The sequence below is a fragment of the Modestobacter sp. SYSU DS0904 genome, from assembly GCF_054051115.1.
The window spans coordinates 56228-169853 of the sequence record NZ_JBJHAQ010000007.1; the positions used below are offsets into that span (position 1 = coordinate 56228).

A 113626-nucleotide genomic window follows, 5' to 3' on the forward strand; every position below is an offset into this window, starting at 1 on the left:
CCGCCGTCGACCGGGGTCGCGGCCGCCAGGCGCCGGGCGGTGGCCCACTTCAGCCGCGCGTCGACCTCGGCGGGGCCGGCGGTGTCGAGCACCACGTCGTCGACGCCCCAGTCGGCCGACAGCGCGACCAGGCCGCCCTCGGAGAGGACGGCGACCAGGGAGGCCGCCACGCCCGTGGAGGCCAGCAGTGAGCAGAGCGTGCGGGCGGAGACCAGGTCGTGCCGGGCGTCGACCAGGACGACGTCGCCGGCGTCGCCGTCGAGCAGGCTGGACAGCTCCGGGGCGACGACGCGGACCTGGTGGGCGAGCAGTCCGAGGGCCGGCAGCACCTCGGTCGTCGCCTGCCGGGCCGAGGTCATGAGCACGAGTCGCATGGTGGTCTCCTCAGCGTGCTGCCAACTGGCGGGCCGTCGACGGCGTTGTCGAGGTGAGCAGGCAGGATAGCGGACGTGCGCCACTGGTCCACCCTTCCGAGCGACGGCGCGCTGCTGCGGGTTCGTGCGGAGGACGGCGTGCGGCTCCGCGGCTTCTCCGCGCCGGCCCTGCCGGGGGTTACCGCCGGACGGCCGACGTTCGTGCTGGCGCACGGGTTCGGCAACTCCGTCGACGCCGTGCCGTTCCGCCGGCTGGCGGGCTGGCTGCGCGCGTTCGGGGACGTGCGCGCCGTCGACTTCCGCGAGCACGGCCGCTCCGGTGGCGCCACGACGGTCGGCGGCGACCCCGAGGTGCGCGACATCGACGCCGCGGTGCGCGCGGCCCGGGAGGCCGTCGCCGGGCCGGTGGTCACCGTCGGGTTCTCGATGGGCGGGGGAGTGGCGCTCCGCCACGCCGCGCTGGGCGGGCACCGCCCGGACGCCGTGGTCAGCGTCAGCGCGGTCAGCCGCTGGTACGTCCGGGACACCGCGCCCATGCGGCGGTCGAAGGACCCCGCCGCCCCCCACCACTCGCAGGCTCGCGGCGGGTCCCTGCAGCGGGGCCGGGCGCACGTGTGCCACCCCGTGCAGGCGGCGCCGGTCCGGGTGGCTGCCGCGATCGCGCCGGTGCCCCTGCTGCTGGTGCACGGCGACCGGGACGAGTACTTCCCGCTGGAGCACTTCCGGAGCCTCGCGCAGGCGGCCGGCCCGGCGGCCACCGTCTGGGTGGAGCCGGGCATGGGGCACGCGGAGAACGGTGTGACCGCTCCGCTCGCCGCGCGGATCGGGCGCTGGGCGGTCGCGGTCGTCGCCGACACGTCGTCCCGGGGAGTCCGGCCGGGGGCGGCGACCTCTGGGACGATCGCCCGGTGACCTCCGCCGCGTCCGACACCCTGCCGCCGTCGCAGTCGTCGTCGGGCCGCCACCACCTGCCGGCCGCCGGGGGCGTGGTCGTGGCGACCGCGCTGCTGGCCGGGCTCCCGGCGCTGCTGGACTCCCCGGGCCGGGTCGTGGCCGTCGCGGTGCTGCAGGTGGCGCTGGTCGCCGGCTGGGTGGTGGCCACCGGCCTCCGTGGCGCGGCCGGGTCGCTGGTGCTCGGCGTGGCGGCCGCCGCGGGGGCCGACGTCGCACTGCTGCTGCCCGAGCGTCCCGAGCTGGACCCGCTGCTGGTGGTCCTCGGGGTGGGCTTCCTCGCCGCCGTCGTCCACCAGATGACCCGGCGCGCGCCACGGGAGTACCTGGTGGCCTCGCTGGCCGGGGTGGTGCTGCTGCTGTGCTCGGTGTGCGCCCTGGCGGTGCAGCTCGGCGTCGCCCGGATCGACGACGGCCCGCAGGCGGCCACCACCGCGGCGCTCGTGGTGGGGGCGGCGCTCGTGGTCGGCCACCTGGTCGACCTGCTGCTGCCCCGCCCGCAGCTGGCCACCGGGGTGCCCCGCGGGCTGGTCGGCCTGGTGCTGGCGGTGTTCGCCGGGGTCGCCGTCGCGCTGCTGGTCGACGGTGGGGAGCTGCTGGTCGACCACCTCTGGGCCGCGATCTACGGGGCGACGCTGGCCGGGGTGGCCACGCTGACCGCGGTGGGCGCCTCCTACGTGGTGGTCGAGCGCGCGGAGCCGAGCTGGGCGCTCCCGGTCGTGCAGGCCGTGCTGCCGTTCGCCGCCGCGGCGCCGTTCGCGTACGCGCTGACCCTCTACGCGGCGGGCTGAGCCGCCGTGCGGACCTTCGTGGTGCTCCTCCTCCTGCTGACCGGGCTGCTCGTCGTGGCCGACCGGGTGGGGGTGGCCGTCGCCGAGGACCGGGTGGCCGACCAGCTCGTCGAGCGCGGCGGGCTCTCCGGTGAACCGGAGGTCGACATCACCGGGTTCCCGTTCCTGACCCAGGCGGTCGCCGGCCGGTACGACGAGGTGCGCATCCAGCTCACCGCCGAGGAGCTCGGGCAGCCGGCCGGCACCTCGGCCGACGTGGTGCTGCGCGGCGTCGAGGTGCCGCTGTCGGACGTGCTCTCCGGCTCGGTGCAGGAGGTCCCGGTGGAGCGGGTCGACGGCACGGCGATGCTGTCCTACGAGCTGCTCAGCGAGCAGCTGGGCGGGGACACCACCCTCGCCCCCGCGGCCGACGGCCTGCAGATCACCCGGACGGTCGAGGTGCTCGGCGCTCAGGTCCCGCTGAGCGCCACCGGAACGCTCTCCCTGGACGGGCAGGTGCTGGTGGTCGACGTGGAGGAGGCCTCGGCCGCCGGCGTCGAGATCCCGGACTTCGTCGTAGACCGGGCCGCGGACCTGCTCGACTTCCGGTACTCCGTGCCGGAGCTGCCGTTCGGGCTGCAGCTCACCGACGTCGACGCGCGCGACGACGGCGTGCAGGTGCAGGTGGAGGCGACCGACACGGTGCTCCGCGGCTGATCCCGAGGCCGGAATGCCTCGGGCGGAGGCCGGTGTTGCCCCGGAGGTGACCGATCGCCAGGGGACCGATGCCGGCCGGACGCTCGCCGTCCTGGCGGAGCTCGGTGCGGTCCCGGCGGACGCCGACCTCACGGTGGTGCAGTTCTCCACCGCCTTCTGCGGGCCGTGCCGCGCCACCCGCGCCCGGCTGCAGCAGCTGGCGACCACCCGGCCGGGGCTGCGGAACCTGCACGTCGACGCCGAGAGCCACCTGGACGCCGTCCGCGCGCTGGACGTGCGGGTGACCCCGACGCTCCTCGCGCTGGACCGGTCGGGTGACGTGGTCGCGCGGCTGTCCGGGGCGCCCCGGCCGCAGCAGCTGACCGCCCTCGTGGACGCCCATGCCCCGCGCGTCGGGTGATCGGCTACCCTCGGCAGTCGTGGGCACCCTGCTGACCTCGCGACGCACAGTCGACCTGTGCCGCGTCGGCAGCTGCCTCTGTCCGGCCTGCTGAGGAAGTCCGTCCCCTCCGGCCTGTGCCGTCCCCTCCCGCCCGAGCCCGTGTGCCGGCGGCCGAGTGGTACCGGCCCGCGAACGCACCGCACGCACGCATGCACCGCAGATCGCGCACCATCCACCAATCCGATGGAGGAACCGCACCCATGAGCCGTAGCGACGTGCTCGTCACCGCCGACTGGGCCCAGGAGCACCTGGGTGACCCCGGCATCGTCTTCGTCGAGGTCGACGAGGACACCAGCGCCTACGACGGCGGCCACCTCGAGGGCGCTGTCAAGCTGGACTGGAAGACCGACCTGCAGGACCCGCTGCGCCGTGACTTCGTCGGCCGCGAGGCGTTCGAGGCGCTGCTCTCCTCGCGCGGCATCGGCAACGACGACACCGTGGTGCTGTACGGCGGCAACAACAACTGGTTCGCCGCCTACGCCTACTGGTACTTCAAGCTCTACGGGCACCGCGACGTGAAGCTGATCGACGGTGGCCGCAAGAAGTGGGAGCTCGACGGCCGCCCGCTGTCGAAGGACACCGTGGAGCGCCCGGCCACCACCTACCGCGCCAGCGAGCCCGACCTGTCGATCCGCGCCTTCCGCGACGAGGTCGTCGCCTCGATCGGCAGCAAGAACATCATCGACGTCCGCTCGCCCGACGAGTTCTCCGGCAAGATCCTCGCCCCTGCGCACCTGCCGCAGGAGCAGGCGCAGAAGGCTGGCCACGTGCCCACGGCGATGAACATCCCGTGGAGCAAGGCGGCCAACGAGGACGGCACGTTCAAGAGCGACGAGCAGCTGGCCGCGCTCTATGCCGAGCAGGGCTACGACGAGACCAAGCCGACCATCGCCTACTGCCGGATCGGCGAGCGCTCCAGCCACACCTGGTTCGTGCTCCGCGAGCTGCTCGGCAAGAACGACGTCAAGAACTACGACGGCAGCTGGGTCGAGTACGGCTCCCTGGTCGGCGTCCCGATCGAGAAGTGAGCTGACATGTGCGGAGCACCCAAGCAGGGCGGCGCCCTGGCCGGGATCGACCTGACCACCCAGACGGTGATCCAGGGCTCGGTCTGGCACGACGGCTCCCCGGTGGCCGGCGCCTACGTGCGCCTGCTCGACGCCACGGACGAGTTCACCGCCGAGGTGGTGACCAGCCCGGAGGGTGAGTTCCGGTTCTTCGCGGCGCCGGGCACCTGGACCCTGCGCACGCTGGCCCCGGTGGGCCGCGCGGAGCGCAAGGTCGACGCCGACGTGGGGCTGAACGAGACCACCCTCGCCATCGACTGAGGACCGACCCCGCTCGCGGGGCCTGGCAGCGCCCGTCCCGGCTCCGGCCGGGGCGGGCGCTGTCGTGTGTCCGGGGTGATCGACCCGCTGGGGGTCAGCCCTCCCGCAGGCCGATGAGCCCGGCGAGGTCGCGCATCGCGTCGTCGAAGAAGGTGTCGGGATCGGTGAGCGCGCCGGTGAAGTGGCCGAAGAGCTCGAAGCTGATCGTGCCGAAGACGCTGCTCCAGGTCAGCAGCCCGCGGGCCCGCACGGCGTCGTCCAGTGCCGGGTGCTCCCCGCCGAGCACCGGGGTGACCTCCGGGCTGATGGTGCCGGTGGACCGGCCGGTCGCCGCGGGCAGCAGCCCGGCGCGCGCAGCGTCGCCGAGGATGCCCCCCAGGACGGCGGCGACCCGGGTCGCGGCGCGGACCGTGTCCTGGGGCGCCCGGTAGCCCGGCACGGGTGAGCCGTACAGCAGGGCGTACTCGTGCGGGTGGTCCAGGGCCCAGCGGCGTACGGCCCGGCAGACCCCGAGCCACCGCGTCACCGGCGGTGCCGTCGGGTCGTCGGCCTCCTCGGCCGCCGCACCGAGGGAGTCGTAGCCCTCGATGATCAGCCGGGTCAGCAGCTCGTCGCGGCTGGCGCAGTAGCGGTAGACCGCCGACGACACCATGCCCAGCTCCCGGGCGATGGCCCGCAACGACAGGCCGGCCGCGCCGACGGTGGCCAGCTGGGCGCGGGCCAGCGCGGTGATCTCGTCGGTCAGCTCGGCGCGGGCGCGTTCGCGGGCGGTCGGGGGCACAGGCCGCATCGTGCCATTTCGAGAGCAATGCTCGCAAACGAGAGCGGCGCTCTTGACAGTGACGCCGGGCCGGAGCATGGTCCTGGCCAGCGAGAGCACCGCTCTCGCACGAGCTCCCCAGGAGGAGACATGGCGCGACACGTGGTGGTCGGCAAGGGTCCGGTCGGTTCCACGACGGCCCGGCTGCTGGCGGAGCAGGGGCACGAGGTGGTCGTCCTCTCGCGCAGCGGCGGCCCGGGCACCGACGCCGTCCGGCACGTCGCCGTCGACGCCGCCGACGCCGAGGCGCTGGTGCGCGCCGTCGGCCGGGCCGACGTGCTCTACAACGCGGTCAACCCCCCGAGCTACACCACCTGGACCCGCGACTGGCCGCCGATGGCCACCGCGCTGCTGACCGCGGCCGAGCGATCCGGCGCCGGCCTGGTGATCATGGGCAACCTGTACGGGTACGGCCGTCCATCGGGACCGATGAAGCCGGAGATGCCCCTGGCCGCCACGGACGTCAAGGGGCGGCTGCGGGCCCGGATGTGGGCCGACGCGCTCGCCGCGCAGCAGGCCGGCCGGCTGCGGGCCACCGAGGCCCGGGCATCGGACTTCGTCGGGCCCGGCGTCCCCGCCGCCCAGTCGCACCTGATCCGCCAGCTGGACACCCTGCGGCGCGGCCGGCGGGCGTGGGTGATCGGCGACCCGGACGTCCCACGCAGCTGGACCAACGTGCCCGACGCCGCGGCCACCCTGATCACGCTGGGCGCCGACGACCGGTCCTGGGGGCGCGCGTGGCACGTCCCCAGCTCCGCGCCGAGGTCCCAGCGGCAGGCGCTGAGCGACCTGGCCCGGGCGATGGGCGCCCCGCCGGCGAAGGTCACCGGTACCCCCTGGCCGGTGCTGCGCGCCGCGGGGCTCGCCGTCCCGCTGATGCGGGAGATCGCGGCGATCCGGCACCAGTGGGACCAGGAGTTCGTCCTGGACGCGACCGGGACGACGGACACCTTCGGGCTGACCGCGACGCCGTGGGACGACGTCGTCCGGGCGACCGTGCAGAGCTGGTCGGCGGCCCGGGACGGGGCCGCGGGCACCGGGGTCGGCGCGCGCGGATAGCGTGGGGCCATGGGTCTGTTCACCGCCTGGTTCCTGGTGGCGTGCACCGCGCTGACCGCCGTCGGTTGCGGGGCGTCCGCGTGGCGGCTGACGCGCCGCGCACGTCCGGAGCGTGCCCGATGACCGCCCCCACCCCGCCCGGCCTGCCCGAGCAGCCGGCCGGCGGGCCGACCGAGCTGCCGGTGCCCGACACCGTCGACGTCCGGGAGGGCCCGGAGGTCGCCCACGAGCTGCTCGCCCTGCTCCCGCTGCTGGGCGAGTGGCACGGCGAGGGGCAGGCCGCCGGGGCCGCCGGCGACCACCGCTTCGGCCAGTGGGTGCGCTTCGCCCACGACGGGCGGGGCTTCCTCTTCTACGAGTCGCGCACCTGGCGGATCGGCGACGACGGCGAGGTCGTCGGCGCCGACCAGCGGGAGACCGGCTTCTGGCGCCCCCGTGGCGAGGACGAGGTGGAGCTGCTCGTCGCCTCCCCGGCCGGTCTGGTCGAGATCTACGCCGGCACGGCGCGGACGACGACGAGCTGGGAGCTGGTCAGCGACGTGCTGGCCCGCACCCCCGACCACCCCGACACCAGCCGCGCGACCCGGTTGTACGGCATCGTCGACGGCGCGCTGATGTACGCCATCGACCGGGCGGCCGGCGACCAGCCGCTGCGGCCCACCATGTCCGCCCGCCTGGAGAGGATCCGCTGACCGTGACCGACGCCGCCCCCCGCACGCCGAGGCAGGTCGCCGACGCCTACGTCGAGGCGATCTCCGACCTCGACCCGCTGGTGGCCACCGGCCTGGGCACCCGGCCGGGAGACGACCGGCTGCCGGACACCAGCCCCGCCGGTGCGGAGGCGGAGGCGGCGCTGATCCGCCGCACGCTCACCGAGCTCGACCGGGTGCTCGCCGAGGACTCGGCGCTGGCCGAGGACCCGGTCGAGCGGCGGTGCGCGCGGCTGCTGCGCGAGCGGCTGACCGCCGCGCTGGACCTGCACGAGGCGGGTGAGCACCTGCGCTCGGTGTCCAACCTGTTCTCCCCGGTGCACGCCATCCGGCAGGTCTTCTCCCTCATGCCCACCCGGAGCACCGAGGACTGGGCCGTGCTGGGGCGGCGGCTGGCCCGGGTGCCGGAGGCCTACCGCGGCTACTGCGCGTCGCTGGCGGCCGGCGCGGCCCGCGGGCTGTTCGCCGCGCCGCGGCAGGTGCACACCGTCGTCGGCCAGCTCGACGAGTGGCTGACCGGCCCCTACTTCGCCGGCCTGGTCGCCGCGGGCCCGGACGAGCTGCGCGGTGAGCTGGACGCCGCGGCCCGGTCCGCCGACGCCGCCGTCGCCGAGGTCCGCGACTTCCTCCGCGACGAGTACGCCCCGCAGACCGAGGGGACGCCGGACGCCGTCGGCCGGGAGCGGTACGCCCGCTTCGCCCGGTCCTGGAACGGCAGCGACCTCGGCGCCGACCGACGCCTGGAGGACGCCTACGCCTGGGGCTGGGCCGAGCACCAGCGGATCCTCGCCGAGCAGCGCACCCTGGCCGAGCTGGTGCTGCCCGGCAGCACGCCGATGGAGGCGATGCGCTGGCTCAACGAGCACGGCGAGGCGGTCGAGGGCGTCGAGACCGTCCGGCAGCGGCTGCAGACCATGATGGACGAGGCGATGGACGCCCTGGACGGCGTGCACTTCGACATCGCCGAGCCGGTGCGCCGGGTCGAGGCGATGATCGCGCCACCCGGCAGCGCTGCCGCGCCGTACTACACCCGGCCCACGCAGGACTTCTCCCGCCCGGGCCGCACCTGGCTGCCGACCCTCGGGAAGGACCGCTTCCCGCTGTGGGACCTGGTCTCGACCTGGTACCACGAGGGGGTGCCGGGTCACCACCTGCAGCTGGCCCAGTGGGCCTACGTCTCCGGTGACCTGTCGACGTACCAGACGTCTTTGGGCATGGTCAGCGCGAACGCGGAGGGCTGGGCGCTCTACGCCGAGCGGCTGATGGACGAGCTGGGCTTCCTGACCGACACCGGCGCGCGGCTGGGCTACCTGGACGCGCAGCAGATGCGCGCCGTCCGCGTGGTCATCGACATCGGCATGCACCTGGAGCTGCCCGTCCCCGAGGACGCGGAGGGCGCGGTCGCCGCGCACCGCGGCCGGCCGTGGACGCCGGAGCTGGCCCGCGCCTTCTTCGGCGAGAACTGCGGACGCGACCCGGAGTTCCTGGACAGCGAGCTGGTGCGCTACCTCGGCATGCCCGGGCAGGCGATCAGCTACAAGCTGGGCGAGCGCGCCTGGCTCGAGGGCCGGGCGGCCGCCCAGCAGGCCCGTGGTGCCGACTTCGACCTGAAGGCCTGGCACATGGCCGCGCTGTCCCAGGGCAGCCTGGGCCTGGACGACCTCACCGCCGAACTCGCCCAGCTCTGACGAAGGACCCCGTCCTCCTGACCCCTCGCGAGCTCGGGGCGAGCCTCTGGACGGGGCCGTCAGTCGGGGGCGTCGGCGGGGACGGGGTTGACCTCGTCGGCGTCCCAGGTGGTGCGGTCGGTGGCGGCCGCCGGGGCGGTCTCCAGCTCCGCGAGGTCGAGCACCTCGGCGATGCAGGCCGCGCTGCCCCCGACGTAGGTGGTCACCAGGTCGATGTCGGTGGCCACGCACCAGGCCCGGTCGGCCGGCCACCACAGGTTGGCGCTCTGCTCGTAGGGCTCGGCGGCGAAGTTCTCCGCGGCCAGCGTGACCGGGCCGTTGACCAGCCAGTACTCGCGGTCGGGCAGGGTCAGGGTCGGGTGGTCGGTGAGCACCGCGCCACCCAGGGCGACGCCGAACCAGCAGACGTCGGGGGTGCGGGTGTAGCGGGTGAGCACCTCGACCAGGCGTTCGGCGACCGGCACCGGCAGGTGGCCGCGGGCGGGGGCGCCGTGCCACAGCGGCGCCTGGTCGTCGTTCTCGAAGTAGTCCATCGCCCCGGTGACCGAGCCCCACTGCATCAGCGGGTGGGCGGCGGTGCCGTTGGCGGCGGCGACGGAGGACCAGGGGACCTCGACGTCGTCGTCCCCGACGTAACGGACGGCGGGGTGGAAGACCCGGGCCAGCGCCGGGAAGCCGGCAGGCACCAGCTTGGCCACGGTCTCCGGGCGGGCGCTCCGGGCGGCCTCGGCAAGCCACTGGCCCGCGGTGGTGTCCAGCGCGACCGCGCGCCCGGCGAACTGCACGGCGTCGAGTCTCCCCAGGGAACGGACAACCCCCGGGCTGCTCCGCGGCGCTGGACCCGCCGGAGCGGGGAGCTGCACGCGGGCCGACTGGACAACGGTCGGCGGCCCGGGGGTCGGGTGACTGTCCGGTTCTCGCTCGCCGCCGTACGACGGACGGGCGGGATTGCCGTCGTTCAGTTCCTGCCGGTCTTCGGCAGTGCCTGAACGGGCGGCCCATCTGGACGGCGGCTAGCGGACAGCCACCTCACGAGTCCTGAACGTATGCAACTTTCGGACCACCTCCTCTCTCGTGTACCTGAGACGGTACGGCCGCTTCGGGAGGTCGGCAACGACATTTGTTCAGCTGTCGGCGGACGGGCCGGCGGTGCGCCCGGGCGGGGGTGCGCCCTCCCAGTCCGGGTCGTGGCGGGCCTTGTCGTCCACGGTGCGGATCTCCTGCCCGTCCTCGGTCTGGTAGACGTCGGGCACGCCGTCCTCGTTGATGTCCGCGGTCTCGATCGCGGCGATGCTGCGGTACCGGCGGTCCCGCGACTTGAGCAGGAGGGATGCCAGCACGGCCGCGGTCAGGGTGCCGACCAGGACGCCCACCTTCACGTGCTCGTCGCGCAGCGAGCCCTCGCCGTACGCCAGCGCGCCGATGAGCAGCGAGACGGTGAACCCGATCCCGGCCAGCATCGCCAGCCCGATGACGTCGGGCCAGCCGAGGGACTCGTCGAGCTCGGCACGGGTGAACCGGGACACCAGCCAGGTGGCGCCGGTGATGCCGATCGTCTTGCCGGCCACCAGGCCGACCACGATGCCGATGGCCACCGGGTCCGACAGCGACTCGACCAGGCCGGAGAGCCCGCCGATGGTGACGCCGGCGGCGAAGAAGGCGAACACCGGGACGGCGAACCCGGCGGAGATGGGGCGGATGCGGTGCTCGAAGTGCTCGGCCAGGCCCGGCCCGGCCTCCGGCCCACCGGCGGCCTGGCTGCGCACGACGGGCACGGTGAAGGCCAGCAGCACCCCGGCGACGGTGGCGTGCACCCCGGACTCGTGCACGAGCACCCAGGTGAGCACGGCGAGGGGGATGAGCAGCCACCAGGAGCGGATCCGCTTCTGCACCAGGAACCCGAAGACGGCCAGCGGGATCAGTGCGAGCAGCAGCGGCGTCATCGCCAGGCTGGAGGTGTAGAAGACCGCGATGACCGTGATGGCCAGCAGGTCGTCGACGACCGCGAGCGTCAGCAGGAAGGTGCGCAGCGCGGTCGGCAGGTGGGTGCTGATCACCGCGAGGACGGCGAGGGCGAAGGCGATGTCGGTGGCCGTCGGGATGGCCCAGCCGCGCAGCGCGCCGTCACCGGTGCCCAGGTTCACCAGCACGAACAACAGGGCGGGGACGACCATGCCGCCGACCGCCGCGGCGACCGGGAGGGCCGCCCGCCGGGGGTCGCGCAGGTCGCCGGCGACGAACTCGCGCTTGAGCTCCAGCCCGACCACGAAGAAGAAGATCGCCAGCAGCCCGTCGGCCGCCCAGGTGCCGAGGGTGAGGTCCAGGTGCAGCGACTCGGGGCCCACCCGGGTGTCGCGCAGCGACTCGTAGGCCGCCGCCCACGGCGAGTTCGCCCAGACCAGGGCGATCAGGGTGCCCACCAGCAGCAGGGCCCCGCCGATGGTCTCCTTGCGGAGGATCGCGGTGATCCGCGTGGCCTCCGGATAGGACCCCCGGCTGAACAGGCGGGTGGGTGTGCTCACGTGGCGGCTCCGTTGTGCGGGGTCAGGAAGGGACTTGCCGACCAGACTTCCCGGCGCACCTCCCGACCACACTACCGGGGACCGGGATCACCCCGGTCCCGCTCGCGACTCAGCCGGCGAGCAGCTCGCGCACCCGCGTGGTCAGGCCGGCGTCCCCGCGCTCGACGCCGTCGACCCGGACGACGGGCGCGGCGCCGCGGATCCCGGACAGCAGCCAGACCGCGTCGGCGGCGTGCAGGTCGGCGACCGTGCCGCTGGTGACCGCGGTGGGCCAGCCGTCGGCCGCCGCGGCGGCGAACAGCCGCGCCTGGGTCGTGCCGGACAGGATGCCGGTCTCCGCCGGCGGGGTGTGCAGCCGCCCGCCGGCGGCCCAGACGACGGTCGACGTCGGCCCCTCCAGCAGCTGCCCCTCGAGCGAGGTGAGGACGACGTCGTCGGCGCCTTGCCGGTGGGCCTCGCGCAGGGCGGCCATGTTCACCGCGTACGACAGCGTCTTCGCCCCGCCCAGCAGCCACGGGGAGGCGGCCCGGACGTCGGCGGCCAGGCCCAGGGTCAGGGTCACCACCGCCACCCCCTGCTCCCGCTGGCGCAGCGTCTCCGCCGGCACCGGGGCCAGCAGGGCGAGCAGCGTCGGCGGGCTGCCGTCGCCGAGCCCGCGGGTGAGGAACACCCGGCAGGCACCGTCGACGTCGGCCGGCCAGCCCGCGACGAGCGCGTCGACCACCGCGCGCACGGCTTCGTCGCCGGGGTGGGTGAGCTCCATCAGCGTCGCCGAGCGGCGCAGCCGTTCCAGGTGCCCGGCCAGCTGCGGCGTGGTGCCGCCGGTGACCAGCACGGACTCGAAGCAGCCGTCGCCGCGCCCCAGGCCCAGGTCCAGCGCGGTCACCACCGGCTGGGTGGGGTCGACCACCCTGGCCCCGCCGTCCTGCCAGACCGCCACACGCGCGCTCGTCACGGGTCCACCCTGCCGTACGGCGGTCCTAGGCTGGGCGGCGTGTCCGAGGAGCCGATCACCGCGCCGCTGGCCGAACAGCTGCGGGCCCGGGGGCTGCGGCTGACCACCCAGCGCCAGCGGGTGCTGGCCGCCGTCACCGCGCTCTCGCACGGCACGCCCGAGGACATCAGCTCCCGGCTGCGGGCCGAGGCCGGGCCGGACGGCGCCGCCCCGGACACCTCCACGGTCTACCGGACCCTCGAGCTGCTCGAGCAGCTCGGCCTGGTCTGGCACACCCACCTCGGCAAGGGCGCACCGATCTACCACGCGGGGCAGCAGCACCGGCACGTGCACGTGGTCTGCCAGACCTGCGGGGAGATCAACTCGGTCGACCCGACGGTGCTCGACCAGGCCGCGGAACGTCTGGGCGCCGAGTTGGGTTTCACGCTGGACGTGGGCCACGTGGCGCTGTCGGGCACCTGCCGGGCCTGCGCCCACACCATCCGGACGGAGCACTCATGACCACCCCCTCCCCGTTGCTGTCCCGGCCGGGCGCCGTCGCGCTCGCCCTGCCCGACGGCAGCCTCGGCACGGTCGCCGCGCACTACGGCGAGCCGCTGCCCGAGCAGCGCCGCCTGGCCGAGGGCGCCGGGCTGGTCGACCGCAGCGACCGCGACGTGCTCACCGTGAGCGGGGTCGACCGGCTGTCCTGGCTGCACGACCTCACCTCGCAGCACCTGCGCGAACTGGCCGACGGAACCGGCACCGAGGCGTTGTTCCTCAGCCCGAACGGGCACGTCGAGCACCACGTCGTCCTCGCCGAGCTGGCCGGCACCACCTGGGCCGACGCCGAGCCCGGCGCGGGCCCCGCGCTGGCCGGGTGGCTGCAGAAGATGCGGTTCATGCTCCGCGTGGAGCCGGCGCTGGTCACCGACGCCTGGGCGCTGCTGGGCCTGGTCGGCCCGCGCGCCGACGAGGTGCTGACCGCGGCCGGCTGGCCCGTCCCGGCGGGGGAGCACGCCGTCGTCGCGCTGCCCACAGGTGGCTGGGCCCGCCGCTCGCCCGCGATCGGCGACGGGAGCGCGGCGGTCGTCGACCTGCTCGTGCCGCGCGCCGAGGTGGGCGCCCGCGCCGACGAGCTGTTCGCCGCCGGCGCGGTGTCCGCCGGGCTCGACGCGTTCGAGGCGCTGCGCGTGGAGGCCCGCCGGCCGCGGGCCGGCGTCGACAGCGACCACCGCAGCATCCCCAACGAACTGCCCTGGCTGCGCACCGCCGTGCACCTGGAGAAGGGCTGCTACCGCGGGCAGGAGACGGTCGCCCGGGTGCACAACCTCGGCCGCCCGCCACGCCGGCTGGTGCTGCTGCACCTGGACGGGATGAGCGAGACGGTTCCCGCCCCCGGCACGCCGGTCACCTCCGGCAGCCGCGAGGTCGGCCGGGTGGGCACCGTGGTGCGCCACCACGAGCTCGGCGTGATCGGCCTCGCGCTGGTCAAGCAGTCGGTGGCCCCCGACGCCGTGCTGCACGTCGGCGAGGCCGTCGCCGCGATCGACCCCGACGACGGGCCGCAGGACGTCGACGCCGCCGTGGCGGCGGCCCGTGACCGGGTGAAGGCCGTGCGGTCTGCGACGATGCGGGGGTGAGCACTGCCGGCGGCGTCGAGGGGACTCTCATCACCCTCGCCCCCACCGGGGCCGAGTCGGCGAAGGCCGACGTCCCGGCGCTGCCGGTCACCGTGGCGGAGGTCGTGTCGACCGCCCGGGACTGCCAGGCGCTGGGCGCCGCGGTCCTGCACCTGCACGTCCGGGACGTCGACACCCGCCCCACGCTCGACCTGCCCCGGGTGCGCGAGGTGGTCACCGCGGTGCGGGAGGCCACCGACCTGGTGGTCCAGCTGTCCACCGGTGGTGCGGTGACCGACCCGGCCGAGGCGCGGCTCGCCGTCCTGGACGCCGGGCCGGACGCCGCCTCGCTGTCGTTGGGCACGGTGAACTTCGGCCGGGACGTCTTCTACAACCCGTGGGACCTGATCGTCGAGCTGCACACGCAGATGCAGCAGCGCGGCATCGTGCCCGAGTACGAGGTGTTCGACCTGGGCCAGCTGGCCACCCTGGCCCGCTTGCTCGACCGGCACGGCCTGCCGCACGGTGGGCACGTGCACGTCGACCTGGTGATGGGCGTCCCGGGTGGCATGCCCGGGACGACGGCCGCGCTGGCCGCCTGCCTGCCCGCGCTCCCACCCGGTGCGACGTTCGCCGCCACCGGGGTGGGGCGCACCTCGCTGCCGGTGATGCTCGCCGCGCTCTCGGCCGGTGGCCACCTGCGCGTCGGCATGGAGGACACCCTCAGCTACGCGCCGGGCGAGCCGGTGCGCGACAACGCCCAGCTGGTGGCGCGTGCGGCCGGGCTCGCCCGGATCGCCCAGCGTCCGCCGCTGTCCCCGGCCCGGGCCCGGCAGCTGCTGGGCCTGGCCCCCGACGACGCTGTCACCCCTCAACCCGTCCAGCACACCCCTGCGGAGGCATCCCCGTGACCAGCCAGACCGCCGCCGGCGGCGCCGCCGTCGACGCGCTCCTCGACCCGTCCTTCCTCGACGGGGTGGAGCAGCTGCCGATGAGCGAGGTCCGGGCGCTGCGCCAGCAGGCCGAGCAGGCCGAGGTCAACCTCTCCTACACGCGCCGGCTGCTGCAGGGCCGGCTGGACATCGTCCGCCGGGAGCTGCAGCGCCGTGCCGAGCACGACGGCCGCTCGCTGGTCGACCTGCTGCCGGAGATCCTGGCCGAGAAGGGCCGCGGCCCCGCGCACGGCCTGGGCCGCCACCAGACGGTGCAGCCGACCGCGCCCGAGCAGCACGAGCACTGGGTGAACGCACTGGCCCCCGGGGTCGACCTCTCCGACGTCCCGGCGATGCCCGACGACCAGCTCGAGCGCGCGGCGCGGGCGCTGGGCGAGGGTGAGCGCACCCTGTCCGAGCGCCGGCGGGGGGTGCAGCAGGTGATGGACGCCCTCGCCGGGGAGCTGGGCCGTCGGTACCGGGACGGCCTGGCCGACGTCGCCCAGCTGCTTGCCGACGAGTCGCGGCACCGCTCCTGATGAAGGACCACCCTGCCCCCCACCACTCGCAGGCTCGCGGCGGGGCCCTGCAGGGCGGCCGTTCCAGCACGTCACCCTGGCCGGATTCCCCGGTGCTGGTGGAGGTGTGGCGCTCGGGCTTCCTGGAGTCGGTGCACCGCGGTGCGCTGGTCGTGCTGGACGCCGCGGGGGCCCCGCTGCTCGAGGTCGGCGACGTCCGCCGTCCGGTGCTGCCCCGCTCGGCGAACAAGCCGGTGCAGGCGACCGCGCTGCTGGAGGCCGGCTGGCGTCCCCGGGACGACCGGGAGCTGGCGCTCGGCGCGGCCTCGCACAACGGTGAGGACGGGCACCGCGAGCTGGCCGCCCAGCTGCTGGCCGTGGCCGGCCTGGGCCCCGACGACCTGGGCTGCCCGCCGGCGCTGCCGCAGCACGAGGCCACCCGGGCGCAGTGGCTGGTGGCCGGGCAGGCGCCCGACCGGCTGGCGATGAACTGCTCGGGCAAGCACGCGGCGATGCTGTCGGCCTGCCGGGCCGCGGGCTGGCCGACCGAGGGCTACCTGGACCGGGAGCACCCGCTGCAGCGGGCGATCGAGGCGCGGCTGGGCGAGGCGTCCGGCGAGCCGGTCAGCGCCGTCGTCGTGGACGGCTGCGGCGCACCGCAGCACGCCCTGTCGCTGACCGGGCTGGCCCGCGGGGTGCTGTCGCTGGTCCAGGCCGATCCGGGCACGCCGGACCGGCTGGTCGCCGACGCGATGCGCGCCCACCCCTGGCTGGTGGCCGGCACCGGACGGGACGACACCGAGCTCATGCAGGGCGTGCCCGGGCTCCTGGTCAAGGGTGGTGCCGACGGCGTGCACGTCGCCGCACTGCCCGGCGCGGGCGCCGTGGCCCTCAAGCTGGACGACGGCGGCGACCGCGGGCGGCTGCCCGCGCTGACCGCGGGCCTGCTGCGGCTGGGGCTGCCGGCCGAGGCGCTGTCCCGCTGGCTGCTGACGCCGGTGAGTGGCGGAGAGGGCGTGGTCGGCGAGGTCCGGGCGGCGCCCTCGCTCGACTGACCGGGTGCGTCGCGAGACGGCGGCGGTGCTAGCGGCCCGCTTGCAATAGCTAGCACTGCTGGCTACCGTGGAGCCGTGCCTCGCCCCACGGAGTTCGTCCGCGACCAGGTGAGCGCTGTCCGGGGCACGGTGGCCTCGGCCGCGGCGGAGGCCGGTCACGTGCCGGCCAGCGTGGGCACCCACGTGGGCGAGTTCATCCGCACCCAGCGCAGCGCCGCCCAGGTGTCGCTGCGCGAGCTGGCCCGCGCCGCCGGGGTGAGCAACCCCTACCTGTCCCAGGTCGAGCGCGGCCTGCGCAAGCCGTCGGCGGAGATCCTGTCCCAGATCGCCCGCGGCCTGAAGATCTCCGCCGAGACCCTGTACGAGCAGGCCGGCATCCTCGACCGCCGGTCGGGCACCGTCGGCACGGTCGCGGCGATCCGCGCCGACCCGGCGCTCTCCGAACGGCACCGGGCCGTGCTCCTGGAGCTGTACGAGACCTACGCCCGGGAGCACGCCCGCGAGCAGGCGGGCGCCGCGCCCGCGCCCGCGCCCCAGCCGCCCCCGCCCGCACCCCAGTCCCCCACCCAGTCATCCCAGGAGGAGACGGCATGAGCCGCACCGACACCCTGAAGCACTACGGCGAGACCCTCGTCGACACCGGCCGTACCGGCCTGCTGGCCGCCCTCGGCGCCGGCGATGTCGCCGTCGACCGGGCCCGCACCGTCGTCGGCCAGTTCCGCTCGCGTGCCGAGGCGCTGCCCGGCGAGGCCCAGGTCCAGGCCGACCTGGCCGGCAAGGAGGCCCGCACCCACGCCGAGGTGGCGCGCACCCGTGCCGCCCACGCCGCCGCCGAGGCCCGCGTCCGCGCCGGCCAGGCCCGCGAGCAGGCCGCCGCGGCGGCGCAGCAGGCCCGGGTCGCCGCCGCCCAGGCCCGCACCGCGGCGGTCGACGCCGCCGCCACCGTGCGGCCGGAGACGGTCATCGGCACGGTCACCGGGCTGGTCGGCACCGCCCGCACCCAGGCGCTGACCACGATCGGCGAGCTCGCCGACCGGGGCGCGACGCTGGTCGGCCCGACGTTCCAGCGGTTCGCCGGGCGGGCCGAGCAGGCCGTCGACACGGTCGAGGGCGCCGTCGCCGACGCCGCCGGGACCGCGCAGGAGACGGTCGACGCCGCGTCGAACGAGGCCACCTCGATCGCGCAGAAGACCGCCGCCCGCGCCGACGACGCGCTCGACACCGTCGCCGACGAGACCGCGGAGGCCGCCGCGGCCACCAAGCGGCGGGTCCGGGACAGCGCCGAGAAGCCGGCGAGGAAGGCCGCTGCCCAGAAGACCACCGCCCGCAAGGCCCCGGCGAAGAACGCGGGCGCCGAGGACACCACCCCGGTGCCCGACCCGCTCGCCGTCCCGGCCAAGAGCGACGACAGCGAGTGACCCCGCTCCGCTGGTGACGCCGCCCCGCTGGGGGCTCCACGCCGCCCCGGTGGCCCGCGATCGACGCGGGGCACCGGGGCGGCGTCGTCCCACCCGGTCGGGGCAGGAGGCCGTCGGCACGCGGGTCCAGCCCCGACAGGTGCGGCCGGAACGCCTATCCTCTGCGGCATGGGCTTCGACGGGTTCGTCTACGAGCTGGTCCGTCTGGGCACGCTGGCGCTCGGGCTGTGGGCGTTCATCGACGCGGTGATCCGCCCGGCGGCGGCCTTCGTGGCCGCGGGCAAGCTCACCAAGCCCGGCTGGATGGCGATCAGCGGTCTGTCCGCGCTGGTGCTGTGGTGGATGGGGCCGCTCAACCTGCTGGGGCTGCCGGCGGTGATCGCGGCCGTCGTCTACCTGGTCGACGTGCGCCCCGCGGTGCGCGGGCTCCGCCGGGGCGGCACCGACACCAGCTGGTGAGCCGGCGGGTCAGTACCCGCGGCGGTCGGAGGGCATGAGGACCCACAGCGCCAGGTAGGCGATGAACTGCGGGCCGGGCAGCACGCAGGAGACGACGAACGCCAGGCGCAGGCCGTTGCGGGACAGGCCGAACCGCCGGGCCAGGCCGGCGCACACGCCGGCGATCACCTTGTGCTGGGAGTCACGGGTCAGTCGGCGCGATGCAGGAGCGGTCATGGACCGACCCTAGGGGCCCCGGGGTGACCTGCGCAGCCCTGAGCGACTCCCGGCAGCGCTCAGCCGAAGACGCCGGCCGGTGGTTGCGGGGACGGCTGCGCCTCGGCGTCGGTGACCGGCGCCAGCTGCCCGGTGAAGGTGCGCAGCAGGTCGCCCTCGACCAGCCGGGCGGGCATCGGGTCGGACATGCACCGGCGGGTCAGCTCGGCGACCGGCAGCTCGGCGGCGGAGGCGACGGCGACCAGGTTGCCGAACCGGCGGCCCTTGAACGTGCTCGGCTCGGCGACCAGGGCCAGGTGGTCGAACACGGCGGCCAGGGTCGCGGCCTCGGCGCGGGCGAACCGCAACGGCGGGCCGTCGGAGACGTTCCAGGCCGTCGTCCCGCCCGGGCGCAGCACCCGGGCGACGTCGGTGGCGAACTCCAGCGTGGTCAGGTGCGCCGGGGTGCGGGCGCCGGCGAAGACGTCCACCAGCACCAGGTCGGCGCTGGCGTCGGGCAGCGCGGCCAGCCCGGCCCGCGCGTCGATCGCCCGCACCCGGACCCGCGCGCCCCGGGGCAGCGGCAGCCGCGACCGCACCAGGTCGGTGAGCCGCTCGTCGAGCTCCATCACCCGCTGCGCGGAGCCGGGACGGGTCGTGGCCACGTACCGGGCCAGGGTCAGCGCCCCGCCGCCGAGGTGGACGACGTCCAGCGGCTCGCCGGCCGGGGCGACCAGGTCGACGACGTGCCCCATCCGGCGGACGTACTCGAACTCCAGGTGGGTCGGGTCGCCGAGGTCGACGTGCGACTGCGGGATGCCGTCCAGGTGCAGCTCCCACGCGCCGTCCCGGTCGGCGTCGGCCAGCAGCTCCGCCGTCCCGCCGCCGACCTCCACCGGCCCGGGCAGGGCGGTGAGGGCGGGGCGGGCGTCCCGGGAGCGTCCCCGCCGGCTCACGAGGGAGCGACCGCGGACCAGCGGACGGTGACCTCGCCGTGCTTCCACCGGCGGGTCGGGGCGACCAGCGGCCAGCCCTGCTCGGCCAGCGTCTCGACCGCGGCGGCCCAGCGCTGCCGGGGGCCGAACGTCGACAGCCCGGCGGCCGAGGCCCAGGCGGCATCGAACGCGGTCAGGAACGCGTGCACCGGCTGGCCGGGCACGTTGTGGTGGATCAGCGCCTTGGGCAGCCGCTCGGCCAGGTCCGACGGGCGCTCCAGGTCCGACACCCGGGCGGCCAGGGTCAGGGTGAGGGGCCCGTCCTCGTCCAGCGCCACCCAGGCCGCCCGCCGTCCCCACTCGTCGCAGGTGCCCTCGACGAGCAGCCCGCCGGGGGCCAGCGCGCCGCGCATGGTGTCCCAGGCGCGGGCCGCGGACTCCTCGTCGTACTGGCGCAGCACGTTGAACGCCCGCACCAGCACCGGCTGCAGGCCGGCCAGCTCGAACCCGCCCAGCCGGAAGTCGACCCGCGGCGGGTCGCGGTGCTCGGCGACCGCGGCCACCCGGTCGGGGTCGATCTCCAGGCCGACCACCTCCAGCCCGGCCACCTCCGGGGCCAGCCGCTCGGCCAGCTCCAGCGTGGTCACCGCCGAGGCGCCGTAGCCCAGGTCGACGACGAGCGGGCGGGCGGCGTCCCGCAGCCGCGCCACCTGGGTGGCGACCAGCCAGCGGTCGACCCGGCGCAGCCGGTTGGCGTTGGTGGTGCCGCGGGTGGGCAGGCCGAGCGCCCGCGCACGACCGGCGGCCAGCCGGGGCGCCTTGCGGACCGGGGGCAGCGACGCACGCTGGGTGTGGTCGCTCACGGTGGACCAGGTTAGCCGCGGGGCGCACTACGGTGGTCGGGTGCAGGTTCGCCGCGACGCCCGCTTCGCGGAGCTGACCACGCTGGGGGTCGGTGGCCCGATCGACCGGCTGGTCGAGGTCACCACGCGCAAGGAGCTGGTCGCCGCCGTCCGGGACGCCGACGATGCCGGCCGCCCGCTGCTGGTGCTCGGCGGGGGCTCCAACCTGATCGGCCCGGACGCCGGCTGGTCCGGCGACGTGGTGCTGGTCCGCACCCGCGGCGTGACCCGCCGCGACGCCGGTGAGCTGGTGCGGCTCGAGGTCGAGGCCGGTGAGCCCTGGGACGACCTGGTCGCGGCCACCGTGGCGCAGGAGCTGGCCGGGCTGGAGGCGCTCTCGGGGATCCCTGGCTCGACCGGCGCGACCCCGGTGCAGAACGTCGGCGCGTACGGCCAGGAGGTCGCCGCGCTGATCACCGCCGTGCACACCTGGGACCGCGCCGCCCGCGCCGAGCGGGTGTTCACCCCCGAGGAGTGCGGCTTCGCCTACCGGGACAGCCGGTTCAAGTCCCAGCCCGGGGCGTACGTCGTGCTCGCGGTGACCTTCGCGCTGCGGCCCTCGCCGCGGTCGGGGGCGGTGAGCTACGCGGAGCTCGCGCGGACCCTCGGCGTCGAGCTGGGCGAGACCGCCCCGCTGGCCGCCGTGCGCGACGCGGTGCTCGGTCTGCGCCGCGGCAAGGGCATGGTCTGGGACCCGGCGGACCCGGACACCCGCAGCGCCGGGTCGTTCTTCACCAACCCGATCGTGCCGGTGGCCGCCGCGGTGCCCGGCTGCCCGAGCTGGCCGGCCGGGATCGGCGCCGACGGCGCGGAGCAGGTCAAGCTGTCCGCCGCGTGGCTGGTGCAGTCGGCCGGGTTCGGCAAGGGCACCCGGGACGGTCGGGTCGGCACGTCGCCGCGGCACAGCCTGGCGCTGACCACCGAGCCCGGCGCCACCTCCGGGGAGCTGATGGCGTTCGCCGGGCAGGTGGTCGATGCGGTGCGCGACCGCTTCGGCGTGACCCTGGTGCCCGAGCCGGTGCGTCCGTGAGCGTGCGACCGGACGAGGCCCGCAAGCTCGGAGGGCTCTACGAGACGCTGCGGGCGCCCGCCGTCCCCGCCGGGGGCGGGGCGGCGGCGATGGCCGCCTGGATGGCGCGGGTCGAGGCCGACGGCGCGCTGGCCGGGCTCATCTCCCGGCTGCTGAACGGCGGCGACCTGCTCCGCACCGACGTCGAGGCCGCGCAGGCGCTGACCGCCTCGGCCGGCACCTCCGCCGAGCCCGCCCAGGTCGCCGGCGCCTACGACCTGCTGCTCACCCACGCCGCCTGACCACCGGGCCCGGGCAGGGCGCGACCTCCGGGAGATCAGTCCCCTGGCTCATGCCTCCAGGGCGGTGAGCCGGCCGGCGGGGCGGGTCACGAACAGCGCGTGGGTCTGCGCCGTCCAGGTCGCGCCGCGGGCCGGCGCCTCGGCGGCCCACCGGCCGGCCCGCGCCAGCCAGCCGCCGTTCGCGAGGTCGGCGGCCACCGCCTCGGCGTCGGCGGCGGGTACCGCCCACAGCCGCAGCGCCAGCTGCCCGCCGGGCGTCCAGCGCACCTCGACCACCAGCGGCTCGCCCACCGCGGCGGGCTCGGGGACGGCGAACGTGCAGCCGGCCACCCGTGCCCCGGCCGCGGTCAGCGCGTCGGCCACCTGCTCCCGATCGACCGGCCACGCCCAGCCGGCGGGCAGCCGGTCCCGCCCGAAGGCGCCCCAGGGTGCGGTCACTCCTGGTCGCGGGCGACCTTGTGCTGGGCGGCCTGGGCCCGCGGCCGGACGACGAGCAGGTCGACGTTCACGTGGTGCGGGCGGGTGATCGCCCAGGCGATCACGTCGGCGACGTCCTCGGCGACCAGCGGTTCGCGCACGCCCCGGTAGACGGCGTCGGCCTTCTCCTGCGAACGGGTGCGGTTCAGCGAGAACTCCTCCGTCTTCACCATCCCGGGGGCGATCTCCACCACCCGCACCGGGTCGTACACCAGCTCCAGGCGGAGCGTCTCGGCCAGCGTGTGCACCCCGTGCTTGGCCGCGGTGTAGCTGCCGCCGCCCTCGTAGCTGACCAGGCCGGCGGTCGAGCCGACGAACACCAGGTCCCCGGCGCCCGACGCCTTCAGCGCCGGCAGCAGCGCCTTGGTCACCCGCACCGGGCCCAGCACGTTGACGTCGTAGGTGCGCTCCCAGGAGTCCAGGTCGGCCTCGGCCACCGGGGCGGCGTCGAACGCGCCCCCGGCGTTGTTCACCAGCACGTCGACCCGGTCCAGGCCGGCGGCCAGCGCCGCGACCGAGGCGGGGTCGGTGACGTCGAGCTCCACCGCCCGGCCGCCGATCCGCTCCGCGAGGGCGGTGAGCCGGTCCAGCCGGCGCGCGGCCAGCACGACGTCGAAGCCCTCGGCGGCCAGCCGTCGGGCGGTCGCGGCGCCGATCCCGCTGGAGGCACCGGTGACGACGGCGACCCGGCCCGAGCCGGGGAAGGGCACTCGTGCGGGGGAGGGGGCAACGGGGCTGGACATGTGCCCATCCTGGCCTTGTTGCACACTGAACCACCGACAGGGTGTCCGCCTCGGGCGCCGTGGACGCCCGAGCGGAGGTGGCACCGTGGCTGGTCGCCGGCCCGGTCGCCCCGGCGTGCTCTGGCGCAACTCCACGGCAGCCGCCACCACGGCCCCCAACACCACCGTGCCCGTGCTCCCGCGCCGGGTGGCGACCCTCTCGGTGCACACCAGCCCGCTGGAGCAGCCCGGCGCAGGCGACGCCGGGGGCATGAACGTCTACGTGGTCGAGGTGTCCCGCCGGCTGGCCGAGCGCGGCATCGCCGTCGACGTCTTCACCCGCGCCACCTCCAGCGACCAGCCGCCGGTGGTCGAGATGAGCCCGGGCGTCACCGTGCGGCACGTCAGCGCCGGCCCGTTCGAGGGGCTGGGCAAGAACGAGCTCCCCGCCCAGATGTGCGCCTTCACCGCCGCCGTGCTGCGCGAGGAGGCCCAGCACGAGCCCGGGCACTTCGACGTCGTCCACTCCCACTACTGGCTCTCCGGGCAGGTCGGCTGGCTGGCGCGCGACCGCTGGGGCGTGCCGCTGGTGCACTCCGCGCACACCCTGGCCAAGGTGAAGAACGCCGCCCTCGCCGAGGGCGACGAGCCCGAGCCGCGGGCCCGGGTGATCGGCGAGGAGCAGGTGGTCGCCGAGGCCGACCGGCTGATCGCGAACACCGCCGAGGAGGCGCGCGAGCTGGTCGACTTCTACGGGGCCGATCCGCGCCGCACCCTGGTCGTGCCGCCCGGCGTCGACCTGCGGACCTTCCGGCCCGGCTCCCGCCGCAGCGCCCGGGAGCGGATCGGCGTGCCGGACGACGCCGTCGTGCTGCTGTTCGTCGGCCGGATCCAGCCGCTGAAGGCGCCGGACATGCTCCTGCACGCCGCCGCCCGGATGCTCGCCGCCGACCCGGCGCTGCGTGCCCGGCTGCAGGTGCTGGTCGTCGGCGCGCCCAGCGGGTCGGGGCTGGCCGAGCCGCGGCGGCTGCAGGAGCTGGCCGTGCGCCTCGGCGTCACCGACGTCGTCCGGTTCCTGCCGCCGCAGCCGCCGGCGCGGCTGGCCGAGCACTACCGCGCCGCCGACGTCGCCGTCGTACCCAGCCACAACGAGTCCTTCGGCCTGGTCGCGCTGGAGGCGCAGGCCTGCGGCACGCCGGTGGTGGCCGCCCGGGTGGGGGGCCTGCCGACCGCGGTCGACGACGGCGTCTCCGGCCTGCTGGTCACCGGCCGTGACCCGGAGCACTACGCCGCCGCGATCACCCGGGTGCTCGAGCGCCGGGAACTGCTGGCCGCCGGCGCCCGGCGGCACGCCGCCGCGTTCAGCTGGGACCGCACCGTCGACTCCCTCGTCGACGGCTACGCCGCGGCGATGGTGGAGATGAGCCGGCGGTCGGTGCCGCTGGCCCGGCTGCGTGGCGCGGACGCCGTGCGGCTGCTGTCCGGGGGCACGGCGGGCCGATGAGCCGGCGCAGCGTCGCGGAGCTCGACGGCGTCGTCGAGGAGGCCCTGCGCGCCGCGGAGCTGGAGTACGAGCACCCGGGCACGGGCCGTTTCGTGGTGACCCTGCCCGGGGTGAAGAAGCTGCGCACCCTGGTCGGGCTCACCATCGGCGCGCACGGCTTCCGGGTCGAGGCGTTCGTCTGCCGCCAGCCCGACGAGAACCGCGAGCAGCTGTGGGCCTGGCTGCTGCAGCACAACGCCCGGATGTACGGGGTCGCGTACTCCATCGACAGCGTCGGCGACGTGTACCTGACCGGCACGCTCGGGCACGACGCGGTGACCCCCGAGGAGATCGACCGGATCCTCGGGTCGGTGCTCACCTACGCCGACGACCACTTCAACACGATGCTGGAGATCGGCTTCGGCAGCTCGATCCGCCGGGAGTGGGAGTGGCGGGTCAAGCGCGGGGAGTCGCTGCGGAACCTGGAGGCGTTCGCCGCCTTCGCCGACCCGACCCGTCGGCCGCCCGGGTGACGCCGCCCGCCCCGAGCCCCACCACGACGGCGACCCCGCTGCCGGCCGGCTACGAGCGACGGTGGTGGGTGCTGGCCACCATGGTCGTCTGCCTGCTGATGGTGATCACGGGCAACACCATCCTCAACGTCGCGCTGCCCACGCTGCAGCGCGAGCTGGACGCCACCCAGGGCGAGCTGCAGTGGGCGATCGACTCCTACATCCTCGTCTTCGCCGGGCTGCTGTTCAGCTGGGGCGTGCTCGGTGACCGGTACGGCCGGCGCAAGGTGCTGCTGGCCGGGCTGACGATCTTCGCCATCGGCTCGGTGTTCGCCGCGTTCAGCGACTCCGCGCTGCAGCTGATCGGCTGGCGGGCGCTGATGGGCGTGGGCGGTGCCGCGGTCCAGCCGGCGACGCTCGCCGTGATCACCAACGTCTTCCCGGCCGGCGAGCGGGGCCGGGCGATCGGGCTGTGGGCCGGCGCGTCCGGCCTCGCGGTCGCCGCCGGGCCGCTGGCCGGCGGGCTGGTGCTCGAGCACTACTGGTGGGGTGCGGTGTTCCTGCTCGGCGTCCCGGTCGCGGCGCTGGGCATCGTGGGCATCCTGCTCGTCGTCCCGGAGTCCAGGGACCCCTCGCCCGGCCGGCTGGACGTGCCGGGCGTGCTGCTGTCGATCGTGGCGCTGGTGGGTGTGGTCTACGGGATCATCCGCGGCGGCAGCGACGGTTGGAGCGCGCCGCAGACCTGGGCGCCGCTGGGAGGTGGGGTGCTGCTGCTGGCGTTCTTCGTCTGGTGGCAGGGGCGCACCAGCCACCCGGCGCTGGACGTGACGCTGTTCCGCAACCCGGCCTTCTCCGCCGCCGCCGGTGCGCTCACGCTGAACTTCTTCGCGCTGCAGGGCGCGACGTTCTACCTCGTCTACTACCTGCAGGGCGTCCGCGGGTACTCGCCGCTGGAGAGCGGGGCCAGCCTGGTGCCGGTCGCGCTGGGCATCGCGCTGATGGCCCCGCGCAGCTCGGTGCTCGCCGAGCGGTTCGGCGCGAAGGCGGTCTGCGCCTCCGGCTTCGGCCTCATCGCGCTCTCCTTCGCCGGCATCCAGCTGCTGGACGCCGACGCGCCGCTCTGGCTGGTGCTCACCGTGCTGGCCTTCCAGGGCATCGGGATGGGCTCGGTGCTGGCGCCGGCCACCGAGTCGATCATGTCCGTGGTCCCGCGGGAGAAGGCCGGCGCGGGCGCGGCGGTCAACAACGCGGTGCGCCAGGTCGGCGGCGCGCTGGGGGTGGCGATCCTCGGCACGGTGCTGGCCGGCGCCTACGCGAGCCGGCTCGGCGACGACGTCGACGCGCTGCCACCCGCCACCCGGGAGCAGGCCAGCGAGTCGATCATCGGGACGCTGGCCGCCGTCGAGCGCGCCCGGGCCGCCGGGGGAGAAGCCGCGGCCGGCGTGGAGGCCGTCGTCGAACCGGCCCGGGAGGCCTTCGTCGGCGCGATGCACCTGACCGCCGTCGGCACCGCCGGTTGCGCGGTCGTCGCCGCGGTGGTCGTGCTGGTGTGGCTGCCCGGCCGGCGACTGCCCGCCTGACGTCCCCCTCGCGCGGCCGGGTGTCACCCGGCCGGGCCCCTGTGTGCGCCCCGGTGCGCACCCTGCGTCGACGAGTGGCCCTGCCCACCCCCGGTCAGGTGACCCCTGGGAGTACCGCGTGACACACGTTGACCACGGAGCGTGTCGACAGCCAGGGTCAGGGGGCCGCGGATCCCCGCGTTCCGACCGTGCCGACCACCGGAGTCCCCGTGCCCGACGCCCCTCCCGCCCGACGTGACGCCTTCGCCCCGCTGCTGGACAGCCCCCGGGCGGAGACGATGCGGCGGCACACCCGCGAGGGGCGGGCGACGCACTCGGTGCCCACCGGCGGGGCGCCGCTGCCGGTCACCGTGTTCGACGACGGCCGCTCCCGGATCAACCTGGGCACCAACAACTACCTGGGCCTGGCCGGTGACCCGCAGGTGATCGAGGCCGCGGTCGAGGCGCTGCGCCGCTACGGCACCAGCGCCGCCGGCAGCCGTGTGCTCAACGGCACCACGCGCCTGCACCTCACGCTGGAGGAGGAGCTGGCCGGCCTCTACGGCACCGAGGACGCCGTCCTCACCTCCGCCGGGGTGAACGCCAACACGGCGGTGCTGGCCAGCGCCGGTGCCCCTGGCGACGTCCTGCTGGTCGACGCCCACGCGCACGCCAGCCTGCACGCCGCGGCGGCCGCCAGCCGGGCCACCGTGCAGCGCTTCACCCACAACTCCGTGGCGTCCCTGGAGCGGCGGCTGGGGCGGCTGGCGCCCGACGCCGGTGCTGTGGTCGTCGTGGACGGCATCTACTCGATGAGCGGCGAGGCAGCGCCGCTGGCCGCGATCGCCGGGATGTGCCGGCGGTTCGGTGCCCGGCTGGTCGTCGACGAGGCGCACGGCCTGGGCGTGCTGGGGGAGCACGGCCGCGGGGCGGCGGAGGCCGCCGGGGTGCTCGACCGCGTCGACGCGGTCACCGTCGCGTTCAGCAAGTCGCTGGCCAGCGTCGGCGGTGCGGTGCTGACCTCGCGCGCCGTCGCCGACGGCATCCGGGCCACCGCCCTGCCCTACGTCTTCAGCGCCGCCGGCGACCCGGCCGCGGTCGCGGCCGCGCTGGCCGCGCTCCGGGTGCTGCGCCGCGAGCCCGAGCGGATGGTGCGGCTGCGGGACAACGGGGCGCTGCTGCGGCGGGTGCTCACCGAGCACGGCGCCGCGCCGCTGCCCGGCTCGGGCGCGGTGATCGCCGTCCCCACCGGCGACGACGAGCCCACCCGTGCGGCCTGGGCCGCCGCCCACGACGCCGGGGTGTACACCAACGCCGTCGGCTGGCCCGCCGTCCCGCGCGGCCAGGGCGTGCTGCGCCTGGCGGTCATGGCCACCCACACCCCCGAGCAGCTGCAGCTGGCCGGTGAGCTGGTCGCCGACGCCGTCCGCCGCACCCGCACCGCCGAGCCCGCCGACGCGGTGGCCGGACCGGCGGTGGCCGGACCGGCGCTGGCCGGATCGGCGATGGCGTGATCAGGCGGTGCCCGGCCACCAGAAGGTGGTCGCGGTGCGCGGCCGGTCGTCGGTGAACCGGCGCATCGCCGCGGCCACCTCCGGCTCGCGCGCCACCGGCAGGCACAGCCGCCGGCGGGTGAAGGCCAGCACCACGTCGTCGGGGGCGTCCCGCCACGGATCGGCCCGCGACCACGTCACCTGCTCGGCGCCCACGCCCAGTTCCGCGAGCACCTCGCCGAAGAGCGGAGCCGCCGGGCCGGCGGGCCGCTCCTGGCCGTGGAAGTGCCGCCACAGCCCGCCCAGCGAGGTCCACGGGTGGACGTCGGTCAGCTCGACCACCACCCGGCGGCGGGCGTGCGCGGTCAGCTCGGCCACGAACGCGGCGACGTCGGGCACGTTGTAGACCACGTTCGCGCACACCACGACGTCGGCCGGCGGGACCCGCTCCGCGACGTCCGGCCACCGCCCCACCCAGGTGCGCACCGTCGTCGCGGGGGAGCCGAGCGCCGCCGCGGTGAACCGGGCCAGCAGGGTCGCGGACTCGTCGACGCCGAGCAGCTCCGGTGCACCGGCCGGCACGCTGGCCGCCCCACCACCGCAGCCGACGTCCAGCACGCTGCCCGGGCCCACCTCCCGGACCGCGGCGAGGGTGGCCGCCGCACCGCGGTCGGCGCCGAACAGGCCCGGTGGGAAGCCGTAGGGGGACTCCGGGGCGGCCGCCAGCAGCTCCGGGTCGATCGCCCACGCCGCCAGTTCCGCCGCCCACCGCTCGGTCGCACGCACGGGCCCATCCTCCCCCGCGGGGCTAGCGTGGGCCGCGATGGTGGACCAGACGCCGGCGCCGGCACGGCAGGGCCGGGCGCTGATCGGGCTGGTCGCCGCCTCCGCGCTGGCCTACCCGCTGCTGCTGTCCGCCGTCGAGCTGCTGGTCGTGCAGCTGATCGCGCCGGACGCCGGGAAGCTGGCGCTGTGGGGCGCCGTCGCGGTCGCCTGCAGCGTGGGCATGGTCGTCGCGGTCCGCTGGGGCGCCGGGCGGCGGCTGCGGAGCCCGTGGCTGCTGGTCGGGCTGGTGCCGCCCGCGCTGTTCGAGCTGTGGGTGTGCTGGCCACTGCTCACGCGCTGAGCCCGGGTCGGGCAGGATGGCGGCGTGACTGAGACCGCGAGCCCCGCTGCGACCCTGGTCCTGCTCCGCCACGGCGAGAGCGAGTGGAACAAGGCCAACCTGTTCACCGGCTGGGTGGACGTCCCGCTGTCGGAGAAGGGCCGCGCCGAAGCGGCCCGTGGCGGCCAGCTGATGGCCGAGCAGGGCGTGCTGCCCGACGTCTGCCACACCTCCGTGCTCAAGCGGGCGATCGCCACCTCCGAGCTGGCGCTGGCCGCCGCCGACCGGCAGTGGATCCCGGTGAAGCGGTCCTGGCGGCTCAACGAGCGGCACTACGGCGCCCTGCAGGGCAAGGACAAGGCCGCCACCCTCGCCGAGTACGGCGAGGAGCAGTTCATGACCTGGCGCCGCTCCTACGACACCCCGCCGCCGCCGATCGAGCCCGGCAGCGAGTTCAGCCAGGACGGCGACCCGCGCTACGCGATGCTGCCGCCGGAGGTGCGCCCGGCGACCGAGTGCCTGGCCGATGTCGTCGTCCGGATGCTGCCCTACTGGTACGACGCGGTCGTGCCGGACCTGCGGGCGGGCCTGACCGTGCTGGTCGCCGCGCACGGCAACAGCCTGCGGGCGCTGGTGAAGCACCTGGACGACATGGGCGACGAGGAGGTCGTCGGGCTGAACATCCCGACCGGCGTCCCGCTGCGCTACGACCTCGACGCCGACCTGCGCCCGCTGCAGAAGGGCGGCCAGTACCTCGACCCCGCCGCCGCTGCCGCCGCGATCGAGGCGGTCAAGAACCAGGGCAAGAAGTAGCCGACACGGAGGGGCCCGGGCGCGAGGTGCGCCCGGGCCCCTCCGTGGCCGTGCTGGGTGTGGCTGTGCCCGGGTTCAGCGGGGGTCGGTGACCGCCAGCGTCGGCTTCTCGCCGGTGACCAGGTAGACCACCCGGCGGGCGACGCTGACCGCGTGGTCGGCGAACCGCTCGTAGTAGCGGCCCAGCAGCGTGACGTCGATGGCGGACTCCATGCCGTGGCCCCACGTCGGCGCCAGCAGCTCGCGGAACAGCTGCTTGTGCAGCTGGTCCATCTGGTCGTCCTCGGCCTCGAGCTCGATGGCCGCCTCGACGTCCCGCTTGGCGATGACCGTCCCCGCCTTGGCCACCAGGCTCTCCGCGATGTGCCCGGCCTCCAGGAAGACCGGCCGCACCTCCTGCGGCACCGCGTGCTCCGGGAAGCGCATCCGCGCCACCTTCGCGATGTGCTCGGCCAGGTCGCCCATCCGCTCCAGGTCACCGACGATCCGCATCGCGGTCGTGATGGTGCGCAGGTCGGTGGCGACCGGCTGCTGCCGGGCGAGCAGGGTGAAGCAGCGCTCCTCGATGCTCTCGCGCACCGAGTCGATCCGCTCGTCGCCGGCGATCACCAGGTCGGCGAGGGCGACGTCGGCGTCGAGCAGGGCGGTGGTCGCGGTGCTCATCGCGGACCCCACCGAGTTGGCCATCTCCACCAGGCAGGCGTTGATGTCGTCCAGTTCCTCGCGGTAGCTCTCCCGCAGCACGCTTCCTCCGTCCAGTCGCCGCGCCAGGGCCGGGCCCGGGTGGCTCGGCCGCTCGGCGCGTGGCGTCCCCGCCCACGGTCCGGACGCCCGGTGCCGGGCGTCGAACGCGTGTACCCACGAGCGTAGAGACGCTGCCACGCGGTCCAGGAGGCCGCCAGGTGAACGGGCGGGCACGGCGCGATGAACTGTCGCGCCCGGACGGGTGATGCTCTCCGCAGCAGACCGCACAGTGGCCCCTGCTGTCTAGCATCAGCAGCGTGGAACCGCTGGTCGCCCTGGTGGCGGGCCTTGCGACCGGCCTGCTGCTGGCGCTCACCGTGGTCCGCGCCCGACATCGTCCCGTCGACGAGGGAGGCGCGGCGACCTCGCGCGGCCAGATCGACCCGCGCGCCGACCAGGAGGCCGCGCTCGCCCGCCGCCTCGTCGACCTGATGGACCCCGCCGTCGTCGTGGTCGGGCCCGACGACGCGGTGCTGCTGGCCAACCCCTCGGCGCGGGCGCTGGGCATCGTCCGCGGCAGCCGGCTGCTGGTGCCCGGGCTGCTGGAGGTGGCCCGTGAGGCGCAGGCCGCCGGCACCCGGCGGGCCGACGTCGCACTCCCCGGTGACCTGGTCGGCGCCGGTCCCCGCACCGTGGGCGTGCACGGCATCCGGCTGGGCAGCGCGCCGCACCGCGGTGCCGGACCGGTCGCACTCGTGCTCCAGGACGTCACCGAGGCCCGCCGGGTCGAGGCCGTCCGGCGGGACTTCGTCGCCAACGTGGGCCACGAGCTGAAGACCCCGGTGGGCGCGCTCGCGCTGCTGGCCGAAGCGGTCCAGGGCGCTGCCGACGACCCCGAGACCGTGCAGCGCTTCGCCGCCCGGATGAGCCACGAGGCCGACCGGCTGGCCCGGCTGGTGCGCGAGCTCATCGACCTGTCGCGCCTGCAGGGCGCCGAGCCGATGCCCGAACTGGCGCCGGTGGCGGTCGCCACCGTCGTGGCCGAGGCCGTCGACCGCACCCGCGCCGCCGCCGCGGCCAAGGACATCCAGCTCGCCGTCGCCGCCCAGCCCGGGCTGGTGGTGCGCGGGGTGGAGGCGCAGCTGGCCACCGCGATCACCAACCTGCTGGCCAACGCCGTCGCCTACAGCCCCGCGGACACCACGATCGCCGTCGGCGCCCGGGCCCGCTCCGGGTTCGCCGAGATCGCCGTCACCGACTCCGGGATCGGCATCCCCCGCTCGGACCGCTCCCGGGTCTTCGAGCGCTTCTACCGGGTCGACCAGTCCCGGGCCAGCGCCACCGGTGGCACCGGACTCGGCCTGGCCATCGTCAAGCACGTCGCCAGCAACCACGGGGGCTCGGTCACCGTCTGGAGCGAGGAGGGTCTGGGGTCGACGTTCACCCTCCGCATCCCCCTCGCCGCCGGGGGAGACCAGCCCGTGGACGACGGCGCACCCGAGCGGCCGCCCGTGCCGCCGCTCCACCCGGCCCGCCCCCTCGACGTCGACGACGTCACGGTCGGGTCCCACGACGACGGCCCCGCTGGGGCTGCGAAGAGAGGACGGTCATGACCCGAGTGCTCGTGGTGGAGGACGAGGAGTCCTTCAGCGACGCGCTGTCCTACATGCTCCGGCGGGAGGGCTACGACACGGTCGTGGCCGCCACCGGCACGGACGCGCTCGCCGAGTTCGACCGGGCCGGGGCCGACATCGTGCTGCTCGACCTCATGCTGCCCGGGCTCTCCGGCACCGAGGTCTGCCGCTCGCTGCGGGCCAGGAGTTCGGTGCCGATCATCATGCTCACCGCCAAGGACGCCGAGATCGACAAGGTCGTCGGGCTGGAGCTGGGCGCCGACGACTACGTCACCAAGCCCTACTCGGCGCGCGAACTGGTCGCCCGGATCCGGGCCGTGCTGCGTCGCGGCACGGACGCCGAGCCGGTGGCCGACAACGCGCTCGAGGCCGGCCCGGTGCGGCTGGACGTCGAGCGGCACGTCGTCGCCGTCGACGGCCAGCCCGTGGCGCTGCCGCTGAAGGAGTTCGACCTGCTCGAGCTGCTGCTGCGCAACGCCGGTCGGGTGCTCACCCGCGGCCAGCTCATCGACCGGGTCTGGGGCGCGGACTACGTCGGGGACACCAAGACCCTCGACGTCCACGTCAAGCGGCTGCGCGCCAAGCTCGAACCGGACCCCGCCAACCCCAAGTACCTGGTGACGGTGCGTGGGCTGGGCTACAAGTTCGAGGCATAGCAGGACTGTCGGCCTGCCGGCCTCCCACCGCGGCCAGGTGCCGGGGTGCGGTGCGTTGAGCTGCTGACCGTCCGGCCGGAGGTGGACCCTGCGGGCCCACCGTCCGGCCGGACCGCCTGCGGCGGGCCCGTCGTCCCCAGGTGAGGACCCTCCGGGCCCGTCACCCGGGGCGACACTGCCTTCGGCAGGACGGCAGGAGAGCTCCTGCCCGAGGCGGCCGGGCTCCTACTGGCCGCGGCCGGTCTCGTCCTGGAGCTCGTCGATCTTCTTCGACGCGTCGGCCTTGTTGATGTCGTCGGGGACGTCCTCCCCGGCCTCGCGCGCGAGGGTGTGCAGATAGCTCTTCTGCGCGCCGGTGGCCGGCTCGTCGCCGGTCACCCAGTCCGACGGGTCCTTCTCCGTGCTGCGCGGGCTGTCGGGCCCGGTCTCCGCTTCGCTCATGTGTTCGAAGCTACGCGGGGCTGGGCACCCGCGCAGCTCGAGCCGTGGCCGTGCTGGCCGACGCCGGTGGCGGGGTCTGTCGCCACACGGGTCGCCGGCGTGCGCGCCGCCTCCCACCGGCGGCCGGTCCGGTAGACGTGCTCGGCGCCGCAGGGGCAGGCGACGGTCATCGCGATGTGGGACGGGTGGTTGACGACCGACCGGACGCGCCGGTCCGCCACCAGCTCGGTGGTCCGGGTGACGGGGCAGGTGATCAGGAACATGTCCGCAGCCTCCGCCGCCGGCGTCCACCGGACGAGTGGCAGACGTGACCGGGACCGCACGTTTCCTGCCATGCTGTCGGGGTGAACCCGACCGGACGTCCGCTGGTGGTGAGCGTCGTCGTCGCCGACGGCGTCGTGGGCAGCTTCGGGCTGGGGGTGACGTCGGAGGTCTTCGGCTACGACCGCACCGCGATGGGCCTGCCGCGGTTCGACTTCGCCCTGGTCACCGAGGTCCCCGGGGAGGTCCGCAGCGACACCGGCGTCCGGCTGCTGGTCGACCACGGGCTGGCGCGGCTGGCGGTCTCCGACATCGTGCTGGTCACCGCCTGGGAGCGGTTGGACCGCGAGCCCTCGGCCGCGCTGATCACGGCGATCCGCACTGCGCACGCCCGGGGCGCGATCGTGGTCAGCCAGTGCACCGGTGCCTTCGTCGTCGCCTCCGCCGGACTGCTGGACGGCTGCCGGGCCACCACGCACTGGCGCCACGCCGGCGAGCTGGCCGCCCGCTTCCCCGCCGTGACCGTCGACCCCACCGTCCTCTACGTCGACTGCGGGCGGCTGATCACCGGTGCCGGTACCGCCGCCGGCGTCGACACCCTGCTGCACCTGGTCCGCCGGGAGTGGGGCCCCGCGGCGGCGAATGCGCTGGCCCGGGACATGGTGGTGCCCCCGCACCGCGACGGTGGCCAGGCCCAGTTCATCGACGAGCCGGTGGCCCGGTGCGAGGACGACCTGCTCGGCGTCGTGCTGGAGTGGGCCCGGACCCACCTGGCCGAGGAGATCACCGTCGAGCTGCTGGCCCGCCGGGCGCTGATGAGCCCGCGCAGCTTCGCCCGCCGGTTCAAGGCCACCACCGGGACGACGCCGCACGCCTGGCTGCTCGCCCAGCGGCTGGCCGCGGCGGAGTCACTGCTGGAGGGCAGCGACGCACCCGTCGAGGAGATCGCCCGGCTGGTCGGCTTCGGCACCGCGGCCGGTCTGCGGGAGCAGTTCGGCCGCCGCCGCGGGGTATCCCCGCGGGCCTACCGGCAGACCTTCCGGGCCGTCCGCGCCGGCACCGCCGCGACCGGGCCGGTCTCAGCCGGGCCGGCGCCGGTGCAGCTCGACGGGCACCGGCCGGGGGCTGGCCGGGTGCGGGGCGACGAGACCGGCGTCCAGGCGGGCCTCGGTCAGCCGGCGTAGCTCGGCGTAGGCGGCCTCGCCCAGCAGCGCCGTCAGCTCCGGGCCGTAGGTCTCCACCAGCGGCTGGGCGGCCACGTGGGCGGTGGGGGAGCCGGTGCACCACCAGTGCAGGTCGTGGCCGCCGGGCCCCCAGCCGCGGCGGTCGAACTCGCCGATGGTCGAGACCAGCACCCGGGTGTCGTCGGGGCGGTCCACCCACTCCTGCTCCCGGCGGACGGGCAGCTGCCAGCACACGTCGGGCTTGGTCTCCAGCGGGTGCCGGCCCTGCCGCAGCGCCATCGCGTGCAGGGCACAGCCCGCGCCCCCGGGGTGCCCGGGCCGGTTGAGGAAGACGCAGGCGCCGTCGACGACCCGGGTGCGCAGCGCCTCCTCGGCGGTCTCCCCGGGCTCGGGCTCGGTCAGCGTGTCCGGCTCGGTCCACTCCTCCCGGGCCGGCGCGTTCCCGGGATGGCGCTGCCAGTCCAGCGGGGTGAGGTCGGCCACCGAGGCGGCGACCCGTTCCAGGTCGTCGGTGTCGGTGAGGAACGCCCCGTGGTTGCAGCACCCGTCCTCGGCGCGGCCGGCCACGACGCCGGCGCAGCCGCGGCCGAAGACGCAGGTCCACGCGCTGGTCAGCCAGGTGAGGTCGGCCCGCACCAGGTGCTCGGGATCGGCCGGGTCGAAGAACTCCACCCACTCGCGGGCGAAGTCCAGCTCCACCTCGGGCGGAGGGGTGTCGGAGGTGCTCGGGTCCACCGGCGCAGCGTAGGCGGCGGGCGACCCGGCAGACTGCGCTGCATGCGACTGGGTGTGCTCGACGTCGGCTCCAACACCGTGCACCTGCTGGTGGTGGACGCGCATCGGGGCGCGCACCCGACCCCGATGCACGACGACCGCTGGCTGCTGCGCCTGGCCGAGCACGTGGGCCCGGACGGCAAGCTCTCCAAGGCGGGGGAGAAGGCCCTGCTCACCGCGGTGCAGAAGGCCAAGCGGCAGGCCGCCGACCGGCGCTGCGACGAGCTGCTGGCCTTCGTCACCTCCGCGATCCGTGACGCCGACAACGGTGCCGCCGTGCTCCGCCGGGTGCGCGAGCAGACCGGCGTGGACCTGCAGGTGCTCACCGGGGAGGACGAGGCCCGGCTGACGTTCCTCGCCGCCCGGCGGTGGTTCGGCTGGAGCGCCGGCCGGCTGCTCGTGCTCGACATCGGCGGCGGCTCGCTGGAGCTGGCCAGCGGCATCGACGAGGACCCCGACGTCGCCCTCTCGGTGCCGCTGGGCGCCGGGCGGATGACCCGCAACTTCCTCCCCGAGGCCGAGACCGGGGGGCGCCCGGACCTCACCGCACTGGCCCGGCTGGAGGAGCACGCCGCAGAGGTGCTGGCCCCGGCCGGCCGCAAGCTGCGCGCAGCCGGTGAACCCGACCTGGTGGCGGCCACCTCGAAGACCTTCCGCACCCTGGCCCGGCTCGCCGGCGCCGCGCCCTACGCCGCCGGCCTGCGGGTGCCGCGCGAGCTGACCACGACCGGCCTGGGGCAGGTCCTCGGGTTCGTCTCCCGCATCGAGGCCGGTGCGCTGGCCGAGTTGCAGGGGGTCTCGGTGCAGCGCGCGCACCAGGTCCCGGCCGGCGCCGTCGTGGCGCAGGCCGCGATGCAGGCCGTGGACGTACCGTTCGTGCGGATCTGTCCGTGGGCGCTGCGCGAAGGGATCATCCTCCGGCGCCTGGACTCGCTGGAAGGAGCGTGATGGGGCAGCCGTCCGGGGAGTACAGCGTCCGCTCGCTGGCCGAGATCCTGCGTGAGCACGGCCTGGAGAGCGAGCACGGCACGCGGCCCGGTCGTCGACGCAAGGGGCCCGACGAGCCACCCACCGGCCGCTCGGCGCCCGTGGGCGCTGACGGCCGTCCGGCTGCCGTCGAGCCGCGGCCGGCACCGGCCGGGCGGGGGGCGCAGTCGCCTCGGCCCGGCACGTCCGGACGTCCGGTCGCGCCGGCGCCCGGGGTCCGGCCCGCCGCTGCGCGCGCATCCGGTCCGGCCGCGCCGTCCCCCGCCGCCGTCCGCGCGCCCGCTCCCCGGGGCGGGTCCCCGCGCCAGGCCGACCCGGCCCGCAGCGGGCCACCGGCACGGTCCGCCCCCGCGCCCGCGGCGTCCCCCGCCTGGACCCCGGCCCAGGACCGGTCGCGGGGCAGCGGCCTGGGCGACCTGGCCTCCCCCGGACCGGTCGCCGGCCGGACGGAGTCCACCGCGGCCCCGGCGCGGCGGCACACCGATGCACCCGACCGGGCAGCCCCGGAGCCGACCCCGGCTCCTGCGGCGCCGGCGCCGGCCACGGCGGCCCCGACCCCGTCGCCGGCCACCGGGAGCGTGCCGCGCGGACCGTCGACGGCGGCCATCCCGGCGCTGCAGACGTCCGCCTCGCGGGCCACCGGCGAGCGGCGCTCGGGTGCGCACCGCACCGGGCCGCAGCCCGCGGTGCCGGGCGAGGGGGACGCCGAGCCGGTGAGCGGCCCGCAGGGTGCGCTGGCCTGGGTGCGGTTCGTCGGTGAGCTGGTGGTGGCCCTGGCGGTCGGGATCGGGCTGTACTTCGCCTTCACGCTGCTGTGGGAGCTGATGCCCTACGCCGCCCTGGTCGCCGCACCGCTGGTGGTGACCGGACTGGTGGCGGGGGCCGCCGCGTGGCGGCAACGGCAGGGCCAGGGCCCGCTCCCGGTCCGGCTGCTGGCCGGGCTCCTGCTGGCCGGCACGGTCCTGGTGATCGCCCCGGCCGCCGGGCTGCTTGCGGGCTCCTGACCCGGCCGCCCGGCGGCCGGGCCGGCACCCGCCGGGCTCAGGCGCGGGCGAACTGCTCGACGAGCGTCCTGCTGAAGGCGTCGAGGTCGTCGGGCTTGCGGCTGGTGGTCAGGTTGCCGTCGACGACGACCTCCTCGTCCACCCACTCCGCGCCGGCGTTGCGCAGGTCGGTCTGCAGCGAGGGCCAGGAGGTCATCCGCCGGCCCCGGACGACGTCGGCCTCGGCGAGGACCCACGGTGCGTGGCAGATCGCGGCGACCGGCTTGCCGGCGTCGAAGAACGCCTTGGTGAAGGCGACCGCGCCGGCGTCGGCGCGGACGAAGTCGCCGTTGATGACCCCGCCGGGCAGGACCAGGGCGTCGAAGTCGCCGGGGTCGGCCTGGGACGCGACCGCGTCGACGTCCTTGGCGTCGCCCGGGTCGATGTGCTGGTACATGGTGATCGACCCGGGCTCCAGGCTCACCAGCTGCGGCTGGGCGCCGGCGTCGACCAGTGCCTGCCAGGGGCGCTCCAGCTCGACCTGCTCCACACCGTCGGTGGCCAGCACGGCCACGCGCTTGCCGTTCAGTTCTGCGGTCACGGCCGCTGGCTACCCCGGTCCTCCCGGGCCACACCCGGGGTGGGCGCTACCGTCGCGGGCATGATCAGTGGGAGTCGTCGCGGTCTGGCCATCGTCGGTGGGGGGAAGATCGGCGAGGCGCTGCTGGCCGGCCTGGTCCGCCAGGCGGGCAGCGGGGACGGCATCCGGGTCGTCGAGCGCAGCCCGCAGCGGGCCGCCGAGCTGGCCGCGCAGTACGGCGTCGGGACGGTCGACCTCGCCGAGGCCGCCGCGCGTGCCCGGGTGCTGCTGCTGGCGGTGAAGCCGCAGGACGTCGACGCGCTGCTGGGTCTGCTGGCCCCGCACGTGGCCGCCGACGAGCACCTGGTCGTCTCCGTGGCCGCCGGGGTGCCCACCGCGCGGATCGAGGCGGCGCTGCCCGACGGCACCCCGGTGGTCCGGGTCATGCCCAACACGCCCGCGTTGGTCGACGCCGGGATGAGCGTGCTCTCCGCGGGCGCGCACGCCTCCGAGGAGCACCTGGACGAGGCCGAGGCGCTGCTCGCGCCGGTGGGTCAGGTCCGGCGGGTGCCGGAGAACCAGCAGGACGCGGTGACCGCGCTGTCGGGCAGCGGTCCGGCGTACTTCTTCTTCCTGGTCGAGGCCATGATCGACGCCGGGATCCTGCTCGGCCTGCCGCGGTCGGTGGCCGCGGACCTGATCGTGCAGACCGCTTACGGCTCGGCGGTGATGCTGCGCGACTCCGGCGAGCACCCGGTCCAGCTGCGCGAGGCGGTCACCAGCCCCGGCGGGACGACGATCGCCGCGATCCGCGAGCTCGAACGGCACGGGGTGCGGGCGGCCCTCATCGCGGCGATCGAGGCCGCGCACCAGCGCTCGGTCGAGCTGGGCCGCTCCCAGGGCTGAGCCGACCCGGCGACCCGGCGACACGTCGCCTTGTCGACATGTGTCCACCGGGCGGGACCCGCCGCCCGCCCCGACCGCCGGGCGGCGCCCCACCGGGTCGCGCACTCCCCACACCCGCTCCCCAGGGCGTCCCCAGCGGCGGTGGTCCCGGCGGATCCGGCACGAATCACATGCCTGTTGTTTTCCACAGTTCCTGTGGACAGGGCATGGTGCGGATGGGTCGACTTGGGGACAACACGCCGTGACGGGTGTGTCACGCGGTGTCTCTGTCCACTTGTGCCCAGGACGGACCGGTCCGCCTGTCCGTTTCACCCATCGCTTCTGTCACACAGGTCCCCATATGGTCCTTCCCAGCACGTGCGTGTCCCGTCCGCCGGTGGGGAAGCCGGTGGCCCGATGCGTGCTGATACCGGAGATGATCGACGTGACCACGCCCTACCGCGCACCGCTCCAGCAGACCTCTCGCCCGGGTGTCCCGGCGCCGCGACCGATGGGCCGGCCGATGTCCGCCGCCTCGATGTCGCGTCCGGTCCCGGCCGCCCACCCGGCCGCCGCGCCGGTCGGCCGCCCCGCCGCCGTCCCGGCCCCCCGCGCCGCGGTCGCCTTCCTGACCGTCGCCGAGGTCGCTGCCCTCATGCGGGTCTCGAAGATGACCGTCTACCGCCTCGTCCACGGCGGCGAGCTCTCCGCCGTCCGCGTCGGCCGCTCCTTCCGGGTGCCCGAGCGGGCCGTGCACGACTACCTGCGCGACGCCTACACCGACATCGCCTGAGCAACGACCACCTCGCCCCCCACCCTTCGCAAGCTCAGGGTGGGCCCCTGCGAGGCGGCCGCTCCAGCACGTCACCTGCTCGTGGCGAAATCCTGCAGCGGGGCCGTTCCAGAAGGGCACCAGGTAGTCTCGTGCGCTGAGCGGTGCCGCCCCTTCCGGGGGTGGCCCGCGCTCGAGCTGAACACCTCGCACGGTGCCCGGATCAGGAACCGCGTGACCACCCGGTCACCGCCCCCGGCGCCGCGTGACCACGACGTCGGGAGCAGGACATGGGTTCGGTCATCAAGAAGCGCCGCAAGCGGATGGCGAAGAAGAAGCACCGCAAGCTGCTCAAGAAGACCCGCGTGCAGCGCCGCAACAAGAAGTGAGCTGACGCTCGTGCCGCCTGCGGTCGTCCTGGTCACCGGTGTGAGCCGGTGGCTGGGCGGCGCGCTGGCGGCCGAGCTCGCCGCGGACCCGGCCATCGACCGGGTCATCGGGGTGGACACCGTCCCCCCGGCCCCCGAGGTGCTCCGCCGCCTCGGGCGGACCGAGTTCGTCCGCGCCGACATCCGCAACCCGTTGATCGGGAAGGTGATCGAGTCGGCCGCGGTCGACACCGTGGTCCACATGAACATCAGCGCCACCCCGGCCAGCGCCGGTGGGCGGGTGTCGATGAAGGAGCTCAACGTCATCGGCTCCATGCAGCTGCTGGCCGCCTGCCAGCGGTCGCCCCGGGTGCGCCGGCTGGTGCTGAAGTCGACCAGCGCGGTCTACGGGGCCAGCGCCCGGGACCCGGCGGTCTTCACCGAGACGATGCAGGCCCGGCGGGTCCCCGGTGGGGGCTTCGCCAAGGACAGCCTGGACATCGAGGGCTACGTCCGCTCGTTCGCCCGGCGACGTCCCGACGTCGGCGTGGCGGTGCTGCGGTTCACCAACCTCATCGGCCCGCGCATCGACTCCCTGCTGTCGGGCTTCTTCCGGATGCCGGTGATCCCCACCGCCCTCGGCTACGACGCCCGCGTGCAGCTGCTGCACGAGGACGACGCCGTGGCGGTGCTGGCCCGGGCGGCCACCGGTGAGTTCGTCGGCACGGTCAACGTCGGCGCCCAGGGCACCGTCCTGCTCTCCCAGGCCATCCGCCGGCTGGGCCGGGTGCAGCTGCCGCTGCCCGAGGCCGCGATGGGTTCGCTGGGCCGGCTCACCCGCCGGCCCGGGCTGGTCGACTGGTCCCCGGAGCAGATGCGCTTCCTCAACTTCGGCCGGGTCGTCGACACCCGCGTGCTGCGGGAGGAGTTCGGGCACACCCCGCACTACTCGACCGCCGAGGCGCTGGCCGACTACGGCCGCACGCTGCTGCCGGTCGTCCGCCCCGAACTGGTAGACGGCGTCACCGGTGGGGCGCGCGCTGCGGTGACCCGGTTCGCCGGCGGGCTCGCCGCCGTCACCACCGTGCTCACCCCGCGGCAGCGGTCCGCGCCGTCGGTGCCCGGCCTGCGGGCGGTCCACGATGCCTGAGGCCCGGGTCATCCCGCTGCGCCCGGACGACGAGCCGGTCCCCCCGCCGCCCACGGCCGGCCCCGGCTGGGACGACGAGGTGGCCGGCGGCCTGGACTTCCTGCGACGCCGGCTCACCGGTGAGTACGACACCGACGAGTTCGGCTTCGACCCCGACCTCACCGACCACCTGTTCCTGCCGCTGCTGCGGCCGTGGTTCGAGCGCTGGTTCCGGGTCGAGGTGCAGGGGCTGGAGCACGTGCCGGACACCGGTGGCGCACTGGTGGTGGCCAACCACTCCGGCACCGTGCCGGTCGACGCGCTGATGGAGACCGTGGCGCTGCGCGACCACCACCCGGCGGCACGGCGGCTGCGCCTGCTCGGCGCCGACCTGGTCTTCCAGGTGCCGTTCATCGGGTCGCTGGCCCGCAAGCTCGGCGTCACCCTGGCCTGCAACGAGGACGCCGAGCGGCTGCTGTCGGCCGGTGAGCTGGTGGGCGTCTTCCCCGAGGGCTTCAAGGGCGTGGGCAAGCCGTTCAGCGAGCGGTACACGCTGCAGCGGTTCGGCCGCGGTGGCTTCGTCAGCGCCGCGCTGCGCACCGGGGTGCCGATCGTGCCGTGCGCGATCGTCGGCGCCGAGGAGATCTACCCGATGCTGGGCAACGCGAGGACCGCGGCCCGGCTGCTCGGCCTGCCCTACTTCCCGATCACCCCGACCTTCCCGCTGCTGGGCCCGCTCGGCGCGGTGCCGCTGCCCTCGAAGTGGTTCATCGCCTTCGGCGAGCCGATCGAGACCGCGTCGTACGGCCCGGCCGCGGCCGACGACCCGATGGTGGTCTTCAACCTCACCGACCAGGTCCGGGAGACGATCCAGCACTCGATCTACCGGCTCCTCCTGCAGCGCCGGTCCGTCTTCAGCTGATGCCCGGTGCGGGTCAGGAGCCGGGGGAGCGCCCGTTCCCGCCGGCGGCCCCGGCGCTCCCCCGGGAGCAGGTGGCCGCGCTGGCGGCCTACGCCGAGGCCTTCCTCGCGTGGCTCGAGGACGACGTGGCGCAGGCGGCCCGGCACGGCCACGTACCGGACGCCGGCCTGCTGGAGCAGCTGGCCGGCCACCGGTTCCTGCGCGACTTCCTGGTCGACGAGTACGGGGTCTGAGCTCCTTCCCGCCCGACCGTGGGATTTCTCGCGCAACGACCTCCCCGGCGGTGCATCCGAACGGGGTGGCCGGCCCGAAGACCGTTCGTGGAGGAGTTGGACCGGGACGACCTGGGCTGGGTGCTGGCGCCGCTGCTGGGCGCCGGCCTGTCGGTGGACCAGGCGCGTGACCTGCTCTTCCGGCTGGCCTTCGAGGAGATGGTGAGCCAGGTGCGGGGCACCCGCGGGCCCACCCCCGACGCCGTCGCCGACCAGCCCGACAGCGTCCGGGCCGCATGGCAGCAGATGCTGCTGCGGCTGGTGCTGCTCGACCCGCTGCGCGAGGACGGCGCGGACGGCGGGCTGGCCGCCGCCGAGGGCTAGAAGGGCCAGCGGTTGCGGCGGCGCAGCGCGACCAGGCCGCCGACGACGCCACCGGACAGGGCTGCGGCGCCGACCGTGGGCACGCCGATCTTCGCGGCCTTGCGCCCGGTGCGGAAGTCCTTGATCGTCCAGCCGCGGGAGCGGGCGACGGCCCGCAGCTCGGAGTCGGGGTTCACCGCGACCGCCGTGCCCACCAGGCTGAGCATCGGCAGGTCGTTGCTCGAGTCGCTGTAGGCGGTGCAGCGGGCCAGCTCCAGCCCCTCCCGCTCGGCGAGCACCCGCACCGCCTGCGCCTTCGCCTCGCCGTGCATCAGCTCGCCGACCAGCCGCCCGGTGAAGCGGCCGTCGACCACCTCCGTGACGGTGCCGAGGGCGCCGGTGAGCCCGAGCCGGTGGGCGATGATCGAGGCGAGCTCGACCGGGGTCGCGGTGACCAGCCAGACCCGCTGCCCGGCGTCGAGGTGCTGCTGGGCGAGGAGCCGGGTGCCGGACCAGATGCGGTCGGCCATCAGCTCGTCGTAGATCTCCTCGCTGGCCTGCTTGATCTCCTCGACCGGCCGGCCGGCGACGAAGGCGAGCGCGTTGTCCCGCACGGTGGGCAGGTCGATGCTGCTCTCGGTGCCCGCGATCCGGAACTTGGCCTGCTGCCAGATGAAGGACGCCACGTCGCGGGTGGTGAAGTACTGACGGGCCGCCAGCCCGCGGGCGAACCAGAACAGCGAGGCGCCCATCATCATCGTGTTGTCGACGTCGAAGAAGGCCGCGCCCGTCGGGTCGGGGTGCGGCGCGGGTGCCGGCGTGGTCTCGGCGGCCGCGGCCGACGCGGTGCCGGCGACGAGGGCGCGGGTCTCCTCGTCGGCCAGCCCGCCGGGGAGGCGCGCAGCCCGCCCCCGGAAGGGAACTCGGACCACGGGTGACCTCCCGGTCTGGGCTGCGCTGGTCACCCGACCCTAGCGAGCCGGACCGCTCAGTCGGCGGCAGGTCGGCAGTTGACGGAGATCAGCGGCGGCAGGCACACCCGGAGCCCCGGGACGACGGGCGGCAGCTCGATGACCGTGCCCGGCGGGGTCGGTGCCGTCGTGGTGGGCGGAACGGGCGCGGGCGGCACCCACCACGGCGGGCCGCCGGGAGCCGGGGCCGCGGGTGCCGGGGCGGGCGGGGGCGCCGGGACGGGGGCTGGGGCAGGGACGGGCGCGCTGCTCTCCGCGGCGGGCGGTGGGGTGGTCGCCGGGGCGGGGGACGGCGCCGGGGGCGCCACGCCGCCCGGCGTCGCCGGGACGCCGGCCGGGGGCGCCGACGGCGTCCCGGGCGCGGGGCTCACCGTCGTCGGCCGGTCGGCCGGGCAGGGGACCGGCACCGGGCCCAGCTCGTCGCCGCCGGCGACGGCCGGTCCGCCGGTGCAGGTCAGTGCGGTGCCCAGCGACGCGGCGCGGTCGGCGACGGCGGAGACGAGCTCCCGGGAGCTGCCCAGCGCCGCGGCGGCGTCGGCGGGGACGTCGTCGGCCAGCGCGTCCAGCCCGGCGCGCTGCGCGGCGGTCCACGCGGTGAGCGCCCGCAGCGCCGCGGCATCGGCGTCGTCGACCGCCCGGGTGGTGAGCCAGGCGACGCCCTCGGTGGTCTGCTGGTCCATGGTCCGCAGCGTCTCCAGCACGGCCGCGGCGTCGGCGGCGCGCGCCAGCTCGGTCAGCTCGACGAGCCGGGTGTCGGCGAAGTCCAGCAGCGTCGTGCCGCGGCTGCTGTCACCGGCGAGCACCAGCTGGGTCGCCTCGCCGCCGCGCTTGACCTCGTAGAGCAGGTCACCGGGTGCCGCGCCCTGGGCGGCGGCCAGCAGGCCGCCGAGGGCGGCCAGGGTGAGGGTGGCGCCGGCGAGCCCGGCGGTGAGCCGGCCCCGCGACGCCGGCCCGCCGGCGTGCAGCCGACGCCACACACCCCGGCGCCGCGGCACGGGCTCACGGACGGCGGCCATCGCCACCAGCCGGGTCCGGGTGGCCGCGCGGAACGCCGGGTCCGGCTGGGCGGCGTACTCGGTCGGCAGGCCCTCGAGCCGGGCCAGCACCAGGTCCTCGGCGGTGAGTGGTGGGCCGGCGGAACGGCGGGCCGGACCCGTCGCGTCGTCCTGCTGCACCGTCACCGCCGCCCTCCGTGGACCGCCCGGGTCCCGCGTCGCCGATCGGCGCGGCTTCCCGCCCGGGTCAACGACGGGGCCGGCCCTGGCGTTACGCAGCGCAGTTGGACGGTCACACCTGTCACCGCAGTCCCGGGGGCAACAGCGTGGCGAGCCGGCGGACCGCGCGGTGCTGCAGCGCCTTGATCGCGCCGTCCTTCCTGCCCATCGCGGCCGCGGTCTCGGCGACGGTGAGGTCCTGCAGGAAGCGCAGCTCGAGGCACTCGCGCTGGTCAGCGGACAGCTGCTGCATGCAGGCGACCAGCTCGGCGTTGGTCAGCCGCTGCACGACCGTGTCCTCCGGGCCCTCGGTCGCCCGGTCGGCGTCACCCATGTCGCCGGTGGTGACCTCCAGCCGGTGGCGGCTGCTCTTCACGTGGTCCAGCACGATGTTGCGGGCGATCGTGACCAGCCAGGCGCCCACGTCGCGGCCCTGGAAGCTGAGCGAGTCGATCCGGCGCAGCGCCCGCACGAACGTCTCGCTGGTGAAGTCCTCCGCCGTCGTCCGGTCACCGACCCGCACGAGCAGGAACCGGTAGACCACGTCGACGTACCGGTCGTAGAGCAGGCCGAAGCCCTCGGCGTCGCCCTGCTGCGCCCGGCGGACGAACTCCCAGACGTCGTCCGGGTCCGCGGCGACGGCAGCCGGCGCGGGCTGCGTCGCCTCGTCGGCCGGGGGCGCGGGGGTGGCCGCGGGCTGCCCGGGCCGGGGGCGGGGCACCGGCTGGTGGCGCCGGCCGACCGCCGGGGTGGGCGGGGCCGTCGGGGGTGCGGCGGGACGGGGGCGGGTCATGCCGTGCACCTCCTCCACCCCCGGTCCGGCCGGCTCGCCCGACGTGTCGAGACCCGCTGCGGGCGGCCCACCGGGATGACACCATCGTGCCCCGGTGGCGCCGCCGCCGCTGCTCGGGGGCGGTCCGTGGGTCCAGGGAGGTCCGTGTGACAGAACAGGACGCCCCGGCGGCGCCGATCGCGCCGGTGGGATCGCTGGCGGCGCTGGTGCGCCGGGCGGCGGCGACCTCCGCGGGGTCCCCGGCCCTGGTGCACGGCGCGCGCCGGCTGACCTGGGCCGAGCTCGACGGGCTCGTCGACCGGGCCGCCGCGGGGTACCGCGCCCGCGGGCTGGCCACCGGCGACCGGGTCGCGGTGCAGCTGCGCAACGGCGTCGACTGGGTGGTGGCGGTGACCGGCGCGCTGCGGGCCGGGCTGGTCGTCGTCCCGGTCAACACCGCCTACACCGACCCCGAGGTGTCGTACCTGCTCACCGACTCCGGGTCGCGACTGCTGGTCACCGCGGCGGCGCGGGCGGAGCTCGCCGGGGTGCCGGCGCAGGTCGGCCCGCCGGACGACGACGGTCTGCCACCGGCCGACCCCGAGGACCCGACCGCGCTGGCGCTGCTGGCCTACACCAGCGGCACCACCGGCCGGCCGCGCGGCGCGATGCTCACGCACGCCGCCCTGCTGGCCAACCAGCAGCAGTGCCTGGCCCTGGACCCGCCGCCGGTCCGCGCGGGCGACCGGGTGCTGGTGGCGCTCCCGCTGTTCCACGTCTACGGCTCCACCAGCGGCTGGGGGCTCACCGCCGCGACCGGTGCCTGCGCGGTGCTGGTCGAGGAGTTCGACCCGCTGGACACCCTCCGGCTGATGGCCGAGGAGGGGGTGACCGCCGTCCCCGCCGCCCCGCCGATGTACGCCGCCTGGCTGGCGGCCGCCGACGCCGCCGGCTCCGACGCGGTGCTGCGGCGCGGCTTCGCCGCCGTCCGCACGGCCAGCTCCGGGGCCGCCCCGCTGCCGCCCGCGGTGCTGGCCGCGATGCGCGAGCGCGCCGCGGTCACCGTGTGGGAGGGGTACGGGCTGACCGAGGCCGGCCCGGTGCTGGCGAGCACCCTGGTCACCGGTCGGTCCAAGCCCGGCAGCATCGGCGGCCCGCTGCCCGGGGTCGAGCTGCGGCTGCGGGACACCGCGGGCGGCCCGACGGCCGGCGACGACCCGGCGGACGACGGTCCGGCCGACGACGTGGACGACGACGCGGAGGAGGCCGGGGAGATCTGCGCCCGCGGGCCGAACCTGTTCAGCGGCTACTGGCCCGACGGCGCCGACGGGCCCGACGCGCGGGGGTGGCTCGCCACCGGCGACATCGCCTACCGGGACGGCGACGGCGACCTGGTGCTGGTCGACCGCCGGCGGGACCTGATCCTGGTCAACGGGTTCAACGTCTACCCGGGCGAGGTCGAGCGGGTGCTCGACGCGCACCCGGGGGTGGCCGGGAGCGCGGTCATCGGGCTGCCCGACCCGCGCACCGGTGAGGCGGTGCACGCGGTGGTGGTGGCCTCGCCGGACGTCGCGCTCGACGAGGCCGGGCTGCGGGCGCACGCTGCGGCCTCGCTGGCCCGGTTCAAGGTGCCGGTGGCCGTGCACGTGGTGCCCGAGCTGCCGTACTCGCTGACCGGCAAGGTGAGCCGGGCCCGGCTCCGCGAGCTCGGGATGGAACGGGCGGCGCGCGCCGCCCGGGGAGGGGAGGAGGAGACCGGTGACTGAGCCGGCACCGCGCCTGCAGCTGCTCACCCGGGTCGGCTGCCACCTGTGCACCGTCGCCGAGGAGACGCTCACCCGGATCGGGGGCGAGGCCGGCCTGACGCCGGTCCTCGTCGACGTCGACGCCGACGAGGAGCTGCGTGCCGAGTACGGTGACCGCGTCCCGGTGGTGCTGCTCGACGGCCGGGAGCACAGCTACTTCACCGTCGACGTCCCGCGCCTGCGGCGCGACCTCGGCACCGGCTGAGCCACCGGCCGCACCCGACCGGGTGGCGCGCGGCGTGGCATCCGCCACAGCGGACCCCCCTGACCTGCGCAGACGGGTTCGGCGACTTTGTTCAGGACTTCACAAGCGGTTACCGTGAGGTGGCCGGGCGCTGACGCGCCCAGGTCCGTCGAGTGCCGAAACCCTGAAGTGCCCTTTCCCGAGTGCCCCTGCCCTGAGTCTCCCGAACGTCCGGTCCCGGCCGGGCCGCGTTCGGACCGCTGTGGAGTCTGCCCGTGACCCAGTCGCGGCCCCGGAACATCCCGGAGGCCACCGTCGCCCGGCTGGCCGTGTACCTGCGGGTGCTGGCCGGTCTCGCCGACGACGGCCGGAGTCACGTCTCCTCCGGCGAGCTGGCGAACGCCGCCGGGGTCAACCCGGCCGGTCTGCGCAAGGACCTCTCGCACCTGGGGCCCTGCGGTGTGCGGGGGGTGGGCTACTCGGTGGCCGGGTTGCGCGCCCGGCTCTCGGAGGCGCTGGGCGGCGAGCGGGCGCGGCCGTGCGTGCTGGTCGGGCTCGGCCGCCTGGGCTCGGCACTGGCCGACTACACCGGCTTCGCCAGCCGCGGCTTCACCTTCGTCGGGCTGCTGGACAGCGACCCCGCCACGGTGGGCACGCTGGTGGGCGGGTGCACGGTCCGCCCGGTGGAGGAACTCGAGGCGGTGGTGGGTGCCACCGCCGCCACGATCGGGGTCATCACGACACCGGCCGAGGTGGCGCAGTCGGTCTGCGACCGGCTCGTCGCGGCCGGGGTGAGGAGCATCTTGAACTTCGCGCCGGTGGCGTTGTCCGTGCCCGCGGGGGTCGACGTCCGCAAGGTCGACCTGTCGGTGGAGCTGCAGGTGCTGGCCTTCCTGGACCAGCAGCGCGGCGACCTCCCGGTGCCCGCGGGCGAGCTGCGGACGGCGGGGATCGCGAGATGAGCCTGCTCGCCGTGGGCATCAGCCACCAGACCGCTCCGGTAGCCCTGCTCGAGCAGGTCAGCATGAACGGCGACGAGACGGTCAAGGCGCTGCACGAGCTGGTCGACAGCGACCACGTCAGCGAGGCGATGGTGCTGGCCACCTGCAACCGGATCGAGGTCTTCGCCGAGGTCGACCGCTTCCACGGCGGCGTCACCGAGGTCAGCCGGGTGCTCGCCCGGCACGCCGGTGCCACGGTCGAGGAGCTCTCGCCCTACGTCACCGTCTACTACGAGGACCAGGCGATCGGGCACCTGTGCACGGTCGCCGCCGGCCTGGACTCGATGGTGGTGGGGGAGACCCAGGTGCTCGGGCAGCTGCGCGCCGCCTACGCGCTGGCCCAGGAGCAGGGCACGGTCGGGCGCGAGCTGCACCCGATCGCCCAGCGCGCGCTGCGGGTCGGCAAGCGGGTGCACGCCGAGACCGGCATCGACCGGGCCGGCGCCTCGCTGGTGTCGGTCGCGCTGGACCGAACCAGCGACGTCCTCGGTGACCTCGCCGGCCGCCCGGTGCTCGTCGTCGGCGCCGGCTCGATGGGCGCCCTCGCGGCCACCACGCTGGCCCGCCGCGGCGCCGCCGTCACCGTCAGCAGCCGCACCCCGGCCAGCGCCGCGCGGCTGGCGGAGTCCGTCGGCGGGCGCCAGGCCGACCTGGCCCGGCTGCCCGAGGAGGTCGCCGCCGCCGACGTGCTGGTCACCTGCACCGGCGCCACCGGCACGGTGATCGGCGAGGAGCTGGTCCGCACCGCGATGGCCGGCCGCGGCGACCGGCGCATGGTCGTCGTCGACCTCGCGCTGCCCCGCGACGTCGAGGCCGCGGTCGCCGGCCTGCCCGGCGTGCACGTCGTCGACCTGGCGATGCTGCAGGGCGAGCGGGCCGCCCACCCGGGGCAGCCGGTGGCCGGCTCGGTCGCCGCCGACGACATCGCCGCCGCGCACGCGCTGGTCGAGCTGGAGACCTCGCTGCTGCGCGCGGAGCGGCAGGCGGCCGCGGTCGCCCCCACCGTCTCCGCGCTGCGCAGCCAGGCCGCCGAGGTCGTCGACGCCGAGCTGCTCCGGCTGTCCACCCGGCTGCCGGACCTCGACGCCAAGGCCCGCAACGAGATCGCCCGCACCGTGCGCCGCGTCGTCGACAAGCTGCTGCACGAGCCGACCGTCCGGGTGAAGGAGCTGGCCAGCGCCCCCGGCGGCACCGACTACGCCGACGCGCTCCGGGCCCTGTTCGGCCTGGGCCTGTCCGGCGCCACCGACGGTGACCGGGCCACCCTCTCCGACGCCGTCACCCTCGACCCGCAGCTGCCCGCCGGCACCCCGCTGTCGGCGCTGGACCCGCGGATCGAGGCCGCCCGCGACGGGCGCGGCGGGGGCTCTGCCGCCCGCGACCGGCGCACCGGGGGTGCCCCGTGACCGCCGCCGTCCCGCTGCGGCTGGGCACCCGGGCCAGCCAGCTGGCGCTCACGCAGTCCCAGCACGTCGCCGACGCGCTGACCGCGGCCACCGGCGTGCCGGTCGAGCTCGTGCACGTGAGCACCTACGGCGACCGGTCCACCGAGGCGATCAGCCAGCTCGGCGGCACCGGCGTCTTCGTCGCCGCGCTGCGGGAGGCGCTGCTGCGCGGCGAGGTCGACTTCGCGGTGCACAGCTACAAGGACCTGCCGACCGCGCCCGCGCCGGGGCTCACGCTCGCCGCCGTCCCGCCCCGGGAGGACGCCCGGGACGCACTGGTCGCCCGGGACGGGCTCACCCTCGGCGAGCTGCCCCCCGGCGCCCGGGTGGGCACCGGGGCTCCCCGGCGGATGGCGCAGCTGCGCGCGCTCGGGCTCGGTCTGGACGTGGTGCCGATCCGCGGCAACATCGACACCCGGATGGCCCGCGCCCTCGGCGCGGACGCCGACCTGGACGCCGTCGTGCTGGCCCGCGCCGGGCTGGCCCGGATCGACCGGCTCGCCGTGGTGACCGAGGTCCTCGACCCGCTCCAGGTGCTGCCCGCGCCCGCTCAGGGCGCCCTCGCCGTCGAGTGCCGCGCCGAGGACGCCCGGGTGCGCGAGCTGCTCGCCGTCCTGGAGGACCCGGGCACGCGGGCCTGCGTCGCCGCCGAGCGCGCCGTGCTCGCCGCCCTCGAGGCCGGCTGCAGCGCCCCGGTGGCCGCCGCCGCCGAGCTGGCCGAGGACGAGGACGGCGCCAGCGAGCTCTACCTGCGCGCCTCGGTGACCGCGATCGACGGCAGCGACGGCATCCGCGGCTCGCTCACCGGACCGGCCACCGAGGCCGAGGCGCTGGGCCGGCAGTTGGCCGCCGAGCTGCTCGACCGCGGCGCCGCCGCGCTGATGGCGGCAGCCCGGTGACGCGCCGACCCGGGCGGGCGCCCGCCCGCCCCCACGACCCCGTACCACCCGCAGCGACCCCCTCCGGGGGCAGGAACAGGAGCACGCGATGACGCGCTCACGCAAGCAGAACGGCAGCAGCAAGGGCACCGTGGTGTTCGTCGGTGCCGGCCCCGGCGACCCGGAGCTGCTGACCGCCCGGGCGAGCGCAGCGATCGCCGGTGCCGACACGGTGCTGGTCGACCCGGACGTCTCGGCCGCCATCACCGAGGCGGTGCGCGAGGCGCACTCGGACCTCGAGCTGACCCCGGTCAGCGGTGAGCCGGCCGACGTCGCCAAGGGCGCGGTCGCCGCGGCCAAGAACGGCAACGTGGTGGTCCGGCTGGTCGCCGGTGACCCGTTCACCAGCGACGCCGTCGTCAAGGAGGCGCTGGCGGTCACCCGCACCAGCATCCCGTTCGACGTCGTCCCCGGCGTCGCGGTGAGCACCGCGGTGCCCGGCTACGCCGGTGTCCCGCTGGGTGGCACGTCGGTGACCGCCGACCTCCGCCCGGGCACCGATGCCCCGGCCGAGCTGGCCGCACTGGCCGCTGCCGCCTCCGGCACCGGCGCCACGCTGGTGCTGCAGGCGACCGCCGAGCAGCTGCCCACCGTGGCCGCCGGCCTGGTCGAGGGCGGGCTCCCGGGCTCGACCCCGGTCCTGGTCACCACCGAGGGCAGCGGCACGGCGCAGAAGAGCGTGGCCAGCAAGCTGGCGGCGGTGGCGGAGAAGTCCGCCGGGCTCGAGTCCCTCACCGGTGCGGTCGTGGTCACCATCGGCAGCGCCGTCGACAAGCGCGGCAAGCTCTCCTGGTGGGAGAGCCGCCCGCTGTTCGGCTGGCGGGTGCTGGTGCCGCGGACGAAGGAGCAGGCCGGGGAGATGAGCGACCGGCTGCGCGCCTACGGCGCCGTCCCGGTCGAGGTGCCGACGATCGCCGTCGAGCCGCCGCGCAGCCCCGCGCAGATGGACCGGGCGGTCAAGGGCCTGGTCACCGGCCGGTACGGCTGGATCGTGTTCACCTCCACCAACGCCGTCCGCGCGGTGCGGGAGAAGTTCGTCGAGCTCGGCCTGGACGCCCGCGCCTTCGCCGGCGTGAAGGTCGCCTGCGTCGGCGAGCAGACCGCCCAGGCGGTGCGCGACTTCGGCATCGTGCCGGAGCTGGTGCCCACCGGTGACCAGTCCAGCGAGGGGCTGCTGGCCGACTTCCCGCCCTACGACGACGTCTTCGACCCGATCGACCGGGTGCTGCTGCCCCGCGCCGACATCGCCACCGAGACCCTGGCCGCGGGCCTGGTCGAGCGCGGCTGGGAGATCGACGACGTCACCGCCTACCGCACCGTCCGGGCGGCTCCGCCGGCGGCGACGGTGCGCGAGGCGATCAAGGGCGGCGGCTTCGACGCGGTCTGCTTCACCTCCTCGAGCACGGTGCGCAACCTGGTCGGCATCGCCGGCAAGCCGCACGCCAAGACCGTCGTCGCGGTGATCGGCCCGGCCACCGCCGCCAGCGCCACCGAGTTCGGCCTGCGCGTGGACGTGCAGCCCGAGACCGCCGCGGTCGGCCCGCTGGTCGACGCGCTGGCCGCGTTCGCCGAGGCCCGCCGGGCCGAGGCCGAGGGCGGCGAGAAGTGACCGACCCCGACGTACGCCGGGCCGGCGCCAACCCGGGCTTCGCCCGGGGGCGCCGGCTCCGGTCGACGCCGGCCATGCGCCGGTGGACGGCGCAGACCCGGCTGGCCCCGGCCGACCTGGTGCTGCCCGTCTTCGTCAAGGAGGGCATCACCGAGCCGCAGCCGATCAGCTCCATGCCCGGCGTCGTCCAGCACACCCAGGACTCGCTGCGGAAGGCCGCCGCCGAGGCGGCCGAGGCCGGCATCAGCGGGCTGATGCTCTTCGGCATCCCGGCCGACAAGGACCCGGTGGGCTCGCAGGCCGACGCCGCCGACGGCGTGGTCAACCGCGCGCTGCAGCACCTGCGCGCCGACCTCGGCGACGAGCTGGTGCTGATGGCCGACCTGTGCCTGTGCGAGTACACCGACCACGGGCACTGCGGCGTGGTCACCCCGGCCGGGATCGTGGACAACGACCCCACGCTGGACCGCTACGCCGCCGTGGCGATCGCCCAGGCCCGGGCCGGGGCGCACGTGATCGCCCCCAGCGGGATGATGGACGGTCAGGTCGCGGCGATCCGGCGGGGGCTGGACGGCGCCGCGTACACCGAGACGCCGATCCTCGCCTACGCCGCGAAGTACGCCTCCGGCTTCTACGGCCCGTTCCGCGAGGCCGCCGAGGGCGCGCCGCAGTTCGGTGACCGGTCGACCTACCAGATGGACCCGCCGAACGCCGACGAGGCGCTGCGCGAGGTCGCGCAGGACCTCGCCGAGGGCGCGGACGCGGTGATGGTCAAGCCGGCGCTGCCCTACCTGGACATCGTGGCCCGGGTCGCCGACGCCGTCGACGTCCCGGTGAGCGCCTACCAGGTGAGCGGTGAGTACGCGATGGTCGAGGCGGCCGCGGCCCACGGCTGGGTCGACCGGCAGCGGGCGGTCCTGGAGACGCTGACCGCGATCCGCCGCGCCGGGGCGGGCTCGGTGCTCACCTACTGGGCGGTCGAGGCCGCCCGCTGGCTGCGCTGAGCAGCCCACGCCCATGAGCCCAGAGCCCCCGGACGACGCGACCTACGTCGAGCCCGGGGGCTCGTGGCGGCCGTTCTGGCTGGCCGCCGCGGGCCTGGCGGTGGTCATCGCGCTGGCCGCCGTGCTGCCCGGCCCGGACCTGCCCGCCGGGGCCTGGGCGGCGCTCGCCGTCCTCGTCCTGGGGGTGGTGGCGGCGGGCTGCCTGTCCGCGCGCCGGGCGTGGACGGTGCGGGTCGGTGGCCGCGGCTCCGACGCCGCGCTGAGCGTCGGCCGGGAGCGGGTCCCGCTGGCCGACGTCGACGCCGACCACCTGCGCGCGGTGCGCGCCGGGACGGCGGGGGTGGACGCCGGCGCCCCGGTCCTCGGCGGCGGCTGGTCACTGCCCCGGGGCCGCACCGGGCTGCCGCTGCGGCGGAACGACGGCGGCACCGTGCTGGTGCCGACCCGCGCGCCGCAGGCTGTGACCGCCGCCATCCTGGCCGGACACCCCGGGGGCGGCGCTCCCACCGATCGGCCTGGGAGAGTGGAGCCGTGACCGAGCCCTACCCGTACGAGGCGCCGGCGTCGGCGCAGTTGTTCGACCGGGCCCGGCGGGTGACGCCGGGTGGGGTCAACTCCCCGGTGCGCGCCTTCCGCGCCGTCGGTGGCACCCCCCGGTTCATGGCCTCGGCGTCCGGACCGTGGCTGACCGACGCCGACGGCCGCCGCTACGTCGACCTGGTGGCCTCCTGGGGGCCGATGATCCTGGGCCACGCCCACCCCGAGGTGGTCGCCGCCGTCACCGCCGCGGCCCGCAACGGGTTCACCTTCGGCACGCCCACCGCGGCCGAGGCCGAGCTGGCCGAGGAGATCGCCGGCCGGGTCGCCCCGGTCGAGCGGGTGCGGCTGGTCAACTCCGGCACCGAGGCGGTGCTCTCGGCCCTGCGGCTGGCCCGCGGCGTCACCGGTCGGCCGCTGGTGGTCAAGTTCGCCGGCTGCTACCACGGCCACGTCGACGCGCTGCTCGCCGCCGCGGGCTCCGGCGTCGCCACCCTGGGCCTGCCCGACACCCCCGGCGTCACCACCGGCGCGGCCGCCGACACCATCGTGCTGCCCTACAACGACGTCGCCGCGGTCGAGGCGGTCTTCGCCGAGCGCGGGCACGAGATCGCCGTCGTCGTCACCGAGGCCGCGCCGGGCAACATGGGCGTCGTCCCGCCGCTGGACGGCTTCAACGCGCACCTGCGGCGGATCACCGCGGCGCACGGCGCGCTCCTGCTGGTCGACGAGGTGATGACCGGCTTCCGGGTGTCCCGCGCCGGCTGGTACGGCCTGGACCCGGTCGACGCCGACCTGTTCACCTTCGGCAAGGTCATGGGCGGCGGCATGCCGGCCGCGGCGTTCGGCGGCCGCGCCGAGGTGATGGAGCAGCTCGCCCCGTCCGGGCCGGTCTACCAGGCGGGCACGCTGGCCGGGAACCCGGTCGCGGTCGCCGCCGGGCTCACCACGCTGCGGCTGTGCACCGACGAGGTCTACGCGCACTGCGACGAGGTGGCCGCCACGCTGCGCGGGGCGGCCAGCGCCGCGCTGTTCGCCGCCGGGGTGCCGCACCGGGTGCAGCAGGCCGGGTCGATGTTCTCGGTGTTCTTCGTGCCCGACGAGCGGCAGGTGCGCGACTACGCCGACGCCCGCACCCAGGACGTCGCCGCGCACACCGCCTTCTTCCACGCCATGCTCGCCCGCGGGGTGTACCTGCCGCCGTCGGCGTTCGAGGCCTGGTTCGTCAGCGCCGCGCTGGACGACGAGGCCGTCGAGCACGTGCTGGCCGCGCTGCCCGCCGCGGCCGCCGCCGCCGCGCAGGCCGCGGGTGGACCCGCGCCGTCGCCGTCGTCCACCGACGCCCAGGAGCTGCAGCCGTGACCGACCCGACTCCGCGCCGAAGTGGCCACTCGGGCGAGACGACCGTCGTGCACGTGATGCGGCACGGTGAGGTGCACAACCCGACCGGGGTGCTCTACGGCCGGCTGCCCGGCTACCGGCTGTCCGAGGCCGGCGAGGGCATGGCCCGCACCGCGGCGGCGTGGTTCGCCGAGCGCGGCGTGACCCACCTGGTGGCCAGCCCGCTGGAGCGCGCACAGCAGACCGCGCAGCCGATCAGCGACGCGCTGGGGCTGCCGGTCGCCACCGACGAGCGGCTGATCGAGGCCGCCAACTCCTTCGAGGGCACGGCCTTCGGCGTCGGCGACGGCGCGCTGAAGCACCCCGGCAACTGGTGGCGGCTGCGCAACCCGTGGACGCCGTCGTGGGGCGAGCCGTACCGGGAGATCGCCGCCCGGATGCTCGGCGCGGTGGCGACCGCCCGGGACGCCGCCCGGGGGCACGCCGCGGTCTGCGTCAGCCACCAGCTGCCGATCTGGACGCTGCGGCTGCACCTGGAAGGGCGCCGCTACCTGCACGACCCACGCCGGCGGGAGTGCGGCCTGGCCAGCGTCACCTCGTTCACCTACTCCGGTGACCGGCTGGTCGGCATCGCCTACGCCGAGCCGGCCGGCGCCACCGACCCGGACGCGGTGCCCGGTGCGTAAGACCCTGGCGGCCGCGCTCGCGCTGACCGGCGCCCTGCTGGCGGGGTGCACCACCGGCGACGACGCCGTCGACGTGACCAACGGCGGTGAGTTCCGGTTCGTCCAGAGCACCCCGGCGGGTGGGGTCATCCCGGAGGACCAGCGGGCCAGCGCCCCGGAGTTCTCCGGCACCCTGCTCGGCGGCGGGGAGTGGGACTCCGGCGAGCTCGCCGGTGACGTCACGGTGCTCAACTTCTGGGGTTCCTGGTGTGCGCCCTGCCGGGTGGAGTCGCCGCAGTTCCAGGAGGTCTACACCGAGGTCGCCGACGACGGGGTGCAGTTCCTCGGGCTGAACGTGAAGGACACCGAGCAGCTGGCGGTCCGGTTCGAGGAGAAGTACGGCATCACCTTCCCCTCGCTCTACGACCCGCGCGGTGAGGTGGCGCTGGCGTTCCGCGACTACCCGGCGGCGGCGATCCCGTCGACGATCGTGCTGGACCGCGAGGGCCGCGTCGCGGCGGTGTACACCGGTGAGGTGCGCCAGGACGACCTGCGCGCGGGGCTGGCGCAGCTCACCGGGGAGGCGTGACGTGGTCGACGCGGTCCGGGAGCTGATCGCCGACGGCCCGCTGCTGGTCGCGGTGCTGGTCTCGGCGCTGGCCGGGCTGATCAGCTTCGCCTCGCCCTGCGTGCTGCCGCTGGTGCCGGGGTACCTCTCCTACGTCACCGGCCTGGTCGGTACCGGCGCCGTGGCCCGCACGACAGCCGCTGCCCCGGCCCCGTCCCCCGCCCCCGGCGGCGCGGTGGCGACGGTGGTGCGGGAGGAAACCCCGGAGCGCGCCCCCCGCCGCCGGATGGTGCTCGGGGCGCTGCTGTTCGTGCTCGGCTTCACCGTCGTCTTCGTGGCGCTGAGCAGCGCGTTCGGCAGCCTCGGGCGGCTGCTGCTGGAGTACAACGACGTCATCACCCGGGTGATGGGCGTGGTCACGATCCTGGTCGGGCTCGGCTTCCTCGGCTGGCTGCCGTTCCTGCAGCGGACGGCGCGGCTGAACACCCGCCCGGCCGCCGGGCTGGCCGGCGCCCCGCTGCTCGGCGTCGTCTTCGGTCTGGGCTGGACCCCGTGCCTGGGCCCCACCCTCTCCGCGGTGCAGAACCTCGCCTTCCAGGAGGCGACCGCGGCCCGCGGCGCGCTGCTGGGCCTGGCCTACTGCCTGGGACTGGGCGTGCCGTTCGTGCTGGTCGCCCTCGGCGCCCGCTGGGCGGTCGGCGCGATGTCCTTCCTCAAGCGCCACGCCCGCTCGGTCACCCGGTTCGGTGGCGCCGTCCTGGTGCTGGTCGGGCTGCTGCTGGTCACCGGCGCGTGGACCGAGATGATGCGCTGGCTGCAGGGCTGGCTGGCCGCCACCGGGCTGGCCGAGGGCGCCCCGCTGTGACGATCACCGCCCCACCACGCGCAGCCGCCGCACCCGCCCCGCCGCCCCGCCCCTCGGCCGGTCGGCGGGTGCTCAACCGGCTGCTGCGCTGGTGGCGCCAGCTCACCGCGATGCGCACCGCGCTGATCCTGCTGTTCCTGCTGGCCCTGGCCGCCATCCCCGGCTCGCTGCTGCCCCAGCGGTCGCTGTCGCAGAGCACCGTCACCCAGTACTTCGCCGACAACCCGACGCTCGCGCCGTGGCTGGACCGGCTCTACCTGTTCGACGTCTTCAGCTCCCCGTGGTTCGCCGCGGTCTACCTGCTGCTGTTCACCTCGCTGATCGGCTGCGTGCTGCCCCGGGCGATCGAGCACGGCCGCTCGCTGTTCACCCCGCCGCCCTCGGCGCCCCGGCACCTGCACCGGCTGCCGGAGTCCGCCGCGCTGCCCACCCCGCTGGCCGGACCGGCGGCGCTGGACGTGGTGGAGGAGGAGCTGCGGGTCCGCCGCTTCCGGGTGGTCCGGCGCGACAGCCGAGGACACACCGCCGGGTCCAGCGGGGCGGGCCCCGAGCTCTCGGCGGAGAAGGGCTACCTGCGCGAGACCGGCAACGTGCTGTTCCACCTGTCCCTGCTGGCGCTGCTGGTCGGGCTGGCCGGCGGGAAGCTCTGGGGCTACGAGGGCAGCATCCTGGTCACCGAGGGCGGCGGCTTCTGCAACACCTTCCAGCAGTACGACACCTACTCCGCCGGCCCGCTCGTCGACAACGGCGCGATGTCGGACCTCTGCGTGGACCTGGACGACTTCCAGGCGACCTACGAGGAGGACCGGACCGCGGCCTCGTACACCGCCGACATCACCTACGGCCCGGCCGGCGGGAGCGCCGACCGGGAGACCACGATCGGGGTCAACGACCCGCTGCGGACCGACGGCGACCGGGTCTACGTGACCGGCCACGGCTACAGCCCCGAGTTCAGCGTCGCGCTCCCCGACGGGACGACGTTCACCGACCTGTCGGTGCCGTTCCTCCCCGGGGACCAGGCCACCATGCTCAGCCAGGGCGTGCTCAAGCTGCCCGATCTCGGCGCGGACCGCACCGACCAGCTGGCGATCGAGGGCTTCTTCGCCCCCACCGGGGTGCTGGATGCCGGGGTGGTCACCTCGGCCGACCCGCGGCCGCTGAACCCGATGGTCGGGGTCATCGTCTACACCGGCTACCTGGGGCTGGACTCCGGGCTGCCGCAGTCGGTCTACTCGCTGGACCAGCGTCTGATCGACCAGGAGCGGCTCACCGAGGTCGGCCGGGCGAACCTGGCCGTGGGGGAGTCGACCACGCTGCCCGACGGCACCGTGGTGACCTTCAGCGGCTACCGGCAGTTCGCCGCGCTGCAGCTGTCCCACGACCCGGGCCAGATCTGGGTTCTCGCCGCCGCGATCGCGGTCCTCGTCGGCCTGCTCGGCATGCTGCTGGTGCGCCGGGAACGGGTCTTCGCCCGGGTCGGCCCGGGGCCGGACGGCGGGGGTACGGTGCTGTCGATCGGCTCGCTGACGCGGGGCAGCGCCGACACCGGCCCCCGGTTCACCGCGCTGACCGACGACGTCGGTCGCGCGCTGGCCGATGCCGCACCGGCACCGCCCCCGTCCCCCGAGAGAGAGGCCCCGCCGTCGTGATCGACGAGTCGCTCGCCGCGCTGTCCGACACGCTCTTCTCCATCACGGTGGGGCTGTACTCCCTGGCCATGGTGGCGTTCTGCGCCGAGCTGGCCTTCGGCCGGCCCGCGCGGGCCCGCGAGCTGGTCGGCGCCGGGAACGCCCCGAGCGCCCCGGCCGGCGCCGTCCCCGGGGCGGAATCCGCGCCGGAGACCGGGCGGGCCCGCCGGCTCGGCCTGGTTGCGATGGCCCTCACCATCGCCGGCGCGCTCACCCACACCGGGGTGCTGGTCGCCCGCGGCATGGCGGCCGACCGGCTGCCCTGGGGCAACATGTACGAGTTCTCCACCGCGGTGGTGCTCGTGGCGGTCGTCGCCTACGTCGTGCTGGCGGTGCGCGCGCCGGCGCTGCGGCACATCGGTGCCTTCGTGCTGGGGCCGGTCGTCCTCTCGCTGGTGCTGATCGGGCTGTTCCTCTACGTGCAGACCGGCCCGCTGGTCGCCGCCCTGCGGTCCAGCTGGCTCGCGGTGCACGTGAGCACCGCGACGCTGGGCTTCGGCATCTTCTTCGTCAGCGGGATCGCCAGCATCCTGTTCCTGGTCCGCAGCCGCCGGGAGTCCCGGGCCGCGGCCGGGGAGGCGCTGGCCCCCTCCCTGCTCGACCGGCTGCCCTCCGCGGCCGCGCTCGACCGCACCGCGCACCGCACCGTCGTCTTCGGGTTCCCGATCTGGACCTTCGCGGTCATCGCCGGGGCGATCTGGGCGGAGAGCGCCTGGGGCCGCTTCTGGGGCTGGGACCCCAAGGAGACCTGGGCGTTCATCGCCTGGGTGGTCTACGCCGCCTACCTGCACGCCCGTACGACCTCGGGCTGGCGGGGCCGGCCCGCCGCATGGATCAACATCGTGGGCCTGGTGGTCATGATCTTCAACCTGCTCTTCGTCAACCTGGTCTCCACCGGGCTGCACAGCTACGGCGGGGTCAGCTGATCCGCTGGTCACCCAGCGTCACGATCGGGTGAAACCGGTCCGGCAGTACGACGGCGGCTCGCGACCGGGCCAGCGGACATGTCATCCTCAGCTCATGACTGAACCCGGTGGAGTTCACTGTGGGTAGGCACCTGGCGGCCGACGGCGCGTCGGTGCACCCGCTGGTCGCGGCAGCACTGGACCAGCGCCCGGAGCCGTCCGGTCCCCGGCACGCCGCCGGTCAGGGCGGGCTCGGCTGGCCGGGCGACCCGGCCGACGGGACCGGGCTGGGCTGGCCCGGCGACCGGGACACCGATCGAGACACCGGCGGGGGCACGGACCAGGCCGGCGCGCGGGACGAGGTCGCCGGCCGGCCTGCTGCCCCGCGACGGGCCGGCTGGCGCCGGCTGTTCGCCGGCTCCCGCACCGCTGCCTGACGTCCCCTGCAACAGCGCGAGCCGTCAGCCCCTCGATCGGGGCTGACGGCTCGCGTCGTCTCGGCGGGGGAGTCGGGTCAGCTCATGCTGCCGTCGTCCCGCTTGGCCCGGCGCTCGAGCTCCCGGAGGAACTCCGGGTCGTCGTCGGGCGCCACCGGCCGGACCGGCGGGCGCTGCGCCCGCGGCGGCCGTGGCGGCCGGGGTCCGGCACCGGGCCGGCCGATCCCACCCGAGCCGCCGGGACCCCCGCTCTGAGCCGCGGCAGCCCGCATCACGAGCACGACCACCACGGCAGCGATCACCAGCATCACCAGGAAGACCATCGGTCCACCCCCCTCGTCTGCACCCAATGTACGACCGCGCCGATACTGGGACCCGGTGATCGCGCGCCCGGGGTGCGCGGCCCACAGACCGGGCACAGCGGGCTCTCAGGAACCGGGTGCGACCACGGCAGGACCGGAGGGCGTCATCGACGCGGTGGACGAGCAGCTGATCGCGCTGCTGGAGGCCAACGGGCGGGCCAGCTACGCCGAACTCGCCCGGCAGGTGGGCCTGTCGGCGCCCTCGGTGCACGAGCGGGTGGGCAAGCTGGAGGCCGCCGGGGTGATCACCGGTTACCGTGCTGTGGTCGACCCGGCCGCGGTGGGGCTCGGGGTGACCGCGCTGGTCGGCGTGATCGAGAGCGACCAGGTCGACGACGTCGGGCTGGAGGAGGCGCTGGCCGCGCTGACCCCGGTCGAGGACTGCTGGCGGGTGGCCGGCAGCGAGGGCTACCTGCTCAAGGTGCGGGTGGTCGACATCCCGGCCCTGGAGGACACCATCAGCGCGATCAACCGGATCCGGGGCGTGGCCCGCACCCGGACGACGGTTGTCCTGTCTACGAAGTGGGAGGGACGTCGTGGCTGACGACGCACAGGCACCGGTGACCCCGGTCGGGCCGACCGGAGCGCCGGCGGAGCCGCCGCCGCTGGTCCCCTGGCTGCTGGCCTACACCTTCGCCCGGCTGGCGATCGTGGCGGCGCTGGTGGCGCTGATCTGGGTGCTGGGGCTGCCCGGCTTCCCCGCGCTGCTGTTCGGCCTGCTGCTGGGCATGCCGGTGGCCTACCTGGCGCTGCGCCCCATGCGCGAGCGGCTCACCGAGGCGATCGCCGCACGGAGCCTGCGCAAGCAGCAGATCCGGGCCGACCTGCGCGGCGAGGACGACCCCGCCGCCTGAGGGCTAGCTGAGCGCGAGCCCCACGCCCAGCAGCACCCCGACGGCGAGGGTGAGCCGGCCGGTGCCCTTCAGCGCGTCGATCAGCGCCGGCCCGCGGCCGCCGGAGAGCACCGTGCGCACCGGGGGCACGGCCAGCGGCACGGCGAGCAGGGCCAGCAGCGCCCAGGGCCGGGCCAGCCCGATGAGCACGATCGCGCCGAAGACGACGACGAGCAGCCCGGTGAAGAACAGCCGGGTGCGGGCCTCCCCGAGCAGCACCGCCAGGGTCCGCTTGCCGACGGCGGCGTCCCCGTGCACGTCGCGGAGGTTGTTCACCACCAGCAGCGCCACCGAGCACAGCCCGATGGGCACCGCGGCGGCGAACGCCAGCCCGTCCAGCGAACGGGTCTGGGCGAACGTCGTCCCGACCACGGCGACCAGGCCGAAGAAGACGAAGACGAACACCTCGCCCAGCGCGCGGTAGCCGTAGGGGATCGGGCCGCCGGTGTAGGTCCAGGCGGCCAGGATGCTCACCGCGCCGACCACCACCAGCCACCAGCTGGACAGCGCGGCCAGCGCGAGACCGGCCACCGCGGCGACGGCGAAGGCGGTCATCGCCGCGACCAGCACCTGCCGGGCGGTGGCGGCGCCGGAGCCGACCAGCCGCATCGGGCCCACCCGGTCGTCGTCGGTGCCGCGCCTGCCGTCGGAGTAGTCGTTGGCGTAGTTCACCGCGACCTGCAGGGACAGCGCGACGAGCAGGGCCAGCAGGGCGGGTGCCAGCCGGAACCCGTCCAGCGCGGCCGCGACGCCGGTACCGACGAACACCGGCGCGAGCGCGGCGGGCAGGGTGCGGGGCCGGGCGCCCGCCAGCCACTGGGCGGGGGTGGCCACTAGATCTCTCCCAGGGTGTGGAGGACGGCGCGCCGGTCGGGCTTGCCGGTGTGCAGGGTCGGGACGGCGTCGATCAGGTGCAGGCCCTTCGGCGCCGCCGCGGCGCCGAGCCGGTCGGTCACCCAGGTGCGCAGCTCCGGCAGCGCGGGCGCGGCCCCGGGGGCGGGGACGACGGCGGCGACGACGCGCTGGCCCCACTCCGGGTCGGGCAGCCCGGCGACGACGGCGTCGGCGACCTGCGGGTGCTCGCGCAGCACCGCCTCCACCGCCTGCGGGACGACGTTCACCCCGCCGCTGATCACCACGTCGTCCCGCCGGCCGTGCACCGCGAGGGCGCCGTCGGGGGACAGCGCACCGGCGTCCCGGGTGCGGAACCAGACCCGGCCGTCCGGATCAGGGCCGAAGGCCTCGGCCGTGGCCGCGGGGTCCAGTCGGTAGCCGTGCGCCAGCACCGGCCCGGCCAGCTCGATCCCGCCGTCGGTGATGCGCACGGACACGCCGTCGAGCGGCTGCCCGTCGTACACGCAGCCCCCGGCGGTCTCGCTCATGCCGTAGGTGGTGCGCACCCGCACCCCGGCGGCCCGCGCCCGGGCCAGCAGTGCGGCGTCGGTGGCGGCCCCGCCGACCAGCACGGCGTCGAAGGAGGCCAGCGCCGCGGGTTCCTCGGCCAGCAGGCGGCGCAGCTGGGTGGGCACCACCGAGGTGTACCGACGGTCACCGGCCGGCAGCCGGGCCGCGGCGGTCGCCAGCGGCTCGCCACGGCCCAGCACCACCGGCTCCCGCCCGGCCAGCGCGCTGCGCACCAGCACCTGCAGCCCGCCGACGGCGGACACCGGCAGCGCCAGCAGCCAGCTCCCCGGGCCGCCCAGCCGGGTCGCGGTGGCGGCCGCCGAGGCCCGCAGCGCCGCGGCGGACAGCAGCACGCCCTTCGGGCCGCCGGTCGAACCGGAGGTCACCACGACCAGGTCGGTGCCCGGCTCCAGCGGCTCGTCCGGGCGCAGCACCGCGCGGGCGGCGGCGGCCGGCCCCGCGCCGGCGGGCAGCACGGCCAGCGGGGCGTCCCCCTCCAGCGCGGCCCGCAGGGCGGGCCAGACGGTGCCCAGCGCGGCGGCGGGTCCGGTGGGGGAGGGCGCCGGCACGAGGGTCAGCTGCCGGGCCACGGGGAGCCACGGTACTGCGCGGCACCCGGGCGCCCGGGGTGCGCTCTACGCTGGGCCGGTGATCGCCCCGGCAGCCGGCGGCGCCGGTACGGCGCTGGAGGCGTACGTCTACCGCGTGCCGTTGCGCAACCGGTTCCGCGGCCTGGACGTGCGCGACGGCGTGCTGGTCCGCGGCCCGGCCGGCTGGGGCGAGTTCTCCCCGTTCTGGGACTACGACGTCGCCGAGAGCCGGCGCTGGTGGGCCAGCGCCCACGAGGCCGCGGTGGTCGGCTGGCCCGACCCGGTGCGCGGCACCGTGCCGGTCAACGTGACGGTGCCCGCGGTCGGCCCGGCACGCGCGCACGGGATCGTCCGGGCGTCGGGCTGCCGCACCGCCAAGGTCAAGGTCGCCGAGCCCGGCCAGACCGCCGCCGACGACCTCGCCCGGGTCGAGGCGGTCCGCGACGCGCTGGGCCCCTCCGGCGCCATCCGGGTCGACGCGAACGCCGCCTGGGACGTCGACACCGCCGCCGACCGGCTGACCGCGCTGGACCGGCTGGTCGGCCTGGAGTACGCCGAGCAGCCGGTGGCCACGGTCGAGGAGCTGGCCGCGCTGCGTCGCCGGGTCGACGTGCGGATCGCTGCGGACGAGGTGGTCCGCCGCGCGCTGGACCCGCGGCGGGTGCCGCTGGCCGACGCCGCCGACGTCGTCGTCCTCAAGGTGCAGCCGCTGGGTGGGGTCCGGGCCGCCCTCGAGGTGGCCGAGGAGCACGGGCTGCCGTGCGTGGTCTCCTCCGCCCTGGAGACCTCGGTGGGCATCGCCGCCGGGGTGGCGCTGGCGGCGGCGCTGCCGGAGCTGCCGTTCGCCTGCGGGCTGGCCACGGTCGCGCTGTTCACCTCCGACGTCGCCAGCGAGCCGCTGCTGCCGGTCGACGGCGCGCTGCCGGTGACCCGCCCGGTGCCCGACCGGCTGGCCGAGACCGCCGCCGACCCCGGCACCGAGCGGCGCTGGCGCGAGCGGCTGGCCGCGGTGCAGGCGCCGTGAACCCGGCCACCGCCTTCGCCCGGGTGCTCGTCGACGAGCTGGTCCGCGGCGGGGTCACCGACGCCGTCGTCTCGCCGGGCTCCCGGTCCGCCCCGGTCGCGCTCGCGCTCGCCGACGCGGAGACCGCCGGCCGGCTGCGGTTGCACGTGCGCATCGACGAGCGGACGGCGGCGTTCCTGGCGCTGGGGCTGGCCAAGGCCGGCGGGCGGCCGGTGCCGGTGCTCACCACCTCCGGGACGGCGACGGCACACCTGCACGCCGCGGTGCTGGAGGCCGACGCCAGCGGGGTGCCGCTGCTCGCGCTCACCGCCGACCGGCCGCCGGAGCTGAGGTCCACCGGCGCCAACCAGACCATCGAACAGCCCGGCCTCTACGGGCGGGCGGTCCGCTGGGCCGCCGACGTCGGCGTGCCCGAGGCCGGGCGCGAGGCGGCGCAGAACCGGTACTGGCGCTCGCTGGTGGCCAAGGCGCTGCTGGTCGCCCGGGGCGAGCTGTCCGGCGACCCGGGCCCGGTGCACCTGAACCTGGCGCTGCGCGAGCCGCTGCTGCCCGACGACGTCACCCCTGACGTCCGCCCACCGCTGCCCACCGGCCCGTTCGCCGGCCGCCCGGACGGTGCGCCGTGGACCGCCGCGGTGCCCGGCGACCGAGCGCCGCGGGGGGCGCCGCTCACCGGACCCGACCCGGCGGGGTCGCGCACCCTGCTGATCGCCGGGGACGCCCCCTCCGCGGTGGGCCGGGCCGCCGCGGTCCTCGCCGACCAGCGGAGCTGGCCGGTGCTCGCCGAGCCCAGCAGCGGTGCGTGGGGCGCCGCCGGGGCGCTGCGCGGGCCGGCGCTGCTGCTCGGGGCGCCGGAGTGGCTGGCCGCGCACCGGCCCGACCGGGTGCTGGTGGTGGGCCGCCCGACGTTGTCCCGCCCGGTGTCCGCGCTGCTCGCCGACCCGGACGTCACGGTGGAGACCTACGCCCCGGCACCCCGCTGGGCCGATCCCGGCCGGGGCAGTGCGCTGGTCGGCAGTGCGCACCTGGACCCGGGCAGCGCGCTGCGCGAGGGCGGGACGCGCCCGGTGGGCGGCTGGGCGGCGGAGTGGTCGGCGGCGGCCGAGCGGGTGGGCGCCGCGGTCGACGCGCTGCTCGACGACCGGCCCGGCCGGGCGCTCACCGCCGCGCGGCTGGCCCGGGACGTGGTCGCGACGCTGCCGGCGGGGGCGCTGCTGGTGCTGGGGTCGTCCACCCCGGTCCGCGACGTCGACCGGCTGGCGGTGCCGCGTCCCGGGCTGACGGTGCTGGCCAACCGCGGCGTCGCCGGGATCGACGGCACCATCTCCACCGCCGTCGGGGCCGCGCTGGCGCACCAGGGGGCCGGGGGCGGGCCGGCGTTCGCGCTGATGGGCGACCTGACGTTCCTGCACGACCTCACCGGGCTGCTCACCGGGACGGGGGAGCCCCGGCCGGACCTGACCGTCGTCGTCCCGGACAACGACGGCGGCGGGATCTTCGCCCAGCTCGAGCCGGGGCAGCCGCAGTACGCGGCGGGCTACCGGCGGGTGTTCGGCACCCCGCACGGGCGGGACCTGGTGGCGGTGGCGCGCTCGCTGGGCTGGGCGGCCACCGCGGTCACCGATCCCGAGCAGCTGGTCGCGGCACTCGGCGCCGGCGGGCCGCGGGTCGTCGTCGTCCGCACCGACGCCGCGGCGGAGGCCGAGCTGGCCGGGCAGCTGCGTGCCACGGCGGCGGCGGTGCTGCGCACCGCGCGGGGCTGACCGGCCGGCTCAGGCCCGGGCGCCGGGCACCGGCGGGCGCAGCGCGGACGACTCGTCCAGCAGCAGCAGGTCGGCCGCCGCCTCCTCCAGCGGCTCGGCGAACAGGTAGCCCTGGGCCAGGTCGCAGCGCTCGGCGCGCAGCCGGTCGCGCTGGGCGGCGGTCTCGACCCCCTCGGCCACCACCTCCAGGCGCAGCGTGCGGCCCAGCTGCACCAGGCCGTGCACGATGGCCGCGTCGTCCGGGGAGCCGTCGAGCAGGCTGACGAACGAGCGGTCGATCTTGAGCACGTCGACGTCGAACTGGCGCAGCCAGCTCAGCGACGAGTAGCCGGTGCCGAAGTCGTCCAGCGCCAGTCGGGTGCCCAGCCCGCGCAGCTCGGCGAGCCGTTCGGCGACCGCGGACCGGTCGGTGACCAGCGCCGTCTCGGTGACCTCCAGCACCAGCGACGAGGGCGTGATGCCGCTGTCGGACAGCGCCTCGGTGACGTGCCCGACCAGCGTGCCGCCGGCCAGCTGGCGGGCGGAGACGTTGACCGCCATCGACAGCGGCGTGCCGCGGGGGTGGGCGCGCTGCCAGCGGGCGGCGGTGCGGGTGGCCTCGGCGAGCACCCAGCGGCCGATCGGCACGATCAGCCCGGAGTCCTCGGCGATCGGGACGAACCGGTCCGGCCCGATCGGGCCGAGCACCGGGTGCTGCCAGCGCAGCAGCGCCTCGAACCCGACGACCCGCTCGGTGGCCAGGTCGACCACGGGTTGGTAGACCAGCCGCAGCTGCCCGGCGTCCAGGGCCCCGGCCAGCTGGCGCTCCAGCTCGATCCGTTCCAAGGCGGCGGCGCGCATCTCCGGGTCGAAGACCACTGACTGCGCGCGGCCGGCGGACTTGGCCCGGTACATGGCGATGTCGGCGTCCCGGAACAGCGACAGCGGCGTCGCCGCGGCCTCGGCGGCGACGATGCCGATGCTGGCGGCCACCGAGACGCGGTGTCCGCCGAGGTCGATCGGGGCCTCGATCACGTCCAGCAGCCGCTGGGCGAGCGCGGCGGCCTCGGGCAGCCCGCCGCGGGTGTCGTCGACCAGGACGGCGAACTCGTCACCGCCCAGCCGGGCGACGGTGTCCGCGGTGCGGACGGCGCCCAGCAGCCGGCTCCCGACGGTGCGCAGCAGCTCGTCGCCGGCCAGGTGGCCGAGGCTGTCGTTGACGTCCTTGAAGCCGTCCAGGTCCAGGCACAGCACGATCGGTGGGGTGCCGGTGCGGCCGGCGCGGCGCAGCGCCTGCTCGGTGTGGTCCAGGAAGAGCGAGCGGTTGGCCAGGCCGGTCAGCGCGTCGTAGAACGCCTGGTGGGCCAGCTCCTGCTCGGCGAGCTTGCGGGCGGTGATGTCGTAGACGCTCACCACGATGCCGCCGACGTCCGGGTCGTCGAGCAGGTCGACGGCGCGGCCGCCCAGCCAGACGGTGCCCCCGGCGGGGTGCCCGCCCTGCAGCTCCAGGTCGGAGGCGGTGCCCCGCTGGGCGCGGGCCCGGGCCAGCACGGCCAGCACGTCGGCGGGGTCGACGCCGATGGTGGCGAGCATCGCCGTCAGCGAGTCGCCGGCGACGCCGGGCTGGCCCAGCAGCTCGGCCATCGACCGCGAGTCGGCCACCAGCCGCCCGGTGGGGTCGACGACGACGACCGCGTCGGAGGAGTTGAGCGCCAGCGCCTCGAAGCGGCGGGCCTGGGTGCGGACCGCCGCCCAGGCGCGCTCGCTGTCGGTGACCAGCATGCGGGTGCGGATGGTGCTGATCACCAGCAGGACGCTCCACACCAGCAGCCCGGGAACGGGGTTGACGGTGGCCTCGTGGCGCCAGGCCAGCACCTGCACCAGCGCCGGAGCGGTGAACGGGGCGATGGTGATCGCCACCCGCCAGGGACCGTGCCCCGGCCGGGAGATGGCCGCCTCCGCGTCGCGTCCGGACGGCGGTGGCACCCATGGCACCAGGGCGAAGAGCGTCACGCCGGCCATCCAGGCGGCGTCCAGCCAGCCGCTGACGGTGTCCGGGGAGGCGAGCAGCAGCCAGCCCAGGTCGGCGCAGAGCCAGCACAGCGCCCCGCCGAGCACCAGCGCGCCGACCGCGCGCACCCGGCCGTTGAGCATGACCCGCCAGGCGATCAGCCCGACGACGACGACGTCGAGCACCGGGTAGCCGATCCAGGTCAACCGGGCGAGGGCGGGCACACCGTGGTCGGTCAGCGTCTCCGCCACCCGGCTGTGGTGCACGACGAACAGGGCCACCGCCAGGGCCGCCGTGCCGTCCAGCACCGCGTACATCCGGGCCCCGGGACGGGGGCGGCCACCGAACCGGGCGGTGAGACAGGCGGCGCCGAGGGCGACGTAGCTGCTCAGCCAGCCCAGGTCGGCCACAGAGACCTCCGGGGCGGAGCCGGTCAGCCACACTTCCAGCTGCCACGCGAGGTCGCCCAGGGCGTTGCCGGTCAGCGCGACCGGCACCCACGGCAGCTGGGTGCGGCGGTTCTGCGGGCGGGTGCGGTCGGCGTACCAGGCGACGGCCGCGGCCCCCGTGCTGACCAGCAGGAAGGCGCAGCTGGCGACGGTGGTGCCGGAGAGCAGCAGCACGGTCGCGATCGCGGCCGTCGTCCCCAGGGCCAGGGCGCCGGCCACCACGCGTCGCCGGCGGACCGGCGACGGGGACGGGGCGGCGGGCATCACCAGGGGATGGTCGGCCGGGACGCCCGTTGTCTTGACGGAACTGGGGCCGGCTCTGCTCTTCCGGGTGACCCGAGGGGGAACTCAGTCCTCCAGGGCGGCCTGGACGGCGGCGAACTTCGCCTGCGTCTCGGCGAGCTCGGCCGCCGCGTCCGAACCGGAGACGATCCCGCAGCCGGCGAACAGCCGCGCCTGCCGGCCGCCCTCGGCCCCGGTCAGCTGGGCGCAGCGCAGCGCCAGCCCGAACTCGCCGTCCCCCTGGGCGTCCAGCCAGCCGACCGGGCCGGCGTACCGGCCGCGGTTCATCTCCTCGAGCTCGCCGATCAGGGCCGCCGCGCGGTCGGTGGGGGTGCCGCAGACCGCCGCCGTCGGGTGCACCGCGGCGATCAGCTCGAGCAGGTCGGCGCCGCCCCGCTGCCGGCCGCGCACGTCGGTGGCGAGGTGGCGGACGTTGGGGAGGGTGAGCAGCGAGGGCCCGGTCGGCACGTCGATGACGTCGCAGTACGGGCGCAGGGCGTCGACCAGGGAGCGGACGGCGTAGCCGTGCTCGGCGAGGTCCTTGGCCGAGCGCTGCAGGGCGGCGGCGAGCCGCTCGTCCTCGGCGCCCGCGCCGCGCGGGGCGGTGCCGGCCAGCACCCGGGCGGAGAGCTGGTCGCCGGTGCGGCGCAGCAGCAGCTCGGGGGTGGCGCCGAGCAGGTCGTCGACGGCGAAGGTCCAGCAGTCGGGGAAGCGCTCGGCCAGGCGCAGCAGCAGCCGGCGGGGGTCGATCGGCTCGTCGGCGCTGACCAGCAGGTCGCGGGCGAGCACCACCTTGTCCAGCGCGCCGGCGTCTATCCGGGCCACCGCCGCCTCGACGGAGGCGCACCAGGTGGCCGGGTCGAGCGAGCCGTCGGCGTAGCGGAGCTGGCCGATGGACGTGGTCGTCACCGCCGGCGAGGTCTCCACGACCGCGCGCTCCTCGGCGCCGGCGTCCCCGGTGACGGTGACCCAGGTGGCGCCGTCCCGCCGCCCGACGACCACCTCCGGGACGATGAACACCGAGCTCGACGCCGCCGGGTCGAAGGCGATGGAGGCGAAGACCACCGGGCCGGAGCCGGGGACGCCGACCGGGTCGTGCACCTCGGTGCGGGCGCACCGGTCGGCCCACCAGGCGGCGGCGGTGGCCAGTGCGTCGGGCCCGGACACCTCCAGCCGGTCGGCCTCGCCCCAGCCGACCAGCCCCTCGCCACGGCGCACCCAGGCCAGCGCGCCGTCGGAGGGGACCAGCGTGAGCAGCGGGGTGTGCCGCCTGCCCAGGGCGGTGGTGGTGACGACAGCCGCTGTGGTGGGGGAGGGCGCGGCCGGGCTCACCGCTCCAGGGTAGGAGGCGCGCAGGTAGCGTCCCCGACGTGGCGACCGGTGGACGACCTGACGGGGTGGGCCTGCGCGCCGGGCTGGACAAGCGCCCGGCCGACGTCGCGGCGATGTTCGACCGGGTCGCCGGGCGCTACGACCTGACCAACACCGTGCTCTCGGGTGGGCTGGACAGCGGCTGGCGGCGGGCGACCCGGGAGGCGCTCGGCGCGCGACCGGGGTCGACGGTGCTCGACGTCGCGGCCGGGACGGCGGTCTCCACGGTCGAGCTCGCGGCCGGGGGCGTGCACGCGATCGCCTGCGACTTCTCCCAGGGGATGCTGCGGGCCGGGGCGTCGCGTCCGGTGCCGAAGGTCGCCGGTGACGCGATGGCCCTGCCACTGGCCGACGAGAGCGTCGACGGGGTGGTCATCTCCTTCGGGCTGCGCAACGTGGCCGACCCGCGGCAGGCGCTGCGCGAGTTCCGCCGGGTCACCCGGCCCGGGGGGCGGCTGGTGGTGTGCGAGTTCTCCCGGCCGACGTGGGCGCCGTTCCGCACGGTCTACACCGAGTACCTGATGCGGGCGCTCCCCTCCATCGCCCGGACGGTCAGCAGCAACCCGGAGGCCTACGTCTACCTGGCGGAGTCGGTCCGCGCGTGGCCGGCGCAGCCGGAGCTGGCGACCTGGCTGCAGGACTCCGGCTGGCTCGACGTCGCGTGGCGGGACCTGACCGGCGGCGTCGTCGCGCTGCACCGCGGCACCCGCGGCTAGGGGCGACGGCCCCGCCGGGTCGGCAGGCGTCCGGTGTCGACTCGTCGACGCCTGGTGCCCGGGGCAGGGGTGCGCAGCTCGTCACTCGGGGAGCGCCGTTGGGTGTTCCCCGTCCGCGCCAGGGAGAGCAGGCTCGGGGCATGACGACCCCGCCCACGCCCGAGCCGCCCACGCCCGACCCCCAGCCCACGCCGGAGCCCCAGCCGCCCACGCCCGGGCCGCAGCCGCCCTCGCCGTCCCCGTCGCCCACCGACCCCATCTCCCCACCGGCCCCGGCACCGGTCCCCAGCCCGGACCCGACCGACCCGACGGCACCGCCGCCCGCGCCGGCGCCCGGGCCACAGTGAGCCCGTGAGCCGCCCCACGCGGCCTGTCAGGACCCCCGGTGTGAACTCGATCACCGGGGGTCCTGGTGTTCCGGCACCCCTCGGCATAGGCTTCGATCACTCAAGTTTGTGAACTTGTTCACAAGCACCAGGTGAAGCAGCTCACAGGCATCAGTCCGGTCGCCGCAGGCACGGGGAGGTCGTCGCAGTGGTCCGCTCGATGGCGCGTACGCCGCCGACCGTCCCGGCGGGGGCGCGCTGATGCTGTCGACCTACGCGCCGATCGTCGGCCTCTTCGTCCTCGCCGCGGGCTTCGCGCTCTTCTCGGTCACCGTGGCCCCGTTCGTCGGCCCGCGCCGCTACAACCGCGCGAAGGTGCAGGCCTACGAGTGCGGCATCGAGCCGGTCGACCAGCCGCTCACCGGTGGCCGCTTCCCGGTGAAGTACTACCTGACCGCGATGTTGTTCATCGTCTTCGACATCGAGATCGTCTTCCTCTACCCGTGGGCGGTCGCGAACGACGCGCTGGGCCTGTGGGGCCTCGTCGCGATGGTCGTCTTCATCGCCACCGTCTTCATCGCCTTCGCCTACGAGTGGCGCCGCGGAGGCCTCGAATGGGACTGACCCGCATCACACCGACCAGGGACGGGGGCCGCTGACATGGGCCTGGAGGAGAAGCTCCCCAGCGGAGTGCTGCTCACCAGCGTCGAGAAGCTGGTGAACTGGACGCGCAAGTCCTCGCTGTGGCCGGCCACGTTCGGGCTGGCCTGCTGCGCGATCGAGATGATGGCCTCCGGGGCCGGCCGGTACGACCTGGCCCGCTTCGGGATGGAGGTCTTCCGCGCCTCCCCGCGCCAGGCCGACCTGATGATCGTCGCCGGCCGGGTGAGCCAGAAGATGGCCCCGGTCCTGCGCCAGATCTACGACCAGATGCCCGAGCCGCGGTACGTGCTCGCCATGGGCGTCTGCGCCAGCTCCGGTGGCATGTTCAACAACTACGCGATCGTGCAGGGCGTCGACCACGTCGTCCCGGTCGACATGTACCTGCCCGGCTGCCCGCCGCGCCCGGAGATGCTCACCGACGCGATCCTCAAGCTGCACCACAAGATCCAGCACCAGCCGCTGGGCGCGAAGCGGGCCCGGGAGATGGCCGCAGCCCGCGCCGACGGCACCGCTCCCGACCTGCACCTCGAGATGCCCTCCAGCGTGCGGGTCGACAAGGAGCGGCGGCGCGCCTACGAGGAGGCCGCCGCCGCCGGCCGCACCGGCCAGTTCGCCATCGAGCAGCGCGGCGGCAACGCCGTCGCCCTGCCCGGCGCCGAGCCGGGAGCGCGACGGTGAGCGACGAGGCCGGCTTCGGGGCGGCGACGGCACCGGGCGGCGGGTTCCGCAAGGGTGCCTTCGGCGTCACCGGCAGCGGCGACACCTCCGGCTTCGGCGGCCTGGTCCGGGTCGAGCCCGGCGGCGCCATCGCCCTGCACTCGACCGAGCGGCCCTACGGCGGCTGGTTCGACGAGGTCGCCGATGCGCTCGTCGACGCCCTCGGGCAGGCCACCTACGACGCCGCCGTCCAACGGGTGCTCGTCGACCGCGGCGAGATCACCTGGTTCCTCGAGCGCGAGCACCTGCTGGCCTTCGTCCGCGCCCTGCGGGACGACGAGGCGCTGCGCTTCGAGCTGCTCTCCAGCGTCTCCGGCGTCGACTACCTCGACAGCGGCGGTCCCGAGGTCGGCCCCGGGCGCCCCCGGCTGCACGCCGTCTACCACCTGACGTCGATGACCTACCGCCGCCGGATCCGGCTGGAGGTGGCGGTGACCGCCGAGGACCCGCACGTCCCCTCGGTCACCGGCGTCTACCCGACCGCGGACTGGCACGAGCGCGAGGCCTGGGACATGTTCGGCATCGTCTTCGACGGCCACCCCGGGCTGACCCGGATCCTCATGCCCGACGACTGGGACGGCCACCCGCAGCGCAAGGACTACCCGCTGGGCGGCGTGCCGGTGGAGTACCACGGCGCGACGATCCCGCCCCCCGACGAGCGGCGGAGCTACCGATGACGACGACGCAGGACCCCTACGCCGGGTCGCGGGAGACCACCGAGGGCCGGATCTACACGGTCACCGGCGGCGACTGGGACCAGACCTTCGGCGCCGACACGCACGAGGACGAGCGGCTCGTGGTCAACATGGGCCCGCAGCACCCCTCCACGCACGGGGTGCTGCGCCTGGTGCTGGACCTCGAGGGCGAGACGGTCACCAAGGCCCGGGTGGTCATCGGCTACCTGCACACCGGCATCGAGAAGACCACCGAGTACCGCACCTGGGTGCAGGGGACGACGCTGGTCACCCGGATGGACTACCTGTCCCCGCTGTTCAACGAGGCCGGCTACTGCCTGGCCGCGGAGAAGCTGCTGGGCATCGAGGCCCCGCCCCGCGCGCAGACGATCCGCGTGCTGGTCATGGAGCTCAACCGGATCGCCTCGCACCTCGTCGCGCTGGCCACCTTCGGCATGGAGATGGGCGCGCTCACCGGGATGACCAACGGCTTCCGCGAGCGCGAACTGGTCCTCGACCTGCTCGAGGAGATCACCGGGCTGCGGATGAACCACGCCTACATCCGCCCCGGCGGCCTGGCCCAGGACCTCCCCGAGGGGTGTGTCGAGCACATCCGGGAGTTCCTGCGGGTCATGCCCGAGCGGGTCACCGGCTTCCACCGGCTGCTCACCGGCCAGCCGATCTGGCAGCGGCGCCTCAAGGACGCCGGCTACCTGGACGTGACCGGCTGCGTCGCGCTCGGCGTCACCGGTCCCGTGCTGCGCGCCGCGGGGCTGCCGTGGGACCTGCGCAAGGTCGAGCCCTACCTGGGCTACGAGACCTACGACTTCGAGGTGCCGACGGCGGACACCTGCGACGCCTGGGGCCGCTACCTGGTGCGGATGAGCGAGGTGAACGAGTCGCTCAAGATCATCGCGCAGGCGCTGGACCGGCTGGAGCCCGGCCCGGTGATGGTCGAGGACAAGAAGATCGCCTGGCCCGCGCAGCTGTCGCTGGGCGCCGACGGGCTCGGCAACTCCCTCGACCACGTCCGGCACATCATGGGCCAGTCGATGGAGGCGCTGATCCACCACTTCAAGCTGGTAACCGAGGGCTTCCGGGTGCCGGCCGGCCAGGTGTACGTGCCGATCGAGAGCCCGCGCGGCGAGCTCGGCTACCACGTGATCAGCGACGGCGGCACCCGCCCGTTCCGGGTGCACGTGCGCGACCCCAGCTTCGTGAACCTGCAGGCCACCGCGGCGATGAGCGAGGGCGGGATGATCGCCGACGTCATCGCCGCGATCGCCTCCATCGACCCCGTGATGGGAGGCGTCGACCGATGAGCGCACTGCCTGGATCGCAGGAGGGGACGGCGGTCACCGGGCTGGACTCCAGCCCGGTCGAGCCGGCCGGCCCGGACCTGCCGCCGCTGACCGAGCAGACCGAGGCCGAGGCCCGTGAGCTGATGGCCCGCTACCCGCAGGCCCGCTCGGCGCTGCTGCCGATGCTGCACCTGGTCCAGTCGGTGCAGGGTTACGTCTCCCCGGAGGGCGTCGGGTTCTGCGCCCGGCTGCTCGGGCTGACCAAGGCCGAGGTCGGCGCGGTCGCGACGTTCTACACGATGTACAAGCGGCACCCCACCGGCCGGCACCTGGTCAGCGTCTGCACCAACACGCTGTGCGCCGTCCTCGGCGGGCAGCGCATCTACGACGCGATCGCCGCCGACCTCGGCGTGGGCCACGACCAGACCGCCCCCGACGGCTCGGTCACCCTGGAGCACGCCGAGTGCCTGGCCGCGTGCGACTACGCGCCGGTGGTCACCATCGACTACGAGTTCTACGACCAGCAGGACGTCGCGTCGGCCCGCGCGCTGGTGACCGCCCTGCGGATGGGGGAGAAGCCGCCGCCCACCCGCGGTGCCCCGCTGACCGACTTCCGCGGCATCTCCCGCCAGCTCGCCGGCCTGAGCCAGCACGCCGACCCCGCCGCCGAGCGGGCCGCGATCGACGCACCGTCCACCGGGGCGCCCACCCTGGCCGGCGTCCGGCTGGCCGCCGAGCGCGGGGAGACCGCGCCGCCGATGGGCGACGCCCAGCCCGAACAGGCGCCCGAGCCGGACGTCGAGCCCGCGGCAGGGCCGGGGCAGACGCCGTCCGAGCAGGCCGCCGACACCGCCGTCGCCTCCGCCGACACCCCCGCCGAGCGGGCCGGCGCCGCGCAGCACCACCCGGACACCCCCGAGCCCGCCGGCCGCGAGCCGGCCGAGCGCGGCGACGAGGGCACCGACACCCCGCCGACCGGCACCGGCGCCGGCCAGCAGAGCTCGATCGAGCGGGAGGCCTGACATGCCCCTGACCCCCGTCCTCACGGCGCGGTTCGACGCGCCCCGCTCCTGGACGCTGGACACCTACGAGCGGCTCGACGGCTACCGGGCGCTGCGCTCGGCGCTGGCGATGGCCCCGGACGACGTCGTCGCGCTGGTCAAGGACTCCGGGTTGCGCGGCCGCGGCGGCGCCGGCTTCCCCACCGGGATGAAGTGGAGCTTCATCCCGCAGCCCAAGCCGGGGGAGGAGCCCACCGGCCCCGCGGCGGCGCCGAAGTACCTGGTGGTGAACGCCGACGAGGGCGAACCGGGCACCTGCAAGGACCTCCCGCTGATGATGGCCGACCCGCACTCCCTGGTGGAGGGGGTGATCATCACCGCCTACGCGATCCGCTCGCACTTCGCCGTCATCTACGTGCGCGGGGAGGCGGTGCACGCCCACCGCCGGCTGGTCGCCGCGGTGCAGGAGGCCTACGCCGCCGGCTACCTGGGCCGCGACGTCCTGGGCACCGGCTACGACCTGGAGCTGGTCGTGCACGCCGGCGCCGGGGCCTACATCTGCGGCGAGGAGACGGCGCTGCTGGACTCGCTGGAGGGCTACCGGGGGCAGCCGCGGCTCAAGCCGCCGTTCCCCGCGGTCGCCGGCCTCTACGGCTCCCCGACGGTGATCAACAACGTCGAGACGCTGGCCACCGTGCCCTACGTGGTCCGCGGCGGCGCCGAGTGGTTCAAGCAGTTCGGCCCGGAGAAGTCACCCGGGCCGAAGATCTACTCGCTGTCGGGCCGGGTGGTGCGCCCCGGTCAGTACGAGGCCCCGATGGGGACGACGATGCGTGAGCTGCTGGAGATGGCCGGCGGCGTCCGTCCCGGGCACCGGCTGAAGTTCTGGACGCCGGGCGGCTCCTCGACCCCCTACTTCACCCCCGAGCACCTCGACGTCCCGCTGGACTTCGACTCGGTGGCCAAGGCCGGCTCGATGCTGGGCACCACCGCGCTGATGGTCTTCGACGAGACCGACTCCATCGTCGAGGCGACGCTGCGCTTCACCGAGTTCTACGCGCACGAGAGCTGCGGCAAGTGCACCCCCTGCCGGGAGGGCACGTACTGGCTGGTCCAGATCCTGGAGCGGCTGGTGCACGGGCGGGGCCGGGCCGCCGACCTGGACCTGCTCACCGACACCTGCGACAACATCCTGGGCCGCTCCTTCTGCGCCCTCGGAGACGGCGCCACCAGCTGCATCGCCAGCTCGCTGAAGTACTTCAAGGACGACTACGTCGCGCTGCTGCCCGCCGAGGAGCAGACCCGCCTCGGCCGGTCGTTGCGGCTCGAGCCGGTTGGAGCAGCCTGATGACCCTCACCCCGGCCACCCCCGAGCCCGCGCCGGCGCTGCCGCCGGGCGCCCCGGGCCCGCACACTCCGCCCGACGCCGTGCACTGCACCATCGACGGCTTCCCGGTCGCGGTGCCCAAGGGCACGCTGATCATCCGGGCGGCCGAGCAGATCGGCGTGCAGATCCCCCGGTTCTGCGACCACCCGCTGCTGGACCCGATCGGCGCCTGCCGGCAGTGCCTGGTGGAGGTGGAGGGCCAGCGCAAGCCGGTGGCCTCCTGCACCACGCCGGTGAGCCCGGACATGGTCGTGCAGACCCAGCTCACCAGCCCGGTCGCGGACAAGGCCCAGCAGGGCACGATGGAGCTGCTGCTGGTCAACCACCCGCTGGACTGCCCGGTCTGCGACAAGGGCGGGGAGTGCCCGCTGCAGAACCAGGCGATGAGCAACGGCCGCGCCGAGAGCCGGTTCGTCGAGACCAAGCGCACCTACCCCAAGCCGCTGCCGATCAGCTCGCAGGTGCTGCTCGACCGCGAGCGCTGCGTTCTCTGCGCCCGCTGCACCCGGTTCAGCCAGCAGGTGGCCGGTGACCCGTTCATCGAGCTGTTCGAGCGCGGCGCGCTGGAGCAGGTCGCCATCTACGAGGACGAGCCGTTCGAGTCCTACTTCTCCGGCAACACCACCCAGATCTGCCCGGTCGGCGCGCTCACCAGCGCCACCTACCGGTTCCGGGCCCGCCCGTTCGACCTGCGCAGCGAGCCCAGCGTCTGCGAGCACTGCGCCAGCGGCTGCGCCCAGCGCACCGACTACCGGCGCGGCACGGTCACCCGCCGGCTCGCCGGCGAGGACCCGGCGGTCAACCAGGAGTGGAACTGCGACAAGGGCCGCTACGCGTTCCGCTACGCCAGCAGCAACGAGCGGCTGATGACGCCGCTGGTGCGGCGCGACGGGGAGCTGCAGCCGGCCTCCTGGCCGGAGGCGTGGGCCGCCGCGGCCGCGGGCCTGGCCACCGCGCGCGCGGCCGGCGGGGTCGGGGTGCTGCCCGGTGGCCGGCTCACCGTCGAGGACGCCTACGCCTACGCCGCGTTCGCCCGGGTGGCGCTGGGCACCAACGACGTCGACGCCCGGGCCCGCGCCCACTCCGCCGAGGAGCTGGACTTCCTCGCCACGCACGTCGCCGGCACCGCCCCCGGCGCCGGGGCCGTCAGCTACGACGACCTGTCGGCGGCCCCGGTGGTGCTGCTGGTCGGCTTCGAGCCGGAGGAGGAGTCGCCGATCGTCTTCCTGCGGCTGCGCCGGGCGGTCCGCACGGCCGGCCTGCAGGTGTTCGACGTCGCCCCGTTCGCCACCCGGGCTGCGGAGAAGCTGCAGGCCACCGTGCTGCCGACGGTCCCGGGGCAGGAGACCCGGCTGCTGCGCGACCTCACCGCGCACCCGGTGGACGGCGTGCTGGCCGAGGTGGCGGCGGCGCTGTTCCGGCCGGGGGCGGTCGTGCTGGCCGGCGAGCGGCTGGCCGAGGTGCCGGGCGCCTTCACCGCGCTGACCGCGCTCGCCGGTGAGACCGGTGCCCGGATCGGCTGGGTGCCGCGCCGGGCGGGGGAGCGGGGTGCGGTCGAGGTCGGTGCGCTGCCCACCCTGCTGCCCGGCGGCCGCACCGTGGCCAACGCCGCCGACCGCGCGGCGGTGGCCCAGCGCTGGGGCGCCGACGTCCCGGCCACCCCGGGCCGCGACCTCACCGGCATCCTCACCGCCGCCCGGGACGGCGCCCTGGCCGGCCTGCTCGTCGGGGGCGTGGACCCCGCCGACCTGCCCGACCCGCTGCTGGCCGAGCAGGCGCTGGCCGCCGCCGGCTTCGTGGTCAGCCTGGAGCTCTTCCCGTCCGCGGTCACCGCGCACGCCGACGTCGTCCTGCCGGTCGCCGCCGCGCCGGAGAAGGCCGGCGCCTACCTGGACTGGGAGGGCCGGGTCCGCCCGTTCGACGCCACGCTGCACGGCACCGGCCAGCTCAGCGACGGGCGGGTGCTGCAGGGGGTCGCCGAACACCTGGGCCTGGACCTGCGGCTGGGTTCGGTGACCGAGGTGCGCGCCGAGCTGATGGCGCTGGGCGGTGCGGCGCAGGCCCCCGCCGGGGTGGTCCCGGGCGTCGCGCCGGCCCCGCTGCCGGAGCTGGCCGACGACCAGGCCGTGCTGGCCTCCTGGCGGCAGCTGATCGACGTCGGGACGCTGCAGCGCGACGAGCTCGCGCTGGCCGGCACCGCCCGCCCACCGGTGGCCCGGCTGGGCAAGGACGCCGCCGGCCGGCTCGGCGTCGCCGATGGTGACCCGCTCACCGTCACCGGGCCGGCCGGGGCGACCACCCTGCCGGTGCGGATCACCGACATGCCCGACGGGGTGGTCTGGCTGCCGATGCGCTCGCCGGGCAGCGAGGTGCGCAGCCAGCTCGGCGCCGGGCCCGGCGCCGTCGTCCGGCTGGCCGGCCCGCCCCCCACCCCGGCCGGCGCGACGTCGGTCTCGAGCCTGCGGGGAGCCCAGGCATGACCGTGTTCGCCGCCGCCGACCAGCCGACGCTGGAGGACTTCGGGTCCGACGTCTGGTGGATCGTGCTCATCAAGATCGTCGGCATCTTCGGGGTGCTGGTCCTGATGACGTTGTTCGCCATCGTCTTCGAGCGCAAGGTCGTCGCGCGGATGCAGCAGCGGATCGGCCCCAACCGGGTCGGGCCGCGCGGCTACCTGCAGAGCCTCGCCGACGGCCTGAAGCTGGCGTTCAAGGAGGACATCATGCCGGCGCTGGCCGACAAGCCGGTGTACTTCCTGGCCCCGGTCATCGCCACCATCCCGGCGTTCCTGGCGTTCTCGGTCATCCCGCTCGGCCCGACGGTCAGCATCTTCGGCGAGCCCACCCCGCTGCAGCTCACCGACGCCCCGATCGGCGTGCTCATCGTGCTGGCCTGCTCGGCGATGGGCGTCTACGGCATCGTGCTCGGCGGCTGGGCCTCCGGGTCGACCTACCCGCTGCTCGGCTCGCTGCGCAGCGCCGCCCAGATGGTCAGCTACGAGATCGCGATGGGCCTGTCGATCGTGGCGGTGTTCCTCTACGCCGGCTCGATGTCCACCTCGGAGATCGTCGCCGCCCAGGCCGACGGCACCGAGCTCTCCCTCTTCGGGCTCGAGTTCACCGGGCCCAGCTGGTACGCGGTCCTGCTGCCGGTCTCGTTCGTGATCTACGTGATCGCCGTCGTCGGGGAGACCAACCGGGCGCCGTTCGACCTCCCCGAGGCCGAGAGCGAGCTGGTCGGCGGCTTCCACACCGAGTACTCGTCGCTGAAGTTCGCGCTGTTCTTCCTGGCCGAGTACATCAACATCGTCACCGTCTCGGCGCTGGCGGCGACGCTCTTCCTCGGCGGCTGGCGGGCGCCGTGGCCGATCTCGATCTGGGAGGGCGCGAACACCGGCTGGTGGCCGGTGCTGTGGTTCCTGGCCAAGGTCGTCATCGCGCTGTTCGTCTTCGTCTGGCTGCGCGGCACGCTGCCCCGGCTGCGCTACGACCAGTTCATGCGCTTCGGCTGGAAGGTGCTCGTCCCGGTCGGACTGGTGTGGATCCTCGCCGTCGCCACCATGCGGGCGGTGGCCCGCGAGGCCGACGTCGACGGCGGCCAGGTCGCGGTCTTCGTGGGCGTGCCGGTCGCGCTGCTGATCCTCGGCGGGCTGCTCCTCGTCTCCCGGCGGAGCAACCGGGACACCCGGGTGGCCGCCCGCGCCGCCGCGGCCGGCGCGCTCAACCCGACCGAACCGGACGTGCTGCCCCCGGCCGGGCAGGGCTCAGCCGCGGGCGGCTTCCCGGTGCCCCCGATGGACCTCGTCGTGCCGCCCTCCCCGCGGCTGGGCCGTCGGGAGTCCGTCGGCGCCGGCGCCGTGGTCGGCACCGGCCGGCGCGGCACCCCACCCACCGAGCAGGAGGACGGCGATGTCTGAGCAGGCCCCGGCCCGGCGCAGCGGCGCCACAGCCCTGAGCACCGACGGCACGGCCCTGAGCACCGACGCGGCGGCCCCGCGGACCGAGGGCGGGGCACCGGCCCGGCGCAGCTGGCTGCCCGGCCCCGCGCAGGGCTTCGGCGTCACCTTCGCCACGATGTTCAAGAAGGTGACCACCGAGTCCTACCCGGAGGTGCCCAAGCAGACCAAGCCGCGCTACCACGGCCGGCACGTGCTCAACCGGCACCCCGACGGCCTGGAGAAGTGCGTGGGCTGTGAGCTGTGCGCCTGGGCCTGCCCGGCCGACGCCATCTACGTCGAGGGCGGGGACAACACCGAGGACGCCCGGTTCTCCCCGGGTGAGCGCTACGGCGCCGTCTACCAGATCAACTACCTGCGCTGCATCTTCTGCGGGCTGTGCATCGAGGCCTGCCCCACCCGCTCGCTCACGATGAGCAACGACTTCGAGCTCGCCGACGACGACCGCCAGGCGCTGATCTACACCAAGGAACAGCTGATGGCCCCGCTGCTGCCCGGGATGGAGCAGCCGCCGCACCCGATGCGGCTGGGCGCCGACGAGCAGGACTACTACGTGCGCGAGCCGGAGGCCTCGTCGGCCGCCGAGCCGGTCGTCGGGGAGCGGGCGTGAACGCGCTGCCCATGGACGTCGTGGCGGCCGCCGCCGACACCGCCGTCCGGCTGGGCACCGCCGAGACGGTGGTGTTCTGGCTGCTCGCGCCGGTCGCGCTGGCCGGGGCGCTGGGCATGGTGCTCTCCCGCAACGCGGTCCACTCCGCGCTCTGGCTGGTCACCACGATGCTGGTGCTGGGCGTGTTCTACGTCGTCCAGGAGGCGCCGTTCCTCGGTGCGGTGCAGATCATCGTCTACACCGGCGCGATCATGATCCTGTTCCTCTTCGTGCTCATGCTGGTGGGCCGGGACTCCTCGGACTCGGTGGTCGAGACGCTGCGCGGGCAGCGGGTGGCCGCCCTGGTGCTGGGCGCCGGGTTCGCCGCGCTGGTCGGCGCCGGGATCGCGCGGGCCACCCAGGACCTCCCGGTCACCGGGCTCACCGCCGTGCAGGGCACCGAGGGCGGGCCGGCCGCCGGCAACGTCGAGGCGATCGCCGGTGTGCTCTACGGCCGCTACGTGCTGGCCTTCGAGGTCACCGGCGCGCTGCTGATCGTGGCCGCGGTGGGCGCGCTGCTGCTCACCCACGCCGAGCGCGACCCCGGCGACCGGCGCAGCCAGAAGGAGCTCTCCCGCGCCCGGTTCCTCACCGACCGGCCGCAGACGCTGCCCGGCCCCGGCGTGTACGCGCGGGCCAACTCCGTCGCCGCGCCCGGCCGGCTGCCCGACGGCCGCCGGGCCCCGGACACCCTGCTGACCGGGGTCGACCCGCAGCCGGTCGACCCGCTGCCCCCGGCCGGCAGCACCGGCGTCGAGCGGGAGGGGCTGCCGCACGCCGGTGGGCCGGACGCCGCGCTGGGGACGCTCGACGGGGGGAGTGGCGACCGGTGACGCTGACCAACTACCTGGTGCTCGCGGCGATCCTGTTCACCATCGGCGCGGTCGGCGTCCTGGTGCGGCGCAACGCGATCGTCGTCTTCATGTGCGTCGAGCTGATGCTCAACTCGGTGAACCTCACCCTGATCACCTTCGCCCGGGCCACCGGCACCGTCGAGGGCCAGGTCATCGCCCTGTTCGTGATGGTGGTCGCCGCCGCCGAGGTGGTCGTCGGGCTGGCCATCATCATGTCGATCTACCGGACCCGCCGTTCGGCGTCGGTCGACGACGCCAACCTCCTGAAGTACTGAGCGGAACGGGGCCGAGATGAACGAGGTCGTACCGGCGTCGCTGCCCGTCGACGGGCTGCTGTCGGTGGCCTGGCTGCTGATCGCGCTGCCGCTGGCCGGCGCCGCGGTGCTGCTGCTCGGCGGCCGGCGCACCGATCGCTGGGGCCACCTGCTGGGCACGGCGACCGTGGTCGCCGCGTTCGCGCTCGCCGTGGCGTGCACCGTGCAGCTCACCGGCCGGGCCGGGCACACCGCCAGCATCGACCTGTACACCTTCATCAGCACCGGCACCCTCGACGTCACCGCGGGGCTGCTGCTCGACCCGCTGTCGGTGGTCTTCGCACTGCTGATCACCGGCGTGGGCGCGCTGATCCACGTCTACTCGATCGGCTACATGGCGCACGACCCCGGCCGCCGCCGGTTCTTCGCCTACCTGAACCTCTTCGTCGCCGCGATGCTGCTGCTGGTGCTGGGCAACAGCTACGTCGCCCTCTACGTCGGCTGGGAGGGCGTCGGGCTGGCGTCCTACCTGCTCATCGCCTTCTGGTACACCCGCCCGGCGGCGTCCACCGCGGCGAAGAAGGCCTTCGTGATGAACCGGGTCGGCGACGTCGGCCTGGCGCTGGCGATCTTCCTGATGTTCGCCCAGCTGGGGACGACGTCCTACGCCGGCGTGCTCGGCTCGGTCGGCGCCCTGGCCGGTGGCGTGGTCACCGCGCTGGGGCTGCTCCTGCTGCTGGGTGCCTGCGGCAAGTCCGGCCAGTTCCCGCTGCAGGCCTGGCTGCCCGACGCGATGGAGGGGCCCACCCCGGTCTCCGCGCTCATCCACGCGGCCACCATGGTCACCGCCGGGGTCTACCTGATCGCCCGCAGCGCCCCCCTCTACGACGCGACCCCCACCGCCCGCACCGTGGTGCTCGCCGTCGGCGCGGTCACCCTGCTGATCGGTGCGATCGCCGGCTGCGCCCAGGACGACATCAAGAAGGTGCTGGCCTACTCCACGGTCAGCCAGATCGGCTACATGTTCCTCGCCGTCGGCCTCGGCCCGGCCGGGTACGCCGCCGGGATCGCGCACCTGCTCACCCACGGCTTCTTCAAGGCCGGGCTGTTCCTCGGCGCCGGCTCGGTCATGCACGCGATGGGCGACCGCACCGACATGCGCCGCTTCGGCGGGCTGGCCCGGCGGCTGCCGGTCACCTTCGTCACCTTCGGGCTGGGCTACCTGGCGCTGATCGGCTTCCCGTTCCTGTCCGGCTACTGGACCAAGGACGCGATCATCGAGGCCGCGCTGGACCGGGGCGACTGGTCGGGCTGGCTGCTGGGCGGGGTCGCCGTGCTCGGCGCGGGGCTGACCGCGTTCTACATGACCCGGCTGATGCTGATGACCTTCTTCGGCCGGGCCCGCTGGGAGGAGGGCACCCACCCGCACGAGGCGCCACCCACCATGACCGCGCCGATGGTGCTGCTCGCCGTCGGCTCGGTCGCCGCGGGGTTCCTGCTGGTGCAGGTCTTCCCGCTGGCCGAGTGGCTGGCCCCGGTGTTCGGGGAGCCGGCGGAGGCCGCGCACGTCGTCGCCCCGGCCGTGGTGGGGCTGGTCGTCACCGCGGTGATGGTGGTGGGGGTGCTGGCGGCCTGGCTGTTCGTCGGCCGCCGCGAGGTGCCCACCACCGCTCCGGCCCGGGTCTCGCCGGTGGTCACCGCTGCCCGCCGCGCGCTCTACGCCGACACGGTCAACGAGGCGGTCTTCATGCGCCCGGGCGTCTGGCTGACCCGCGCGCTGGTCTTCGTCGACAACCGCGGCGTCGACGGCCTGGTGAACGGCACCGCCGCCGCGCTCGGCGGCTCCTCGTCGCGGCTGGGCCGGGTGCAGACCGGCTTCGTCCGCAGCTACGCGCTGGGGGTGCTCGGCGGCGCGGTGCTGGTCGCCGGTGCGCTGGTGGCGGTGACGACGGCGTGAGCGCTGGACCCGTCCTGGAGGACGCCCGATGAGCGAGTTCCCGTTCCTGCTGGCGATGATCGCCGTCCCCGCGCTGGGGGCGGCCGTCGTCGCCGCGCTGCCGCCCGCCCGGGCCGGTCTCGCCCGGCTGCTGGCCCTGGGGATCAGCCTGCTGGTGCTGCTGCTGGCCGTGCTGGCCACGGTGGCCTTCGACACCGCCGGCCCCCGGTTCCAGCTGACCACCTCGGTGGCCTGGATCCCCGACTTCGGGGTCGAGTTCGCCCTCGGCGTGGACGGGATCGCGCTGGCGATGCTGCTGCTGGTCGGCGTGCTGGTGCCGGTCGTCGTGCTGGCCTCCTGGCGGGACGTGGCGCTCGGCCGCCGGTCGATGCGCACCTTCTGGGCCTGGCTGCTGGTGCTGGAGGCCACCCTGGTCGGCGTCTTCGCCGCCACCGACGTCTTCCTGTTCTACGTCTTCTTCGAGGCGATGCTCATCCCGATGTACTTCCTGATCGGGGGCTTCGGCGGACCGAACCGGCAGTACGCGGCGGTGAAGTTCTTCCTCTACAGCCTGCTCGGCGGGCTGGTCATGCTCGCCGCCGTCATCGGCCTCTACGTGGTCAGCAACTCCCAGCTCGGCGAGGGCACCTTCGCCTTCGACGCGCTGCGGCAGCTGGAGATCGACCCGGGCGTGCAGAAGCTGCTGTTCGCCGGGTTCTTCATCGCCTTCGCCATCAAGGCACCGCTGGTGCCCTTCCACACCTGGCTGCCCGACTCCGGTGCCGAGGCGCCCATCGGCGGCGCGGTGCTGCTGGTCGGCGTGCTGGACAAGGTCGGCACCTTCGGCTTCCTGCGCTACTGCCTGCCGCTGTTCCCCGACGCCTCCCGCGACCTGGCGCCGGTGGTGCTGGTGCTCGCGGTCGTCGGCATCCTCTACGCGGCGCTGGTGGCGATGGGGCAGAGCGACATGAAGCGGCTGGTGTCCTACACCTCGATCGCCCACTTCGGCTTCATCGCGCTGGGCATCTTCGCCTTCACCACCGAGTCGGTCACCGGCGCGGTGCTCTACATGGTCAACCACGGCATCGCGACCGGGCTGCTCTTCCTGGTGGTCGGCATGCTCATCGCCCGCGGCGGCTCCCGGCGGATCGGTGACTACGGCGGGGTCGCGGCGAAGGCGCCGATGCTCGCCGGCGCCTTCCTGATAGCCGGGCTGGCCTCGCTGGCGCTGCCGGGCACCAACAGCTTCGTCAGCGAGTTCCTGGTGCTCATCGGGTCGTTCCCGGTGTGGCCGGTGTTCACGATCCTGGCCACCGCCGGGATCGTGCTCGCCGCGCTGTACGTGCTGCTGGTCTACCAACGCACCATGCACGGCCCGCCCCGCGGCGTGCTGCTGGTCGACGACGACCCCGGTCACGCCACTGACCAGCCCGCCGCCGTCCCCCCGGGGCCGGACGGCGCCGGTGGGGCCACCGCGGTGCTCACCGCGCCGGAGCGCACCCGCACCCTGCGGGTGGCCGACCTGAGCCGGCGTGAGCTGGCCGTCGTCGCCCCGCTGGTGGCGCTGATCCTGGTGCTCGGGTTCGCCCCGCAGCCGCTGATCGACCTGGTGGAGCCCGCGGTCCAGGCGACCGTCGCCGACGTCGGCGGCGACCCGGACGGCATCGTGCCGGCCACCGAGGGAACGGGGGAGTGATGGGCGAGCTCGCGGCACCGGACCTGTCGTTCGCGGCGCTCGCGCCGCTGCTGTTCACCTTCGGGGCGGCCTGCCTGGGGGTGCTGGTGGAGGCGTTCGTGCCCCGCGCGGTGCGGCAGCAGGTGCAGGTGGTCCTGGCGCTGACCGGCACGGTCGGTGCGTTCGTCGCCGTCCTGCTGCTGGCCGGCCGCGAGGCGACCACCACCGCCGTCGGCGCGCTGGCCGTCGACGGCATGGCGCTGTTCCTGCAGGGCACCATCGCCGTCCTGGGCGCGCTGTCGGTGCTGCTGTTCGCCGAGCGGTCGCTGGACCCGGCCCGCTCGGCGTTCGTCGCCGCGGCCGCGGTCCCCGCCGGCAGCGTGCGCGACCGGCAGCTGGCCACCGACGAGCGGGTGCAGACCGAGATCTACCCGCTGGCCTCCTTCGCCATCGGCGGCATGATGCTGTTCACCGCCGCCAACGACCTGCTGCTGCTCTTCATCGCACTGGAGGTGCTCAGCCTCCCGCTGTACCTGATGGCCGGGCTGGCCCGCCGCCGGCGGCTGCTGTCCCAGGAGGCGGCGGTCAAGTACTTCCTGCTCGGCGCCTTCTCCTCCGCCTTCTTCCTCTACGGGCTGGCGCTGGTCTACGGCGCCACCGGCACCGTCCAGCTGGCCGGGATCCGGGACGCCGTGGCCGGCCAGGGCGCCGGCACCCTGCTCGTGCTGGGCCTGGGGCTGCTGATCGTCGGGCTGATGTTCAAGGCCAGCGTCGCGCCGTTCCACACCTGGACGCCGGACGTCTACCAGGGCGCCCCCACCGCGGTGACCGCCTTCATGGCCGCGGCCACCAAGGTCGCCGCCTTCGGCGCGGTGCTGCGGGTGCTCTACGTCGGCTTCGGCACCGAGGTGTGGGCGTGGCGGCCGCTGGTCTACGGCCTGGCCATCGCCTCGATGGTGATCGGTGCGGTGCTGGCGCTCACCCAGACCGACCTCAAGCGGATGCTCGCCTACTCCTCGGTGGCGCACGCCGGCTTCCTGCTCACCGGCGTCATCGGCCTGGGCGCCGGGGAGGGCTCGGGCCTGGCGGCCACGATGTTCTACCTGCTCACCTACGGGCTGATGACCCTCGGGGCGTTCGGGCTGCTGACCCTCGTCCGGGACGGCGACGGCGAGGCCACCCACCTCGCCCAGTGGGCCGGCCTGGCCCAGCGCTCCCCGATGGTGGCCGCGCTGATGACCTTCTTCCTGCTGGCCCTCGCCGGCATCCCGCTCACCAGCGGGTTCACCGGGAAGTTCGCGGTCTTCCGGGCCGCCATCGAGGACGGCGCCTGGCCGCTGGTCCTCGTGGCGCTGCTCACCAGCGCGGTGGCGGCCTTCTTCTACCTGCGGGTCGTGGTGCTCATGTACTTCTCCGAGCCGGCGCCGGACGGGCCGACCGTGGGGGTGCCGGGGCTGCCGACCACCACCGTCCTGGGCCTGACCGCGGCCGCGACCCTGGTGCTCGGCGTCATCCCCGGCGCGGTGCTGGACCTGGCCGACTCCGCCGCCGTGCTGGTCGGCTGACCGGGGCCCCCGGCCGGGTGCACGGCCGGGTGCACGGCCCGATGCACCGCCCGGTGCGCCGCGCCCGCCCGGCGGCAGCTATCTTCGGCTGTTGATGACCGGAGCCGGTACCACCAGCCCGCGTGGCGGGGGGCACGACACCGAGCGGGAGACCGCCTGGCACCGGCCCTCCAGCCCCGCCTCGACGATCGGCCCCTGGCTGCCCGAGGGTGAGCTGGGTGCTGCGCTGGCCGCCGGGCTGGTCCGGGTGGAGGACGCGCTGGCCACCGCGGTGGCCAGCGAGAACGCCTTCGTCAACGAGGCCGCCGGCCACCTGATGGCCGCCGGCGGCAAGCGGTTCCGGCCCCTGCTCGCGCTGCTCGCCGCCCAGCTCGGCGACCCGGACGCGTCCGGGGTGGTCGAGGCCGCCGTCGTCTGCGAGCTGACCCACCTGGCCACGCTCTACCACGACGACGTGATGGACGAGGCCTCCGTGCGCCGCGGTGCCCCCAGCGCCAACAGCCGCTGGGGCAACAGCGTCGCCATCCTCACCGGCGACTTCCTCTTCGCCCGCGCCTCCGACCTGCTCGCCGATCTCGGCCCCGAGGCCGTCCGGGTGCAGGCGCAGACCTTCGAGCGGCTGGTCACCGGCCAGCTGCGCGAGACCGTGGGCGCCCAGCCGGGCGAGGACCCGGTCGCCCACTACCTCGCGGTGCTGGCCGACAAGACCGGGTCGCTGGTGGCCACCTCCGCGCGCTTCGGCGCCGAGTTCGCCGGCGCGGACGCCGAGCTGGTCTCCGCGCTCACCGCGTTCGGTGAGGAGGTCGGCGTCGCCTTCCAGCTGTCCGACGACCTGCTCGACATCGTCAGCACCGACGGCGCCTCCGGGAAGCTGCCCGGCACCGACCTGCGCGAGGGTGTCGCCACCCTGCCGGTGCTCTTCGCCCTCGCCGGGGACGACCCGGCGGAGGCCCGGCTGCGCGAGCTGGTCTCCGGCCCGGTGGTCGACGACGCCGCGCACGCCGAGGCGCTGGCCCTGCTGCGCGGCTCGGCGTCGCTGGCCCGCGCCACCGCCGTCACCGAGGAGTACGCCGACCGGGCCCGCGCCCGGCTGGACGACGTCCCGGACGGGCCGGTGCGGGAGGCGCTGTCCGCCCTCTGCACCTACGTGGTCACCCGCAGCAGCTGAGCCTGCGCGACCGGTGCGGGCCGGGGATGCTGGGCTGATGACCAGCCGCCTCCGGACCGCCACCCTCCTCGCTGGCCTCCTGGCGCTGGCCGGCTGCAGCAGCTCGCCCGCCGCACCGGGCGAGGAGTCCGGGGCCGCGGCACCGGGCGCGCAGCCCGGGACCGGCGCCCCGGACGACGCGGCCGACCCCACGACGGGCGTGCCGGCCCTGGACGTGGCGGTCGTCGCCGACGGGCTGGACCACCCCTGGGACGTCGCCCAGGCCCCCGACGGGACCCTGCTGCTCGACGAGCGCAGCGGCGGCCTGACCGCGGTGCTGCCCGACGGCGAGGTGCGCCCGCTCGACGCCGACTTCGACGACCTGTTCGCCGTCGGTGAGACCGGCCTGATGGGGCTGACCCTGGACCCGGCCTTCGCCGAGAACCGCCGCTTCTACACCTGCCAGGGCGTGCAGGAGGGCGGCGGCGCGGAGATCCAGGTGATCGCCTGGACCGTCGACGAGGAGTGGACCGCGGCGACCCGCGTCGACGACCCGCTGCTGGGCGGCATCCCGGTCAACGAGCGCAGCGGCCGGCACGGCGGCTGCCGGGTCGAGTTCGGCCCCGGCGGAGCGCTGTACGTCGGCACGGGGGACAACGCGGTCGGGACCAACCCGCAGGATCTCGGAACGCTCGCCGGCAAGGTCCTCCGGATCGACCCGGACACCGGGGAGGCCCTCCCGGACAACCCGTTCACCGACGACCCCGCCGCCGCGGACCGGATCTGGACCCACGGGCACCGGAACGTGCAGGGCCTGGCCGTGCACCCGGACTCCGAGCAGGTGTACGCGGTGGAGCACGGGCCCGACCGGGACGACGAGGTGAACCTGCTCCGGCCGGGAGCCGACTACGGCTGGGACCCGGTCGGGGCGGGCACCTACGACGAGAGCGTGCCGATGACCGCCCCCGGCGCCGTGCCTGCGGTGTGGTCCTCCGGCGAGCCGACCATCGCACCGTCCGGGGCGACGTTCCTCCGCGGCGACGAGTGGGGCGGCTACGAGGGGGTGCTGATGATCGGCGTGCAGAAGGACACCGGCGTGCTCGGGCTGCGCATCGACGACGACGGCGAGCTGCTCGAGCAGTTCCGGGTCCCCGAGCTCGAGGACACCTACGGCCGTCTCCGCACCCCGGAGCAGGGCACCGACGGGGCGCTCTACGTCACCACCGACAACGGCGACGGGCAGGACCGGGTGCTCCGGGTCACGCCCCGCAGCTGACCCCGCCGTACCGGCGCGAGCTCCCGGCGGGCGGCAGCTGCAGTGGTGCCCGGCCGGCCCGTTCGTGCCCGGGGTGCCTCACGCGGTGACCGGCAAGCGCAGCGGCCCGCGCAGGACGGTCGCCACCCGGGGCACCGGGCGGCCCGCGGCGCGCAGCCGGGGTGCCCGCTCCGCCAGCAATCGGAGCGCGACCTCGCCCTCGAGGCGGGCCAGCGGTGCACCGAGGCAGTGGTGCACCCCGCTGGAGAAGGCCAGGTGGGACGAGGTCTGCACCCGGTGGAGATCGAAGCGGTCGGGATCGGGGTGCGCCGCCGGGTCACGGCCGGCAGCCGCGAGCAGCACGAGCACGCTGCTGTCCCGGCGCAGCCGCGCGCCGTCGAGCTCGGCGTCCTCGTGCGCGATGCGGGCGGTCAGCTGCACGGGCGGGTCGAACCGGAGCGTCTCCTCGACGGCCGCCGCGGCCAGTGCCGGGTCCTCGGTCAGGGCGGCCCACTGCCCCGGTTCGGCCAGCAGGGCGCGCACCGCGTTGCCGATCAGGTTCGTGGTGGTCTCGAACCCGGCGACCAGCAGCAGCTGGGCCAGGGCCAGCACCTCGTCGACGGTCGCACCGCCGTCGTCGACGGCCGCCGCCAGCGCGGACACGACGTCGTCCCCGGGGGCCCGGCGACGCTGCTCGACGAGCTCGCCGAACAGCTCTCGCAGGTCCGCGGTGGTGTCGGCCAGCTGCCGGGCGTGGGCGGGGGACCGGAGGCCGTCCAGCGCACTGCCCAGCACCTGGCCCCAGCGGGCGAAGCGGTCCCGGTCGACCGCCGGCACGGCCAGCAGCGCGGAGATCACCGTGATGGGCAGCGGGGAGGCCAGGTCGTGTACCAGGTCGAACGCGCCCCGGCTGCGCCCGCGGGCCAGCGCGTCGTCCAGCAGCCGGCCGGCGACGTCCTCGGCGACGGCGCGGTACTGGGCCAGCCGCCGGGGGGAGAAGGCGGGCTGCGCGAGCCGGCGCAGGCGGGTGTGGTCGGGCGGGTCCAGGGTCAGCAGCGACAGGTCCACCGGCTCGAACATCGCGGCGGCGGTGCTGCCCGCGCCGCCCTCCTCCATCCGGCGTCGCCCGTCCGCCAGCCGCACGCCGAACCGCCGGTCCCGGAGGACGGCCGCACAGGTGGCGTGGGTGGCCACGGCGGTGATCCCGGTGCGGCTGCGCACCGGCCCACCGCCCGGCCGCGTCTGCGCCGTGCGGATCTCCTGGTACACCGGGTAGGGGTCCAGCCGCCACGGCCGGTGCAGCAGGCGGGCCACCCGGTCGCCGCGGACCGCGAGGGCCAGCCCGCCGGTGCGCAGCGCGCCGATGCGCAGCCCGAGTCCCGTGTCGGTCCGCAGCCTGGCCAGACGGTCGTCCATCCCTGCTCACCCCCGGACGTCCCCCGGATGCGTTCAGGCACATTGAACGCCAGTGGCCCAGAACCCGGGGGGTTCTGGGCCACTGGCGTGCAGTGCTCGGGTCAGGCGTCGACCGTCCAGCTGTCGCTGCCGGCGAGCAGCGCGTCGAGGTCGGCCGGCTGCTGCGCGGCGGCGTCCTCGAGCTGGTCGGCCATCATCCGGTCGTAGGTCGGCTTGGCCACCGACCGGAAGACGCCCATCGGGCTGTAGCGCAGGTCCTGGCTGGAGAGCCGGGACAGCGCGAACGCGTACGACGGGTCGTCCCGGTGCGCGTCGTGCACCACGATCTGGCTGGCGTCGACCTGGTTGGTCTCGGCGATCCGCAGGCCCCCGAAGTCGTCGCGGACGACGCAGGAGGCGCCGCCGGGGCCGAAGACCAGCGGCTCGCCGTGCACCAGCGGGATGGTCCACATCGGGCCGGTGGCCGGGTCCTTGAGCAGCTCGAACGCGCCGTCGTTGAAGATGTTGCAGTTCTGGTAGATCTCCACCAGCGACGTGCCCTGGTGCTCGGCGGCCTGCCGCAGCACGTCGGTGAGGCCCTTGCGGTCGGAGTCCATCGCCCGGCCGACGAAGGTCGCGTCGGCGCCCAGCGCCAGGCTGACCGGGTTGAACGGGTGGTCCAGCGAGCCCATCGGGGTGCTCTTGGTGACCTTCCCGACCTCGCTCGTCGGCGAGTACTGGCCCTTGGTGAGCCCGTAGATCCGGTTGTTGAACAGCAGGATCGTCAGGTTCACGTTCCGGCGCAGGGTGTGGATCAGGTGGTTGCCGCCGATGGACAGCGCGTCGCCGTCCCCGGTCACGACCCACACCGACAGGTCCGGGCGCGAGGCGGCCAGGCCGGTCGCGATCGCCGGGGCGCGGCCGTGGATGGAGTGCATCCCGTAGGTGTTCATGTAGTACGGGAAGCGGCTCGAGCACCCGATGCCGGAGACGATGACCATGTCCTCGCGGGCGATGCCGAGACTGGGCAGGAAGCTCTGGACGGCGTTGAGGATGACGTAGTCACCGCACCCGGGGCACCAGCGCACCTCCTGGTCGGTCTTGAGGTCCTTGGCCTTCAGCGCCGTCTGCTTCGGACCGTTCGCGGCGACCGAGGCGTCGATGGCGCCGGAGATCGTGGTGACGTCCGGGCCCCCGGCGGGCATGCCGAGGTCGTGCACGTGGGCGTTGGTGGACTCGATGGCGGTCACAGGGTCGCTCCCGTCTGTGCAGGGGTGTCGGAGCCGGTGTCGAGGGTGGCGACCGTCCCGGTGGTCCCGTCGATGACGTCCTGGAAGACGGCGGCCAGCTCCGCGGCGCGGAACGGCAGCCCGCGCACCTGGGTGTGGCTGTGCACGTCGATCAGGTACTTGGCCCGCAGGATCATCGCCAGCTGACCCAGGTTCATCTCGGGGCAGACCACCTGGTCGTACCGGGCGAGGATCTCGCCGAGGTCGGCCGGCAGCGGGTTGAGGTGGCGCAGGTGCAGCTGGGCGATGGACCGGCCCGAGGCGCGGATCCGCCGGCAGGCCGCCCCGATCGGGCCGTACGTGGAACCCCAACCGATGACCGCGACCCGGGCATTCCCGTCGGGGTCGTCGACCTCGGTCGCCGGGATCGACGCGGCGATGCCGTCGATCTTGGCCTGCCGGGTGCGGGTCATGAAGTCGTGGTTGGCCGGGTCGTAGGAGATGTTGCCGGTCTTGTCGGCCTTCTCCAGCCCGCCGATCCGGTGCTGCAGCCCCGCGGTACCGGGCACGGCCCACGGGCGGGCCAGCGTCTCCGGGTCGCGCAGGTACGGCAGGAACTCACCCTCCGTGCCGTCCTCCGCGCTGCCGTTCGGCGCGGTGGCGAACTCGACCCGCAGGTCGGGCAGCTCGTCGACGGCCGGGATCGACCACGGCTCGGCGCCGTTGGCCAGGTAGCCGTCGGACAGCAGGATCACCGGCGTGCGGTAGGTGAGCGCGATCCGCACCGCCTCCAGCGTCGCGTCGAAGCAGTCGCCGGGGGAGCGGGGCGCGATCACCGGGACCGGCGCCTCGCCGTTGCGGCCGAACAGCGCCTGCAGCAGGTCGCTCTGCTCGGTCTTGGTCGGCAGGCCGGTGGAGGGACCACCCCGCTGCACGTCCACGATCAGCAGCGGCAGCTCGGTCATCACGGCCAGGCCGATGGTCTCGGCCTTGAGGGCCACCCCCGGGCCGGACGTCGTCGTCACACCGAGCGCGCCCCCGAACGAGGCGCCCAGGGCGGCCCCGATGCCGGCGATCTCGTCCTCGGCCTGGAAGGTGCGGACGCCGAACGACTTGTGCTTCGACAGCTCGTGCAGGATGTCGCTGGCCGGGGTGATCGGGTAGGCGCCGAGGAAGACCGGCAGGCCCGATCGCTGGCCGGCGGCGACCAGGCCGTAGGCCAGCGCCTGGTTGCCGGAGATGTGCCGGTACTTGCCCGGGGCCATCGGTGCGGGCTTGACCTCGTAGGAGACCGCGAAGGCCTCCGTCGTCTCGCCGTAGTTGAACCCGGCCCGGAACGCGGCGATGTTGGCCGCGGCGATCTGCGGCTTGCGGCGGAACTGGCGCTCGAGGAAGCGGATCGTGCCCTCGGTCGGCCGGTGGTACATCCAGCTCAGCAGGCCGAGGGTGAACATGTTCTTGCTCCGCTCGGCCTCCTTCTTGCCCAGGCCGGAGTCCGCGAGCGCCTCGGTGGTCATCGAGGTCAGCGGCACGCTGACCAGCTGCCACTTGTCCAGCGAGCCGTCCTCGAGCGGGTTCGCGGCGTAGCCGACCTTGGCCAGGTTCCGCGGGGTGAACTCGTCGGAGTCGGCGATCAGCAGTCCGCCGCCGGGGAGGTCGACGAGGTTGGCCTTCAGCGCCGCCGGGTTCATCACGACCAGGACGTCGGGCGCGTCGCCCGGCGTCATGATGTCGTGGTCGGCGAAGTGCAGCTGGAAGGAGCTGACGCCCGGCAGGGTGCCCGTTGGCGCCCGGATCTCGGCGGGGAAGTTGGGCAGCGTCGAGAGGTCGTTGCCGAACGACGCCGTCTCGCTGGTGAAGCGGCCGCCGGTCAGCTGCATGCCGTCGCCGGAGTCGCCGGCGAGGCGGATGACGACGCGGTCGAGCTCGACGACGCTCTTCACCAGGCCGCCAGGGGCGGAGCTGGGCACGGTCGGGTCCACGGCGGGGTGCATGCCGGGGGCAACGTCATCCGTTGCGGGGCTGATTCCGGGAGTGGTGCCAGTCATCTGTGAGGTACCTCCGGCTCGCCAGGTTACGTGCGGGTTGCCGGCACCGGACCGGTCGCGGACGAACGTGAGGCACCGCACACAGGGTTGCCTGATCTCGCAGCAGCTGCCCAGGTCACCGGGGAACGGGTGCCGGGCCCCTTCCGTTCTGATGGTCGTGCAACGGTGGAACAACGGTGTGAAGACGGCAGTGCTGCTCGGCCTGATGGCCGGGGTGATCCTGCTGGTCGGCAGCTTCTTCGGCCGGGGTGGGCTGCTGATCGCCCTGGTGGTCGCCCTCGGGGTGAACGGCTACGCCTACTTCAACTCCGACAAGCTCGCCCTGCGGGCGATGCGCGCCTTCCCGGTCACCGAGACGCAGGCGCCGCAGCTGTACGCCATCGTGCGGGAGCTGGCCACCGAGGCGCGCCAGCCGATGCCCCGGCTCTACGTCAGCCCCACCGACCAGCCGAACGCCTTCGCCACCGGGCGCAACCCGCGCAACGCCGCGGTCTGCTGCACCCAGGGGATCCTGGAGCTGCTCGACCGCCGCGAGCTGCGTGGGGTGCTGGCCCACGAGCTGTCGCACGTCTACAACCGCGACATCCTGATCAGCTCGGTGGCCGGGGCGATGGCCACGGTGATCACCTACCTGGCGCACATGGCGATGTTCGCCTCGCTGTTCGGCGGTCGCTCCGAGGACCGGGAGGGCGGCGGTGCCCTCGGCGGCCTGCTGCTGGTGTTCCTCGGTCCCGTCGCCGCGGGCCTGGTGCGGATGGCGGTCAGCCGGAGCCGGGAGTACCAGGCCGACGCCTCCGGCTCCGAGCTCTCCCAGGACCCGCTGGCGCTGGCCAGCGCACTGCGCAAGCTCGAGCGGGGGGTCGCCGTCCGCCCGCTGCCGCAGGACGACCGGCTGGTCACCCAGAGCCACCTGATGATCGCCAACCCGTTCCGCGGGTCGGGGATGGCGTCGATGTTCGCCACCCACCCACCGATGCCGGAGCGGATCGCCCGGTTGGAGGAGATGGCCCGCCAGCTCGGTCAGTAGAAGGGCCCCCTCGCCCCCACGGCACGCTTCGCGCACCGCGGGTCCCTGCGAGGGGGCCGTTCCAGCACGTCGCCAGGGGGCCGTGCCCTCACCTCACCGGTAGTTGTCGAACTGCAGGGCGACGTCGAGGTCCTTGCCCTTCAGCAGCTGCTGCACCGCCTGCAGGTCGTCGCGCTTCTTGCCGCTGACCCGCAGCTGGTCGCCCTGGATCTGCGCCTGGACGCCCTTGGGGCCCTCGTCGCGGATGATCTTCGCGATCTGCTTGGCCTTGTCCGAGGCGATGCCCTGCTGGATCGTCGCGGAGATCTTGTAGCTCTTGCCGGAGGCCTGCGGCTCCCCGGCGTCCAGCGCCTTCATCGAGATGCCGCGCTTGACCAGCTTCTCCTTGAAGACGTCCAGCGCCGCCACCACCCGTTCCTCGGTGTCGGCCGTCAGCGTGACGCCCTCCTCGCCGGCCCAGGCGATCGAGGCGTTCACGCCCCGGAAGTCGAAGCGCTGGGAGAGCTCCTTGCCGGCCTGGTTCAGGGCGTTGTCGACCTCCTGCCGGTCGACCTTGCTCACCACGTCGAAGGACGCATCGGCCATCTCGGTTCCTCCTCTGCCGCGGTCGACCGCCCACCGGTGCCCCGGCAGGTGGTCGACCCTCGTCTTGTACTCTCTCTCCCGTACCACCACGGCGGGTTGCCCGAGTGGCCAATGGGAGCGGACTGTAAATCCGTCGGCTTAGCCTACGAAGGTTCGAATCCTTCACCCGCCACGCCTGGTACGAACGGCCCCCGACCACCGGTCGGGGGCCGTTCCGTCTCCCCGGCAGGTCGTCGGCTCACGGCGCCGTCGGGGCCCGGGCGCTCGCCACCGCGGTGCGCTCCAGCGGCTCCCCGGCCAGGAACAGCCAGCCGAAGGCGATCTCCACCACCCGAGTGCAGCGCACCGTCACCTCGACGCCGTCGGTCACCGCCGACCACGCGTCCAGCCGCGCCCCGGCGTCGGCGAGCTGGTCGGCGACCGCGGCCTCGGCGCCCGCCCGGGTGAGCGGCAGCTCGGTGCCGACGCCCCGGGCGTACACGACCGCCTCGTCGGCCTGGTTGGCCGCCGCGAGCGCGGCTCCGTCGCACACCGACTGCACCTCCTGCTGCTCCAGGAAGGCGTCGGAGGCGGCGACGGCGCCCAGCACCATCAGTGCGGCGACCAGCCAGCAGACCAGCACGAAGGGCAGCGTGGAGCCGTCCTCCGGGTCGGGCCGGGCCCGGTCGACGCCGGGTGGGTGGGCACGCACGCGGGCAGCGTAGGGCCCGGGCGGCGGCACGTCACCGTTGTCCACCGGCTGTGGACGACGCCTGTGGACGATGTGGACGACGACCGCTCCGTCCCCGGGCGGTCCGGCCGGGCCTGTGGACGACGCCGGGGCCGGCGCCGCGGGGCCCGCAGACTGCCCCCATGTCGATCGAGGTGGTCCCTGCCCGGCTGTACGAGCTGGCGCAGGTGCTGGCGGCGGCGGGTGGGCAGGTCGACGGCGCCCGGCAGCTGGTCTCCGGGGGTGGGGTCGGTGACCCGGTGGGGCCGGCGGTGACCGGGTACGCCGAGACCGTCCGCACCGCTGCCGGGTGCCTGGCGGCCGAGCTCACCTGGCTCGGCGGTGCCGTGGCCGCCGCGGCCGACTCCTGGCTCGGCCTCGACGGCTCGGTGCTGGCGGTGCGCGGGGAGGGCACGCCCCGGTGACCGTCGCGCTGCCGAGGCCGGTCGAGCTCCCCGACCCACCGGGTTCGGCGACGGCGCTCGATGCGGTCCTCGACGAGCTCGCGTCGGCCGCCTTCACCGCCGGCCTGGCCGTCCACCTGCTCGAACCCGCCCGGGTGCTGACCGGCTGGCAGGGCGCCGACGCGCGGGTCGCCGCGGGTGAGGTGGCGGCCGCCCTGGGGGTCGCCGACGGCTTGCACCGGTGCCTGACCGTCGCGCTGGACCGGTTGGGCGAGCACCGCGACCTGTGGCTGGACGTCCGGGGCCGGCTGCATGCGCTCCGCGAGGACCAGAGCGCCGACTTCGCCCGGGCCCGCGCGCAGTACGGGGCGTTGCTCGCTGCCGCCCACGGCGGCGACGCCTCGGCCCGGCCGCAGGCCGAGGCGCTGGCGACCCGCCTCGCCGCCGCGGACGACGCCCGGGGAGCCGAGCACGCCGGGCTCCTCGCCGAGCTCGCCCGGGACGCGGACGGCGCGGCCGCGCTGCTGGCCACCGCGAGCCGGGACCTGGGCGGCAGCGACGGCCCCGGGTCGGTCACCGGCGTCACGGTGCACCTGGCCGGTCTCCTGCCCGGGTGGGGCCGCGGGGCGCTGACCACGATGGGCGTCACCGCGGCGGCCGAGCTCACCGGGCCCGGCACCGCCGCCGACGTGCGCGCCGCCGCCGTCCGGTGGGCCGATGCCGTCGCGGTGCCCGCGGTGGCCGAAACCTTCGTCACCGCGCTCGGCGCGGAGGGCCTCACCTTCCTGCTCGCCCAGCTCCACCAGCAGGCCGGGACGGGGGAGGAGGTGCCGCTCGCCGGGCTGCTGGCCGTCGCGCTCACCGCGGCCGGGGTCGGGGCAGGGCCCGTTCCCCGGGTGCGCGAGGTGCTGGGCGCGGCAGCGCTGCCGGTGCACGACCGCGACCCGCGGCACGACGAGACCGCGGTCGGCATGGGGGTCGTGCTCGCCGCACCGGGAGCCGGACCGGCGCTGGCCGCAGCGTGGGGCCGGCGGTTGCTGGAGCGCGAGGCGGTGCAGGGCGTCCGCGCCGTCGACCGGCTCACCGGCGGTCGGCCCGACCCCGTGGCGGCGGCGATCGACGCGGTGCTCCGCGCCGGCGACCCGGCTGCGGCGGGCCGGCTGCTGGGGACGTCGCTGGCCTGGGACGTCCTGCTGCGCCGGGTCTGGGACGACGGCGGCCGGGACGCCGGCGCGCTGATCGGCCTGGCCGAGGACTCGGCCGACGCCGACCAGGTCGCGCGCGGTGCGCTGCGGGCACTGGGTCAGGGACTCGACCCGGCCGGTGCCGGACCCGACCCGGCCGGTGCCGGATCCGACCCGGACGCCGGGGAGCCGGTGGACCTCGCGGCGCTCGGGCAGCTGGCCGACGGGATCGGCGGTCTGCTGGCCGGGCGGTCGGAGCTGCTCGGCCGCGAGCTCGCCGCTGCGGGCACCGGGGAGGAGCTGTCACCGGCGCGGGAGACCGCGCTGCGCGGGCTCGGACTGCTGCTCACCGAGCCGGTGGCCGAGCAGCGGGTGACCAGCAGCCTGGTCGGCGGGCTGGCGTCGGGCGGTGCCCACCGGGCCGAGACGGCCGGCGCGCTGGTGGCGGTCCAGGAGTACGGACACCGTGCCCGGTACGCGCTGCGCTTCGCCCAGGTGCTCGTGGACACCCACGGCCGGGCGGGCCTCTACGACCTGCTCACCGCGCCGGCGGACCTCGTCCGGGGGAAGAAGGTGGTGCCCGGCCTCGGGGTCCTCGTCGACGCCGGCGCGGTGCTGTTCCGTGCCGACGGCCGGATCCGGATCGAGCCCGACGACGGCCCGGTCCGTACGGCCGAGGACGCCGGACGGCTGGCGGCGATCGTCGTCACGGGCGCGGCCGGGGTGCGGCCGTCCGGGGTCGGGACGCCGGCCGGCCGCGCCGCCGTCGACGCCGGGGGAGCCGCGTTCGCGCGCACCTCGGGGGTGCTGACGCTGCCGTCGTTCCCGGCCCGGTACACCGGGAGCACCGTCGGCGCGCTGGTCGAGGACGTGGTGGAGGGGCTGGTCGACGATGCCTCCGGGCCCCCACCGGACCGGGACCGCCAGCAACGCCCGCCGCGCGGACCGCGGTGAGCCGTTCCCCCGGTCGATTCACCCGAACGATGACGACGCTCCGCGACATCGGTGACGCAAAGTGACGACACTACGAAACTCGCCGACACGAAGGGTGTCAGGCTTGCTCGAACGAGTGACCTTCTGCAATGTGATCACTGCGGTGTGTTGCCGGATGACGCTCTGCCCCCGCGTGGGCCGCTGCCGCTCAGCGAGAACTGACAGAGCAGACCGTCATGCCCCGAGGAGACACCATGTCCACCGCCATCAGCTCGTCCGTCGCCCGCACCGCCACCGCCGACCGCGGCTGGAAGTGGACCCGCGGCTGGAAGTGGACCCGCTGACGACGCACCTGTGACGTCGGGGCGGCCCGGTCCCGGGCCGCCCCAACGGGTGAGTGCGCCCTTCCAGACGCCGTGCGCGCTGTTACCGTCGGCGGACCAGCCTCCCCTAGAGACAGGCTCACGTTGGCCGATCAGCCGGTCCCCGAGCGGCGGGGGCCCACACTCCTGCGCCGTCCCGGGTCGATCGGCGTCCTCACGCTGGTGGCCGCGGCAGTCGTCGCCGCCGTCGTGCTGCCCGGGACCTGGCGGGACCCGTCCCCGTGGGTGGTCCTCGCCCTGCTCGTCGCATCCCTGCTGACCGAGTCCGCCCAGCTCGACGTCGAGTTCCGCCGGCAGACCATCTCCCTGTCGCCCACCGAGATCCCCCTGGTGGTCGGCCTGGTCGTGGTGGGCGGCGGCTGGACCGCGGTGTGCCGGGTGGTGGCCGTCCTGGTGGTGATGGGCGTCCGGCGCAACTCGCCGGCGAAGCTGGCCTTCAACTCCGGCATCGCGGTGATCGAGCTGTGCGCGGCTCTCGCGGTCCTCGCGCTGCTCCCGCCGCTGGAGCTCGACGACCCGGTCAGCTGGGGGTCCCTGGTGCTGGCGGTGCTGGCGGCCAGCCTCGTGGGCATGGCCGGGGTCTGCCTGGCCATCACGCTCACCGAGGGCTTCCCGAGCCGAGCGTTCTGGGCCGCGGCGCTCCCCAACGCGCTGTTCGCGCCGCTGAGCGTCGGCGTCGCCGTCATCGCCCTGCTGCTGGTGGAGGAGACCGCATGGTCGTGGGTGCTGATCCTGCCGATGCTGCTGGGCGCCCTGGCCATCTTCCGGCAGTCGGCGCGCGCGGCCCGCGAGCGGCGGACGGTGCAGCGCGTCTACGACTTCGCCCGCCGGGTGGAGCTGGTCAGCCCGGACGAGACGGGCACGCGGGAGATCGTCCGGGCAGTGCGCGAGCTGCTCAACGCCGACCGGGTCGCGCTCTGGCTGCCGCCCTACCTCGATGACGGGCCGGTGCTCCTCGTCGAGGCCACCGACGCCGACATGGCCTGGTACGACGGCCCCGGTGACCCCGACGACCTGCTGCGCCGCCGGGCCACCGCCCCGGGCGCCACGAGCGCGGTGCTGGTCTCGACCGCTCGTGCCTCCGGGGACGAGCTGGCGGCGCTGGGCCGCCGGGGCGCCCGGGAGGTGCTCGGTGCCGCCGTGGTCACCGCTGCCGGGGAGCCGGGCTACCTGGAGGTGTGCGACCGACGCAGCGACAGCGTGACGTTCGCCGCTGCCGACCGGGCGGCGCTGGAGTCGATGCTGACCCACGTCAACGCGGCGATCCGGCAGCAGCAGCTGCTCGGCCAGATCCGGCACGACGCCGACCACGACCGGCTCACCGGGCTGCCCAACCGGCAGCGGCTGGCCGCGGAGATCGACACGCTGCTGCAGGCGGAGCCCGAGACCGCCCGGGTCGGCCTGGTGCTGGCTGCGCTGGACGGCTACACCAACGTCACCGACACCCTGGGGCACGCCGCCAGCGACGAGCTGCTGATGGTCACCGCCGGGCTGCTGCGGGAGCACGCGCCGCCGCAGGCCGTGCTGGCCCGCATGGAGGGTGGTCAGTTCGCCGTCCTGCTGCCGGGGCTGTCGCTCGCGGCCACCGAGCGGGCCGCCCGCCGGCTGCGGGAGGCCGCCTCCACCCGCGCCCAGGTCGCCGGGCTGCACCTGGAGGTGTCGCTGACCATCGGCGTCGCCGCCGCGCCGGTGCACGGCTCGGACGCCGGCGCGTTGATCCAGCGGGCCGACGTCGCGCTGCTGGCCGCGCACGGCTCCAGCGGGGTCGCCACCTACCACCCGGTCCTGGACCAGCAGAGCCTGCGCCGGCTCCAGCTGGGCACCGAGCTCGAAGCGGCGATCACCGACGGCCAGATCACGGTGGTGTTCCAGCCGATCGTGGAGACCCGCACCTCCGACATCGTCTCGGTCGAGACGCTGGTCCGCTGGCGCCACCCCAGGTACGGCGACGTGCCCCCGGACGACTTCATCGCCCTGGCCGAGCAGATCGGCCGCATCGGGTCGTTGACCGACCACGTGCTCGACCGGGCGCTGGACCGCTGCCGGCGCTGGCTGGACCAGGACATCGCGCTCTCGGTCGCGGTCAACCTCTCCGCGCACTGCCTCGCCGAGCCGGACCTGGTCGACCGGGTGCGCCGCGCGCTGCGGCACCACGGTGTCCCCGGGGAGCTGCTCACCCTCGAGCTCACCGAGGGCAGCGTCGTCGACGACACGGTGCGCAACGGCACCGTCCTGGCCGACCTGCACGCGCTCGGCCTGCGGCTGTCGATGGACGACTTCGGCACCGGCTACTCCTCGCTGTCCCAGCTCCGCGCGCTGCCCATCGACGAGCTCAAGATCGACAAGAGCTTCGTGCTGGGCATGTCGACCAGCCAGAACGAGTCGTTCATCGCCCGGTCGATCGTCGAGCTGGCGCACAACCTCGGCCTCCGGGTGGTCGCCGAGGGCGTCGAGGACGAGGTGACCCGCGACCTGCTGGCCCAGATGGGCTGCGACAAGGTGCAGGGCTTCCTGGTCAGCCGGCCGCTGCCGGAGGACCGGCTGGAGGGCTGGCTGCTCGCCCGCACCGGGGTGCGCACCGCCGCGCCGGGGGGCACCCACCGCCGGTTGTTCGTCCGCACCTGACTGTTAGAGTTCTCCCGCGCCCGGAACGGGGCGGCGACACCGGCGGGACCGACCCCCTGACGAGGGGCGAGAGAACACCAGGTAGAGTCTTCCCGTCCGACCACGCCCCTTTAGCTCAGTCGGCAGAGCGTCTCCATGGTAAGGAGAAGGTCTACGGTTCGATTCCGTAAAGGGGCTCGTACGATCGAGTACCGACCACCGGTCCAGTCGCGAGACCGGGCCGCGCGGTCAGCCGGCGGTGTAGCTCAGCCTGGTAGAGCAAGCGGCTCATAATCGCTGTGTCACCGGTTCAAGTCCGGTCACCGCTACTCCAGACGGACCCCGATCTCGGGGTCCGTCGGCGTGTCCGGCACCTGCCGGACACGGGTACCACCCACTGACCAGAACAAGGCGAGGACACACTCATGGCCGCCACTGACGTCCGTCCGAAGATCACCCTGGCGTGCCAGGAGTGCAAGAACCGCAACTACATCACCCGCAAGAACCGGCGGAACGACCCCGACCGGATCGAGCTGAAGAAGTACTGCCCGACCGACCGCAAGCACACGGTGCACCGCGAGACCCGCTGACCCCAGCGGACGTCGAGGCGAGAGGGTGGGAGCATGGCGCTGGACCCAGGACTGGTCGGGCGCAGCTACCCGCCCTCTGCCGTCTACGAGGTCGGGCGGGAGAAGATCGCCGAGTTCGCCACCGCGCTCGGTGACCCCGACCCGGCCTACCGCGACCCCGCCGCGGCGCAGGCGCTCGGGCACCCCGACGTCATCGCACCGCCCACCTTCGCGATCGTGCTCAGCCTGGGGTCCGGCAACGTCGTCGTCGAGGACCCGGACGTGGGCATCGACTACAGCCGTGTCGTGCACGGTGAGCAGCGCTTCACCCACCACCGCCCCGTCCGGGCCGGTGACCGGCTGGTCGCGACCGCCACCATCGACGCGGTGCGGTCCGTGGCCGGGAACGACATGCTGACCACCCGGGTCGACCTGGCCACGGAGGACGGCGAGCCGGTCTGCACCACCCGCTCGATGCTCGTCGCCCGGGGCACCGCATGAGCCGGCTGCGCGCCGCGGACGTCGCCGTCGGCACCGAGCTCCCCGAGCAGAGCTCCCGGGTCACCCGCGCCGATCTGGTCCGCTACGCCGGCGCCTCCGGCGACTTCAACGTCATCCACTGGAGCGACCGGGTGGCCGGCGAGGTCGGCCTGCCCGGGGTCATCGCCCACGGCATGCTCACCGCCGGGCTGGCGGCCCGGGCGGTCACCGCGTGGGCGGGCGACCCGGGCGCGGTCGTCGAGTACCAGGTCCGGTTCAGCCGCCCGGTCGTCGTCCCCGACGACGAAACCGGCGCCGAGGTCACCGTCCGCGGCCGGGTCGCCGCCCTGCTGGAGGACGGGCAGGTCCGCGTCGACCTCACCGTCACCAGCGGCGGCGAGAAGGTGCTGTCCCTGGCCCGCGCCGTCGTCGCGCTCGCCTGACCGGGAGCACCCCGAGCAGGTCCGATGGTGGTGGGCCGGCGCCCGCGGGCCGGGGTGCCCCAGCCGGCTGACCTCCCCGGCCGAGCCGGTCGGGTCCCCGGCCGGAGGGGTCCCGCCCGGCCGTGTTGGCCAGCGGTCCCGCCGGTCCCGTACACTCGACGTCCTGGGGCCAGCATGACCCCGCCACCGGCGTGCCCCGGGACCCTCCGGGGCCCGGCAGCGCTGCGGCGCGGACCGGTCCCGGGCGGGTGTTCCTGAGGGTGTCCCAGGTGTCCTGCGCGAGCGATGCTCGTGGAGGGCCGGACGGGTGGCCCGACGGGGCTCCTAGGGGTGTAGCTCAATTGGCAGAGCAGCGGTCTCCAAAACCGCAGGCTGCAGGTTCAAGTCCTGTCACCCCTGCCACCGACCGACGACCGGTGTCGAGCCGGCGCAGACCATCCATCGAGCAGAGCGAGGCGTTGTGAGCGACAAGGACGGCGAGCCGAACGGCGAGCAGCCTGACGCCGAGCAGTTCGACCGGGAGGCGCCGGGCGTCGACGACGCCGCCGAGCTCGAGGCCGCCGAGGCGGAGATCGCCGACGAGGCGGAGACCGACGAGGACAAGGTCGTCGCCACCCCCACCCGCCGTCAGCGCGGCACTGGCCGAACGGGCAGCCGCCCGGCCGGTCGGCCGATCGAGGGGCGCACCGGGGAGGGCACCCGCTCGCGGGCGGCCGCCGAGCGGGCGCGCGCCGAGGAGCTGCGGGACAAGCGCAGCATCGGCCGGTTCCTCCGCGAGGTCGTGGCGGAGCTGCGCAAGGTCATCTGGCCCGGCCGCAAGGAGCTGATCACCTACACGACCGTGGTGATCATCTTCGTGGCGGTCATGGTCGCGCTCGTCGCCGGCATGGACATCGTCTTCGCCCAGGGCGTGCTCGCCGTCTTCGGCTGAGCGCCCCGCGAGCTGCACCGAACCCAGGAGGAAGAGACCACGTGACAGACCCCCGCGAGCCCTTCGAGACCGACAACGCCGTCGAGGGCACCGACCTCGACGACGCACGGTTCGACGTGCGCGGCACCGCCGACCTCGAGACCGGAGCCGATGAGCCCGGCGCCGCCGAGGGGTCCAGTGACACCACCGACCAGGACACCGCGACCGGCGTCGCCGACGTCGTCCCCGAGGTGGAGTCCGGCGAGCCGGACACCATGGCCGCCGACCCGTCGCCCGAGCCGGCGCCCGACCACGACCCGCTGGTCGCCGAGGTGCTCGAGACGGCCGACGAGGCCGACGAGGACCCCCGGGAGGCGCTGCGCTCGACGCTGCGCACCCAGTTCGGCGACTGGTACGTCATCCACTCGTACGCCGGTTACGAGAACAAGGTGAAGACCAACCTGGAGTCCCGCATCACGTCGCTGGACATGGAGGACTACATCTTCCAGATCGAGGTGCCCACCGAGGAGGTCACCGAGATCAAGAACGGCAAGCGGACCCAGGTCAACCGCAAGAAGCTGCCCGGGTACCTGCTCGTCCGGATGGACCTCAACGACGAGTCCTGGGGCGCGGTCCGCAACACCCCCGGGGTAACCGGCTTCGTGGGCGCGACCTCCAAGCCCTCGCCGCTGAGCATCGACGAGGTCGTCAACCTGCTGGTCGCCGACACCCCGGCCAAGCCCGCCGCGGTGGCGACCGAGACCAGCTCGCCCGCTGCCGGTCCGGTCAGCACGGTCGAGTTCGAGGTCGGTGAGTCGGTCACCGTCATGGACGGCCCGTTCGCCACGCTGCCGGCCACCATCAACGAGATCAACGCCGAGCAGCAGAAGCTGCAGGTCCTCGTCTCCATCTTCGGCCGCGAGACGCCGGTCGAGCTCTCGTTCACCCAGGTCGCCAAGCTGTGAGAAGGACCCCGCTGCCCCCCGCCGCTCGCAAGCTCGCGGCGGGCCCCTGCAGCGGGGCCATCGAACCGAACTGATCAACGCACTCAGAAGAAGAAGGAAGTCATGCCCCCCAGGAAGCGGTTGACCGCGGTCATCAAGCTCCAGATCAACGCCGGTGCGGCCACCCCCGCGCCGCCCGTGGGCCCCGCCCTCGGTCAGCACGGCGTGAACATCATGGAGTTCTGCAAGGCGTACAACGCCGCCACCGAGGCGCAGCGCGGCAACGTCGTCCCGGTCGAGATCTCGGTCTTCGAGGACCGGTCGTTCACCTTCGTCACCAAGACCCCGCCGGCCGCGCGCATGCTGCTCAAGGCCGCCGGTGTGGAGAAGGGCTCGGGCGAGCCGCACAAGACCAAGGTCGCCACGGTCACGCGTGACCAGGTCCGTGAGATCGCGCAGACCAAGATGGCCGACCTGAACGCGAACGACCTCGACCACGCCGAGAAGATCATCGCCGGCACCGCCCGGTCGATGGGCATCACGGTCCAGTGAGCGAAGCCGCCGGCTGACGGCGGCGTTCCACCACCGGGTCCGACGGACCCGGACAGCAACTGTGGGAGGGCCTCGCCGGGCCCGCGCACCACACGACCCCCGATCCGGGGGGAAGGAGCACCACCATGGCGAAGCACGGCAAGAACTACCGCAAGGCCGCTGAGTTGGTCGATGCCGACGCGCTGTACAGCCCGCTGCAGGCCGCCGGCCTGGCCAAGCAGACGTCGATCACCAAGTACGACGCGACCGTCGAGGTCGCGATCCGGCTCGGCGTCGACCCGCGCAAGGCCGACCAGATGGTCCGCGGCACGGTCAACCTGCCGCACGGCACCGGCAAGACCGCCCGGGTCATCGTCTTCGCGACCGGCGACAAGGCCGCCGAGGCCGAGGCCGCCGGCGCCGACGTGGTCGGCTCCGAGGACCTGATCGAGCGCATCCAGGGCGGCTTCCTGGACTTCGACGCCGCGATCGCGACCCCCGACCAGATGGCCAAGGTCGGTCGCATCGCCCGCATCCTCGGTCCCCGTGGCCTGATGCCGAACCCGAAGACCGGCACGGTGACCCCCGACGTCACCAAGGCCGTGAACGACATCAAGGGCGGGAAGATCAACTTCCGCGTCGACAAGCAGGCCAACCTGCACCTGGTCATCGGCAAGGCCTCCTTCGACCAGACCAAGCTGGTGGAGAACTACGCCGCCGCCCTCGACGAGGTGCTCCGCGCCAAGCCGTCCGCGGCCAAGGGGCGGTACGTCAAGAAGGTCACCATCTCCACGACCATGGGCCCGGGCATCCCGGTCGACCCGAACCGCACGCGCAACCTGACGGTCGACGAGGCCAACGCCTGAAGAAGGACCCCGTCCTCCTCACCCCTCGCGAGCTCGGGGTGAGCCTCTGGACGGGGCCGCGAGGCCACAGGACGGCGTCGCCCCTCGCGGGGCGGCGCCGTTCCGTCGTCTGCGGAGGTGGTTGGCGGAGGTGGTTGGCGCGGTGGTCCGGCGATGGCGTACGCTGGCCGCTGTTCCCCCCATGACCGCATGGTCGTCGCACGTCCGCGTGCGATCGAAGGTCCGGATCCCCGGACGGCCCGCGCAGGTGGACGGATCGATGATCGCGCCGGAACCCGGGTCTGCTGACCCGAGCCCCGGCCCTCCTCGCCCCGTGCGCCCTGCGCCGGGGCGTTCCTCGTCTCCGGGCCCCGATCGCTGCGTGCGCGCACCGGCCGGTGGTCGCCCGACAGCGAGAGGAGGCCCATGCCCACGCAGGCCAAGGACGCCGCGATCCAGGAGATCACCGAGCGTTTTCAGGCATCCAGCGCGGCCGTGCTCACCGAGTACCGCGGGCTGAGCGTGTCGCAGCTCACCGAGCTGCGTCGTTCCCTCGGTGCGGGCAGCAGCTATGCCGTCGTCAAGAACACCCTGACGAAGCGGGCGGCGGACTCGGTCGGTTTCTCCGACCTGGGCCCGCTCCTGAGCGGTCCCACCGCGATCGCCTTCATCGACGGCGACCCGGTCGAGGCCGCGAAGGCCATCCGCGACTTCGCGCGGGCCAACCCGTCGCTCGTCATCAAGGGTGGCGTGGTCGACGGCCGCACGGTCGACGCCTCCGAGGTCACCCGCCTCGCCGACGTCGAGCCGCGTGAGGTCCTGCTGGCCAAGATGGCCGGCGCGATGAAGGGCAACCTGACCAAGGCTGCCGGGCTGTTCCAGGCCCCGCTGTCGCAGGTCGCCCGTCTGGCCGAGGCGCTCAAGGAGAAGAAGCCCGCCGAGGGTGCTCCTGCTGCCGACGCAGCTGCTGCTGACACCACCCCCGAGACCACCGACGCTGCCGCGGACGCCGCGGCCAGCGACGCCTGACCCACCAAGGAGACACCATGGCCAAGCTTTCCACCGACGAGCTGCTCGACGCCTTCAAGGAGATGACCCTCCTGGAGCTGTCGGACTTCGTGAAGCAGTTCGAGGAGACCTTCGAGGTCACCGCCGCTGCCCCCGTCGCCGTCGCGGCTGCCGGCCCCGCCGGTGGCGGTGCCGCTCCCGAGGCCGCCGCTGAGCAGGACGAGTTCGACGTCATCCTCGAGGCTGCCGGCGACAAGAAGATCCAGGTCATCAAGGAGGTGCGCGGCCTGACCTCGCTCGGCCTCAAGGAGGCCAAGGACCTGGTCGACAACGCGCCGAAGCCGATCCTGGAGAAGGTCGCCAAGGACGCCGCGGAGAAGGCCAAGGCCGCCCTCGAGGGCGCCGGCGCCACCGTCACCGTCAAGTGACCCCCTGCCCGGCGTCTCCGGACGCCGGGTACGTCACCCTCACGTGACGCCCCGCCCGGCGTGAGCCGGGCCTGCACGACCCGACAGGGGCCGTCCTCCACGCGGAGGGCGGCCCCTGCGGCGTTCGTCGGCCGATCCACCGGCGCCCGGCGTGCCTGCTCGCACCGAGCAGCTCCACTGGCATCATCGGGGCCGGCAGCACCCCACCCGCACGGTCGCGAGTCCCGGGACGCACGGCGTCCCGGTCGGGCGTCGGGGACCGCGGTGGGCGCCGGACACCCCGTCGGAGTGTGTCCCGCGCCGCACCGGCGGCCCGACGTGGACACGGGCGCGGAGCAGGGGTAGGGTCTCCTGTTGCGCTGCCCTCTGACTGCCAGCCCGCCGAGACGGGTCACGAAGGGTGCCCGGGAACGGCTCCGGGCGACCCTGTGTTGACCGTACTGACGGGGCCAGGCATCCGCGGTCAGCCTCGCCGACAACGACGACGACCCAGGACGAACTGCACCCACCGCCCGCACGTCGTGAGGTCCTCGAAAGGACGCATCTTGGCAGGCTCTCGCCCCACCAGCATCACCCCCGGCACCACCGAGTCCCCCAGCAGCACCCCGGCCGCGGTCGAGCTGCAGGCCGGTCCCCGCACCGGCGGCACCGACCACCAGAAGATCCCCGGCGCGCCGCTCCGCGTCTCGTTCGCCAAGATCCACGAGCCGCTCGAGGTCCCGGACCTGCTCGGCCTGCAGACGGCCTCCTTCGAGTGGCTCGTCGGCAGCCCCGTCTGGCGCGCCACCCTCCCCCCCGAGGAGCAGGCCGGCGCCGTCGGCGGTCTGGCCGAGATCCTCGAGGAGATCTCGCCGATCGAGGACTTCAGCGGCTCGATGTCGCTGTCCTTCTCCAACCCGCGCTTCGAGGACGTCAAGGCGTCCCTCGAGGAGTGCAAGGACAAGGACATGACCTACGCGGCGCCGCTGTTCGTCACCGCCGAGTTCATGAACAACACCACCGGTGAGATCAAGAGCCAGACGGTGTTCATGGGCGACTTCCCCGTCATGACGGGCAAGGGCACCTTCGTCATCAACGGGACCGAGCGCGTCGTCGTGTCGCAGCTGGTCCGCAGCCCGGGCGTCTACTTCGACAAGTCGCTGGACAAGACCTCCGACAAGGACGTCTTCAGCGCCAAGGTCATCCCCAGCCGCGGTGCGTGGCTGGAGTTCGACGTCGACAAGCGCGACACCGTCGGCGTCCGGATCGACCGCAAGCGCCGCCAGCCGGTCAGCGTGCTGCTCAAGGCGCTGGGCTGGACCGAGGACCGCATTCGCGAGCACTTCCAGTGGTCGCCCACCATGCTGGCCACCCTGGAGAAGGACCACATCGCCGGGCAGGACGAGGCGCTGCTGGACATCTACCGCAAGCTGCGCCCGGGCGAGCCGCCGACGCGTGAGTCCGCGCAGGCGCTGCTGGAGAACCTGTTCTTCAACCCGAAGCGCTACGACCTGGCCAAGGTGGGCCGGTACAAGGTCAACAAGAAGCTCGGCGTCGGGGCCCCCACCGCGACGACCACGCTGACCGAGGACGACATCGTCGCCACCATCGAGTACGTGGTGCGCCTGCACGCGGGCGAGCCCGACCACGGCGTCGACGACATCGACCACTTCGGCAACCGCCGGCTGCGCACCGTGGGCGAGCTGATCCAGAACCAGATCCGGGTCGGCCTGTCCCGCATGGAGCGCGTGGTCCGCGAGCGGATGACGACCCAGGACGTCGAGGCGATCACGCCGCAGACGCTGATCAACATCCGGCCGGTCGTCGCCTCCATCAAGGAGTTCTTCGGCACCAGCCAGCTCTCGCAGTTCATGGACCAGACCAACCCGCTCGCGGGCCTGACCCACAAGCGCCGCCTGTCGGCGCTGGGCCCGGGTGGTCTGTCCCGTGAGCGCGCCGGCATGGAGGTCCGGGACGTGCACCCGAGCCACTACGGCCGGATGTGCCCGATCGAGACCCCTGAGGGCCCGAACATCGGCCTGATCGGCTCGCTGTCCTCCTTCGGCCGGGTGAACCCGTTCGGCTTCATCGAGACGCCGTACCGCAAGGTGGAGAACGGCCAGGTCACCGAGCAGATCGACTACCTGACCGCCGACGAGGAGGACCGCTTCGTCGTCGCCCAGGCGAACTCGCCGCTGGACGCCACCGGGCGCCTGGCCGAGGAGCGGGTCCTGGTCCGCACCAAGGGCGGTGAGGTCGACTACCTCGCCCCGGAGAACGTCGACTACATGGACGTCTCGCCGCGGCAGATGACCTCGGTCGCCACGGCGATGATCCCGTTCCTCGAGCACGACGACGCCAACCGCGCCCTGATGGGCGCGAACATGCAGCGTCAGGCCGTCCCGCTGCTGCGCAGCGAGGCGCCGCTGGTCGGCACCGGCATGGAGCTGCGCGCCGCGGTCGACGCCGGCGACGTCGTGGTGGCCGAGAAGGCCGGTGTGGTCGAGGACTCCACCGCCGACTACGTGACCGTGATGGCCGACGACGGCACCCGGCAGACCTACCGGCTGCTGAAGTTCCGCCGCTCCAACCAGGGCACCTCGATCAACCAGAGCCCGGTGGTCGAGGAGGGCCAGCGGGTCGAGGTCGGTCAGGTCCTCGCCGACGGTCCGTGCACCGACGAGGGCGAGATGGCGCTGGGCAAGAACCTGCTCGTCGCCTTCATGCCCTGGGAGGGCCACAACTACGAGGACGCGATCATCCTGTCGCAGCGCCTCGTGCAGGACGACGTCCTGTCCTCGATCCACATCGAGGAGTTCGAGGTCGACGCCCGCGACACCAAGCTCGGTGCCGAGGAGATCACCCGGGACATCCCGAACGTCTCCGAGGAGGTCCTCGCCGACCTCGACGAGCGCGGCATCATCCGCATCGGTGCCGAGGTCGTCCCCGGCGACATCCTGGTCGGGAAGGTCACGCCCAAGGGCGAGACCGAGCTGACCCCCGAGGAGCGGCTGCTGCGCGCGATCTTCGGTGAGAAGGCCCGCGAGGTCCGCGACACCAGCCTCAAGGTCAAGCACGGCGAGTCCGGCAAGGTCATCGGCGTCCGGGTCTTCTCCCGCGAGGACGGCGACGAGCTCCCCGCCGGCGTCAACGAGCTCATCCGGGTCTACGTGGCCCAGATGCGCAAGATCAGCGACGGCGACAAGCTGGCCGGCCGGCACGGGAACAAGGGCGTCATCTCCAAGATCCTCCCGCAGGAGGACATGCCGTTCCTCGAGGACGGCACCCCGGTCGACATCGTGCTCAACCCGCTGGGCGTGCCCGGCCGGATGAACGTCGGCCAGGTGCTGGAGACCCACCTCGGGTGGATCGCCAAGACCGGCTGGGAGGTCGAGGGCTCTCCGGAGTGGGCGGCCCGGCTGCCGGGCGCCGCGCGCCAGGCCGGCCCGGGCACCCGTACCGCGACGCCGGTGTTCGACGGTGCCAAGGAGGACGAGATCATCGGCCTGCTCGGCTCGACGATCCCGAACCGCGACGGCAACCGGATGGTCAAGGAGACCGGCAAGGCGCGGCTGTTCGACGGCCGCTCCGGTGAGCCGTTCCCCGAGCCCATCTCGGTCGGCTACGTCTACATCCTGAAGCTCCTCCACCTGGTCGACGACAAGATCCACGCCCGTTCGACCGGCCCGTACTCGATGATCACGCAGCAGCCGCTGGGTGGTAAGGCGCAGTTCGGTGGCCAGCGCTTCGGTGAGATGGAGTGCTGGGCGATGCAGGCCTACGGCGCCGCGTACGCGCTGCAGGAGCTGCTCACCATCAAGTCCGACGACATCCTCGGCCGGGTCAAGGTCTACGAGGCCATCGTCAAGGGCGAGAACATCCCGGAGCCGGGCATCCCCGAGTCGTTCAAGGTGCTGCTCAAGGAGCTCCAGTCGCTCTGCCTGAACGTGGAGGTCCTCTCCGGCGACGGCCAGGCGATCGAGCTGCGTGACACCGACGACGAGGTGTTCCGGGCCGCGGAGGAGCTGGGCATCGACCTCAGCCGTCGCGAGCCCTCCAGCGTCGAGGACGTGTGATCGGCGGGGGGGGGGGGGGGGGGGGGGCCCGGGCGCGGGGGGGCGGGCCGGCTCCATAAATAAAAAAAAAAATAAAAATAATCAAACATACTCAAAAAA

The 113626-nt window shown here is 74.9% G+C and carries 116 protein-coding genes and 4 tRNA genes (1 of these 120 only partly in view); 92 read left to right on the top strand and 28 right to left on the bottom strand.

Translation table 11 applies throughout. The features are described 5' to 3' along the window. A protein-coding gene (locus ACI79U_RS06880) for a winged helix-turn-helix transcriptional regulator (RefSeq protein WP_457064125.1) crosses the window boundary here: on the bottom strand, positions 1-374 show its 5' portion. 364 nt of this gene lie to the left of the window's left edge; the window shows 374 of its 738 coding nt (coding positions 1-374); it begins with the start codon at positions 372-374; the stop codon falls past the left edge of the window. A 75-nt stretch (positions 375-449) separates the two neighbouring features. Here ACI79U_RS06880 and ACI79U_RS06885 point away from each other — a divergent pair, with 75 nt between their 5' ends. The 7 genes from ACI79U_RS06885 (at position 450) to ACI79U_RS06915 (ending at position 4582) form a co-directional block, all read left to right on the top strand. Then, complete coding sequence (locus ACI79U_RS06885) at positions 450-1286, top strand: alpha/beta hydrolase (RefSeq protein ID WP_457064123.1); 837 nt, start codon at positions 450-452, stop codon at positions 1284-1286. Further along, complete coding sequence (locus tag ACI79U_RS06890) at positions 1283-2116, top strand: hypothetical protein (protein WP_457064121.1); 834 nt, start codon at positions 1283-1285, stop codon at positions 2114-2116. Before ACI79U_RS06885 ends, ACI79U_RS06890 begins: the two co-directional genes overlap by 4 nt. A gap of 6 nt (positions 2117-2122) precedes the next feature. Beyond that, positions 2123-2812: an LmeA family phospholipid-binding protein gene (locus tag ACI79U_RS06895; protein WP_457064119.1), complete on the top strand. Its 690-nt coding sequence runs from the start codon at positions 2123-2125 to the stop codon at positions 2810-2812. A gap of 46 nt (positions 2813-2858) precedes the next feature. After that, positions 2859-3212: a thioredoxin family protein gene (locus ACI79U_RS06900; RefSeq protein ID WP_457064117.1), complete on the top strand. Its 354-nt coding sequence runs from the start codon at positions 2859-2861 to the stop codon at positions 3210-3212. After that, the gene (locus tag ACI79U_RS06905; RefSeq protein ID WP_457064115.1) at positions 3193-3306 is read left to right on the top strand and encodes a putative leader peptide; all 114 of its coding nucleotides are present in this window, start codon (positions 3193-3195) and stop codon (positions 3304-3306) included. The genes ACI79U_RS06900 and ACI79U_RS06905 overlap by 20 nt, the downstream gene beginning before the upstream one ends. Positions 3307-3454: 148 nt before the next feature. Next, a complete protein-coding gene (locus ACI79U_RS06910; protein ID WP_457064113.1) occupies positions 3455-4282 on the top strand; it encodes a sulfurtransferase in 828 nt (275 codons plus the stop codon). A 6-nt stretch (positions 4283-4288) separates the two neighbouring features. Beyond that, positions 4289-4582 carry a DUF1416 domain-containing protein gene (locus ACI79U_RS06915; protein WP_457064111.1) on the top strand — a complete coding sequence of 98 codons (294 nt, stop codon included), beginning with the start codon at positions 4289-4291 and terminating at the stop codon, positions 4580-4582. A 94-nt stretch (positions 4583-4676) separates the two neighbouring features. Here ACI79U_RS06915 and ACI79U_RS06920 read toward each other — a convergent pair whose 3' ends face one another. Continuing rightward, positions 4677-5363 carry a TetR/AcrR family transcriptional regulator gene (locus tag ACI79U_RS06920; RefSeq protein WP_457064109.1) on the bottom strand — a complete coding sequence of 229 codons (687 nt, stop codon included), beginning with the start codon at positions 5361-5363 and terminating at the stop codon, positions 4677-4679. Between the two features lie 129 nt (positions 5364-5492). On the opposite strand from ACI79U_RS06920, the gene ACI79U_RS06925 reads away from it, so the two are divergent. The 3 genes from ACI79U_RS06925 to ACI79U_RS06935 all read left to right on the top strand — a co-directional run bounded on the left by ACI79U_RS06925 (position 5493) and on the right by ACI79U_RS06935 (position 8859). Beyond that, positions 5493-6461 (top strand): NAD-dependent epimerase/dehydratase family protein, encoded by a 969-nt coding sequence (locus ACI79U_RS06925; RefSeq protein WP_457064107.1) that lies wholly within the window; start codon positions 5493-5495, stop codon positions 6459-6461. A gap of 119 nt (positions 6462-6580) precedes the next feature. Continuing rightward, positions 6581-7153: an FABP family protein gene (locus ACI79U_RS06930; protein ID WP_457064105.1), complete on the top strand. Its 573-nt coding sequence runs from the start codon at positions 6581-6583 to the stop codon at positions 7151-7153. 2 nt (positions 7154-7155) lie between these two features. Then, positions 7156-8859: a DUF885 domain-containing protein gene (locus ACI79U_RS06935; RefSeq protein WP_457064103.1), complete on the top strand. Its 1704-nt coding sequence runs from the start codon at positions 7156-7158 to the stop codon at positions 8857-8859. Positions 8860-8918: 59 nt separating this feature from the next. Here ACI79U_RS06935 and ACI79U_RS06940 read toward each other — a convergent pair whose 3' ends face one another. The 3 genes from ACI79U_RS06940 to ACI79U_RS06950 form a co-directional block, all read right to left on the bottom strand. Further along, positions 8919-9644 (bottom strand): hypothetical protein, encoded by a 726-nt coding sequence (locus tag ACI79U_RS06940; RefSeq protein WP_457064101.1) that lies wholly within the window; start codon positions 9642-9644, stop codon positions 8919-8921. Between the two features lie 339 nt (positions 9645-9983). Beyond that, positions 9984-11381 (bottom strand): Na+/H+ antiporter NhaA, encoded by a 1398-nt coding sequence (nhaA, locus tag ACI79U_RS06945; RefSeq protein WP_457064099.1) that lies wholly within the window; start codon positions 11379-11381, stop codon positions 9984-9986. Between the two features lie 109 nt (positions 11382-11490). Further along, on the bottom strand, positions 11491-12336 hold the full coding sequence (locus ACI79U_RS06950; protein ID WP_457064097.1) for an aminotransferase class IV: 846 nt from the start codon (positions 12334-12336) through the stop codon (positions 11491-11493). Between the two features lie 39 nt (positions 12337-12375). On the opposite strand from ACI79U_RS06950, the gene ACI79U_RS06955 reads away from it, so the two are divergent. From ACI79U_RS06955 to ACI79U_RS06990, 8 genes are all read left to right on the top strand, one after another. Further along, entirely contained in the window at positions 12376-12837 is a 462-nt protein-coding gene (locus tag ACI79U_RS06955) for a Fur family transcriptional regulator (protein ID WP_457064095.1), read from the top strand. Continuing rightward, entirely contained in the window at positions 12834-13958 is a 1125-nt protein-coding gene (gene ygfZ, locus ACI79U_RS06960; RefSeq protein ID WP_457064093.1) for a CAF17-like 4Fe-4S cluster assembly/insertion protein YgfZ, read from the top strand. Before ACI79U_RS06955 ends, ygfZ begins: the two co-directional genes overlap by 4 nt. Continuing rightward, positions 13955-14848 carry a 3-keto-5-aminohexanoate cleavage protein gene (locus ACI79U_RS06965; RefSeq protein ID WP_457064091.1) on the top strand — a complete coding sequence of 298 codons (894 nt, stop codon included), beginning with the start codon at positions 13955-13957 and terminating at the stop codon, positions 14846-14848. The genes ygfZ and ACI79U_RS06965 overlap by 4 nt, the downstream gene beginning before the upstream one ends. After that, positions 14845-15408: an RsiG family protein gene (locus ACI79U_RS06970; RefSeq protein ID WP_457064089.1), complete on the top strand. Its 564-nt coding sequence runs from the start codon at positions 14845-14847 to the stop codon at positions 15406-15408. The genes ACI79U_RS06965 and ACI79U_RS06970 overlap by 4 nt, the downstream gene beginning before the upstream one ends. Before the next feature lie 92 nt (positions 15409-15500). Further along, entirely contained in the window at positions 15501-16442 is a 942-nt protein-coding gene (locus ACI79U_RS06975) for an asparaginase (RefSeq protein ID WP_457064087.1), read from the top strand. 75 nt (positions 16443-16517) lie between these two features. Then, the gene (locus tag ACI79U_RS06980) at positions 16518-17036 is read left to right on the top strand and encodes a helix-turn-helix domain-containing protein (RefSeq protein WP_457064085.1); all 519 of its coding nucleotides are present in this window, start codon (positions 16518-16520) and stop codon (positions 17034-17036) included. Then, complete coding sequence (locus ACI79U_RS06985) at positions 17033-17860, top strand: hypothetical protein (protein ID WP_457064083.1); 828 nt, start codon at positions 17033-17035, stop codon at positions 17858-17860. Before ACI79U_RS06980 ends, ACI79U_RS06985 begins: the two co-directional genes overlap by 4 nt. 168 nt (positions 17861-18028) lie before the next feature. Next, entirely contained in the window at positions 18029-18319 is a 291-nt protein-coding gene (locus ACI79U_RS06990; RefSeq protein ID WP_457064081.1) for a DUF2516 family protein, read from the top strand. Between the two features lie 9 nt (positions 18320-18328). On the opposite strand, the gene ACI79U_RS06995 is transcribed toward ACI79U_RS06990, so the two are convergent. Genes ACI79U_RS06995 through ACI79U_RS07005 form a run of 3 tightly spaced genes read right to left on the bottom strand, consistent with a single transcriptional unit; the run spans position 18329 to position 20312 of the window. After that, a complete protein-coding gene (locus ACI79U_RS06995) occupies positions 18329-18535 on the bottom strand; it encodes a PspC domain-containing protein (RefSeq protein WP_457064079.1) in 207 nt (68 codons plus the stop codon). A gap of 59 nt (positions 18536-18594) precedes the next feature. Continuing rightward, positions 18595-19470 carry a spermidine synthase gene (locus ACI79U_RS07000; RefSeq protein WP_457064077.1) on the bottom strand — a complete coding sequence of 292 codons (876 nt, stop codon included), beginning with the start codon at positions 19468-19470 and terminating at the stop codon, positions 18595-18597. Beyond that, positions 19467-20312, bottom strand: a complete 846-nt coding sequence (locus ACI79U_RS07005) for a class I SAM-dependent methyltransferase (protein WP_457064075.1) — start codon at positions 20310-20312, stop codon at positions 19467-19469. The genes ACI79U_RS07000 and ACI79U_RS07005 overlap by 4 nt, the downstream gene beginning before the upstream one ends. Positions 20313-20352: 40 nt before the next feature. Here ACI79U_RS07005 and ACI79U_RS07010 point away from each other — a divergent pair, with 40 nt between their 5' ends. Together ACI79U_RS07010 and ACI79U_RS07015 are read left to right on the top strand one after the other, a co-directional pair. Further along, positions 20353-21381 (top strand): UDP-N-acetylmuramate dehydrogenase, encoded by a 1029-nt coding sequence (locus ACI79U_RS07010; protein WP_457064073.1) that lies wholly within the window; start codon positions 20353-20355, stop codon positions 21379-21381. Beyond that, the gene (locus tag ACI79U_RS07015; protein ID WP_457064071.1) at positions 21378-21662 is read left to right on the top strand and encodes a hypothetical protein; all 285 of its coding nucleotides are present in this window, start codon (positions 21378-21380) and stop codon (positions 21660-21662) included. Before ACI79U_RS07010 ends, ACI79U_RS07015 begins: the two co-directional genes overlap by 4 nt. Before the next feature lie 48 nt (positions 21663-21710). Here the strand turns inward: ACI79U_RS07015 and ACI79U_RS07020 are convergent, their stop codons facing one another. Next, complete coding sequence (locus ACI79U_RS07020) at positions 21711-22100, bottom strand: hypothetical protein (protein ID WP_457064068.1); 390 nt, start codon at positions 22098-22100, stop codon at positions 21711-21713. Then, complete coding sequence (locus ACI79U_RS07025) at positions 22097-22882, bottom strand: SDR family oxidoreductase (protein WP_457064066.1); 786 nt, start codon at positions 22880-22882, stop codon at positions 22097-22099. The genes ACI79U_RS07020 and ACI79U_RS07025 overlap by 4 nt, the downstream gene beginning before the upstream one ends. An 85-nt stretch (positions 22883-22967) precedes the next feature. Here ACI79U_RS07025 and mshA point away from each other — a divergent pair, with 85 nt between their 5' ends. The 4 genes from mshA (at position 22968) to ACI79U_RS07045 (ending at position 27929) form a co-directional block, all read left to right on the top strand. After that, positions 22968-24365, top strand: coding sequence for a D-inositol-3-phosphate glycosyltransferase (gene mshA / locus ACI79U_RS07030; RefSeq protein WP_457064064.1), 1398 nt, complete (start codon positions 22968-22970; stop codon positions 24363-24365). Beyond that, positions 24362-24877 carry a YbjN domain-containing protein gene (locus ACI79U_RS07035; protein ID WP_457064062.1) on the top strand — a complete coding sequence of 172 codons (516 nt, stop codon included), beginning with the start codon at positions 24362-24364 and terminating at the stop codon, positions 24875-24877. The genes mshA and ACI79U_RS07035 overlap by 4 nt, the downstream gene beginning before the upstream one ends. Continuing rightward, entirely contained in the window at positions 24874-26436 is a 1563-nt protein-coding gene (locus ACI79U_RS07040; protein WP_457064060.1) for a DHA2 family efflux MFS transporter permease subunit, read from the top strand. The genes ACI79U_RS07035 and ACI79U_RS07040 overlap by 4 nt, the downstream gene beginning before the upstream one ends. A gap of 209 nt (positions 26437-26645) precedes the next feature. Then, on the top strand, positions 26646-27929 hold the full coding sequence (locus ACI79U_RS07045; protein WP_457064058.1) for an aminotransferase class I/II-fold pyridoxal phosphate-dependent enzyme: 1284 nt from the start codon (positions 26646-26648) through the stop codon (positions 27927-27929). Here ACI79U_RS07045 and ACI79U_RS07050 read toward each other — a convergent pair whose 3' ends face one another. Beyond that, positions 27930-28694 (bottom strand): class I SAM-dependent methyltransferase, encoded by a 765-nt coding sequence (locus ACI79U_RS07050; protein WP_457064056.1) that lies wholly within the window; start codon positions 28692-28694, stop codon positions 27930-27932. Positions 28695-28731: 37 nt separating this feature from the next. On the opposite strand from ACI79U_RS07050, the gene ACI79U_RS07055 reads away from it, so the two are divergent. Continuing rightward, positions 28732-29034 (top strand): hypothetical protein, encoded by a 303-nt coding sequence (locus ACI79U_RS07055; RefSeq protein ID WP_457064054.1) that lies wholly within the window; start codon positions 28732-28734, stop codon positions 29032-29034. A gap of 24 nt (positions 29035-29058) precedes the next feature. Next, positions 29059-29826, top strand: a complete 768-nt coding sequence (locus tag ACI79U_RS07060) for a phosphoglyceromutase (RefSeq protein WP_457064052.1) — start codon at positions 29059-29061, stop codon at positions 29824-29826. A gap of 75 nt (positions 29827-29901) precedes the next feature. Here ACI79U_RS07060 and phoU read toward each other — a convergent pair whose 3' ends face one another. Next, on the bottom strand, positions 29902-30570 hold the full coding sequence (gene phoU / locus ACI79U_RS07065) for a phosphate signaling complex protein PhoU (protein WP_457064050.1): 669 nt from the start codon (positions 30568-30570) through the stop codon (positions 29902-29904). Positions 30571-30827: 257 nt separating this feature from the next. Here phoU and ACI79U_RS07070 point away from each other — a divergent pair, with 257 nt between their 5' ends. Both ACI79U_RS07070 and ACI79U_RS07075 read left to right on the top strand, forming a co-directional pair. Further along, positions 30828-32123 carry a sensor histidine kinase gene (locus tag ACI79U_RS07070; RefSeq protein WP_457064048.1) on the top strand — a complete coding sequence of 432 codons (1296 nt, stop codon included), beginning with the start codon at positions 30828-30830 and terminating at the stop codon, positions 32121-32123. Further along, the gene (locus tag ACI79U_RS07075; RefSeq protein ID WP_457064046.1) at positions 32120-32800 is read left to right on the top strand and encodes a winged helix-turn-helix domain-containing protein; all 681 of its coding nucleotides are present in this window, start codon (positions 32120-32122) and stop codon (positions 32798-32800) included. Before ACI79U_RS07070 ends, ACI79U_RS07075 begins: the two co-directional genes overlap by 4 nt. A 225-nt stretch (positions 32801-33025) precedes the next feature. Here ACI79U_RS07075 and ACI79U_RS07080 read toward each other — a convergent pair whose 3' ends face one another. After that, positions 33026-33241, bottom strand: a complete 216-nt coding sequence (locus ACI79U_RS07080) for a DUF3072 domain-containing protein (RefSeq protein ID WP_457064044.1) — start codon at positions 33239-33241, stop codon at positions 33026-33028. A 344-nt stretch (positions 33242-33585) separates the two neighbouring features. On the opposite strand from ACI79U_RS07080, the gene ACI79U_RS07085 reads away from it, so the two are divergent. After that, positions 33586-34686 carry a helix-turn-helix domain-containing protein gene (locus ACI79U_RS07085; RefSeq protein WP_457064042.1) on the top strand — a complete coding sequence of 367 codons (1101 nt, stop codon included), beginning with the start codon at positions 33586-33588 and terminating at the stop codon, positions 34684-34686. On the opposite strand, the gene ACI79U_RS07090 is transcribed toward ACI79U_RS07085, so the two are convergent. After that, the gene (locus ACI79U_RS07090; RefSeq protein WP_457064040.1) at positions 34582-35421 is read right to left on the bottom strand and encodes a hypothetical protein; all 840 of its coding nucleotides are present in this window, start codon (positions 35419-35421) and stop codon (positions 34582-34584) included. The genes ACI79U_RS07085 and ACI79U_RS07090 overlap by 105 nt on opposite strands. Before the next feature lie 42 nt (positions 35422-35463). Between ACI79U_RS07090 and ACI79U_RS07095 the strand changes: the two genes are divergently transcribed. Then, entirely contained in the window at positions 35464-36408 is a 945-nt protein-coding gene (locus ACI79U_RS07095; protein WP_457064038.1) for a Ppx/GppA phosphatase family protein, read from the top strand. After that, positions 36408-37451, top strand: coding sequence for a hypothetical protein (locus ACI79U_RS07100; RefSeq protein ID WP_457064036.1), 1044 nt, complete (start codon positions 36408-36410; stop codon positions 37449-37451). The genes ACI79U_RS07095 and ACI79U_RS07100 overlap by 1 nt, the downstream gene beginning before the upstream one ends. Before the next feature lie 37 nt (positions 37452-37488). Here ACI79U_RS07100 and ACI79U_RS07105 read toward each other — a convergent pair whose 3' ends face one another. After that, positions 37489-38031 (bottom strand): type 1 glutamine amidotransferase domain-containing protein, encoded by a 543-nt coding sequence (locus ACI79U_RS07105; protein WP_457064034.1) that lies wholly within the window; start codon positions 38029-38031, stop codon positions 37489-37491. 60 nt (positions 38032-38091) lie between these two features. Here ACI79U_RS07105 and proC point away from each other — a divergent pair, with 60 nt between their 5' ends. From proC to ACI79U_RS07140, 7 genes are all read left to right on the top strand, one after another. After that, positions 38092-38916: a pyrroline-5-carboxylate reductase gene (gene proC / locus ACI79U_RS07110; protein WP_457064032.1), complete on the top strand. Its 825-nt coding sequence runs from the start codon at positions 38092-38094 to the stop codon at positions 38914-38916. Between the two features lie 400 nt (positions 38917-39316). Beyond that, a complete protein-coding gene (locus ACI79U_RS07115) occupies positions 39317-39688 on the top strand; it encodes a helix-turn-helix domain-containing protein (RefSeq protein ID WP_457064029.1) in 372 nt (123 codons plus the stop codon). Positions 39689-39957: 269 nt separating this feature from the next. Then, positions 39958-40056 carry a 30S ribosomal protein bS22 gene (locus ACI79U_RS07120; RefSeq protein ID WP_012854759.1) on the top strand — a complete coding sequence of 33 codons (99 nt, stop codon included), beginning with the start codon at positions 39958-39960 and terminating at the stop codon, positions 40054-40056. A 10-nt stretch (positions 40057-40066) separates the two neighbouring features. Continuing rightward, positions 40067-41185, top strand: coding sequence for an NAD-dependent epimerase/dehydratase family protein (locus ACI79U_RS07125; protein WP_457064026.1), 1119 nt, complete (start codon positions 40067-40069; stop codon positions 41183-41185). Further along, the gene (locus tag ACI79U_RS07130) at positions 41178-42086 is read left to right on the top strand and encodes a lysophospholipid acyltransferase family protein (protein ID WP_457064024.1); all 909 of its coding nucleotides are present in this window, start codon (positions 41178-41180) and stop codon (positions 42084-42086) included. The genes ACI79U_RS07125 and ACI79U_RS07130 overlap by 8 nt, the downstream gene beginning before the upstream one ends. Then, on the top strand, positions 42086-42319 hold the full coding sequence (locus tag ACI79U_RS07135) for a hypothetical protein (protein WP_457064022.1): 234 nt from the start codon (positions 42086-42088) through the stop codon (positions 42317-42319). The genes ACI79U_RS07130 and ACI79U_RS07135 overlap by 1 nt, the downstream gene beginning before the upstream one ends. Positions 42320-42406: 87 nt before the next feature. After that, positions 42407-42682, top strand: coding sequence for a hypothetical protein (locus tag ACI79U_RS07140; protein ID WP_457064020.1), 276 nt, complete (start codon positions 42407-42409; stop codon positions 42680-42682). On the opposite strand, the gene ACI79U_RS07145 is transcribed toward ACI79U_RS07140, so the two are convergent. The 3 genes from ACI79U_RS07145 to ACI79U_RS07155 all read right to left on the bottom strand — a co-directional run bounded on the left by ACI79U_RS07145 (position 42679) and on the right by ACI79U_RS07155 (position 45639). After that, complete coding sequence (locus tag ACI79U_RS07145) at positions 42679-43593, bottom strand: HAD family hydrolase (RefSeq protein ID WP_457064018.1); 915 nt, start codon at positions 43591-43593, stop codon at positions 42679-42681. The genes ACI79U_RS07140 and ACI79U_RS07145 overlap by 4 nt on opposite strands. A 56-nt stretch (positions 43594-43649) precedes the next feature. After that, positions 43650-44813 carry a DUF5667 domain-containing protein gene (locus ACI79U_RS07150; protein WP_457064016.1) on the bottom strand — a complete coding sequence of 388 codons (1164 nt, stop codon included), beginning with the start codon at positions 44811-44813 and terminating at the stop codon, positions 43650-43652. A 115-nt stretch (positions 44814-44928) separates the two neighbouring features. Continuing rightward, a complete protein-coding gene (locus ACI79U_RS07155) occupies positions 44929-45639 on the bottom strand; it encodes a sigma-70 family RNA polymerase sigma factor (protein ID WP_457064014.1) in 711 nt (236 codons plus the stop codon). 146 nt (positions 45640-45785) lie between these two features. On the opposite strand from ACI79U_RS07155, the gene ACI79U_RS07160 reads away from it, so the two are divergent. From ACI79U_RS07160 to ACI79U_RS07230, 15 genes are all read left to right on the top strand, one after another. Further along, positions 45786-47384, top strand: coding sequence for an AMP-binding protein (locus tag ACI79U_RS07160; protein ID WP_457064012.1), 1599 nt, complete (start codon positions 45786-45788; stop codon positions 47382-47384). Continuing rightward, positions 47377-47628, top strand: coding sequence for a glutaredoxin family protein (locus ACI79U_RS07165; RefSeq protein WP_457064010.1), 252 nt, complete (start codon positions 47377-47379; stop codon positions 47626-47628). The genes ACI79U_RS07160 and ACI79U_RS07165 overlap by 8 nt, the downstream gene beginning before the upstream one ends. Before the next feature lie 254 nt (positions 47629-47882). Beyond that, entirely contained in the window at positions 47883-48569 is a 687-nt protein-coding gene (locus ACI79U_RS07170; protein ID WP_457064008.1) for a redox-sensing transcriptional repressor Rex, read from the top strand. After that, positions 48566-50014: a glutamyl-tRNA reductase gene (locus ACI79U_RS07175; RefSeq protein WP_457064006.1), complete on the top strand. Its 1449-nt coding sequence runs from the start codon at positions 48566-48568 to the stop codon at positions 50012-50014. The genes ACI79U_RS07170 and ACI79U_RS07175 overlap by 4 nt, the downstream gene beginning before the upstream one ends. Continuing rightward, complete coding sequence (hemC, locus tag ACI79U_RS07180; RefSeq protein WP_457064004.1) at positions 50011-50952, top strand: hydroxymethylbilane synthase; 942 nt, start codon at positions 50011-50013, stop codon at positions 50950-50952. Before ACI79U_RS07175 ends, hemC begins: the two co-directional genes overlap by 4 nt. 88 nt (positions 50953-51040) lie before the next feature. Continuing rightward, on the top strand, positions 51041-52600 hold the full coding sequence (locus ACI79U_RS07185; RefSeq protein ID WP_457064002.1) for a uroporphyrinogen-III synthase: 1560 nt from the start codon (positions 51041-51043) through the stop codon (positions 52598-52600). Continuing rightward, complete coding sequence (gene hemB, locus ACI79U_RS07190) at positions 52597-53604, top strand: porphobilinogen synthase (RefSeq protein ID WP_457064000.1); 1008 nt, start codon at positions 52597-52599, stop codon at positions 53602-53604. Before ACI79U_RS07185 ends, hemB begins: the two co-directional genes overlap by 4 nt. A gap of 13 nt (positions 53605-53617) precedes the next feature. Continuing rightward, complete coding sequence (locus ACI79U_RS07195) at positions 53618-54139, top strand: hypothetical protein (RefSeq protein WP_457063998.1); 522 nt, start codon at positions 53618-53620, stop codon at positions 54137-54139. Further along, positions 54136-55503, top strand: a complete 1368-nt coding sequence (gene hemL / locus ACI79U_RS07200) for a glutamate-1-semialdehyde 2,1-aminomutase (protein ID WP_457063996.1) — start codon at positions 54136-54138, stop codon at positions 55501-55503. The genes ACI79U_RS07195 and hemL overlap by 4 nt, the downstream gene beginning before the upstream one ends. Beyond that, positions 55500-56168, top strand: coding sequence for a histidine phosphatase family protein (locus ACI79U_RS07205; RefSeq protein WP_457063994.1), 669 nt, complete (start codon positions 55500-55502; stop codon positions 56166-56168). The genes hemL and ACI79U_RS07205 overlap by 4 nt, the downstream gene beginning before the upstream one ends. After that, a complete protein-coding gene (locus ACI79U_RS07210; protein ID WP_457063992.1) occupies positions 56161-56736 on the top strand; it encodes a TlpA family protein disulfide reductase in 576 nt (191 codons plus the stop codon). Before ACI79U_RS07205 ends, ACI79U_RS07210 begins: the two co-directional genes overlap by 8 nt. Position 56737: 1 nt before the next feature. Then, positions 56738-57580, top strand: a complete 843-nt coding sequence (locus ACI79U_RS07215; protein WP_457063990.1) for a cytochrome c biogenesis CcdA family protein — start codon at positions 56738-56740, stop codon at positions 57578-57580. Beyond that, positions 57577-59229, top strand: coding sequence for a cytochrome c biogenesis protein ResB (gene resB / locus ACI79U_RS07220; RefSeq protein WP_457063988.1), 1653 nt, complete (start codon positions 57577-57579; stop codon positions 59227-59229). Before ACI79U_RS07215 ends, resB begins: the two co-directional genes overlap by 4 nt. Continuing rightward, entirely contained in the window at positions 59226-60194 is a 969-nt protein-coding gene (gene ccsB / locus ACI79U_RS07225) for a c-type cytochrome biogenesis protein CcsB (RefSeq protein ID WP_457063986.1), read from the top strand. Before resB ends, ccsB begins: the two co-directional genes overlap by 4 nt. A 119-nt stretch (positions 60195-60313) precedes the next feature. Further along, a complete protein-coding gene (locus tag ACI79U_RS07230) occupies positions 60314-60610 on the top strand; it encodes a hypothetical protein (RefSeq protein ID WP_457063984.1) in 297 nt (98 codons plus the stop codon). Positions 60611-60687: 77 nt separating this feature from the next. On the opposite strand, the gene ACI79U_RS07235 is transcribed toward ACI79U_RS07230, so the two are convergent. After that, positions 60688-60933, bottom strand: coding sequence for a hypothetical protein (locus ACI79U_RS07235; protein ID WP_457063982.1), 246 nt, complete (start codon positions 60931-60933; stop codon positions 60688-60690). A 154-nt stretch (positions 60934-61087) separates the two neighbouring features. On the opposite strand from ACI79U_RS07235, the gene ACI79U_RS07240 reads away from it, so the two are divergent. Both ACI79U_RS07240 and ACI79U_RS07245 read left to right on the top strand, forming a co-directional pair. Continuing rightward, positions 61088-61516 (top strand): Lrp/AsnC family transcriptional regulator, encoded by a 429-nt coding sequence (locus tag ACI79U_RS07240; protein WP_457063980.1) that lies wholly within the window; start codon positions 61088-61090, stop codon positions 61514-61516. Next, the gene (locus tag ACI79U_RS07245; RefSeq protein WP_457063978.1) at positions 61509-61826 is read left to right on the top strand and encodes a DUF4229 domain-containing protein; all 318 of its coding nucleotides are present in this window, start codon (positions 61509-61511) and stop codon (positions 61824-61826) included. Before ACI79U_RS07240 ends, ACI79U_RS07245 begins: the two co-directional genes overlap by 8 nt. Before the next feature lie 3 nt (positions 61827-61829). Here the strand turns inward: ACI79U_RS07245 and ACI79U_RS07250 are convergent, their stop codons facing one another. Together ACI79U_RS07250 and menE are read right to left on the bottom strand one after the other, a co-directional pair. Then, positions 61830-62699: a 1,4-dihydroxy-2-naphthoate polyprenyltransferase gene (locus ACI79U_RS07250; RefSeq protein ID WP_457063976.1), complete on the bottom strand. Its 870-nt coding sequence runs from the start codon at positions 62697-62699 to the stop codon at positions 61830-61832. Next, positions 62699-63859, bottom strand: a complete 1161-nt coding sequence (gene menE / locus ACI79U_RS07255) for an o-succinylbenzoate--CoA ligase (RefSeq protein WP_457063974.1) — start codon at positions 63857-63859, stop codon at positions 62699-62701. Before menE ends, ACI79U_RS07250 begins: the two co-directional genes overlap by 1 nt. A 58-nt stretch (positions 63860-63917) precedes the next feature. On the opposite strand from menE, the gene ACI79U_RS07260 reads away from it, so the two are divergent. Together ACI79U_RS07260 and menD are read left to right on the top strand one after the other, a co-directional pair. Further along, entirely contained in the window at positions 63918-64883 is a 966-nt protein-coding gene (locus ACI79U_RS07260; RefSeq protein ID WP_457063972.1) for an o-succinylbenzoate synthase, read from the top strand. Next, positions 64880-66646: a 2-succinyl-5-enolpyruvyl-6-hydroxy-3-cyclohexene-1-carboxylic-acid synthase gene (gene menD, locus ACI79U_RS07265; protein WP_457063970.1), complete on the top strand. Its 1767-nt coding sequence runs from the start codon at positions 64880-64882 to the stop codon at positions 66644-66646. Before ACI79U_RS07260 ends, menD begins: the two co-directional genes overlap by 4 nt. A gap of 9 nt (positions 66647-66655) precedes the next feature. Here menD and ACI79U_RS07270 read toward each other — a convergent pair whose 3' ends face one another. Together ACI79U_RS07270 and ACI79U_RS07275 are read right to left on the bottom strand one after the other, a co-directional pair. Beyond that, entirely contained in the window at positions 66656-69349 is a 2694-nt protein-coding gene (locus ACI79U_RS07270; protein ID WP_457064237.1) for a putative bifunctional diguanylate cyclase/phosphodiesterase, read from the bottom strand. Positions 69350-69433: 84 nt separating this feature from the next. Next, positions 69434-70699 carry an isochorismate synthase gene (locus tag ACI79U_RS07275; RefSeq protein WP_457063968.1) on the bottom strand — a complete coding sequence of 422 codons (1266 nt, stop codon included), beginning with the start codon at positions 70697-70699 and terminating at the stop codon, positions 69434-69436. Positions 70700-70737: 38 nt separating this feature from the next. Between ACI79U_RS07275 and ACI79U_RS07280 the strand changes: the two genes are divergently transcribed. From ACI79U_RS07280 to ACI79U_RS07360, 17 genes are all read left to right on the top strand, one after another. Beyond that, positions 70738-71454 (top strand): demethylmenaquinone methyltransferase, encoded by a 717-nt coding sequence (locus ACI79U_RS07280; RefSeq protein ID WP_457063966.1) that lies wholly within the window; start codon positions 70738-70740, stop codon positions 71452-71454. A gap of 587 nt (positions 71455-72041) precedes the next feature. Further along, a complete protein-coding gene (locus tag ACI79U_RS07285) occupies positions 72042-72404 on the top strand; it encodes an NADH-quinone oxidoreductase subunit A (RefSeq protein ID WP_457063964.1) in 363 nt (120 codons plus the stop codon). A gap of 36 nt (positions 72405-72440) precedes the next feature. Then, positions 72441-73121, top strand: coding sequence for a NuoB/complex I 20 kDa subunit family protein (locus ACI79U_RS07290; protein ID WP_457063962.1), 681 nt, complete (start codon positions 72441-72443; stop codon positions 73119-73121). Next, entirely contained in the window at positions 73118-73837 is a 720-nt protein-coding gene (locus tag ACI79U_RS07295) for an NADH-quinone oxidoreductase subunit C (protein ID WP_457063960.1), read from the top strand. Before ACI79U_RS07290 ends, ACI79U_RS07295 begins: the two co-directional genes overlap by 4 nt. Then, complete coding sequence (locus ACI79U_RS07300) at positions 73834-75156, top strand: NADH-quinone oxidoreductase subunit D (RefSeq protein WP_457063958.1); 1323 nt, start codon at positions 73834-73836, stop codon at positions 75154-75156. Before ACI79U_RS07295 ends, ACI79U_RS07300 begins: the two co-directional genes overlap by 4 nt. Then, positions 75153-76157, top strand: a complete 1005-nt coding sequence (gene nuoE, locus ACI79U_RS07305) for an NADH-quinone oxidoreductase subunit NuoE (RefSeq protein ID WP_457063956.1) — start codon at positions 75153-75155, stop codon at positions 76155-76157. The genes ACI79U_RS07300 and nuoE overlap by 4 nt, the downstream gene beginning before the upstream one ends. A 1-nt stretch (position 76158) precedes the next feature. Next, positions 76159-77484 carry an NADH-quinone oxidoreductase subunit NuoF gene (gene nuoF / locus ACI79U_RS07310; RefSeq protein ID WP_457063954.1) on the top strand — a complete coding sequence of 442 codons (1326 nt, stop codon included), beginning with the start codon at positions 76159-76161 and terminating at the stop codon, positions 77482-77484. Continuing rightward, a complete protein-coding gene (locus ACI79U_RS07315; RefSeq protein ID WP_457063952.1) occupies positions 77484-80003 on the top strand; it encodes an NADH-quinone oxidoreductase subunit G in 2520 nt (839 codons plus the stop codon). Before nuoF ends, ACI79U_RS07315 begins: the two co-directional genes overlap by 1 nt. Beyond that, complete coding sequence (gene nuoH, locus ACI79U_RS07320) at positions 80000-81439, top strand: NADH-quinone oxidoreductase subunit NuoH (protein WP_457063950.1); 1440 nt, start codon at positions 80000-80002, stop codon at positions 81437-81439. Before ACI79U_RS07315 ends, nuoH begins: the two co-directional genes overlap by 4 nt. Next, the gene (gene nuoI, locus ACI79U_RS07325; RefSeq protein WP_457063948.1) at positions 81432-82088 is read left to right on the top strand and encodes an NADH-quinone oxidoreductase subunit NuoI; all 657 of its coding nucleotides are present in this window, start codon (positions 81432-81434) and stop codon (positions 82086-82088) included. The genes nuoH and nuoI overlap by 8 nt, the downstream gene beginning before the upstream one ends. Continuing rightward, a complete protein-coding gene (locus ACI79U_RS07330; protein ID WP_457063946.1) occupies positions 82085-82960 on the top strand; it encodes an NADH-quinone oxidoreductase subunit J in 876 nt (291 codons plus the stop codon). The genes nuoI and ACI79U_RS07330 overlap by 4 nt, the downstream gene beginning before the upstream one ends. Then, positions 82957-83256 carry an NADH-quinone oxidoreductase subunit NuoK gene (nuoK, locus tag ACI79U_RS07335; protein WP_457063944.1) on the top strand — a complete coding sequence of 100 codons (300 nt, stop codon included), beginning with the start codon at positions 82957-82959 and terminating at the stop codon, positions 83254-83256. The genes ACI79U_RS07330 and nuoK overlap by 4 nt, the downstream gene beginning before the upstream one ends. A gap of 16 nt (positions 83257-83272) precedes the next feature. Further along, complete coding sequence (gene nuoL / locus ACI79U_RS07340) at positions 83273-85192, top strand: NADH-quinone oxidoreductase subunit L (protein WP_457063942.1); 1920 nt, start codon at positions 83273-83275, stop codon at positions 85190-85192. Positions 85193-85220: 28 nt separating this feature from the next. After that, positions 85221-86867, top strand: a complete 1647-nt coding sequence (locus tag ACI79U_RS07345) for an NADH-quinone oxidoreductase subunit M (RefSeq protein ID WP_457063940.1) — start codon at positions 85221-85223, stop codon at positions 86865-86867. Continuing rightward, complete coding sequence (gene nuoN / locus ACI79U_RS07350) at positions 86867-88411, top strand: NADH-quinone oxidoreductase subunit NuoN (protein ID WP_457063938.1); 1545 nt, start codon at positions 86867-86869, stop codon at positions 88409-88411. The genes ACI79U_RS07345 and nuoN overlap by 1 nt, the downstream gene beginning before the upstream one ends. A gap of 94 nt (positions 88412-88505) precedes the next feature. After that, complete coding sequence (locus tag ACI79U_RS07355; RefSeq protein ID WP_457063936.1) at positions 88506-89579, top strand: polyprenyl synthetase family protein; 1074 nt, start codon at positions 88506-88508, stop codon at positions 89577-89579. Positions 89580-89616: 37 nt separating this feature from the next. After that, positions 89617-90834, top strand: a complete 1218-nt coding sequence (locus ACI79U_RS07360; protein ID WP_457063934.1) for a PQQ-dependent sugar dehydrogenase — start codon at positions 89617-89619, stop codon at positions 90832-90834. A gap of 78 nt (positions 90835-90912) precedes the next feature. Here ACI79U_RS07360 and ACI79U_RS07365 read toward each other — a convergent pair whose 3' ends face one another. From ACI79U_RS07365 to ACI79U_RS07375, 3 genes are all read right to left on the bottom strand, one after another. Then, on the bottom strand, positions 90913-92229 hold the full coding sequence (locus ACI79U_RS07365) for a cytochrome P450 (RefSeq protein ID WP_457063932.1): 1317 nt from the start codon (positions 92227-92229) through the stop codon (positions 90913-90915). A 101-nt stretch (positions 92230-92330) separates the two neighbouring features. Further along, positions 92331-93458, bottom strand: a complete 1128-nt coding sequence (locus ACI79U_RS07370; RefSeq protein WP_457063930.1) for a 2-oxoacid:ferredoxin oxidoreductase subunit beta — start codon at positions 93456-93458, stop codon at positions 92331-92333. After that, positions 93455-95407, bottom strand: coding sequence for a 2-oxoacid:acceptor oxidoreductase subunit alpha (locus tag ACI79U_RS07375; RefSeq protein WP_457063928.1), 1953 nt, complete (start codon positions 95405-95407; stop codon positions 93455-93457). Before ACI79U_RS07375 ends, ACI79U_RS07370 begins: the two co-directional genes overlap by 4 nt. 229 nt (positions 95408-95636) lie before the next feature. On the opposite strand from ACI79U_RS07375, the gene htpX reads away from it, so the two are divergent. Further along, positions 95637-96512 carry a zinc metalloprotease HtpX gene (htpX, locus tag ACI79U_RS07380; protein WP_457063926.1) on the top strand — a complete coding sequence of 292 codons (876 nt, stop codon included), beginning with the start codon at positions 95637-95639 and terminating at the stop codon, positions 96510-96512. 93 nt (positions 96513-96605) lie between these two features. Here the strand turns inward: htpX and ACI79U_RS07385 are convergent, their stop codons facing one another. After that, positions 96606-97097 carry a YajQ family cyclic di-GMP-binding protein gene (locus tag ACI79U_RS07385; protein ID WP_457063924.1) on the bottom strand — a complete coding sequence of 164 codons (492 nt, stop codon included), beginning with the start codon at positions 97095-97097 and terminating at the stop codon, positions 96606-96608. A 90-nt stretch (positions 97098-97187) separates the two neighbouring features. Between ACI79U_RS07385 and ACI79U_RS07390 the strand changes: the two genes are divergently transcribed. Then, a tRNA-Tyr gene (locus ACI79U_RS07390) sits at positions 97188-97269 on the top strand. Between the two features lie 66 nt (positions 97270-97335). On the opposite strand, the gene ACI79U_RS07395 is transcribed toward ACI79U_RS07390, so the two are convergent. Beyond that, complete coding sequence (locus tag ACI79U_RS07395; RefSeq protein ID WP_457063922.1) at positions 97336-97788, bottom strand: pilus assembly protein TadG-related protein; 453 nt, start codon at positions 97786-97788, stop codon at positions 97336-97338. Between the two features lie 161 nt (positions 97789-97949). On the opposite strand from ACI79U_RS07395, the gene ACI79U_RS07400 reads away from it, so the two are divergent. From ACI79U_RS07400 to rpoB, 16 genes are all read left to right on the top strand, one after another. Then, positions 97950-98231, top strand: a complete 282-nt coding sequence (locus ACI79U_RS07400) for a hypothetical protein (RefSeq protein WP_457063920.1) — start codon at positions 97950-97952, stop codon at positions 98229-98231. Next, on the top strand, positions 98228-100348 hold the full coding sequence (locus ACI79U_RS07405) for a hypothetical protein (protein ID WP_457063918.1): 2121 nt from the start codon (positions 98228-98230) through the stop codon (positions 100346-100348). Before ACI79U_RS07400 ends, ACI79U_RS07405 begins: the two co-directional genes overlap by 4 nt. A gap of 524 nt (positions 100349-100872) precedes the next feature. Further along, entirely contained in the window at positions 100873-103335 is a 2463-nt protein-coding gene (locus ACI79U_RS07410) for a putative bifunctional diguanylate cyclase/phosphodiesterase (protein WP_457072579.1), read from the top strand. Between the two features lie 104 nt (positions 103336-103439). Further along, positions 103440-103512, top strand: a tRNA-Thr gene (locus ACI79U_RS07415). A 57-nt stretch (positions 103513-103569) separates the two neighbouring features. After that, positions 103570-103643 (top strand) — tRNA-Met (locus tag ACI79U_RS07420). Positions 103644-103739: 96 nt separating this feature from the next. Next, positions 103740-103904 carry a 50S ribosomal protein L33 gene (rpmG, locus tag ACI79U_RS07425; protein WP_014742879.1) on the top strand — a complete coding sequence of 55 codons (165 nt, stop codon included), beginning with the start codon at positions 103740-103742 and terminating at the stop codon, positions 103902-103904. Positions 103905-103937: 33 nt separating this feature from the next. Then, a complete protein-coding gene (locus tag ACI79U_RS07430; RefSeq protein WP_457063913.1) occupies positions 103938-104384 on the top strand; it encodes an FAS1-like dehydratase domain-containing protein in 447 nt (148 codons plus the stop codon). After that, complete coding sequence (locus ACI79U_RS07435) at positions 104381-104806, top strand: MaoC family dehydratase (RefSeq protein WP_457063910.1); 426 nt, start codon at positions 104381-104383, stop codon at positions 104804-104806. Before ACI79U_RS07430 ends, ACI79U_RS07435 begins: the two co-directional genes overlap by 4 nt. Before the next feature lie 326 nt (positions 104807-105132). Beyond that, positions 105133-105208: transfer RNA gene (locus ACI79U_RS07440), tRNA-Trp, on the top strand. 58 nt (positions 105209-105266) lie between these two features. Next, positions 105267-105737: a preprotein translocase subunit SecE gene (secE, locus tag ACI79U_RS07445; protein WP_457063908.1), complete on the top strand. Its 471-nt coding sequence runs from the start codon at positions 105267-105269 to the stop codon at positions 105735-105737. A gap of 41 nt (positions 105738-105778) precedes the next feature. Further along, on the top strand, positions 105779-106681 hold the full coding sequence (nusG, locus tag ACI79U_RS07450) for a transcription termination/antitermination protein NusG (RefSeq protein WP_457063906.1): 903 nt from the start codon (positions 105779-105781) through the stop codon (positions 106679-106681). 102 nt (positions 106682-106783) lie between these two features. Continuing rightward, a complete protein-coding gene (gene rplK / locus ACI79U_RS07455) occupies positions 106784-107212 on the top strand; it encodes a 50S ribosomal protein L11 (RefSeq protein ID WP_457063904.1) in 429 nt (142 codons plus the stop codon). A 125-nt stretch (positions 107213-107337) separates the two neighbouring features. Next, positions 107338-108057, top strand: coding sequence for a 50S ribosomal protein L1 (rplA, locus tag ACI79U_RS07460; protein ID WP_457063902.1), 720 nt, complete (start codon positions 107338-107340; stop codon positions 108055-108057). Positions 108058-108462: 405 nt separating this feature from the next. Further along, entirely contained in the window at positions 108463-109065 is a 603-nt protein-coding gene (gene rplJ / locus ACI79U_RS07465) for a 50S ribosomal protein L10 (protein WP_457063900.1), read from the top strand. A 17-nt stretch (positions 109066-109082) separates the two neighbouring features. Then, a complete protein-coding gene (gene rplL, locus ACI79U_RS07470; RefSeq protein WP_153359801.1) occupies positions 109083-109472 on the top strand; it encodes a 50S ribosomal protein L7/L12 in 390 nt (129 codons plus the stop codon). Positions 109473-110017: 545 nt separating this feature from the next. Continuing rightward, a complete protein-coding gene (rpoB, locus tag ACI79U_RS07475) occupies positions 110018-113527 on the top strand; it encodes a DNA-directed RNA polymerase subunit beta (protein ID WP_457063897.1) in 3510 nt (1169 codons plus the stop codon). Positions 113528-113626: the final 99 nt, after the last annotated feature.

Coding starts and splice junctions, on each gene's coding strand:
- ACI79U_RS06905 (WP_457064115.1), top strand. CDS start 3,193: ATGCCCCGCGCGTCGGGTGATCGGCTACCCTCGGCAGTCGTGGGCACC.
- ACI79U_RS06910 (WP_457064113.1), top strand. CDS start 3,455: ATGAGCCGTAGCGACGTGCTCGTCACCGCCGACTGGGCCCAGGAGCAC.
- ACI79U_RS06915 (WP_457064111.1), top strand. CDS start 4,289: ATGTGCGGAGCACCCAAGCAGGGCGGCGCCCTGGCCGGGATCGACCTG.
- ACI79U_RS06925 (WP_457064107.1), top strand. CDS start 5,493: ATGGCGCGACACGTGGTGGTCGGCAAGGGTCCGGTCGGTTCCACGACG.
- ACI79U_RS06930 (WP_457064105.1), top strand. CDS start 6,581: ATGACCGCCCCCACCCCGCCCGGCCTGCCCGAGCAGCCGGCCGGCGGG.
- ygfZ (WP_457064093.1), top strand. CDS start 12,834: ATGACCACCCCCTCCCCGTTGCTGTCCCGGCCGGGCGCCGTCGCGCTC.
- ACI79U_RS06985 (WP_457064083.1), top strand. CDS start 17,033: ATGAGCCGCACCGACACCCTGAAGCACTACGGCGAGACCCTCGTCGAC.
- ACI79U_RS06990 (WP_457064081.1), top strand. CDS start 18,029: ATGGGCTTCGACGGGTTCGTCTACGAGCTGGTCCGTCTGGGCACGCTG.
- ACI79U_RS06995 (WP_457064079.1), bottom strand. CDS start 18,535: ATGACCGCTCCTGCATCGCGCCGACTGACCCGTGACTCCCAGCACAAG.
- ACI79U_RS07025 (WP_457064066.1), bottom strand. CDS start 22,882: ATGTCCAGCCCCGTTGCCCCCTCCCCCGCACGAGTGCCCTTCCCCGGC.
- ACI79U_RS07035 (WP_457064062.1), top strand. CDS start 24,362: ATGAGCCGGCGCAGCGTCGCGGAGCTCGACGGCGTCGTCGAGGAGGCC.
- ACI79U_RS07055 (WP_457064054.1), top strand. CDS start 28,732: ATGGTGGACCAGACGCCGGCGCCGGCACGGCAGGGCCGGGCGCTGATC.
- ACI79U_RS07075 (WP_457064046.1), top strand. CDS start 32,120: ATGACCCGAGTGCTCGTGGTGGAGGACGAGGAGTCCTTCAGCGACGCG.
- ACI79U_RS07080 (WP_457064044.1), bottom strand. CDS start 33,241: ATGAGCGAAGCGGAGACCGGGCCCGACAGCCCGCGCAGCACGGAGAAG.
- ACI79U_RS07095 (WP_457064038.1), top strand. CDS start 35,464: ATGCGACTGGGTGTGCTCGACGTCGGCTCCAACACCGTGCACCTGCTG.
- ACI79U_RS07100 (WP_457064036.1), top strand. CDS start 36,408: ATGGGGCAGCCGTCCGGGGAGTACAGCGTCCGCTCGCTGGCCGAGATC.
- proC (WP_457064032.1), top strand. CDS start 38,092: ATGATCAGTGGGAGTCGTCGCGGTCTGGCCATCGTCGGTGGGGGGAAG.
- ACI79U_RS07120 (WP_012854759.1), top strand. CDS start 39,958: ATGGGTTCGGTCATCAAGAAGCGCCGCAAGCGGATGGCGAAGAAGAAG.
- ACI79U_RS07130 (WP_457064024.1), top strand. CDS start 41,178: ATGCCTGAGGCCCGGGTCATCCCGCTGCGCCCGGACGACGAGCCGGTC.
- ACI79U_RS07135 (WP_457064022.1), top strand. CDS start 42,086: ATGCCCGGTGCGGGTCAGGAGCCGGGGGAGCGCCCGTTCCCGCCGGCG.
- ACI79U_RS07155 (WP_457064014.1), bottom strand. CDS start 45,639: ATGACCCGCCCCCGTCCCGCCGCACCCCCGACGGCCCCGCCCACCCCG.
- ACI79U_RS07175 (WP_457064006.1), top strand. CDS start 48,566: ATGAGCCTGCTCGCCGTGGGCATCAGCCACCAGACCGCTCCGGTAGCC.
- ACI79U_RS07185 (WP_457064002.1), top strand. CDS start 51,041: ATGACGCGCTCACGCAAGCAGAACGGCAGCAGCAAGGGCACCGTGGTG.
- ACI79U_RS07195 (WP_457063998.1), top strand. CDS start 53,618: ATGAGCCCAGAGCCCCCGGACGACGCGACCTACGTCGAGCCCGGGGGC.
- ACI79U_RS07235 (WP_457063982.1), bottom strand. CDS start 60,933: ATGGTCTTCCTGGTGATGCTGGTGATCGCTGCCGTGGTGGTCGTGCTC.
- ACI79U_RS07270 (WP_457064237.1), bottom strand. CDS start 69,349: ATGCCCGCCGCCCCGTCCCCGTCGCCGGTCCGCCGGCGACGCGTGGTG.
- ACI79U_RS07285 (WP_457063964.1), top strand. CDS start 72,042: ATGCTGTCGACCTACGCGCCGATCGTCGGCCTCTTCGTCCTCGCCGCG.
- ACI79U_RS07290 (WP_457063962.1), top strand. CDS start 72,441: ATGGGCCTGGAGGAGAAGCTCCCCAGCGGAGTGCTGCTCACCAGCGTC.
- ACI79U_RS07300 (WP_457063958.1), top strand. CDS start 73,834: ATGACGACGACGCAGGACCCCTACGCCGGGTCGCGGGAGACCACCGAG.
- nuoE (WP_457063956.1), top strand. CDS start 75,153: ATGAGCGCACTGCCTGGATCGCAGGAGGGGACGGCGGTCACCGGGCTG.
- nuoF (WP_457063954.1), top strand. CDS start 76,159: ATGCCCCTGACCCCCGTCCTCACGGCGCGGTTCGACGCGCCCCGCTCC.
- ACI79U_RS07315 (WP_457063952.1), top strand. CDS start 77,484: ATGACCCTCACCCCGGCCACCCCCGAGCCCGCGCCGGCGCTGCCGCCG.
- nuoH (WP_457063950.1), top strand. CDS start 80,000: ATGACCGTGTTCGCCGCCGCCGACCAGCCGACGCTGGAGGACTTCGGG.
- nuoI (WP_457063948.1), top strand. CDS start 81,432: ATGTCTGAGCAGGCCCCGGCCCGGCGCAGCGGCGCCACAGCCCTGAGC.
- nuoL (WP_457063942.1), top strand. CDS start 83,273: ATGAACGAGGTCGTACCGGCGTCGCTGCCCGTCGACGGGCTGCTGTCG.
- ACI79U_RS07345 (WP_457063940.1), top strand. CDS start 85,221: ATGAGCGAGTTCCCGTTCCTGCTGGCGATGATCGCCGTCCCCGCGCTG.
- nuoN (WP_457063938.1), top strand. CDS start 86,867: ATGGGCGAGCTCGCGGCACCGGACCTGTCGTTCGCGGCGCTCGCGCCG.
- ACI79U_RS07355 (WP_457063936.1), top strand. CDS start 88,506: ATGACCGGAGCCGGTACCACCAGCCCGCGTGGCGGGGGGCACGACACC.
- ACI79U_RS07360 (WP_457063934.1), top strand. CDS start 89,617: ATGACCAGCCGCCTCCGGACCGCCACCCTCCTCGCTGGCCTCCTGGCG.
- ACI79U_RS07365 (WP_457063932.1), bottom strand. CDS start 92,229: ATGGACGACCGTCTGGCCAGGCTGCGGACCGACACGGGACTCGGGCTG.
- htpX (WP_457063926.1), top strand. CDS start 95,637: ATGGTCGTGCAACGGTGGAACAACGGTGTGAAGACGGCAGTGCTGCTC.
- ACI79U_RS07385 (WP_457063924.1), bottom strand. CDS start 97,097: ATGGCCGATGCGTCCTTCGACGTGGTGAGCAAGGTCGACCGGCAGGAG.
- ACI79U_RS07400 (WP_457063920.1), top strand. CDS start 97,950: ATGTCGATCGAGGTGGTCCCTGCCCGGCTGTACGAGCTGGCGCAGGTG.
- rpmG (WP_014742879.1), top strand. CDS start 103,740: ATGGCCGCCACTGACGTCCGTCCGAAGATCACCCTGGCGTGCCAGGAG.
- ACI79U_RS07430 (WP_457063913.1), top strand. CDS start 103,938: ATGGCGCTGGACCCAGGACTGGTCGGGCGCAGCTACCCGCCCTCTGCC.
- ACI79U_RS07435 (WP_457063910.1), top strand. CDS start 104,381: ATGAGCCGGCTGCGCGCCGCGGACGTCGCCGTCGGCACCGAGCTCCCC.
- rplK (WP_457063904.1), top strand. CDS start 106,784: ATGCCCCCCAGGAAGCGGTTGACCGCGGTCATCAAGCTCCAGATCAAC.
- rplA (WP_457063902.1), top strand. CDS start 107,338: ATGGCGAAGCACGGCAAGAACTACCGCAAGGCCGCTGAGTTGGTCGAT.
- rplJ (WP_457063900.1), top strand. CDS start 108,463: ATGCCCACGCAGGCCAAGGACGCCGCGATCCAGGAGATCACCGAGCGT.
- rplL (WP_153359801.1), top strand. CDS start 109,083: ATGGCCAAGCTTTCCACCGACGAGCTGCTCGACGCCTTCAAGGAGATG.